The organism is Streptomyces sp. NPDC098101, assembly GCF_044760185.1.
In the GTDB taxonomy this organism is placed as follows: Bacteria; Actinomycetota; Actinomycetes; order Streptomycetales; family Streptomycetaceae; genus Streptomyces.
Genome location: NZ_JBIWAS010000002.1, coordinates 950,201 through 1,064,397, shown reverse-complemented (window position 1 = coordinate 1,064,397; position 114,197 = coordinate 950,201). Strand labels below are relative to the sequence as shown.

Sequence of the window (114,197 nt, the reverse complement as noted above, 5' to 3'; positions counted from 1 at the left end):
AGCAGGCCGCGAAGTGGGTGCCGAAGCTGCGCTCGATGGGCGCGGACGTGGTGGTCGTCTCGGCGCACTCCGGTTCCAGCGGCACGTCCTCGTACGGCGACCAGCTGCCGTACGTCGAGAACGCGGCCGGGCTGGTGGCCGAGCAGGTGCCGGGGATCGACGCGATCCTCGTGGGGCACGCGCACACCGAGATCCCCGAGTACCGGGTCGCGAACAAGGAGACCGGCAAGGAGGTCGTGCTGTCCGAGCCGCTGAAGTGGGGCCAGCGGCTCACCCTGTTCGACTTCGACCTGGTGCGGGAGCGGGGCCGCTGGACCGTGGAGAGGGTCGGTGCGCAGGTCCTGAACTCCAACACGGTGGAGGAGGACCGGAAGATCGTGCGGCTGCTCTCGGACGAGCACCGGAAGGTCGTCGCGTACGTCAACCAGGTCATCGGCACCTCGACGGCGGCGATGACGACGGCGGACGCGCCGTGGCGGGACGAGCCGATCATCGACCTGATCAACGCGGTGCAGGCGGAGACGGTGGAGGCGGCGCTGGCGGGCGGCGCGTACGCGGGTCTGCCGGTGCTCTCGCAGGCCTCCTGCTTCTCCCGTACGGCCCGGATCCCGGCCGGTCAGGTCACCATCAAGGACGCGGCGGGGCTGTACCCGTTCGAGAACACGCTCGAGGCGCGGCTGCTCACGGGCGCGCAGTTGAGGGACTACCTGGAGTTCTCGGCGCGGTACTACGTGCGGACCCCGGCGGGCGCGCCAGTGGACACGGCGAAGCTGACGAACGCGGACGGCACGCCGGACTACAACTACGACGCGGTGTCGGGTCTGACGTACGAGGTCGACATCGCGAAGGAGGCCGGGTCGCGGATCGTGAACCTGGCCTTCGAGGGGAAGCCGGTCGATCCGGCGGCGAAGTTCGTCCTGGCGGTGAACAACTACCGGGCGAGCGGTGGCGGCGCGTTCCCGCACGTGGCGAACGCGCCGCAGTTGTGGGCGAATTCGGACGAGATCCGCAACACGATCATCCAGTGGGTGCGGGCGAAGGGGACGGTCGACCCGGGGCAGTTCGCGTCGGTGGACTGGAGGCTGACCCGGGACGGCGTGCCGGTGTTCTGATCGGTGCGTCAGTGCTGGACGAGGGGCGTCAGCTTCCGGCCCTGGGCCGGGATGCCGGGCGCCTCTCGTGCTTCCAGGCCGAAGCTGGTGAAGGCGGTGCGGCGCGGGAGGGGGTAGGGCTCCTTGCCGGTGATCGCGTTGAGGATGGTGGCGCTGCGCCAGGCGGCGAGGCCGAGGTCGGGGGCGCCGACGCCGTGGGTGTGGCGTTCGGCGTTCTGGACGTGGACGGCGCCGGTGACGGAGGGGTCGAGGACGAGGCGGTAGTGCTCGTCGATCCGGGGGCGTCCGGCGGAGTCGTGGCGGACGTAGGGGTCGAGGCCGGTGAGCAGGCGGTCGAGGGGGCGTTCGCGGTAGCCGGTGGCGAGGACGACGGCGTCGGTGGTGAGGCGGGTGCGGGCGGACTGCTGGACGTGTTCCAGGTGGAGTTCGACGCGGGTGGTGGCGACGCGTCCGGCGGTGCGGACGCGGACGCCGGGGGTGAGGACGGCGTCGGGCCAGCCGCCGTGGAGGGTGCGGCGGTAGAGCTCGTCGTGGATGGCGGTGATGGTGGCGTCGTCGATGCCCTTGTGGAGCTGCCACTGGCGGGGGACGAGGCCGTCGCGGACCTGTTCGGGCAGGGCGTGGAAGTAGCGGGTGTAGTCGGGGGTGAAGTGTTCCAGGCCGAGCTTGGAGTACTCCATGGGGGCGAAGGCCTCGGTGCGGGTGAGCCAGTGGATGCCCTCGGCTCCGGCGGGGCGGGCGCGCAGCAGGTCGAGGAAGATCTCGGCGCCGGACTGGCCGGAGCCGATGACGGTGACGTGTCCGGCGGCGAGGAGGGTCTCGCGGTGGGTGAGGTAGTCGGCGGAGTGGACGACGGGGACGCCGGGGGCGTCGGCGAGGGGCCGGAGGGGTTCGGGGACGTACGGCTCGGTGCCGACGCCGAGGACGACGTTGCGGGTGTAGGAGCGGCCGAGGGCTTCGGCTTCGCCGTCGGGGTCGATCTGGGTGTAGTCGACTTCGAAGAGGCGGCGTTCGGGGTTCCAGCGGACGGAGTCGACCTGGTGGCCGAAGTGGAGGCCGGGGAGGCGTTCGCTGGCCCAGCGGCAGTAGGCGTCGTACTCGGCGCGCTGGATGTGGAACTTCTCGGCGAAGTAGAAGGGGAAGAGGCGTTCGCGGCTCTTCAGGTAGCTGAGGAAGGACCAGGGGCTGGCGGGGTCGGCGAGGGTGACGAGGTCGGCGAGGAAGGGGACTTGGAGGGTGGCGCCGTCGATGAGGAGTCCGGGGTGCCAGTGGAAGGCGGGGCGCTGTTCGTAGAAGGCGGTGGAGAGGCCGCCGGGGACGCCGTGGGCGAGGGCGGCGAGGGAGAGGTTGAAGGGGCCGATGCCGATGCCGACGAGGTCGTGGGGTCGGTCGGTGTCCTGTTCGGGGGTGCTGGCGGTCATCGGTGCGCGCTGCCTTCCACGAGGGTGATGAGCTGGTCCAGGTCGCCGGGGGTGGCGTGGGGGTTGAGGAGGGTGGCCTTGAGCCAGAGGCGGCCGTCGGCGCGGGCCCGGCCGAGGACCGCCCGGCCTCCGGTGAGGAGGGTGCGGCGGATCGTGGCGACGGTGGTGTCGTCGGCGCCGTGGGGGCGGAAGAGGACGGTGGTGAGGACGGGCCGGGCGCGCAGGTCGAGGCCGGGGGTCTTCTCGATGCGGTCGGCGAGGTCCTGGGCGAGGTCCATGCAGGTGTCGACGAGGGCGCCGAGTCCGGTGCGGCCGAGGGCGCGGAGGGTGACGGCGGCCTTGAGGACGTCGGGGCGGCGGGTGGTGCGCGGGGAGCGGCCGAGGAGGTCGGGGAGGCCGGCGTCGGTGTCGTCGTCGGCGTTGAGGTAGTCGGCGGTGTGGGCGAGGGCGGCGAGGTCGGTGGTGTCGCGGACGGCGAGGAGTCCGGCGGCGGCGGGCTGCCAGCCGAGTTTGTGCAGGTCGACGGTGACGGTGCGGGCGCGGTCGAGGCCGTCGAGGAGCCGGCGGTGGGTGCGGCTGAAGAGGAGGGGGCCGCCGTAGGCGGCGTCGACGTGGAGGTCGGCGCCGTGGGCGGCGCAGACGTCGGCGAGGACGGGCAGGGGGTCGACGAGGCCTTCGTCGGTGGTGCCGGCGGTGGCGGCGACGAGGAGCGGGCCGGGGGTGGCGGTCAGGGCTGCGTGCAGGGCTCGGGGTTCGAGGGTGCCGTGCGGGGTGGGGACGACGACGGGGGCGGGGAGGCCGAGGAGCCAGGCGGCGCGCCGGAAGGAGTGGTGGGCGTTGGCGCCGACGACGGTGCGGACGGGGTCTTTCCCGGTGTGGCGTTCTCTGGCGAGGAGGAGGGCGAGTTGGTTGGACTCGGTGCCGCCGGTGGTGACGAGGGCGTCGGGGTGGGGGGCGTGGGGGTGGATCTCGGCGGCGAGGGCGGTGGTGACGAGGGTTTCGAGGGCGGAGGCGGCGGGGGCCTGGTCCCAGGAGTCCATGGAGGGGTTGAGCGCGGAGGCGGCCAGGTCGGCGGCGGCGGCGAGGGCGAGGGGCGGGGTGTGGAGGTGGGCGGCGCAGAGCGGGTCGGCGGGGTCGGCGGCGCCGGCGGCGAGGGTGTGGACGAGGGTGCGGAGGGCTTCGTCGGGGCCGGTGCCGGTCTCGGGGAGTACGGCTCCGAGTGCCGCCGTGCGGCGTGCCACGGCCTCGGGTCCTCCGGCGGGGAGGGGGCCGCCGCGTTCCTCGGCGCCGGTGCGCAGGGCGTCGAGGACGGCGCCCAGGAGGGGCCGCAGGGCGTCGGCGCCGGGGGCGCCTCCGGCGAGGGGTGGGGGTGCGGCACGCATGGACGACAGGGTGCCGGGGGGTGCGGGGGTTTGTCCGGAGAGTGCGGGGGCGTGACCCGAACGGGGGACACGGGGTGGTGTTTCGGGGGCGGTCGGTGCGGGGACCGGGGGTCCCCGCACCGCGTCCGGCTCAGCCTTCCCTGACCTTCAGGGCCCGGCGGAGGTCGTCGAGCTGGTCGACGAGCTTGCGGTGGAGGGCGGGGATCATGGGGGTGTCGGCCAGGTGGTGTTCGCCGAGGGCGAGGGAGTCGGCGTCGACCGCGTGGGCGGGGAAGGCGTGGCGTCCGGCGGCTTCGGCCATGGCGGGGCCGCGCCGGTCGGCGAGGGCGACGGCCGCCTCGTAGAAGCGGGGGACGTATTCCCGTACGAGGTCGGCCTGTTCGGGCTGCCAGAAGCCCTGGGCGGTGGCGGTGAAGAGGTAGTTGGAGAGGTCGTCGGAGTCGAAGAGGGCGGACCAGGCGGCCGCCTTGGCCTCGGGGGTCGGGAGGGCGGCGCGGCAGCGGGCGGCGCCTTCCCGGCCGGTGGCGCTGGGGTCGCGTTCCAGTTCGGCGGCGATGGCGGGCTCGTCGGTGGCGCCGAGGACGGCGAGGCGGGCGAGGATGCGCCAGCGGAGTTCGGGGTCGAGTTCGGGGCCGCCGTGGACGGTGCCCTCGTCGAGCCAGGAGGCGATCTTGTCGGGGGTGGTGGCGCTGTCGACGAAGGCGCGGACGGCGGTGAGGCGCAGTCCGGGGGCTTCGCCGTCCTCGGTGCGGCGGAGCAGGGCGCGGGCGATCCCGCTGATCGTGGCGAGGGCGGCGGGGCGTTCGTCGGCGGAGACGTAGTGGTCGGCGATCTGGTGGCGGGCGAAGGCCAGGACGCCCTGGACGAGGGCGAGTTCGGTCTCTTCGGTGAGGTGGGCTCCGGCGACGGCGAGGTATTCGACGGGGGCGAGGTCGCCGTCGCGGACCATGTCGCGCAGGGCGTTCCAGACGACGGCGCGGGTGAGCGGGTCGGGGATGCGGGAGAGGCCGTTGAGGGCGGATTCGGCGGAGGTCTCGTCGAAGCGGAGCTTGGTGTAGGTGAGGTCGCCGTCGTTGAGGACGACGAGGGCGGGGCGGGGGCCGGTGAGTTCGGCGGGGGCGTCCTGGGGGACGTCGAGTGCGCGGTGTTCGCGCAGGACGAGGTCGCCGGAGGGGTCGCGGTCGTAGAGGCCGGCGGAGATGCGGTGGGGGCGGGCGCCGTCGCGGTCGACGGTGAGCTTCCAGTGGAGGCCTTCGCCGTCGAGGCGGGGGGCGAGGGTGTCGACGCCGGTGGTGCGGAGCCACTGTTCGGCCCAGCCGTGGACGTCGCGGTCGGTGGCGGCGGCGAGGTTGTCGATGAAGTCGGCGAGGGTGGCGTTGCCGAACCTGTGCCGCTTGAAGTGGATGTTGATGCCGGCGAGGAAGTCCTCCTCGCCGAGCCAGGCGACGAGCTGGCGGAGGGCGGAGGCGCCCTTGGCGTAGGAGATGCCGTCGAAGTTGAGGAGGGCGGAGGCGGTGTCGGGGACGGCCTCGGGGTCGGGGGCGACGGGGTGGGTGGAGGGCCGCTGGTCGGCTTCGTATCCCCAGGCCTTGCGGGTGACGCCGAAGTCGACCCAGGTGTCGGGGAAGAGGTCGGAGCAGGCCTCGTTGACGGTCTGGTAGCCCATGTACTCGGCGAACGACTCGTTCAGCCAGATGTCGTCCCACCAGCGGAGGGTGACGAGGTCGCCGAACCACATGTGGGCCATCTCGTGGGCGATGACCATGGCGCGGGTCTGGCGCTCGGTGACGGTGACGGCGGAGCGGAAGACGAACTCGTCGCGGAAGGTGACGAGGCCGGGGTTCTCCATGGCGCCGGCGTTGAACTCGGGGACGAAGGCCTGGTCGTAGGAGTCGAAGGGGTAGGGCTCGTCGAACTTCTCGTGGTAGCGGTCGTAGCAGGCCCTGGTGACGGCGAGGATCTCGTCGGCGTCGGCGTCGAGGTGGGCGGCGAGGGAGCGGCGGCAGTGGATGCCGAAGGGCAGGCCGGCGTGTTCGGTGCGGATCGAGTGCCAGGGGCCGGCGGCGACGCAGACGAAGTAGGTGGAGAGCAGCGGGGTGGGGGCGGCCTTCCAGGTGCCGTCGGGCTGCCGTTCGGTGATGCCGTTGGCGAGGACGGTCCAGCCGTCGGGGGCGGTGACGGCGACCTCGAAGACGGCCTTGAGGTCGGGCTGGTCGAAGGCGGCGAAGACGCGCTGGACGTCCTCCATGAAGAGCTGGGTGTAGACGTAGGACTCGCCGTCGCTGGGGTCCGTGAAGCGGTGCATCCCCTCGCCGGTGCGGGAGTAGCGCATGGTGGTGGTGACGCGCAGCTCGTGCTCGCCCTCGGTGAGGCTCAGGGGGAGCCGGTTGCCGTCGAGGGCGGCGGGGTCGAGGGGCTCTCCGTCGAGGGTGGCGGAGTGCAGGGTGACGGGCTTGAGCTCGACGAAGGTGTCCCCGGCGGCGCGGGCGGTGAATCGGACGGTGCTGGTGGACTCGAAGGTCTCTGCGCCGGTGGTGAGGTCGATGTCCACCAGGTAGCGGTGGACGTCGAGGAGCTGGGCACGGGTCTGCGCTTCGTCGCGCGTCAGTACGGACATGGGCCCTATGCTGCCCGATGCCCGGGGCCGTCGGCAGGGGTGCGGGGAGAACCTTGCCGGGGCGTGACCTGCTGGGGCTCTCCTCCGGCGCGTTCCGTCAGCGCGTTCTGTCAGCCCGTTCTGTCAGCGCGTTCCGTCCGCGATCGTCTCGTGGTGGCGGATGACCTCGGCGATGATGAAGTTCAGGAGCTTCTCCGCGAAGGCCGGGTCCAGTTTCGCGCTCTCGGCGAGTTCCCGCAGGCGGGCGATCTGGCGGGCCTCGCGGGCGGGGTCGGCGGGCGGGAGCTGGTGCTCGGCCTTGAGGACGCCGACCTGCTGGGTGCACTTGAAGCGCTCGGCGAGCATGTGGACGACCGCGGCGTCGATGTTGTCGATGCTGTCGCGCAGCCGGGTCAGCTCGGCGCGGACGGCCGCGTCGGCGGCCTGGGTTTCTTCGGTGGCCGGGTTCGGGGTGGAATCGCTCATGACCTGCGAGCTTAGACGGAGCGCGGGGGGATCGTCGGCGGGTGTTCGGGATCCGGGACGCGGTTGCTCCAGCCGCCGGGCACGGACCGCCCCTGCTGTTCGCGGAAGCGGATCGGGGCGGTGCCGACCCGGCGGGTGAAGAGCCGGGAGAAGTAGGCGGGGTCGTCGTAGCCGACGCGCCGGGCGACGGCGGAGACCGGCAGCTCGGTGGCGGCGAGGAGTTCCTTGGCGCGGCCGAGGCGGACGGTGAGCAGGTAGTCCTTGGGGCTGCACCCGGCGGCGCGGCGGACGGCGGTGCGCAGTTCGGCGGGGGTCATGCCGTGGCGGGCGGCGTGTTCGGCGACGGAGAGCGGCTGGAAGGCGTCGCGGGCGAGGGCGGCGAGGACGGGGTCGCCGTCGGCGTTGGTGTCGGCGCGGGCCCGGCGCAGGGCGACGAGCAGTTCGTGGACGGCGGCGCCGGTCTCGACCTCCAGGAGGGGGTTGCCGGGCCGGGCGGCGCGGGCGATCCGGGCGATGGCGGCGCGGGCGGGGGCGGCGTCGGAGAGGGGGACGACGGGCCGGTCCGGTTCGATGTAGCCGAGTTCGGTGTACGTGGCGGCGGCGGGTCCGGAGAAGTCGACGAAGGCCTCGTCCCAGCCGGTGCCGGGGTCGGCGCCGTAGTGGTGGGGGGTGCCGGGGGTGAGCCAGATCAGGGCGGGGGCGGTGACGGCGGTGCGCCGCCCGTCGGCGCCCCGGTACCAGCCGGCTCCGGCGGAGACGACGACGGCCACGTGGTGGTCGAGGGTGCGGGGCCCGACGGTGGGCAGGGTGCCGTGCTGGAGTCCGACGCCGAGGCAGACGAGGCCGAGGCGGTGGTGGACGGGGCTGGGCGTGAAGTAGCGCATCCAGGTGTGGTACATGCCGGTGGTGCCCCTTCCCCGGGGCCTCGTGCGGGCGGGCCCGGGGCCTGTCCGACCCCGATCCGCCGGACGGGCCCTAACGTCCAAACTGCGACGATCTTTGTCCATGGACGGGTTCCCCGCCAGGGGGTGAGGTGGTGCCCATGAGCACGTTCGCTGTGGGTGACGAGGACTTCCTGCTCGACGGGCGGCCGGTGCGGCTGCTGTCGGGGGCACTGCACTACTTCCGGGTGCACGAGGGCCACTGGGAGCACCGGCTGGGGATGCTGCGGGCGATGGGCCTGGACTGCGTCGAGACGTATGTCCCGTGGAACCTGTACGAGCCGGAGCCCGGCCGGTACGGGGACGTGGCGGCGCTCGGCCGGTTCCTGGACGCGGTGGGGCGGGCGGGGATGCGGGCGATCGTGCGCCCGGGGCCGTACATCTGCGCCGAGTGGGAGAACGGCGGGCTTCCGCACTGGCTGACCGGGCCGCTCGGGCGGCGGGTGCGGACCCGGGACCCGGAGTTCCTGGCGCCGGTGGAGGCCTGGTTCCGGCGGCTGCTGCCGCAGGTGGTGGAGCGGCAGGTGGACCGGGGCGGTCCGGTGGTCCTGGTGCAGGTGGAGAACGAGTACGGGAGCTACGGCAGCGACGGGGTGTACCTGGAGTGGCTGGCGGGGCTGCTGCGGGAGTGCGGGGTGGTCGTGCCGCTGTTCACCTCGGACGGCCCGGAGGACCACATGCTGACGGGCGGGTCGGTGCCGGGGGTGCTGGCGACGGCGAACTTCGGCTCGGGGGCGCGGGAGGGGTTCGCGACGCTGCGGCGGCACCGGGCGTCGGGGCCGCTGATGTGCATGGAGTTCTGGTGCGGCTGGTTCGACCACTGGGGCACGGAGCACGCGGTGCGGGACGCGGCGGACGCGGCGGCGGCGCTGCGGGAGGTCCTGGAGTGCGGAGCCTCGGTCAACGTGTACATGGCGCACGGCGGGACGAACTTCGGGGGCTGGGCGGGGGCGAACCGGGACGGGGAGCTGCACGACGGTCCGCTGCGGCCGACGGTGACCTCGTACGACTACGACGCGCCGGTGGACGAGGCGGGGCGGCCGACGGAGAAGTTCTGGCGCTTCCGCGAGGTCCTCGCGGAGTACGCGGAGGGGCCGCTGCCGGAGGTGCCGGAGCCCCCGGCCCGGCTCGCGGCGCCGGTGCGGGCCGGTTTCGGGGGGTGGGCGGCGCTGGACGCGGTCCTGGAGGTGCTCGGCGACGAGGAGGTGGTGGCGGGGGTGCCGCCGACCTTCGAGGAGCTGGGGGTGGACCGGGGCCTGGTCCGCTACCGGCTGGCGGTGCCGGGGCCCCGGCAGCCGTACCCGCTGGGGGTGACGGGGCTGCGGGACCGGGCGGTGGCGTACGTGGACGGGGTCCTCGCGGGGGTCCTGGACACGGGGGCCGGGGAGGACGTGGTCCTCGCTGAGCCGGTGGCGGGTCCGGCGGTGGTGGACCTGTGGGTGGAGTCCCTGGGCCGGGTCAACTACGGGCCGCGCCTGGCGGAGCCGAAGGGGATCACCGGGGGCGTACGGCACGAGCGGCAGTACCTGCACGGGGTACGGGCGCGGGCGCTGCGGCTGGACGCGTTCGGGGCGGCGGCGGTCGGGAAGGTGCCGTTCGAGGAGGTCGGCGCCGGGGAAGCCGGTTCCGGGGAGGCCGGCGCTGGGGAGGCCGGTTCCGGGCCGGGGCTCCTGCGCGGGACGCTCGACGTGGCGGGCGCGGGGGACGCGGTGCTGCGGCTGCCGGGGGCGACCCGGGGCTTCGTGTGGGTGAACGGCTTCTGCCTGGGCCGCTACTGGTCGGCGGGCCCGCAGGAGGCGCTGTTCGTGCCGGGTCCCGTGCTGCGGGAGGGGGCGAACGAGGTGTGGGTGCTTGAGCTGGAGGGGGACGCGGGGACCGGGGTCGAGCTCGACGTCCTGTGACCGCACACCGAATAAGACGAGCGAGCGGGGCGCGTGCACACCGGGCCGGCCCACACCGGCCCGGTGTACGGGTGGGGTGCTCCGGGGCCGAGGCCGCCCCGGAGCGCCCGTTCACGGGGTGCCGCTACAGCGTGGCGGCGGCGGACTTGATGGCGGCGGCGAAGGTCGAGACCTCCGTGTAGACGCCGGGGTAGTTGGGCCGGGCGCAGCCCTGGCCCCAGCTCACGATGCCGACCTGGACCCAGGCGCCGGCGTTGTCCTTGCGGAACATCGGGCCGCCGGAGTCGCCCTGGCAGGTGTCGGTGCCGCCCTGGGCGTAACCGGCGCAGATCTCCTCGGCGGGGACGAGCTCGTTGCCGTAGGAGGCCTTGCAGGAGGCGTCGGAGACGAACGGGACGTTCGCCTTGAGCAGGTAGCGCTGCTGGCCGCCGCCCTCGCGGGCGGCGCCCCAGCCGGCCACCGTGAAGGTGCCGGTGTTGTAGGCGGTGGTCTCGGCGAGCTTCAGGTTGGGCAGGGAGGTGATGGGGCTGGCGAGCTTGATGAGGGCCCAGTCCTTGCCCTTGCCGTTGTAGCCGGGGGCCTGGAGGACCTTGGTCGACTTGACCTTGATGGCGCTGCCGCTCTGGAGGTCCACGACTCCGGCGGTGGCGGTGATGCTGGTGTTGTTGCCGGAGCCGCTCACACAGTGGGCGGCGGTGAGGACGACCTGCGGGCTGATCAGCGAGCCGCCACAGCCCATGGAGAGCCTGACCATCCAGGGGAACTCGCCCTGGGCGGCGCGGGTGCCGCCGACGACGGGGGCGGGGGCGGCGGAGGCGGTGGTGGTGGGCTGGAGGCTGACGGCCGCGAGGACGACGGCGCCGGCGGCGGCCAGCTTCTGGAGCGCGCGGACCATTCTGTTCTTCTTCACGTATCTGCCTTCTCTCGTGGGGGGTCGACCTCGACGGCTCATGACATGCGCCCGTCAAGGCGTGGTCCGCATTATGAACAGCGCTCAACCGCCGTCACAAGGAAGCCTTTTCGGCCAGCCGCGATGTGAGGGACCGTACAGTGGGCGGGAGGGGGGATCCGGTATGCCGCACCGCCAAGAGCCCGACCGTGTCGTCCACGGCTTTCCGCACCGGGCCGCGGTCGGGGCCTCGCTCACCGCGCTCTACCGCCGCCTCTCCCCCGACGGCGTGCGCCGCTGGCCGACCAGCGTGACCGCCGCCGACGTGGCCCTCGGCGACCACGAGGACCTGCACCTGGGCACCCAGCGGGTGGCCGGCGCCCTGGTCCGGCACCTGCGGCTGCCCGAGGCCCGGATGGTGGTGAGCTTCCGGCGGATGGAGCACGCCGGCACCGTCGAACTCGCGCCCGGACCGGAGTACTTCGTGGAGGTGAACGAGCGCTTCCGGACCCGCCGCCGGGACATCGGCGCGGTCCTCGCCCACGAGATCACCCACGTGCTGCTGCACCGGCTCGACCTGCGCTTCCCCCGCACCGCCGAGAACGAGATCCTCACCGACGTGGTCACCGCCTACCTGGGCGCCGGCTGGCTGCTGCTCGACGCGTACCGCGAGGACGGCGTCGAGCACCAGAAGCTCGGCTATCTGACCCCGGAGGAGTTCGGCTACGTCCTCGCCAAGCGGGCCGAGGCGTTCGGCGAGGACCCGTCGCCGTGGTTCACCAGCCAGGTGGCGTACGAGGCGTGGGTGCGGGGCCGGGCGGAGGCCGCCCGGGAGCGGACGGCGCCGCCGCTCGCCGCGGCGGGCCGGATCGAGCGCGGCCGGTACGCCTGGGAGCGGCGCCGGGGCCGGGCCGGCGGGGACGCCCCGTACGCCTTCGACGGCGGGGCGCCCGCCGCCCGCGTCTCCTTCCCCTGCCCGGTCTGCCGCCAGCGCCTGCGGATCCCGGCCGGGCGGACCCTGCGGGTCCGGTGCGGGGTGTGCGCCGCGGTCCTGGAGTGCGCGGCCTGAAACCGCGCCCCCGGCCCCGGGGCCCCTCCGGCAATCGATTTGCGCCATGTGCCGACGGCGGGTCAGGGTCGGTGCATGAGCACGCTGTTCGACGCGATCCGGGCCGGGGACGAGAACGGGGCCGTACGGGCCCTGAGGGACGGGGCCGACCCCGAGGAGCGGCAGGACGGGGAGAGCGCCCTGTACCTGGCGTCCGTCGGCGGCGAGGACGGGATCGTACGGGTGCTGCTCGCCGCCGGGGCGGACCCCGGCCGGGGCAGCGGCGAGGAGGACGGCGACCTGCCGCTGTGCGGGGCGGCCTGCTGCGGGCACACCGGGACGGTACGGGCGCTGCTCGCGGCGGGCGCGCGGGCCGACCAGGAGGAGGCGTACGGCTTCACGGCCCTCGCCTGGGCCCTGCGGCTCGGATACGCCGACATCGCGCGGCTCCTCCTGGAGCACGGCGCCGACCCCGACCGGCCCGGCCCCGACGGCGTCGGCCCGCTCCTCGCCGCCGCCCGGCGCGGCTCCACCGGCTGCGTGCGGGCGCTCCTCGACCACGGGGCGGGCGGCGGGGAGGCCGCGCTGCGGGAGGCGCGGCGGTGGATCGGCGCCGACATCGCGGCCGAGCTGCGGCGCGGGCTCGTCGCCGGGAACGAGGGCGGGGAGACGTACGAGGCGGTGGTCCGCCGGGTCCGGGAGGACGGCGGGATCACGGTCGTCGTGGAGCTGCTGCGGGAGAACGGCGCCCCCGGGCGCGGCGACGACCGCCAGACCGGGCACGCGGCGATCGCCACGCTCCTGGAGGCCTCGCTCGGTCTGCGCACCCCGGCCGAGGAGCTGGCGGCGCGGGCGCTGCGCTGCGGCGACCCCGGGCTCGACGACTGGACGACGGCGGTGGCCGAACTGGCGGGCCGGGCCGACGAGGAGACGTTCGTGGCGGCGGCCGGCTGGTGCGCCTACCGGGACCCGCTGCGGCGGGCGCTCGGCGCGCGGGTCCTGGGGGCCCTGCCGGGCTTCGCCCCGAGCGCCCTGCCGGTCCTGCGGCGGCTCGCGGCGGAACCGTCGAACGCCGGGGGCCCGGCGCGCGAGCCCGTCCTGTCGGTGGTGACGGCGCTCGGGGCGTGCGCGGACCCGGCGGCCGTGCCCGAACTGCTCGCGGCCGCCGGGCATCCCGACGCGGTGGTGCGGCGGGCCGTCGCCGGGGCCCTGGCCGGAATCGTTCCGGCCGGGCACGTCGAGGCCCTCGGGGTGCTGCTCGCGCTGAGCAGGGACGGCGACGCCCGGGTGCGGGACTGGGCCACGCTCGCGCTCGCCGAACTGCCCGACGACACCCCGCTCGTACGGGAGGGGCTGGCCGAGCGGCTCGCCGACCCCGATCCGGAGACGGCGGCGGAGGCGGCGCGCGGGCTCGCGATCCGCCAGGATCCGCGCGCCGTCGACGCGCTCGCGGCGGTCCTCGCGGACGGGGAGGCGGACGGCGCGGCGCGCGAGACGGCGCTCGCCGCCCTCGAACACGTCCGGGACCCCCGGGTCAGGACCCGGCTGGAGTGGACGACCCCGCGCCGCACCTGAGGGACGCCCGTCAGCAGTCGTGGTCGATCCGGTCGAACGAGGCGTAGTGGTCGGCGGTGTAGTAGTCCTCCCGCGTCGCGTTCCCGGTGACGATCCGGCGGGCCCCGCGGTTCGGGGAGCCCGGGGTCTTCACCGTGTACTCGTGGTAGTACCCGGAGGCGCGGGCGGGCAGGATGCCCTCCCTGTTCTGGAAGACGGACCCGTCCTGGCTGTACGGGAAGGGGCCGCCCGCGTCGATCAGGCTCAGGGTGGTGTGGGCCTGGGAGGGCAGGGCGGAGGAGCAGATCTCCCCGACGGCCGCGACGACGGCGCGGGCGGAGACGGCGGCGGACGCGGGGGCGGGCGTGGGGGCCGGCGCGGCGGTGGCCGGGGCGCCGAGGAGGAGGGAGGAGAGGAGGGCGGTGGCGACACCGCCGGCGAGGGTGAATCGAGGGGGGATGCGCATGAGGGCGATGATGATGCGCGTAGACCCCGCCCGGGAACCCCGACGGCCTTCAATTCCCCGGACGTTAACCACTCGCCCGCGAACGTACGGGACCTGTGAAGACGGGACCTACGGAGACGAGACGGGCGCGGGCGGTGCCGTCGTCACGACACCGCCCGCGCCCGGATCCGTACGCCCGTACCGGCGTTACGTGTTCTCGGAGGGCCGCTGGCGGGGACCGCGGGGGCGGCCCGTGCCCGCCGTGCGGCGCCCGCCGCGGGCGGTTCCGGCGGCGGGGGCGGCGGCGCGGCCGGTGCCCGCGCCCCGGCCCGTGCCGGAGCCCCGGCCCCCGGCCGTACCCGTGCCGGTGGCGCGGGCCGAGCCGGTGGCGGCGGCGGTTCCGGTGCTCCCGGAGCCGGCCGGGCGACGGCGGCGGCGACCGCCACCACTGCCGCTGCCCCCGCTGCCGCCGGATCCGGCGGGCTTGCGGGGCGGGGTCGGCTGCGGGGTCTCGATGACGACCGGGACGCCCGAGGGCTCCCGGGCGCCGGTGAGCTCGGCGAGCTCCTCGTCGCTGGACTTGATCCGGGCCGTGCGGGGGTTGATGCCCGCGTTCGACATCAGGCGGCCCATGTCGCGCTTCTGGTCGGGCAGGACCAGGGTGAAGACGCTGCCGGACTCGCCGGCGCGGGCGGTGCGGCCGCCCCGGTGGAGGTAGTCCTTGTGGTCCATCGGCGGGTCGACGTTGACGACCATGTCGAGGTCGTCGACGTGGATGCCGCGGGCCGCCACGTTCGTCGCGACGAGGGTGGTGACCTGGCCGTTCTTGAACTGGTCCAGGGTCCGGTTGCGCTGCGGCTGCGAGCGCCCGCCGTGCAGGCCGGAGGCCCGTACGCCGTTGGCGAGGAGCCGCTTGACCAGCCGGTCCACGGACCGCTTGGTGTCGAGGAAGAGGATCGTGCGCCCGTCGCGGGCCGCGATCCGCAGCGTGACGGCCTTCTTGTCGGTCTCGTCGGCCACGTACAGGACGTGGTGCTCCATGGTGGTGACCGCGCCGGCCGAGGGGTCGACGGAGTGCACGACCGGGTCGTCGAGGAACATCTTGACCAGGCGGTCGATGTTCCGGTCGAGGGTGGCCGAGAACAGCAGCCGCTGGCCGCCCGGCTCGACCTGCTTCAGGAGCTTGGTGACCTGTGGCAGGAAGCCCATGTCGGCCATCTGGTCGGCCTCGTCGAGGACCGTGACGGCGACCTGGTCGAGGCGGCAGTCGCCCCGGTCGATGAGGTCGTGGAGGCGGCCGGGGGTGGCGATGAGCACCTCGGCGCCGCGCCGCAGCGCGGAGGACTGCCGGCTGATCGACATGCCGCCGACGACGGTGGTGATCCGCAGCCGCAGGGCCCCGGCGTACGGGGTGAGGGCGTCGGTCACCTGCTGGGCGAGCTCGCGCGTGGGCACCAGGACGAGCGCGAGCGGCGCGCCCGGCTCGGCGCGGCGGCCCGCGGTGCGGGCGAGCAGGGCGAGGCCGAAGGCGAGGGTCTTGCCGGAGCCGGTGCGCCCGCGGCCGAGCACGTCGCGTCCGGCGAGCGAGTTCGGCAGGGTGGCGGCCTGGATCGGGAACGGCTCCGTGACGCCCTGCTCACCGAGGGTCCGCAGCAGGCCCTCGGGCATGTCGAGGTCGGCGAAGGAGTCCACGGCGGGGAGCGCGGGCGTCACCGACACCGGCGGCGTGAACTCGCTCGGCGGCGGGGGCGCGGCGGGACGGCGGCCGCCGCGGGGGGCCTTCGGCTGGGACGTGGACTTCGCCTGCGCGGTGCGGGGGCCGCGCTTGTGGGGGCGCTCGGAGCGGGTCATTCGTGCCTTTCTGGCCGGTGCGCCGCCGAGCCCTTCTGGCCGGGTGCGCGGCGCAGCGGGGGCCCGTACCTGCGCGGTACGGGCCCCGGCTGCTCTGTCCGGAGCGCGTGGTACGGCTCCGGGCTGTCTGTGCTGCCGGGACACCCCGTGCGGGTCCCGGCCGTGTCCTGCTTCTGCTCTTGCTTCTGTTCCTGCTTCTGCCGCCGGGGCGCGCGCTGCGGCTCCGGTCGTCTCTACCGGAACAATAGTGCGCCCCGGGACCTTCCCGCCCCGCCCGCCCGATGCCCGGACGGATCGGCCCAGCCCAGCCGCCCGCGACGTGGCTCACCTCACAGGCCGGGGGCGTCCCGGCGGGGCGGCGCGTCGTCGGTGCCGCGCCGGACGGTCCGGGCGGGTCGGCCCGGGACCCAGCTGCGGAGGACGATCTCCTCGCCGTCCACCCACGTCCGCACGACCTCGGCCGGCTCCACCCGGAAGAGGTGGAAGGGCAGGGGCACCCCGACCCCGGCGGAGTACCGCTCCAGGGTCCCGGGGTCGGTGACCTCGACCGCCCTCCCGGAGATCCGGACGTCCCCGCCGCCCATGCCGGTGCCGGGCCCGGGGTTGGCGAACAGCGCGAACCGGGGGTCGCGGCGCAGGTCGAGCGCCTTGCGGGAGTGCGGCATCATGCCGAGCCGCAGTTCGCCGTCGCGGAAGTCCGCCTCGATGCCGCTGAGGCGCGGCGAGCCGTCCTTCCGGAGGGTGGCGAGGACGTGGTGGGTGTACTGGCCGAAGCGCTCCCGCACGGTCGCGGCGAGGTCGGGTTCGGCGGCCTCGAAGGCCGGCCAGGTGGTTCCGCTGTCTTCCATGGTTCCAGGGAACACGCGAAACCCGACATCTCCTGTCCGGTTTTCTTTGCCCCCTCGTACCGGGGTCAGGCGGTGGTCGCCTCGCGCTCCGCCCGGCTGCGCTCGACGCAGAATTCGTTCCCCTCGGGGTCCCCCAGGGTCGCCCAGCCGGTGCCGTCCGGGTTCCGGCGGTCGTCGAGCAGGGTCGCGCCGAGGCCGATCAGCCGCTCGACCTCCTCGTCGCGGGTGCGGTCCTGCGGCTGGAGGTCGAGGTGGACCCGGTTCTTCACGGCCTTCGGCTCGGGCACCTGGATGAAGAGGAGGGAGGCCCCGGACGACTCGACGAGCGCCTCCGGGTCCCCCGGCTCGTCGTCGTCGGAGAGCTTGGAGTCGAGGACCCGGGCCCAGAAGGAGGCGAGGGCGTAGGCGTCGGCGCAGTCGATGGTCACGTGGCGTACGAGAGAGCTCATGGCGCCATGATCCCCGCCGGGCCGGGAGGACGGCCACCGGTTTCCGGCCCCCTCACTCCCGGACGATCCCCCGGGCCCGGGCGGCGGCGAGCCACACCGGGAACTCGGAGACGAGCCGGTCGTACAGCTCGCCGTCCGGGAGCCGGTCGGGGTCCTTCCCGGCGTGGAAGAACCCGGCGTTGTCGACGGGCCGTCTCCCCGGGACGTCCAGCTCGTCCAGCCTCCGCAGGAAGTCGAACTGCCGGCTGTCGGGATCGCCGAACCCGATGAACTGCCAGAAGAGCGGCAGCCGGGCGGCCTTGCACACGTACCGCTCGGCGGCGAGCTTGTTGATCGGCCCGCCGTCGGTCTGGAAGACCACGAGCGCGGGGTCGGTCGCCCCACTGTCCAGGTAGTGGTCGACGACCGCGTCCATGGCCAGGTGGTAGCTGGTCTTCCCCATGTGCCCGAGCCCGGCGACGATCCGGTCGATCCGCCCCTCGTGGTCGTCGAGCCGGATCTCGGTCTCCGCGTCGACGTCGGTGGAGAAGAACACCACCGGCACCCGCCCGTCGTCGTCGAGGTGCGCGGAGAGCCCGAGCACCCGGTCGGCGAGCGCCTGCACGGCACCGCTCCTGTAGTACGGCTTCATCGAGCCCGAGTAGTCGACGACGAGGTACACGGCGGCCCGCTGCCCGTCGATCCCGTGCCGCCGCAGCGACTCCCCCGCCGACTTGTAGAGACTCACGAGCGCGGGCGCGGCCTCCTCGACCTTCCGCAGGCTCAGTGCCATGGCTGCTCCCCCTCGTACGTCGCCGTGTCCGGCGTGCGGTCGAGCGTACGGCAGCGTCCGGACGCGCCGCGGCGCCCACCCAGTCGTCCGGTCGGGGACAGGTCGGGGGGCGCCGCGCTCAGTTCCGTACGTCGTTGTACGGGACGTTCAGGGGGTGATCCGGTGGGATCAGACCGTCAGGGCACGGTCCGTCGGGCGGATCGGGGCCGGCAGGGAGCTGGCGCCGGTCAGGTGGCGGTCCACGCCGCGGGCGGCGGAGCGGCCCTCGGCGATGGCCCAGACAATGAGCGACTGGCCGCGGCCGGCGTCGCCGGCGACGAAGACGCCGTCGACGTTGGTGGCGAAGTCCGCGTCACGGGCGATGTTACCCCGCTCGTCGAGCTCCAGGCCGAACTGGGCGACCAGGCCGTTCTGGACGTCCGTGCCGGTGAAGCCCATGGCGAGGGTGACGAGCTGGGCGGGGATCCTGCGCTCCGTGCCCGGCTTCTGGGTCAGCTTGCCCTCGACGAACTCGACCTCGACGAGGTGGAGGAACTGGACGTTGCCGTCCTCGTCGCCCTCGAAGTGGGTGGTGGAGACGGAGTAGACCCGCTCGCCGCCCTCCTCGTGCGCCGAGGTGACCTTGTACAGCATGGGGAAGGTCGGCCAGGGCTGGCCCGGGTTCCGCTCCTCGCCGGGGCGGGGCATGATCTCCAGCTGCGTGACCGAGGCCGCGCCCTGGCGGTGGGCGGTGCCGACGCAGTCGGCGCCGGTGTCGCCGCCGCCGATGACGACGACGTGCTTGCCCTCGGCGGTGATCGGCGGGGCCACGAAGTCGCCCTCGACGACCTTGTTGGCGAGCGGCAGGTACTCCATCGCCTGGTGGATGCCGTTCAGCTCGCGGCCGGGGACGGGCAGGTCGCGGGCGGTGGTGGCGCCGGCGGCGATGACGACCGCGTCGAACCGCTTGCGCAGGTCGGTGGCGGTGATGTCGCGGCCGACCTCGACGCCGGTGCGGAACTTGGTGCCCTCCGCGCGCATCTGCTCGATGCGGCGGTTGATGTGCCGCTTCTCCATCTTGAACTCGGGGATGCCGTAGCGCAGCAGGCCGCCGATGCGGTCGGCGCGCTCGTAGACGACCACGGTGTGGCCGGCCCGGGTCAGCTGCTGGGCGGCGGCGAGCCCGGCCGGGCCCGAGCCGATGACGGCGGCGGTCTTGCCGGAGAGGCGCTCGGGCACCTGCGGCTTGACGTCGCCCCCGTCCCAGGCCTTGTCGATGATGGAGACTTCGACGTTCTTGATGGTGACGGCCGGCTGGTTGATGCCGAGCACGCACGCCGACTCGCACGGGGCGGGGCAGAGGCGGCCGGTGAACTCCGGGAAGTTGTTGGTGGCGTGCAGGCGCTCCTGCGCCGCCGACCAGTCCTCGCGGTAGGCGTAGTCGTTCCACTCGGGGATCAGGTTCCCGAGGGGGCAGCCGTTGTGACAGAACGGGATGCCGCAGTCCATGCAGCGGCCGGCCTGCTTGCTGATGATCGGCAGCAGGGAGCCGGGGACGTAGACCTCGTTCCAGTCGCGGACGCGCTCGGCCGCGGGACGGGTCCGGGCGACCTCGCGGCCGGTGGTGAGAAAGCCCTTCGGATCAGCCATGGGTCGCCGCCTCCATCATCTTCTCGGTGGTCTCGGCCTCGGAGAGACCGGCGAGCTCAGCGGCGTCCTTGGCGGCGAGCACTGCCTTGTACGTGGTGGGGATGATCTTGCTGAACCGGGCCGCGGCGGCGTCCCAGTCGGCGAGGAGCTTCTCGGCGACCGTGGAGCCGGTCTCCTCGTGGTGGCGGCGCACGACGTCGTGCAGCCAGGCCGCGTCGGCGTCCGACGGGGTCTCGACCGCTCCCAGGTTCCCGGAGTTGACGTTGTCCCGGTCGAGGTCGATCACATAGGCGACGCCGCCCGACATGCCGGCCGCGAAGTTGCGTCCGGTCTCGCCGAGGACGACGGCCGTGCCGCCGGTCATGTACTCGCAGCCGTGGTCGCCCACGCCCTCGGAGACGACGAGGGCGCCGGAGTTGCGGACGCAGAAGCGCTCGCCGGTGCGGCCGCGGAGGAACAGCTCGCCGCCGGTCGCGCCGTACGCGATGGTGTTGCCCGCGATGGTGGAGTACTCGGCCAGGTGGTCGGCGCCCCGGTCGGGGCGGACGATCACGCGGCCGCCGGAGAGGCCCTTGCCGACGTAGTCGTTGGCGTCGCCCTCCAGGCGGAGGGTCACGCCCTTCGGCAGGAAGGCGCCGAAGGACTGGCCGGCGGAGCCGGTGAAGGTGATGTCGATGGTGTCGGCCGGGAGGCCGGCGCCGCCGAACTTCTTGGTGACCTGGTGGCCGAGCATGGTGCCGACCGTGCGGTTGATGTTGCGGATGGCGACCTGGGCGCGGACCGGCTGGGCCTCCTCGGCGGAGGGGGCGTTCAGGGCCTCGGCGGCGAGCTGGATCAGCTGGTTGTCGAGGGCCTTCTCCAGGCCGTGGTCCTGCTCGACCAGGGCGTGGCGGACCGCGCCCTCCGGGAGGTCCGGCACGTGGAAGAGGGGCTCCAGGTCGAGGCCCTGGGCCTTCCAGTGGGTGACGGCGCGGCTGGTGTCGAGCAGCTCGGCGTGGCCGACGGCCTCTTCGAGGGTGCGGAAGCCCAGCTCGGCGAGGAGCTCGCGGACCTCCTCGGCGATGAACTCGAAGAAGTTGACGACGTACTCGGCCTTGCCGGAGAAGCGGTCGCGCAGGACCGGGTTCTGGGTGGCGATGCCGACCGGGCAGGTGTCGAGGTGGCAGACGCGCATCATGACGCAGCCGGAGACGACGAGCGGCGCGGTGGCGAAGCCGAACTCCTCGGCGCCGAGCAGCGCGGCGATGACGACGTCGCGGCCGGTCTTGAGCTGGCCGTCGGTCTGGACGACGATCCGGTCGCGCAGGCCGTTGAGCAGCAGGGTCTGCTGGGTCTCGGCGAGGCCGAGCTCCCAGGGGCCGCCCGCGTGCTTGAGGCTCGTCAGGGGGGACGCGCCCGTGCCGCCGTCGTGGCCGGAGATGAGGACGACGTCCGCGTGGGCCTTGGAGACGCCGGCGGCGACCGTGCCGACGCCGACCTCGGAGACCAGCTTCACGTGGATGCGGGCGACCGGGTTGGCGTTCTTGAGGTCGTGGATCAGCTGGGCCAGGTCCTCGATGGAGTAGATGTCGTGGTGCGGCGGCGGGGAGATCAGGCCGACGCCGGGCGTCGAGTGACGCGTCTTGGCGACCCACGGGTAGACCTTGTGGCCGGGCAGCTGGCCGCCCTCGCCGGGCTTGGCGCCCTGGGCCATCTTGATCTGGATGTCGTCGGCGTTGACCAGGTACTCGCTGGTGACGCCGAAGCGGCCGGAGGCGACCTGCTTGATGGAGGAGCGGCGCGCCGGGTCGTACAGGCGGTCCGGGTCCTCGCCGCCCTCGCCGGTGTTGGACTTGCCGCCCAGCTGGTTCATGGCGATGGCGAGGGTCTCGTGCGCCTCCTTGGAGATGGAGCCGTACGACATGGCGCCGGTGGAGAAGCGCTTGACGATCTCGGAGGCGGGCTCGACCTCGTCGAGGGGGATCGGGGTGCGGCCCTCGGAGGCGAAGCCGAAGAGGCCGCGGAGGGTCATCAGCCGCTCGGACTGCTCGTTCACCCGGTCGGTGTACTTCTTGAAGATGTCGTACCGCTTGTTGCGCGTGGCGTGCTGGAGGCGGAAGACGGTCTCCGGGTCGAACAGGTGCGGCTCGCCCTCGCGGCGCCACTGGTACTCGCCGCCGATCTCCAGGGCGCGGTGCGCCGAGGGGACGCCGGAGGCGGGGTACGCCTTGGCGTGGCGGGCGGCGACCTCCTTGGCGACGACGTCGAGGCCGGCGCCGCCGATCTTGGTGGCGGTGCCGTTGAAGTACGTGGCGACGAAGGTCTCGTCGAGGCCGACGGCCTCGAAGACCTGGGCGCCGCGGTAGGAGGCGACGGTGGAGATGCCCATCTTGGACATGACCTTGAGGACGCCCTTGCCGAGGGCGTAGATCAGGTTCCGGATGGCCTGCTCGGGCTCCAGGCCCTCGATGAAGGTGCCGGCGCGGACCAGGTCCTCGACGGACTCCATGGCGAGGTACGGGTTGACGGCGGCGGCGCCGTAGCCGATGAGCAGGGCGACGTGGTGGACCTCGCGGACGTCGCCGGCCTCGATGAGCAGGCCCACCTTGGTGCGCTGCTTGGTGCGGATGAGGTGGTGGTGGACGGCGGCGGTGAGCAGCAGCGAGGGGATCGGGGCGTGCTCGGCGTCGGAGTGCCGGTCGGAGAGGACGATGAGGCGGGCGCCGCCGTCGATGGCGGTGTCGGCCTCGGCGCAGATCTCCTCGATGCGGGCGGCGAGGGCGTCGCCGCCGCCGGAGACCCGGTAGAGGCCGGAGAGGGTCGCGGCCTTCATGCCGGGCATGTCGCCGTCGGCGTTGATGTGGACGAGCTTGGCCAGCTCGTCGTTGTCGATCACCGGGAAGGGCAGGGTGACGCTGCGACACGACACGGAGGTCGGGTCGAGCAGGTTGCCCTGGGGGCCGAGGGAGGAGCGCAGCGAGGTGACGAGCTCCTCGCGGATGGCGTCCAGCGGCGGGTTGGTGACCTGCGCGAAGAGCTGGGTGAAGTAGTCGAAGAGGAGCCGCGGGCGGGCGGACAGGGCCGCGATCGGGGAGTCCGTGCCCATGGAGCCGAGGGGCTCGCCGGCGGTGCGGGCCATCGGGGCGAGGATGACGCGGAGCTCTTCCTCGGTGTAGCCGAAGGTCTGCTGGCGGCGGGTGACCGAGGCGTGGGTGTGGACGACGTGCTCGCGCTCGGGGAGGTCGGAGAGCTCGATCTCGCCGGTCTCCAGCCACTCCGCGTAGGGCTTCTCGGCGGCGAGGGCGGCCTTGATCTCGTCGTCCTCGACGATGCGGTGCTCGGCGGTGTCGACGAGGAACATCTTGCCGGGCTGGAGGCGGCCCTTGCGGACGACCTTGGCGGGGTCGATGTCGAGGACGCCGACCTCGGAGGAGAGGACGACGAGGCCCTCGTCGGTGACCCAGTAGCGGCCGGGGCGCAGACCGTTGCGGTCGAGGACCGCGCCGACCTGGACGCCGTCGGTGAAGGTGACGCAGGCCGGGCCGTCCCAGGGCTCCATCATCGTGGAGTGGTACTGGTAGAAGGCGCGGCGGGCCGGGTCCATGGTCTCGTGGTTCTCCCACGCCTCCGGGACCATCATGAGGACCGCGTGGGGCAGGGAGCGGCCGCCGAGGTGGAGCAGCTCCAGGACCTCGTCGAAGGAGGCCGAGTCGGAGGCGTCCGGGGTGCAGATCGGGAAGATCCGGTCCAGGGAGCCGTCGCCGAAGACGTCGGAGTCGAGCTGGGCCTCGCGGGCGGTCATCCAGTTCCGGTTGCCCTTGACGGTGTTGATCTCACCGTTGTGGGCGACGAAGCGGTACGGGTGGGCCAGCGGCCAGCTCGGGAAGGTGTTGGTGGAGAACCGGGAGTGGACCAGGGCCACGGCGGTGGCGCAGCGGCGGTCCGACAGGTCCGGGAAGAAGGGCTCCAACTGGCCGGTGGTCAGCATTCCCTTGTAGACGAGGGTGCGGGCGGAGAGCGACGGGAAGTAGGTCGCGGCCTCGCGCTCGGCGCGCTTGCGCAGGACGAAGGCCTTGCGGTCGAGCGCGATGCCGGTGTTCTGTCCGTCGGCCACGAAGAGCTGGCGGAAGACCGGCATGGTGGAGCGGGCGGAGGCGCCGAGCAGCTCGGGGGCGACGGGGACCTCGCGCCAGCCGAGGACGTTCAGGCCCTCCTCGGCGGCGATGCCCTCGATCTTCGCGACGGCGGCGTCGATGCCGTCCTCGGGGAGGAAGGCGATGCCGACGGCGTACGCGCCGGCCTCGGGGAGCTCGAATCCGGCGACCTCGCGGAGGAAGGCGTCCGGGACCTGGAGCAGGATGCCCGCGCCGTCACCGGAGTCGGCCTCGGCGCCGGTGGCGCCGCGGTGCTCGAGGTTGCGCAGTACGGTCAGCGCCTGCTCCACCAGCGCGTGGCTGGCTACACCGGTGAGGGTGGCCACGAACCCGACACCGCAGGCGTCGTGTTCGTTACGGGGGTCGTACATTCCCTGCGGAGCAGGGCGACCGTCCATGGGCGACCAGGCGTCGGAACGCATCGGCTCTCCCGTCGTCGTCGTGGCATATGCAGCTGCCGAGGGACGACGTTGGCCCTCCGCGAAATTTCGTGCAGGTTACATGATGGCTGGCTTCTCGCGAAGCGGATAGCGCGTTCCAACATGCGGACGCCGCGGACACGCGGCGCTGGTACTGGTTCACCTGGGGGTGCGGCGACAGGCACTGTCCCGCGGGGACGGTTCGAGGGGGTCCGCACGATCTCCGGATCTCCGGCGAGCCGTCGCTGGGTGGGCTTCGTTGCCCACTGGCGCTCATGCCTCTTTCCCGTTGGTCACGGGTTCGAAACCGCCGGGTAACCGGCTATGTATGTGGCGCTCCGCATAGTGTCTCATCGCCATGGCGGATCGGGCCAGGGAGATACGTCACAGGCGATATGCGGTGTACGTCCGCAAAAGAGGGGTGCTCCGGGCACCCAGGGGGCTACAGGGCCGCGCCGAAGACCATGCCGAGCCCGTACGTGACGGCCGCGGCGGCGCCTCCCAGGGCGAGCTGGCGCAGCCCGCTGAAGAGCCAGCCGCGCGCGGTCACCCGGGCCACCAGGGCGCCGCAGGCGAAGAGCCCGAGCAGGGCGAGCAGCACGGCCGGCCAGAGGGCGGTCGCCCCGAGCAGGTACGGCAGGACCGGGAGCAGCGCGCCGAGCGCGAACGAGCCGAACGACGAGACGGCGGCGACCGCGGGCGAGGGCAGGTCGTCGGGGTCGATGCCGAGCTCCTCGCGGGCGTGGATCTCCAGGGCCCGGTCGGGGTCCTTCGACAGCTGCATCGCGACCTCGCGGGCGAGGGCGGGCTCGACGCCCCGGGAGACGTAGAGCGCGGCGAGCTCCTCCATCTCGTCGACCGGGTGCTTGCGCAACTGGCGGCGCTCGACGTCCAGTTCGGCCTGGACGAGCTCGCGCTGCGAGGCGACGGAGGTGTACTCGCCGGCCGCCATGGAGAAGGCGCCGGCGGCGAGGCCCGCGAGACCGGTGACGGCGACGGTGCCGGAGGAGACGGCGCCGCCCGCGACGCCGGTCATCAGGGCGAGGTTGGAGACGAGCCCGTCCATCGCGCCGAAGACCGCCGGACGCAGCCAGCCGCCGTTCACGTCGCGGTGCGTGTGGTTGTCGCGGTGGGCCTCGTGCAGTGGCGCCCGGGCCTCGATGACGGACATGGTGCTCCCCTCTCCGGGGCGGACCGGAACGGGTCCGCCTCCCCCTCAACTACCCTCGAAAATACGCTCGATGTAAGGGGCGTGCCAGCAAGGCAGGCCGTACTTACTGAGGCTCGCCTCACCGGCGGTCCGGATCCTGGCGGGGTGTCAGGCGGGTGACAGAGACGTTTCCCCGGCGAGTTCGCGGGCGGTGGTGGCACAGATCCAGGCAACGGGGCGCCGCCGGTGCGCCTCCCCGGGGAAGGAGCCGCCGCACATGGTCACCACCACCACACGCGACACGCGGGAACGGGCGAGGGGGGCGCTCCTCGGCCTCGCCGTCGGCGACGCGCTCGGCGCGCCCGCCGAGAACATGCGGCCCTCCGAGATCCGCCGCCGCTGGGGCCGGATCGAGGGCTTCGTGACGGAGAACCCGGCGGGCACGGACGACACCGAGTACGCCGTCTTCTCGGGGCTGCTGCTCGCCCGGCACGGCTCGGCCCTCACCGTCCGCCACGTCGAACGGGCCTGGCACCGCTGGATCGCCGACCTCGACGAAGGACCCTTCCGGGGCGCGGGCTTCTCGGAGCGGGGCACCCTGGAGAACCTCCGGCGGGGGCTCGCGGCGCCGATCTCCGCGCAGCACCGGCACGCCTGGAGCGACGGCCTCGCGATGCGCGCGGCGCCGTTCGGGGTGTTCGCCGCCGGGCGCCCGGCGGAGGCGGCGCGGCTCGTCGCGATCGACGGCAGCGTCAGCCACGAGGGCGAGGGCATCTACGGCGGCCAGGCGGTCGCGGCGGGGGTCGCGGCGGCGATGGCGGGGGCGAGCGTGACCTCGGTGGTCGCGGCGGCCCTCTCCGTCGTCCCGATGGACTCGTGGACGGCCCGCTCGCTGCGCCGCGCGGTCGTGGCGGCCCGGCGGGTCCAGCCGGACCCGCTCGTCCGCGAACGCCAGGTCCGCTCGGCGGTCGTCATCGGCGGCTACCCGTGGACGGACCTGGCTCCGGAGGCGGTGGGCCTGGCGTTCGGCGCCTTCGTGGCGGCCCGCGGGGACTTCCGTACGGCCGTCCTGACCGCGGTCAACATGGGCCGCGACGCCGACACCACGGCGGCGGTCGCGGGCGCCCTGACCGGCGCGATGTCGGGCGCCCGGGCGATCCCGGCGGAGTGGGCCACGGCCATCGCCCCGGTCACCGGCAGCTGCCTCCCCTCCATGCGCGGCTACCACGTCCTGGACATCGCGGACCTCCTGACCCCGGAGGAGGCGGCATGAACCCGAACACGAACCCGCTGGACCCGCCGGGGGTAGGAGCGACGGTGGCGGGAGCCGGCACGGGCGCGACCCCGAGCACACCGGTAGTCAGTACGGCCCCGAGCACACCGGGAGCCGCCTCCGCCGCGGGACCACCCGCCCCCTTCGCGGGTACGGCTCCGACCCCCGGCGGCGGGGGCGGTGCCACCCCGACCGCATCCACCGCCATGGGCACGGGCCCGGGGGTCGGCCTCGTCACCACCCTGGACAGCACGGCACCGGGCACGGACACCGCCGCCACCCCTGCGGGCAGTCGTCCCGCCGGGCGTGGGGGTGCCCCCTCCGGGGGAGGGTGGGCACAGGCCCCGGTGCGGGGCACCGGCCTCCTCTACGAGGCCCACGAGGACCCGGCGGCACCCCCGGTGCGGGACCCGCACGAGCGGACCTCGACGCCGGCCGCCCAGGTCCCCCCGAGGCGTGACGCCGTCGAGGGGCTCCTGCTCGGGCTCGCCGCGGGCGACGCCGCCGGGTGGCCCGCCGCGCGGCACCGGGCCGCCCGGATGCCCGAGTGGACCCGCCGCCTCACCCGGGAGCTCGACACCTTCGCGGAGCAGAACGCGACGACCACCCTCCCCGTCCCCATCGCCCTCAACCAGCCCCCCGAGCCCCTCCGGCTCGGCCCCTCCGACGACGCCGAGTGGGCGGCCTTCACCGCCGAGGCGATCCTCGCCTCCACCGCCCCCGCCCTCGCGGGACTGCCCCCGGAACGCCGCCTCCGCGCCGCCGTCGACCTCGCCTGGAACGCCCTCGCGGGCCAGGTCGCGGCCGCCGCCGACCGCGCCCCCGAAGTCGAGTCCGCCGTCCTCCCCCTCCGCGCCCGGATCTCCGTCCGCGCCGGTCTCGGCAACCTCGCCACCGGTCTGCGCCCGCCCGCGACCGGGCACGACAACCCGCACTACTTCGACGACGCCGCCTGCGTACGGGCCGCCGTCCTGGCCCTCGTCCACCCGGGCGACCCGCGCGCCGCCGCCGAACTCGCCGAGTTCGACGCCCGGTACACCCAGGACGGCGACGGCGTCCACGGCGCCCGCGCGACGGCGGCGGCGGTCGCCGCGGCCCTCGGCGGGGCGACGGTCGACGCGTGCGTCGAGGCGGCGCTCGCCGAACTCCCGCCCGCCACCGAGATCGGCCGCAACGCCCGGCACGCCGTGGAGCTCGCCCGGTCCGCCGACTCGGCCTTCGCGCTGGTCCCGCTCCTGGAGCACCAGATCGTGGACCACGTCTACAGCTACGGCGTCGCCGCCGCCGAGACCGTCCCGGTCGCCCTGGCCCTCGCCCTCGCCGCCCGGGGCGAGATGACGGCCGCGGTACCGGCCGCCGCCTGCCTCTCCCGGGTCGCGGACTCGGCCCCGGCGCTCGCGGGCGCGCTCACCGGGGCGCTCGGCGGCGGCCGTTCGGTCCCGGCGAGCTGGCGCGCGGCCTGCCGGACGCTCGCGGGCTGCGCGCTGCCCCGGCTCGCGGGGACGGACCTGGTGGAACTCGCCGGACTGCTCGGAGCCACGGAACCGGCCACCCCAGGTGGACAATTCCGACATGGAACCCACACTGGACGTGCCCACCCCGGCTGTACGCACACCGAAAGCGCCGACCGCACCGGGCGCACCGGGCCTTCCCACCCTGGATGACCGGATCACCGGCAGCCTCCTCGGGGCCGCCGTCGGCGACGCGCTCGGCGGCCCCGTCGAGGGCTACACCCCCGAGCAGATCCTGGAGCGCCACGGCGGCCGCGTCACCGGGATCGTCGGCCCCTGGAACGGCGACGCCTGGCGCACCGCCCGCCCCATCGCCCCGTACCACAAGGGCGACGGGCACGTCACCGACGACACCCTGATGACCCACACCCTGATCCGGGTGTACGAGAAGGTCCGCGGCCACCTCGACGCGTACGCGGTCGCGGACCACCTCGTCCCCGAGCTCATGAACTCCCCCGTCTGGATCCCGGAGCTGGAGGCCGAGGCGCTGCCGCTCCAGCGGATCTTCCTCGCCGAGAAGTGGATCGTGACCCGGCTCCACTACGGCCACGTGGACCCGCGCGAGGCCGGCAGCGGCAACGTCGTCAACTGCGGCGCCGCGATGTACATGGCGCCGGTCGGGCTCGTCAACGCCGCCAACCCGCAGGCCGCCTACGCCGAGGCCCTCGACCTGGCGGGCGCGCACCAGTCCTCGTACGGCCGGGAGGCGGCGGGCGTGTTCGCGGCGGCGGTGGCGGCGGCCTGCGTGCCGGGCGCGACCCCGGCCTCGGTCGTGGACGCGGCCCTGTCGCTCGCGAAGGACGGCACGGAGGCGGCGATCGAGGCGGTGGCCGAAGCGGCCTCCGGCCACACGGACTTCGAGACCGCCCTCACTCCGCTGCGCAGGGCGGTCGCCCCCTTCGACACGGTCGGCCCGGACTACCGCGCGCCGTCCCTCGGCGCCCGGCGCCCCTCCCGGCTCCACGCGATCGAGGAGCTGCCGATCGCCCTGGGGATGCTGCTCGTCGGCGCGGGCGACTTCCGGCGCACGGTCCTGGGCGCGGTCAACTACGGCCGGGACTGCGACTCGATCGCCACGATGGCGGGCGCGATCGTGGGCGCGCTGCACGGCGAGGCGGCCGTGCCCGCCGACTGGGCGAAGCGGGTGGCGGAGGCGAGCCGCCTCGACCTGCACGCCCCGGCACGGGCCCTGGCCGGGGTCGCCCGCGAGGTCTTCGCGCGGGACGCGGAGGCGCGCCGGGCGCACGAGTCGGCGTTCGCGGCGCTGACGGGCACGGACCGGTGAACCTCCGGGTGACCTGGGTCCAGCCGGAGGACCTGGTGGGCCACGAGCTCCGGCAGGCGGCGGAGGACGGCCGCGACGCCCGCGCCCCGGCGGCCCGCTGGGCGGCGGCGGGCGGCCCGCCCGCCCCGGAGACGGCCGGCGCCTCCGCCACCCCCCGCCCGGACCTCCGCCCCCTGGCGGAAGAACTCCTGGACGCCCTGGCCGCGCTCCCCTCCCCCCTCGCGGAACACGAACCGACCGCCCTCCCGGACATCCGCGCCCTGACCACCGCCCCCACCGGAACTCCCCACCCCGCCCCCGGAAACGAAGCCGGACGCCCCCCGACGCCGACGCCGGACCCCCCGTCCGGGGACCGCGCGGCCCCGCACCCGGCGCCGGACCCCTCCCCGCCCGAAGCGCCAGGCACCCGGGGTCCCGAGAACACGCCCTTCCGGAACGCCCCGCCCGAAGCCCCGGACCCCCGGGAGCCCGGAAGCCCCAGGAGCCAGGAAACCCACGCGGCAACGGCCCCCGGGCCCAGCGGGCTTCCCAGGCCCGGCGAACTCCGTGGGACCGGCGGACTCCCCCGGCCCGGCGAACCACCCGGGGCCGACAGGCTCCCCGAGCCCGACGGGCTCCCCGGCCCCACCGCCACCCCCGCGCCGCCGGGCGCGAGCCCGGGGAACCGGGCCGTGGACGACCCCGCCCTCCTCCCCCGTCTGCACGCCGCCTGGCTCGGGCGGGCCGTCGGATGTCTGCTCGGCAAGCCCGTCGAGAAGCTGCCCCTGCCCGCGATCCGCGCCCTCGCCCGCGCCACGGGCAACTGGCCGCTCACCACCTGGTTCACCGCCCGGGGCGTACCCCCCGAACTGCTCGCCGCCCACCCCTGGAACCGGCGTTCCGCCGCCACCTCCCTCGCCGAGAACATCGACGGGATGCCCGAGGACGACGACCTCAACTACCCCCTCCTGGGCCTCCTCCTGCTCCAGCGGCACGGCCGCGACTTCACCACCGCCGACGTCGCCCGCCTCTGGCTCGACGAACTCCCCGCCGGCCGCACCTTCACGGCCGAGCGCGTCGCCTACCGCAACCTCCTCGACGGCGTCGAACCCCCGCTGACCGCCGTCCGCCGCAACCCCTTCCGCGAGTGGATCGGCGCCCAGATCCGCGCCGACGTGCACGGCTGGACCCGTCCGGGCGACCCGGTCGCCGCCGCCGCGCAGGCGCACCGGGACGCGGTGCTCACCCACACCGGCAACGGCGTGTACGGCGCCATGTTCGTCGCCGCCACGGTCGCCGCCGCCGCGTCCGGCACCGCCGACGTCCACCGGGCGCTCGCCGCCGGGCTCTCCGTGGTCCCGCCGCGCTCCCGCCTGGCGCGGGCGGTCCGCCGGGGCATCGCGCACGCCCGCGCCCACGCCGACTTCGACGCCGTCGTGGACCTGCTCCACGCCGAGCTCGGCGGGTACCACTGGGTCCATGCCGTCCCCAACGCCGCCCTGCTCGCCGCCGCCCTCACCCACGCCGACGGCGACTTCTCCCGCTCCGTCTGCGCGGCGGTCTCGGGCGGCTGGGACACCGACTCCAACGGCGCCACCGCCGGCTCGGTCGCCGGGCTGCTCGCCGGCCGTCCCGACCGGCTGCCCGAGCGCTGGACCTCCCCCCTCAAGAACCGCCTGTCGACCTCGGTCCCGTCCTTCGACGGCATCGGTTTCGACACCCTGGCCGAACTGACACACCTGGAGGCAGTACGCCCATGACCAGCATCGTCGTGCTCGGCAGCACGAACATGGACCTCGTCGCCTACGTGCCCAGGGCCCCGGCCCTCGGCGAGACCGTCACCGGCCGCTCCTTCCGTACGATCCCCGGCGGCAAGGGCGCCAACCAGGCCGTCGCCGCCGCCCGAGCCGGGGCCGAGGTGGCGATGATCGGCGCGATCGGCACGGACGGCTTCGGGGCGCAGCTCCGGGCCACCCTGGAGCACTGCGCGGTGGACACCGACCTGCTGCGCACCGTCGAGGGCCCCTCGGGCACCGCCCACATCGTCGTGGACGACGAGGGCGGCAACGCGATCGTCGTGGTCCCCGGCGCCAACGGCACCGTCACCTCCCTCAGCCACGGCGACGAGGCCCTCATCGGCACCGCCGACTCCCTGCTCCTCCAGCTCGAACTGCCCCTCTCCGTCGTCGTGGAGGGCGCCACGGCCGCCCGCCGGCTCGGCGTCCGCACGGTCCTCACCCCCTCCCCCGCGCGGCCGCTCCCGCCCGAACTCCTCGCCGTCACCGACCTGCTGGTGCCGAACGAGCACGAGGCCGCCGCGCTCACCGGCCTCACCGACCCGCGCGCCGCGGCCGAGGCCCTGCTGCGGGACGTGCCCGAGGTGGTGATCACCCTGGGCGCGGCCGGCAGCCTCCACGCGGCGCGCGGCGCCGAACCGGTCGCCGTGCCCGCCCGCCGGGTCCGGGCCGTGGACACCACCGGCGCCGGCGACACCTTCGTCGGCGCCCTCGCGGTCGCCCTCGGCGAGGGCCGCCCCGCCCCGGAGGCGCTCGCCTGGGCGCAGACCGCCGCCGCGCTCTCCGTCCTGCGGGAGGGCGCGTCGACCTCGATGCCGTACCGCGTCGACATCGAAGGGGCCTTCCGCTCCCCCGACACCCTGGAGGCCGATCCCGTATGACGACTCTCCCCACACAGGACACCGCGCCGGAAGCCGCCCCCGTCCCGCCCCTCCACGGGCTGCGCGTCCTGGACCTCGCGACCCTCTTCGCCGGGCCGCTCGCCGCGATGATGCTGGGCGACTTCGGCGCCGACGTCGTCAAGGTCGAGCACCCCCGCAAGCCCGACCCGTCCCGGGGCCACGGCCCCGCCAAGGACGGCGTCGGCCTGTGGTGGAAGGTCCTCGGCCGCAACAAGCGGACGATCACCCTCGACCTGTCCACGCCCGGCGGCCGCGACACCCTCCTCGCGCTCGCCGCCGACGCCGACGTGATCGTGGAGAACTTCCGCCCCGGCACCCTGGAGCGCTGGGGCCTGGGCTGGGAGGAGCTCTCCACCGCCAACCCGCGTCTGGTCCTCGCCCGCGTCACCGGCTTCGGCCAGTTCGGCCCGTACTCCCACCGCCCCGGCTTCGGGACCCTCGCCGAGGCGATGAGCGGCTTCGCCGCCATCACCGGCGAGCCCGGCGGCCCGCCGACCCTGCCCCCCTTCGGCCTGGCCGACTCGATCGCCGCCCTGGCCACCGCGTACGCCGTGATGACCGCGCTCACCGCCAGGACGACGACCGGCCGCGGCCAGGTCGTCGACATGGCGATCATCGAACCGATGCTCTCCGTCATCGGACCCCACCCCCTCTGGTACGACCAGCTCGGCTACGTCCAGCCCCGCACCGGCAACCGCTCCCGCAACAACGCCCCGCGCAACACCTACCGGACCGCCGACGGCTCCTGGGTCGCCGTCTCCACCTCCGCGCAGTCGATCGCGGAGCGGGTCCTGGGCCTGGTCGGCCGCCCGGAGCTGATCGACGAGCCCTGGTTCGCCGACGGCGCGGGCCGGGCCGCGCACGCGGACGTCCTGGACGAGGCGGTCGGCTCCTGGATCGCCCGGCACACCCGCGACGAGGCCATGGCGGCCTTCGAGAAGGCGGAGGCCGCCATCGCCCCCGTCTACGACGTCCGGGACGTCCTCGACGACCCGCAGTACCAGGCGCTCGGCACCGTCACCGAGGTGGAGGACCCCGAGCTGGGGCCGATCCGGATGCAGAACGTCCTCTTCCGGCTCTCCGAGACCCCCGGCGGCATCCGCTGGCCCGGCCGCCCGCACGGCGCCGACACCGCCGCCGTCCTCGCCGAGCTCGGCCTCACCCCCGCCGAGATCGGCGCCCTCCGCGAGCAGGGGGCGGTATGAGCGGCACCCGCGGCGTCCGGAACCTCGGCCGGGTCAGCGGCCCCCGCGAGCGGACCGGCGCGCCCGTCGCGAGCGGCACCGCCGGGCCGCACACCCCCCTCACCTGGCTGTACGCGCCCGGCGACCGGCCGGAGGTGGTGCGCAAGGCGCTGGCGTCCGGCGCCGACGTCGTGATCGTCGACCTGGAGGACGCGGTCGCCCCGCACCGCAAGGCATACGCCCTGGACGCCACCGCCGATCTCCTCGCGGACGTCCACCCCGTCCCGGTCCACGTCCGCGTCCACACCCCGCTCGACATCCCCGTCCTGACCCCCCTCCCCGGCCTCTGCGGTCTCCGTCTCCCCAAGGTGACACACGCCACCGACATCCACCGGATCGCCGGCCTGGCCCCGGGGCTGCCCCTCTATCCGCTCCTGGAGAGCGCCCTCGCCGTGGAGAACGCGTACGCCGTCGCCTCCGCCCACCCCGCCGTGCGCGGCATCGCACTCGGCGAGGCCGACCTCCGCTCCGACCTGGGGGTACGGGAGGACGCCGGGCTCGACTGGTCGCGCGGCCGGCTGGTGGTCGCGGCCCGCGCGGCCGCCCTGCCGCCCCCGGCCCAGTCGGTCCATCCGCACGTCCGCGACCTGGAGGGGCTGGCCGCCGACTGCGCCCGGGGCCGGGCGATGGGCTTCCTCGGCCGGGCGGCGATCCACCCCCGCCAGCTCCCGGTCATCGAGCGCGCCTACCTGCCCACCCCGGAGGAGGTCGACGCGGCCCGGGAGATCGTCGCCGCGACCGGGCAGGGCGCGCTGGCCCTCCCGGACGGCCGGTTCGTGGACGCGGCGGTGGTGGAGGGCGCCCACCGGGTCCTCGCCCTCGCCGCGCGGGCCGGGTGACCCGTACCCCCGCACGCGGAAGGGCCGCCGGAACCTTTCGGCTCCGGCGGCCCTTCCGGTCGCTGCGGGCGGCGCTCAGCTCTTGCCGGCTCCGTGCCCCGCCTCCTTGCCGTTCGTGCCGTCCTTGCCGAGGTCGACGGCGTCCGGGTCGGAGCCGGTGCCGGATCCGGTGTCGGCGGAGGCGTCCGGCTTCCCGGCCTCCTCCGAGTCCCCGGCCTCCTCCGAGGCCTCCGCCTTCTTCTCGGCCTTCGGCTCCACGATCTCCTCGCGGCCCGGGCGGAGCCGGGAGGAGACGACGATGTAGACCACCGCGAGCACGAAGACGACGATGGCCGTCCACACGTTCAGGCGCAGGCCGAGCACGTGGTGCGCCTCGTCGACGCGCATGTACTCGATCCAGCCGCGGCCCGCGCAGTACGCGGCGACGTAGAGCGCGAAGGCGCGCCCGTGGCCGAGCTTGAAGCGGCGGTCGGCCCAGACGACGAGGAGGGCGACGCCGACGCACCAGAGCGACTCGTACAGGAAGGTCGGGTGGTAGGTCCCGGCGTCGCGGTTCACGCCCTCGGTGATCTTCAGGGCCCAGGGCAGGTCGGTCGGCCGGCCGTACAGCTCCTGGTTGAACCAGTTGCCCCAGCGGCCGATGGCCTGGGCGAGGGCGATGCCGGGCGCGATGGCGTCGGCGTACGCGGGGAGCGGGATGCCCCGGCGGCGGCAGCCGATCCAGGCGCCCACCGCGCCGAGCGCGATGGCGCCCCAGATGCCGAGGCCGCCCTCCCAGATCTTGAAGGCGTCGACCCAGTTCTCACCCTCGCTGAAGTACAGCTGGTAGTCGGTGATCACGTGGTACAGGCGTCCGCCGACGAGGCCGAAGGGCACCGCCCAGACGGCGATGTCGGCCACGGTGCCGGCGGTGCCGCCCCGGGCGATCCAGCGCTTGTTGCCGTACCAGACGGCGACGAAGACACCGATGATGATGCAGAAGGCATAGCCGCGCAGCGGGATCGGTCCGAGGTGGATCACGCCGGTCGACGGGCTGGGAATGTAGGCAAGGTCCATGGCAGGTCCGACGCTACCCTGCCGGGCGGGCGCGGTGGCGGCCCGCCCGGCAACGTCTGGGTAACTAACCCCGGCGGGCGGACCCGCCGGGGGCGGTTCAGCCGGCCGACGGGGAGGCCGTGCCGGGCTTCTTGCCCTCGTTGGCCTCGGCGACCCACTTCTTCAGGTTCTCCGGGGAGAGCTGCTCGTTCCCCTTGGTCGGGAAGATCGATTCTCCGTTGAGCAGGACGGTCGGGGTACCGCGGAAGCCGCCCTTCTGGAAGGCCTCGTTGGACTTCACGACCCAGCTGTCGTGCGTGCCGTCCTCCACGCAGCTGCGGAACGCGGGCGTGTCGAGGCCGGGGACCTTCGCCGCCAGCTCGATCAGCTTCTCGTTCTTGCCGAAGGCGTCGTCCGTCTCCTGCGGCTGGTTGATGTAGAGCGTGTCGTGGTACGCGGTGAACTTGCCCGCGTCCTGGGCGCACGCGGCGGCGTTCGCGGCGCGCAGCGAGCCGCTGCCGCCCATGTTCCCGTCGATGAGGGTGGCGAGGTGGTACTCGGTCCTGAGCTGCCCGGAGGCCTCCAGCTCGTGGATGGAGTCCCGCATCACGTTCTCGAACTGGGCGCACGCCGGGCAGCGGAAGTCCTCCCAGATCTGGAGGGTGGCGGGGGCGTCCGGCCGGCCGGTGGGGACGGCGGGCTTGTCGCCCTCGACGGACCCCGTCGGCGCGACCACGGGCCCGGCCTTGTCGGATCCGCCGCCCTTGTCGGCGTTCGCGGCGATCACGCCGACGACCGCGGCCAGGGCGAGGACGCCGACCACCGCCGACGACACGATCAGGACGCGTCGCTGCCTGTCACGGGCCTTGTCGCGCTCGCGCTGCTGCTGAAGGCGCTCCCGCGCGTTCCGGTTGCCGTCACCACGGCTGTTCTGACTCACGCCCCGGTCAACGAACCGGGGAGGCACGTACGCGCCTCCCCGGTCCCAGATCCACCCGTACGGGTTACGAATCCCGGCGGACGCCCTCGGCGAGTTCGGCCGCCAGTTCCCTTACGGCGGCGAGTCCGGCGGCCTCGTCGCCGTCGGCGTCGAGGATCCGCTTCACGAAGGCGGAGCCGACGATGACGCCGTCGGAGAAGGCGGCCACCTCCTTGGCCTGGGCGGCGTCGGAGACGCCGAGTCCGACGCAGACCGGGAGCGTGCGGCCGGGCTCGACGGTGGCGCGGGTGCGGCGGACCAGGTCGGCCGCCTGCTCGCCGACCGACTCCCGGGTGCCGGTGACGCCCATGAGGGAGGCGGCGTAGACGAAGCCGGACCCGGCGGCCGTAATGGTGGCGAGGCGCGCGTCCCTGCTGCTGGGCGCGACGACGAAGACGGTCGCGAGACCGTGCTTGTCGGCGTGCTCGCGCCAGAGCGCGGACTCCTGGACCGGCAGGTCGGGCAGGATGCAGCCCGCGCCGCCGGCGGCGGCGAGCTCCTCGGTGAAGCGCTCGACGCCGTAGCGGTCGATCGGGTTCCAGTACGTCATGACGAGGACCGGCTTGCCGGTGGCCTCGTGGGCCTCGCGGACCGTGCGCATGACGTCGGCGATCCGGACGCCGCCGCGCAGGGCGATGTCGTCGGCGGTCTGGATGACCGGGCCGTCGAGGACGGGGTCGCTGTGCGGGAGGCCGACCTCGACGACGTCGGCGCCACCGTCGAAGACGGCCTTGACGGCCGCGATGCCGCCGTCGACGGTCGGGAAGCCGGCCGGGAGGTAGGCGATGAGCGCGGCCCGGTCCTCGGCCTTCGCGGCGGCGAGGGTGTCGCTCAACAGCTGGATGTTGCCGCTCACTTGGCGTCCCCCTCGATCTCGGCGGTGTCGTCGGCGCCGGCGTCGGCGGCGACCTCGGCGTCGGTTTCGTACAGGCCGAAGTAGCGGGCGGCGGTGTCCATGTCCTTGTCGCCGCGCCCGGAGAGGTTGACGACGATCAGGCCCTCGGGGCCCAGCTCCTTGCCGACCTCGATCGCCCCGGCGAGGGCGTGCGCCGACTCGATGGCCGGGATGATGCCCTCGGTGCGGGAGAGCAGGCGCAGGGCCTGCATGGCGGCGTCGTCGGTGACGGCCCGGTACTCGCCGCGGCCGCTGTCCTTGAGGTAGGCGTGCTCGGGGCCGATGCCGGGGTAGTCGAGGCCGGCCGAGATCGAGTACGGCTCGGTGATCTGGCCCTCGTCGTCCTGGAGGACGTAGCTGCGCGAGCCGTGCAGGATGCCGGGCTCGCCGGCGGTGAGGGTGGCCGCGTGCTCGCCGGTCTCGACGCCGTGGCCGGCCGGCTCGCAGCCGATCAGGCGCACGCCGGCGTCGGGGACGAAGGCGTGGAAGAGGCCGATGGCGTTGGAGCCGCCGCCGACGCAGGCGACGGCCGCGTCGGGGAGGCGTCCGGCGCGCTCCAGGATCTGGCGGCGGGCCTCGACGCCGATGACGCGGTGGAAGTCGCGGACCATGGCGGGGAAGGGGTGCGGGCCGGCGACGGTGCCGAAGAGGTAGTGCGTGCGGTCGACGTTGGCGACCCAGTCGCGGAAGGCTTCGTTGATGGCGTCCTTGAGGGTCCGGCTGCCGGACTTCACGGCGACGACCTCGGCGCCGAGCATCCGCATCCGGGCCACGTTCAGCGCCTGGCGCTGCGTGTCGATCTCGCCCATGTAGATGGTGCAGTCGAGGCCGAAGAGGGCGCAGGCGGTGGCGGTGGCGACGCCGTGCTGTCCGGCGCCGGTCTCCGCGATGACCCGGGTCTTGCCCATGCGCTTGGTCAGGAGGGCCTGGCCGAGCACGTTGTTGATCTTGTGCGAGCCGGTGTGGTTGAGGTCCTCGCGCTTGAGGAAGATCCGGGCGCCGCCGGCGTGCCCGGCGAACCGGGGGACCTCGGTGAGGGCGCTCGGGCGGCCCGTGTAGTTGACCATGAGGTCGTTGAGCTCGCGGGCGAACTCGGGGTCGCCCTTCGCCTTGTCGTACTCGACGGCGACCTCGTCCACGGCGGCGACGAGGGCCTCCGGGATGAACTTGCCGCCGTAGGCGCCGAAGTAGCCCTCGACGGTGGGGACCCGACCCTCCGGGTCCGGAATGAAGAACTCGCTCGACATGCGGTTGCTCCTCGCGGGGCGGTGCCCCGGGATTACGTGTGGGTGATGGTCACGGTATGCGCGCGGTCCACTCGCGTACGCCAACGCGGTCGCCGGTGCGGGGCGCCGTTACGGGCTACCGCCCGCGAGGACGGCGCCCGGGCGAGCGCCCTGACGTTGCCCTCGCCGGTGCGGTTGCCCTCGCCGGTGCGGTTGCCCTCGCCGGTGCCGGGACGGTGCCCGGGCGATGCCCGCAGCCTGGCCGTGGGCCTCCGCCCCCTCCGTTGTGGGCAGTCGTTCCGCTGGGGCGGAACGGGTGGGCACAACGGAACGGCGCCCCTTGCCGGGCCCAGGCTCCTGCGCCTTGAGCCGCACCCTGTGCACGCCGCGCCGGTGGTGCGGGTGGGTACAGGTGCGGAGGCGCCCGCAGAGGGCGCCGTCCCGTGTGCCCACCCGTCCCGCCCTGCGGGACGATTGCCCACACGGGGGGGCGGAGCTGCCCCGCACGGACAGGTGCCCCGTTGAGGCAGGGCCCGCACGGGCTGAGTGGTCGGAGAGGCGGAGGTGCTAGGCGTTGGTGGCGCGCGCGGGGCGCGGGCGCCATCGCATTCCGTTGACCTGGCCGGGCTCGTCGCCGATCACGTACCGCACCCGGCGGCCGAGGACCCGCCGGGCGGGTGCGCGGCAGCCGCGCGGGCGGCAGCCCCGGGCCAGGGGGGCGTGCGCGGGAACGGGCGCGGCGGCGGTGCGGAGCCGTCCGCGGCGCCCGGGTGCCGACGGCACGGCGACGCTCCCCCGGGCGGTGCCCGGAGGGGTCGGCGCGTCGTGGCGGGGGGTCATGGTCCGGTCAGCTCCGGCCGTGGCGGAGGGCCGGGTGGGCACCGGCGGCGACCAGGTCGGCGACGGCGGCCTTCGGGTCGCGGCCGGTCACCAGGGACTCGCCCACGAGGACCGCGTCGGCGCCCGCGTTGGCGTACGCGATGAGGTCGTGCGGGCCGCGGACGCCGGACTCGGCGACCTTCACGATGTGGCCCGGGATCTCGGGGGCGACGCGCTCGAAGGTGGAGCGGTCGACCTTGAGGGTCTTGAGGTTGCGGGCGTTGACGCCGATGATCCGGGCGCCGGCGTCGACGGCGCGCTCGACCTCGTCCTCGTCGTGCACCTCGACCAGCGGGGTGAGCCCGATGGACTCGGCCCGCTCGATGAGGGAGACGAGGGCCTCCTGCTCCAGGGCGGCGACGATGAGGAGCGCGAGATCCGCTCCGTACGCCCGCGCCTCCCAGAGCTGGTACGCGGTGACGATGAAGTCCTTGCGCAGGACCGGGATGTCGACCTTGGCGCGGACGGCCTCCAGGTCCGCGAGGGAGCCGCCGAAGCGGCGCTCCTCGGTGAGGACGGAGATGACGGCCGCGCCGCCCGCCTCGTAGTCGGCGGCGAGTCCGGCCGGGTCGGCGATCGCGGCGAGCGCGCCCTTGGACGGGCTGGAGCGCTTGACCTCGCAGATCACCTTGACGCCGTCGCCGCGCAGTGCGGCGACGCCGTCCTTGGCCTGCGGCGCCTTGGCGGCGCGCTCCTTGAGCTCGTCGAGGGTGACCCGCGCCTGCCGCTCTGCGAGGTCGGCGCGCACGCCTTCGATGATCTCGTCGAGCACACTCACGCGAGGGGCCCCCTTCCGGGACGGTGTTGATGAACCAGGTTCAGCCACATCGATCCTATCCGCAGGACGGCCCCGGTCTCGCATCGACCGGAGCCGCGTCCCATCTGCTGGGACGTCCGGCCGGGGTTCCGGCGGGCCTTCACGGGACCAGCGCGGAGCCGAGGGGAAGGTTTCTGACCAGGGTGAAGAGGGCGAGGACGGCGCCGATCCCCCACCACCAGACCGGGGGGACCGCGAGGCGCGTCGGCACGCCCCGGTAGGCGCGAACCAGCCACAGGACGGCGACGACGGCGAACACTCCGTAGCCGACGACGGCGAGGGCGTTGGCCCCGAGGGCGGTCGGGAGGTCGCCGTGGGCGAAGGCGTGGGCGCTGCGGAGACCGCCGCAGCCGGGGCAGTACAGGCCGGTGAGGCGGAACAGCGGGCAGACGGGGTAGTGCCCGGGTTCGTTGGGGTCGACGGCCCCGACGTACGCGAACGCCGCGACGACTCCGGCGAGCGCCCCCACGGGCGCGAGCAGACGCCGCGCGCGCGACCGGGGAGGGGCGGACGGTGCCGGGGCCGCGACCGAAGCCCCCCAGGTCGGTTCCGGGGCCCCCCGGGCCGGGTCCGGGGCGGACGGGCCCCCGGGCGAAGGGGCCGGGACATTCGTGTCCCCGGGTTCCGCCGACCGGGTGCGGTGGGCGGGGGCGGTCGTGGGTTCGGGCGTCGGGTGTGGGTCCACGCGGTGATTCTCGCCCCTCACGCGCGAGGGCGCAGCCCGGCGTCGCCGGACCGCGCCCTCGGAGGCGTGGGGTCGCGTCAGGAGCGGGCCCGCGCGGTGGTGGTCGCGGCCTCGCGCGCGGCGACGACGTCGGCCGACTGCTTCGGCATCCCGAGGCCCGCGACCTTCATCGCTCCGCCGACGACGCCGCCGAGGACGACGACGGCCATGCCCGCCCAGAAACCGGGCACGTTGGCGGCCACCATGAAGACCCCGGCGATGCAGAAGCCGATGAAGGAGATGATGACACCGGTCCAGGCGGCCGGGGTGTGTCCGTGGGCGCTGCCCGCCATGAGTTGCTCCTCGTTGCTGTTGCTCGGTGGTGAGGTCACGCGTGCGCGGACGCTCGGCGCTCATTGTCCCGCATGCGGGCGCGCGAGGATGAATCGGGGGTACCGGGACGATCACGCGTCGCGGTCGGCCCCGGCCCGTCAGCCCCGGGTGGGGTCCTCGCCGCGGTCCAGGGCCTTCCAGAGGTCCTCGGGCCGGTCGGGGTCGGCCGTGGGGGCCTTGCGGGCGGCGCGCGGGGCGCCGGAGCGCTCGTAGCGGCCTCCCATGGCCGGCCAGTTCTTGCCGAAGCGCAGGGCGAAGAGGCCGGCGAGCAGGATGAGGGCGGCGCCGGCGGCGGTCACGTACGGCCAGGCCGTGTGGGTGAGGCCGGCGACGGCGGCGGCCGTGTCGCCGCTGATCCGGGCGGCCTCGGCGTCCAGGGCGGCCCGGTCCGACGCGCCGAGGACGGCGGCGAGCGCGGCGCCCGCGCCGCTCAGCGCGAGGAGCGCGGCGACGAGGGTGCGGCCGGTGCGGCGGACGGCGAAGACGGCGAAGAGCGCGGCGAGGCCGACGATCGCGAGGGCGGTCGGCACGCCGGTGACGGTGCCGCCGTCGGCCTCGACGGGGACGCTGCCGCCGCCGACGGACGCGGTGCCCTCCGCCCAGATCTGCCCGGCGGAGAGCAGGACGACGGTGGCGCCGAGGGCGCCGAGGAGGAGGGCCGCGGCCAGGCTGCGACGGCCACCGGAGGGGGCGGCCGCTCGGGCGGCCCGGGGCTGGGGTACGGGTACGGCACTCACGTACCCCACTATCCCCTACGGGCTCAGGTGGCGTTCATCCGGTTGGCGGTGTGGACGGCGCGGAGCACGGCCGCGGCCTTGTTGCGGCACTCGTCGTCCTCGGCGACCGGGTCGGAGTCGGCGACGACACCCGCTCCGGCCTGCACGTACGCGGTGCCGTCGCGGAGCAGGGCGGTGCGGATGGCGATGGCGGTGTCCGCGTCGCCGGCGAAATCGAGATAACCGACACATCCGCCGTACAGGCCGCGACGGGAGGGTTCGAGCTCCTCGATGATCTGCATGGCGCGCGGCTTGGGGGCGCCGGAGAGCGTCCCGGCGGGGAAGCAGGCGGTGAGGACGTCGAAGGCGGTGCGGTCCTCGGCGACCCGGCCGGTGACGGTGGAGACGATGTGCATGACGTGGGAGTAGCGCTCGATCGACATGAAGTCGACGACCTCCACGGAGCCGGGGGCGCAGACCCGGCCGAGGTCGTTGCGGCCGAGGTCGACGAGCATGAGGTGCTCGGCGCGCTCCTTGGGGTCGGCGAGCAGCTCCTCGGCGAGGTCGTGGTCCTCCTGCGGGGTGGCGCCGCGGTGCCGGGTGCCGGCGATGGGGTGCAGGAGCGCCCGTCCGTCCTCGACCTTGACGAGGGCCTCGGGGCTGGATCCGACGACGTCGAAGCCGTTCTCGAAGCGGAAGAGGTACATGTACGGGGACGGGTTGGTGGCCCGCAGGACCCGGTAGACGTCGAGCGCGGAGGCGGTGCAGGGGGTCTCGAAGCGCTGCGAGGGCACGACCTGGAAGGCCTCGCCGGCCCGGATGCGCTCCTTCACGTCCTCGACGGCGTCCTGGTAGGCCGGGCCGCCCCAGAGGGCCGAGTACTCCGGCAGTTCGGAGGCGGGCAGGGCGGTGGGGGCGGTGGCGACCGGGCGGGCCAGGTCGGCCTCCATCGCGTCGAGGCGGGCGACGGCGTGCGCGTACGCCTCGTCGACGCCGGTCTCCAGGTCGTTGTGGTTGATCGCGTTGGCGATCAGGAGGACCGAGCCGTCCCAGTGGTCGAGGACGGCGAGGTCGCTGGTGAGGAGCATGGTGAGCTCGGGGAGCTCCAGGTCGTCGCGGCCGTGCTCGCCGATCTTCTCCAGGCGGCGGACGATGTCGTAGCCGAGGTAGCCGACCATGCCGCCGGTGAAGGGGGGCATTCCGGACGCCAGGTCGCGGGGGGTGTGGAGGGTCTCGACGGTGGCGCGCAGGGCCCGGAGCGGGTCGCCGTCGGTGGGGACGCCGACGGGCGGGGTGCCGAGCCAGTGGGCCTCGCCGTCCTTCACCGTCAGGGTGGCGTCGCTGCGGACCCCGATGAAGGAGTAGCGGGACCAGCTGCGTCCGTTCTCCGCGGATTCGAGGAGGAAGGTGCCGGGGCGTTCGGCGGCGAGCTTGCGGTAGAGCCCGACCGGGGTGTCGCCGTCCGCGAGCAGCCTGCGGCTGACGGGGATGACGCGGCGGTCGGCCGCCAGCTTGCGGAAGGTGTCGAGATCCATGGCACCGGACCTTACTGGGATACGGGGAGCACGTCGGCGTCGAAGCAGGTGCGGGCGCCGGTGTGGCAGGCGGCTCCGACCTGGTCGACCTTGACGAGGAGGGTGTCGGCGTCGCAGTCGAGGGCGACGGACCTGACGTGCTGGACGTGCCCGGAGGTGTCGCCCTTGACCCAGTACTCGTTGCGGCTGCGGGACCAGTAGGTGCAGCGGCCGGTGGTGAGGGTGCGGTGCAGGGCCTCGTCGTCCATCCAGCCGAGCATCAGCACCTCGCCGGTGTCGTACTGCTGGGCGATGGCGGGGACGAGTCCGTCCGGGCTGCGCTTGAGGCGGGCGGCGATCGCCGGGTCGAGATTGCTGCTCATGGCGCCATTGTGCCGCGCCCGGGGGCGGTGTCCGGCGGGCGTCCACTGGGCGGACCGCCGGGGCCCGCCGTACGCTGGCGGACATGTCGACCCATGCCAAACGTGAACGTCTCCTGCTGGCCGACCTGTTGGAAGCGGCCGGTCCCGACGCGCCGACGCTCTGCGAGGGCTGGCGGACCCGGGACCTCGCGGCCCACGTGGTGGTGCGGGAGCGGCGGCCGGACGCGGCGGCCGGTTCGCTCGTGCCGTTGCTGAAGGACCGGCAGGACCGGGTGCAGGCGGAGTTCGCCGACAAGCCGTACGACGAGCTGATCCGGCTGATCCGTACGGGCCCGCCGAAGTTCTCGCCGTTCACGATCAAGCAGGTGGACGAGGGGGCGAACGTCGTCGAGTTCTACGTGCACGCGGAGGACGTGCGGCGGGCCCAGCCCCACTGGTCGGCCCGCGAGCTGGACCCGGTCTTCGCGGACGCCCTGTGGTCCCGCCTGGAGCGCACGGCCCGGCTGCTCGGCCGCAAGGCCCCGGTGGGCCTGGTGCTGCGCCGCCCGGACGGGCAGACGGTGGTCGCCCACAAGGGCACCCCGGTGGTGACGGCCTCCGGGGAGCCGGGCGAGCTGACGATGTACCTGTACGGGCGGCAGGACGCGGCGAAGGTGGCGCTCGACGGCGAGCCGCAGGCGATCGAGCGGCTGCGGGAGACGAAGCGGCTGGGGATCTGAACCGGGCCGGCCGGGCGGGCCGTCACCCCTTCGGCAGTTCGGCGCGGCGCAGGGCCGGGGTCAGGAGGCCGTAGAGGCCCGCCAGGGCGCAGACGGCGGCGCTGGCCGCGAAGACCGGGCCGGTGCCCCACAGGCCGATCGCGGCGCCCGTGACCGGGAAGGTCAGCGGGGCGAGGCCCAGGCTGCACAGGCCCGCGACGGCGGAGACGCGGCCGAGGTACGCGGGGTCGCACGCGGTCTGGAGGAGGGCGCCGGCCAGTGCTCCGGAGAGCCCGGCGAGCAGGCCGACGGAGAACGCGAGGAGCACGGCGGCGGGCAGCAGCGGGGCGTGGGCGAGCGCGCCGACCGAGACGGCGCCGAGGGTCATGGTCCCGCCGAGGACGGCTCCGGCGCGCGGGACCCGGCCCTTGACGCCGAGCAGCAGCGAGGAGGCCGCCGCGCCCGTGCCGAAGCCGGCGAGGATCCAGCCGATGCCGGAGGCGCCCCAGCCGCGCTGGTCGGCGAGGAGCGCGAGGCCGACGTTGAGGGGGCCGACGAAGCCGAGGTCGCTGAGGGCGATGACGATCATGAGGGGTCCGAGGACCCGGTGGCCGCGCAGGTAGCGCAGTCCGTCGGTGAGGTCGCCGAGGACGGTGTTCCTCCGGGCCGGCGCTCCGGTCGCGGCGGGCAGCGGGTTCAGCCGGAGGCCGAGCAGCAGGGGCAGGGAGAGCGCGAAGAGCAGTCCGGCGGCGGCGAACGCGGCGCCGGGTCCGCCGAGGGCGACCGCGAGGCCGCCGAGCGGGGCGCCGAGGACGGCTCCGGCGCGCTGGCCGAGGCCGCGCATCCCCTGGACGCGGGCGAGCTGGTCGCGCGCGGCGATCCGGGGCGGCAGGGCGCCGACGGCGGGCAGGAAGAGGGCGTCGAGGACGCCGAAGACGAGGGCGACGGCGGCGAGCACCCAGAGGGTGGGCGCGGTGGCCAGGACGAGCGCGGCCAGGGCGAGGACGACGAGGCAGCGGACGGCGTCGGAGGCGATGACGACCCGGCGGGGGCCGAAGCGGTCGGCGATCACTCCCCCGCCGAGCATGAGCAGGGCCCGGGGCACGGCGGAGACGGCCAGGACGAGTCCGGCCTGCGCCGGGGTGCCGCCGCTGACGGCGGCCCAGGAGAGGGCGAGGTGGTAGACGCCGTCGCCGAGGGTGGAGGCGGTGTAGGCGCCGAGCCAGCGCAGGACCCGGGGGTCGCGGTGGGCGGGCCGCGGCGGGGCGGCGGCGAGGACGGCGGCGCTCATGCGCGGTAGGGGAAGCCGTTGAGGTGGACGGCGACGTTCTCGCGGCCCTCGGTGTCACCGGCCTCTTCGGCGGCGCGGGCCCGGCGGTCGTACTTCTCGACGACGGCGTCCAGTTCGGCGGTGAGCGCGGCGAGTTCGGGGGCGGTGAGGCGGGGCAGCCACTCGGAGCTGGTGGAGGCGGCGCGCCACTCGGCGGACCAGGTGTGCCGCTCGTCGAGGAAGCGGGCCTGCATCTCGCCGCGCTGCGCCTCGACCGTACGGCTGAAGGCGGCGTTGGCGGCGACGAGTTCGGGGGCGTCGCGCATGTCCTCGTCGTGGATGCTGAAGCCGTAGGAGCTGGGCTGCCACCAGCGTTCGCGGCCGTCCGTGGAGCGGGCCTCCGCCTCTTCGACGAGGCCGTGGTCGGCGAGCTTGCGCAGGTGGTAGCTGACGAGGGAGACGGCTTCGTCGACCTGCTCGGCGAGCTGGGAGGCGGTGGCGGCGCGGGCCGTGAAGAGGGCGCGGTAGAGGCGCATCCGCAGCGGGTGGGAGACGGCCTTGAGGGTGCCGAGGTCGGTGATCCGGCGGTTCTCCGGTGAGGTCATGCCCACGACCCTAGATGCGAAAGAAAAGTTGCACAACTAAAATTGCGAAATAAATATTGCACGTCCGGGCGTGAAGAAGGGCCCCCGAGGGGGCCCTTCCGGGAAGCGGAACCGGGTCTCAGCGGACCGGGTGGCCCGCTTCCCGCAGCGTCTCCTTGACCTGGGAGATCCGCAGGTCACCGAAGTGGAAGACGGAGGCCGCGAGCACCGCGTCCGCGCCCGCCGCGACGGCCGGCGGGAAGTCGGAGAGCTTCCCCGCGCCGCCGGAGGCGATCACCGGCACGGTCACGTGCGCGCGCACGGCCGCGATCATCTCGGTGTCGTAGCCGTCCTTCGTGCCGTCCGCGTCCATCGAGTTGAGCAGGATCTCGCCCGCGCCGAGCTCGGCCGCGCGGTGCGCCCACTCGACGGCGTCGATGCCGGTGCCCTTGCGGCCGCCGTGCGTGGTGACCTCGAAGGAGCCGGTCGCGGTGCGGCGCGCGTCCACGGACAGGACGAGCACCTGGCGGCCGAAGCGCTCCGCGATCTCCCGGATCAGCTCGGGGCGCTCGATGGCCGCGGTGTTCACGCCGACCTTGTCGGCGCCGGCCCGCAGCAGCTTGTCGACGTCCTCCGCCGACCGGACGCCGCCGCCGACCGTGAGCGGGATGAAGACCTGCTCGGCGGTGCGGCGCACCACGTCGTAGGTGGTCTCCCGGTTGCCGGAGGAGGCGGTGATGTCGAGGAAGGTCAGCTCGTCGGCGCCCTCGGCGTCGTACAGCTTCGCCATCTCGACGGGGTCGCCCGCGTCCCGCAGGTTCTGGAAGTTGACGCCCTTGACGACCCGGCCGTTGTCCACGTCCAGGCAGGGGATCACGCGTACGGAGAGGCTCACGCGCCCTCCCCCTGGTAGGCCTCGACCTCGACCTCGACGACCAGGCGGGGGTCGACGAAACCGGAGACGATGATCATCGAGGCGGCCGGGCGGACGGCGTCGAACAGCTCCTTGTGGGCGCGGCCGACCTCCTCCACGTCCCGGGCGTGCGTGAGGTACATCCGGGTCCGGACGACGTGCTCGGCGCCCAGGCCCAGCTGCCCCAGCGCGGCGAAGGCCACGTGGAAGGAGTTGACCGCCTGGTCGTACGGGCCGCCGTCGGCGATCTGGCCGTCGACCACCGACGTGCAGCCGGAGACCAGGACCGTGCCGTTCGGCAGCTCGACCGCGCGGGAGTAGCCGAACTGCTCCTCCCAGGGGGCGCCGGTGACGACCTTCTTGACGCCGTCGGTCATGCGGAAGCCACCGCCTCCAGGGCCTCCTCCAGGGTGAACGCCTCGGCGTACAGCGCCTTGCCGACGATCGCGCCCTCGACGCCCAGCGGGACCAGGCCGGACAGGGCCCGCAGGTCGTCCAGGGAGGAGACGCCGCCGGAGGCGACGACGGGCTTGTCGGTGGCCGCGCAGACGTTCTTCAGGAGCTCCAGGTTGGGGCCCTGGAGGGTGCCGTCCTTGGCGATGTCGGTGACGACGTAGCGGGCGCAGCCCTCGGAGTCGAGGCGGGCCAGCGTCTCGTACAGGTCGCCGCCGTCGCGGGTCCAGCCCCGGCCGCGCAGGGTCGTGCCGCGCACGTCCAGGCCGACGGCGATCTTGTCGCCGTGCTCGGCGATGACCTTGGCGACCCACTCGGGGGTCTCCAGGGCGGCGGTGCCGAGGTTGACGCGGGTGCAGCCGGTGGCGAGGGCGGCGGCGAGCGAGGCGTCGTCGCGGATGCCGCCGGAGAGCTCGACCTTGATGTCCATGGCCTTGGCGACCTGGGCGATCAGTTCGCGGTTGTCGCCGGTGCCGAAGGCCGCGTCGAGGTCGACCAGGTGCAGCCACTCGGCGCCGGAGCGCTGCCAGGCGAGGGCCGCTTCGAGCGGGGAGCCGTAGGAGGTCTCGGTGCCGGACTCGCCGTGCACGAGGCGGACGGCCTGGCCGTCGCGGACGTCGACGGCGGGGAGGAGTTCGAGCACGTTCGTGGACGACACGGTCACAGGGTTCCGATCCAGTTGGTGAGGAGCTGGGCTCCGGCGTCGCCGGACTTCTCGGGGTGGAACTGGGTCGCCCACAGGGCGCCGTTCTCGACGGCCGCGACGAAGGGCTCGCCGTGGGTGGCCCAGCTGACCTTGGGAGCGCGGATGTTGGGGTTGCCGACCTCCAGGGTCCACTCGCGCACCCCGTAGGAGTGCACGAAGTAGTACCGGGCGTCGGCGTCGAGCCCGGCGAACAGCTCGCTGTCCGCGGGCGCGTCGACGGTGTTCCAGCCCATGTGGGGGACGACGGGGGCGTCGAGCGGCTCGACCGTGCCGGGCCACTCGTCGAGGCCCTCGGTCTCCACGCCGTGCTCGATGCCCTGGGCGAAGAGGATCTGCATCCCGACGCAGATGCCCATGACGGGCCGGCCGCCGGAGAGGCGGCGGCCGACGATCCAGTCGCCGCGGGCCTCCTTGAGCCCCCGCATACAGGCGGAGAAGGCGCCGACGCCGGGGACGAGGAGCCCGTCGGCGTTCATGGCGCGTTCGTAGTCGCGGGTGATCTCGACGTCGGCGCCGACCCGGGCGAGGGCGCGCTCGGCGGAGCGCACGTTGCCGAAGCCGTAGTCGAAGACGACGACCTTCTTGGGGCTTCCCGATGCGCTCATGACCACACGTCCAGACGGAGCACGCCGGCGGCGAGGCACATCGCGGCGCCGAGGGAGAGCAGCACGATGACGCCCTTGGGCATCTGCTGTTTGGCGAAGGAGTAGATGCCGCCGAGCAGGAACAGCCCGACGACGATCAGGATGGTGGAGAGGCCGTTCACGACTAGAGCGCGCCCTTCGTGGAGGGGAGGATGCCGGCGGCGCGGGGGTCGCGCTCGGAGGCGTAGCGCAGGGCGCGGGCGAGGGCCTTGAACTGGCACTCCACGATGTGGTGGGCGTTGCGCCCGTACGGGACGTGGATGTGCAGGGCGATCTGGGCCTGGGCGACGAAGGACTCGAAGATGTGCCGGGTCATCGTCGTGTCGTACGAGCCGATCATCGGCGCCATGTTCTCGGGCTCGGTGTGCACGAGGTACGGGCGGCCGGAGAGGTCGACGGTGACCTGGGCGAGCGACTCGTCCAGCGGGACGGTGCAGTTGCCGAAGCGGTAGATGCCGACCTTGTCGCCGAGGGCCTGCTTGAAGGCGGCGCCGAGGGCGAGGGCGGTGTCCTCGATGGTGTGGTGCGAGTCGATGTGCAGGTCGCCGTCGGTCTTGACGGTCAGGTCGAAGAGCCCGTGGCGGCCGAGCTGGTCGAGCATGTGGTCGTAGAAGCCGACCCCGGTCGACACGTCGACCTTCCCGGTGCCGTCGAGGTCGATCTCGACGACGACGGAGGTCTCCTTGGTGGTGCGCTCAACGCGGCCTACGCGGCTCATCGTTCCTGCTCCTTCATCAATTCACGGACCGCGTCGAGGAACGCGTCGTTCTCTTCGGGGGTGCCGGCGGTGACGCGCAGCCATCCCGGTACGCCGTTGTCCCGGACCAGGACGCCCCGGTCGAGGATCGCCCGCCAGGCGGCGTGGGTGTCGGGGAACTTCCCGAACTGCACGAAGTTGGCGTCGGACTCGGTGACCTCGTAGCCGATCGCCCGCAGTTCGGCGACGAGCCGGTCGCGCTCGGCCTTGAGCTGCTCGACGTACCCGAGGAGGGTGTCGGTGTGCTCCAGGGCGGCGAGCGCGGTGGCCTGGGTGACGGCGGAGAGGTGGTACGGCAGCCGGACCAGCTGCACGGCGTCGACCACGGCGGGGTGGGCGGCGAGGTAGCCGAGGCGGAGTCCGGCGGCGCCGAAGGCCTTGGACATGGTCCGCGAGACCACCAGGTTCGGGCGGCCCTCGATGAGGGGCAGCAGCGAGTCGCGGTGGCTGAACTCGACGTACGCCTCGTCCACGACGACCATCGACGGCTTGGCCGCCTGGGCCGCCTCGTACAGGGCGAGGACGGTGTCGGCCTCGACGGCGGTGCCGGTGGGGTTGTTGGGCGAGGTGACGAAGACGACGTCCGGGCGGTGCTCGGCGATCGCCTTCCGGGCGGCCGCCACGTCGATCGTGAAGTCCTCGTTCCGGGGCCCGGAGATCCAGCCGGTGCCGGTGCCCCGGGCGATCAGGGCGTGCATCGAGTACGAGGGCTCGAAGCCGATCGCGGTGCGGCCGGGGCCGCCGAAGGTCTGGAGGAGCTGCTGGAGGACCTCGTTGGAGCCGTTGGCCGCCCAGACGTTCTCGGCGGCGACCGGGTGTCCGCCGGTGCGGGTGAGGTAGCGGGCGAGCTCGGTGCGCAGCTCGACCGCGTCCCGGTCGGGGTAGCGGTTGAGGCCGCGGGCGGCCTCGGCGACCCGCTCCGCGATCCGGGCCACGAGCGGCTCGGGCAGCGGGTAGGGGTTCTCGTTGGTGTTGAGCTGGACGGGGACGTCGAGCTGGGGCGCGCCGTAGGGGGACTTGCCGCGCAGCTCGTCCCGGACGGGCAGGTCGTCGATTCCGGTCACCGCTGCGGCACCTTCCACTCGAAGCGGGCCTTGATCGCGGCGCCGTGGGCCGGCAGGTCCTCGGCCTCCGCGAGGGTGACCACGTGGTGGGCGACGTCCGCGAGGGCGTCGCGGGTGTAGTCCACGACGTGCACCCCGCGCAGGAAGGACTGCACGGAGAGGCCCGAGGAGTGGCAGGCGCAGCCGCCGGTGGGCAGGACGTGGTTGGAGCCGGCGCAGTAGTCGCCGAGCGAGACGGGGGACCAGGGGCCGACGAAGATCGCTCCGGCGTTGCGGACGCGGTCCGCGACGGCGGCGGCGTCGGCGGTCTGGACCTCCAGGTGCTCGGCGCCGTAGGCGTCGACGACCTTGAGGCCGTCGGCGAGGTCGCGGACGAGGACGATCGCGGACTGGCGGCCGGCCAGCGCCGGGACGATCCGGTCGTCGACGTGCTTGGAGGCGGCGACCTGGGTCTTCAGCTCGGCCTCGGTGGCCCCGGCCAGCTCCTCGGAGTCGGTGACGAGGACGGAGGCGGCCATCGGGTCGTGCTCGGCCTGGCTGATGAGGTCGGCGGCGACGTGGACGGGGTCGGCGGTGGAGTCCGCGAGGATCGCGATCTCGGTGGGTCCGGCCTCGGCGTCGATGCCGATGCGGCCCTTGAGGAGGCGCTTGGCGGCGGCCACGTAGATGTTGCCGGGGCCGGTGACCAGGTTGACGGGGGCGCAGCCGGGCTCGGCCCCGCGCGCTTCGGTGCCGTACGCGAACATGGCGACGGCCTGGGCGCCGCCGGCGGCGTAGACCTCGTCCACGCCGAGCAGGGCGCAGGCGGCCAGGATCGTCGGGTGCGGGAGGCCCCCGAAGTCCTTCTGCGGGGGCGAGGCGACGGCGACGCCCTCGACGCCGGCCTCCTGGGCCGGGACGACGTTCATCACGACGGAGGACGGGTAGACCGAGCGGCCGCCCGGCACGTACAGGCCGACGCGCTCGACGGGGATCCACTTCTCGGTGACGGTGCCGCCGGGGACGACCCGGGTGGTGTGGGTGGTGCGGCGCTGCTCGCGGTGGACGAGCCGGGCGCGCCGGACGGACTCCTCCAGGGCGGCGCGGACGGCCGGGTCGAGCTCGTCGAGGGCGCGGGCGAGCTCCTCGGCGGGGACGCGCAGGTTTGGGACCCGGACGCCGTCGAACTTCTCCCCGTAGTCGATCACCGCGGCCGCGCCATGATGCCGTACGTCCTCGCAGATCGGCCGCACCTTCTCCAGGGCGGCTTCCACGTCGAACTCGGCACGGGGCAGCAGGTCACGCAGGGCGGAACCCTCGGGGAGGGTCTCGCCGCGCAGATCGATTCGAGAGATCACGGGTCAATTCTCTCAGACGCCCCACGGCGCCGGACGCCCGTATCACTGGCTGATACACACCACAGTGGCGTCTTGTCGCCACTCCTGACCGTTAGCGTTCAGCCCGTCACACAGCGGGAAGAACGGCTGTACGAATCCACGAATCCCGGGAAGCGGAATCGTGGATGCGGATCGTGGAAAGCGAGGGGGCGGCAGTGACCGAGCCGCACGAGGACGGGATGCCGGACGGTCTCACGGATCCGGAGCGGGCCCTGTGGCACGCGTTCCGGGTGGGCAGGACGTGCGATCTGACGGAGGGGATCGCGGAGCGGGACGATCCGTTCGGGGCGTGGGAGTGGGGCGAGGAGCGGAGCGTCCGCGCCGAGGTGGTGGCGCTGCTGCTGCTCTCCGGGCCGGAGGCCAGGACCGGGCGGGTGGCCGCGCTGAAGCTGCGCGGGGCCAGGATCACGGGCGTCCTGGACCTGGCGGGCGGGACGATAGGGCCGTACGTGGAGCTGCAGGCCTGCCGGTTCGACGGCGAGGTGGCGGTGCCCGAGGCCCGGTTCGGCACCCTGCGGATGGTCGAGTGCGCGCTGCCGCGCCTGGAGGCGGCCCGGCTGCACACGGAGGGGGACCTGCACCTGCCGCGCTGCCGGGTGCGCTGGGGCATCCGTCTGACGGACGCCCAGATCGGCACGGACCTGCTGATCAACCAGATCCAGGTGTGGCCGGACCGGCGGGGGCGGGCGATCGCGGCGGACGGGATGGTGGTGGCGCAGGACCTCCAGGCCGAGCTGATCGAGACGTACGGCGAGGTGAGCCTGCGCGGGGCCCAGGTCGGGGTCTCGCTGAGCCTGCGGGGCAGCGTGCTGCGCGGGGCGCAGGGCCGCCGCGCGCTCAACGCGCCGCAGCTGACGGTCGAGCGCTCGCTCTATCTGAACGCGGCCTGGGTGTACGAGGGGACGGGCACCGCGGGACCGGTGCTCGGCTCGACGGCCACCCCGCCGTACGGGCTCACGCCCGCCCGGGGCACCCGGCGCAAGCCGGTCGAGTTCCACGGCGGGGTGCGGCTCGACGACGGGCGGTTCGGGGACGCGGTGGACCTGAAGCACGCCCGGTTCGTGCTCGACGGGGCGCGCCGGGAGGAGGTGTCGCTGCGCCGGATCGTCACCCCGGAGCTGCGGTTCAACGGCGAGCGCCCGGAGGAGGGCCGGGTGGTGCTCAACGGCGCCAAGATCGTCACGCTCATCGACCTGTGGAGCAGCTGGCCGGGGCCCGGCGGCCTGGCGATGGGCGGCTTCGTCTACGAGAACCTCGTGCCGTACGAGCGCTTCCCGCTGGCCCTGCGCCTGGAGTGGGTGGCGGCGGCGACCCCGGAGTACGCCCCCGAGCCGTACGAGCGCCTCGCGACGGTGCTGCGCAACAGCGGGGAGGACGCGGACGCCCGCGAGGTGCTGCTCGCCAAGCAGCGGCGCCGGCGGGAGACGCTGCCGCTGGCCGGGAAGCTCTGGGGGTACCTCCAGGACTGGACGGTGGCGTACGGCTACCGGCCGGGCCGGGCGGCGCTCTGGATGGCGGTGCTGTGGGCGGCGGGCACGGTGGCCTTCTCCCACTACCGGCCGGTGCCGCTGAAGGAGGACGAGGCGCCCGAGTGGAACGGCCCGCTGTACGCCCTCGACCTGCTGCTGCCGGTGATCAACCTCGGCCAGGACGGCTACTGGCGGCTCGAAGGCATGTGGCAGTGGGCGGCGGCGGTGCTGATCCTGCTGGGCTGGATCCTCGCGACGACGGTGGCGGCGGGTGCGACCCGGCTGCTGAGCAGGGGGTGAGGGGGCGCCCCCGGAGGGGTGGGCGCGGAGGGGTCTCCGCGTCGGGTCCGGGCGTGTGCGCCCGGCGTGTGGAAGCTGTCACGGAGGGGTGAGAAACCTGTCACGACCTGCTGGGACGGCTGCGGCGGCGGGCGGCGCCGGGGGACAATACGTCACGCCATGTCCTTGTTCCGCGCCCTGGTCGGCGCCGCCCGCTCGGCCCGGCACGCCCCGCGGCTCGCCGCCGGACTCGTGCCGGACGACGACGTGCTGCTCGACGCCCCCGACGAGCGGCTCGCCCCCGCCCTCGTCGCCGCCGCCCTCGCCGACCCCGAGCCCGCGGCGAAGCTGCTCGCCACCACCCGGGACGCCGCCGAGTGGGAGGACCGCGACCGGTACGTCACCCGGCTCGCCACCTTCGCGTACCGCAGGGACGAGTGGCTGTCCCGGTGGCTCTCCGCCGCGCCCCACGACCCGGACGCCCTCCTCGTCACGACGCATCTCGCCGTGCGCCGGGCCTGGGAGTCCCCGGCGCGGGCCGAGCGGCTGCGCGAGCTGGCCCCGCTGGTCCGGGAGGTCGCCGAGGCCTCGCCGCACGATCCGGTGCCGTGGCGGCTCGCCCTGGACCACGCGCGCGGGGCGCAGGCCGGGCCCGCCGTCTTCGAGTCGCTGTGGGAGCAGGCCGTGCGCCGGTCCCCGCACCACTACGGCTGCCACGTCGCGGCGCTGAAGTACCTCTCCGCCCAGGGGCACGGCTCGCGCCGCGCCGCCTTCGACTTCGCCGAGCGGGCGGCCGACGACGCCGCCCCGGACTCGCTCGTGCGGGCGCTGCCGGTGCGCGCCGCCCACGACGCGCTGCGGGTGCCGCCGGGGCAGGACGGGTCCGAGCCGCCGGCCGTGCTCGACCGGGCGGCGGACCGGGCCCTGGCCCTGTCGGCGGTGTTCCCGGTGGGCGACCCCTGGCCGGCCGGGGTCCGCAACCTGCTCGCGCACGTGCTGATGGAGCGGGGCCGCTGGGCGGAGGCGCGGGAGGAGTTCGGCCGGATCGGCCCCCACGCGACCTCCTTCCCCTGGGGGTCCGACCGGGACGCCGTACCGGGGGATCCGCTGCGCCGTTTCCTGGCCGCGCGAGACCGGACGCGGTTCGAACTGGCCCGCCGGACGCCCCTGTGGGCGTCCGGTCGCGGACGGGCCGGACGGGCCGGGCCCGGCGGCCATTAGGCTTGGCGGCTGTGACCACCGCCCGCCTGCCCCTCTTCCCCCTCAACACGGTGCTGTTCCCGGGTCTCGTGCTGCCGCTGAACGTCTTCGAGGAGCGTTATCGCGCCATGATGCGCGAGCTGCTCACCATCGACGACACGGAACCGCGCCGCTTCGTCGTCGTCGCGATCCGCGACGGCCGCGAGGTCGCGCCGACCGCGCCCGGGATGCCGGACCCGACGGCGCTGCCCGAGAAGGGTCCGGCGGCCGGTTTCGGCCCCGACCCGATCCAGTCCTTCCACCGGGTCGGCTGCGTCGCCGACGCGGCGAGCATCCGGGAGCGCGCCGACGGCAGCTTCGAGGTGATGAGCACCGGCACGACCCGGGTGAAGCTCCTCTCGGTCGACGCGAGCGGCCCGTTCCTGACGGCCGAGGTCGAGGACCTCCCGGAGGAGGCGGGCGAGGAGGCGGGCACGCTCGCCGAGGGGGTGCTGCGGGCCTTCCGGAGCTACCAGAAGCGGCTGGCGGGGGCCAAGGAGCGCTCGCTGACCACGAGCGAGCTGCCGGACGACCCGTCGGTGGTGTCGTACCTGGTCGCGGCGGCGGCGGTGCTCGACACGCCGTCGAAGCAGCGGCTGCTCCAGGCCCCGGACACGGCGACGCGGCTGCGCGAGGAGCTGACCCTGCTGCGCACGGAGACGGCGGTCATCCGGCACCTGCCGTCGCTGCCGGCGGTGGACCTGACACAGGCCCCGACGTACCCGAACTGAGCCGGCCGGACCCCGGCCGGGGCGGAAGCGGCGCGGAAGAAGCAGCGAGGAAGAGCGCGTGGCGAAGAAGCAGAGGAAGAACGCCGGGGGCACTCCGGCGACGGTGGCCCTGACGGCGGCCGGCACGCCGTTCACCGTGCACGCCTACGAGCACGACCCGGCCTCCCCCTCGTACGGCGAGGAGGCGGCGGAGGCCCTGGGCGTCTCCCCCGACCGGGTGTTCAAGACGCTGGTGGCGGACGTCGACGGCGAGCTGACGGTCGCGGTGGTCCCGGTGGCGGGCCGGCTGGACCTGAAGGCGCTGGCCTCGGCGGTCGGCGGCAAGCGCGCGACGATGGCCGACCCGGCGGCGGCGGAGCGCACCACGGGCTACGTGCGGGGCGGCATCTCCCCGCTGGGGCAGCGCAAGCGGCTCCGTACGGTCCTCGACTCCTCGGCCTCGGAGCACGCGACGATCTGCGTGTCGGCGGGGCGGCGCGGCCTGGAGGTGGAGCTCTCCCCCGCCGATCTCGCCGCCCTCACCTCGGCGGTGGTGGCCCCGGTCGGCCGCGCCTGACCGGGGGCCGGTGCCTCAGAGCGCCTGCGGCCGCTCCCAGGGGTCCGGGTCGCGCGGGCCGAAGGCGGCCGTCAGGGCCAGGTGCGCGATCATCGCCGCGAGCGGCCAGGCGAGGAGCGCGGCGATCCCCAGGTTCAGTTCGAGCGGGGCCTCGAAGGTGACGTTGGGACCGACCGCCTTCGCGTGGGCGACCACGTCCGAGGTCGGGCCGAAGTGCGTGCCGACGCCCCAGGCGAGCAGCGAGCCCAGGATGCCGCCGGCGGCCAGACCGAGCACCAGCGGGACCCCGCCCCGGCGGCGCAGCAGGAAGACGACGAGGCCGGCGACCGCGCCGAAGGCCAGGGCGAGGAGGACGAACGTGCCGTCCGCGCCGATCGCGGACTCCCCCTCGGAGTTCCGCAGGTAGACGCCCTTGCCGTCCGAGACGAGCAGGACGCGGGGGGCCAGGTTCAGCCACAGCACTCCGAGCAGCGCTCCCGCGACCGCCGAGACGGCGGTCACCAGAACGCCCTGGATGACCTCGGCCGCCGTGATCGGGTCGCCGGCCGGGCCGGGCGTCGGCGGGGGCGGCGGGGGCCAGTCGGGGTCGTGCGGCTGCGGCTGGTGAGGCGGAGTCAGAGGTGCGGTCACCCCGCCATCGTGCCAGGTGTGCCCGTGCCCCGCCTCAGCGGACGGCGGCCTTTCGGTACGCCCACGTGGCGACGGCGAGCGAGACCGCGCCGACCGCGCCGCAGACGGCGAGGTCGCGGACGACGGCCGCCCAGTCGGGGTGCGGGTCGAAGGTGCGGGCCAGGGCCTCCACCCCGTACGTCGACGGCAGCAGGTCCCGCGCCCAGCCGATGGGGCCGGGCATCCGCTCCGCCGGGAGCACGCCGAGGAGCAGCGCCGCCGACATGCCGAGCTGGCCCAGGAGGGTGGCCAGCTCCGGCCGGGGGGCGAGCAGCCCGAGGGCCGCGCCGAGGCCCGCGAGGGCGGCGCCGGAGAGCGGGACGACGGCGACGAGGATCCACAGGTGGGTCAGCGGGAGGCCGAAGAGGAGGGAGCCCGCGACGGCGGTGACGGCGGTCCCGGGGACGGTGAAGGAGGCGTACGCCCCGGCCGCGCCGAGCACGACGGCGGCGGGCGGCACCGGCAGGGTGGCGTAGTGGTCGAGGCCGCCGCTGGCCCGCAGCTGCCCGAAGTACTGGGCGAGCAGGTTGAGCGCGACGAAGGCGACGACGAGGACGGTGGAGCCGGCCACGACGGCGCGCGCCTCGGAGCCGCCGTCGACGACCCCGCGCATCAGGACCATGATCCCGACGGACTGGAAGGTGGCGACGAAGAGCAGCGGGATGCGGGCGACGCGGGCCCGGGAGAGCTGGGCGCGGTAGACGGCGGCCAGGGACGGCAGCAGCCGGGCGCGCGGGGCGAGGGGCGCGGCGGCCTCGTCCTCGCGCGGCCGGACGCGCGGCGCGCGGGTCGGCAGGGCCTCGGCGGGCACGGTGCTCACTGCGGACAGCTCCTGACGGTCACGTGCGGAACGCGGTGCCCTCCGGGGGTGGGGGGGGACGCGTACGGGAGGCGGGGCGCGCGGGGGGCCGCGCACGGGAGGCGGCTGCCGCCGGGGGCGGGGCGGGTCATCCCTTCACCAGCCCCTCCGCGCCCTTCGGCGCCCCGCCGAGGGCGAGGTAGACGTCCTCCAGGCTGGGCGTGGCGAGGGTGAAGTCGTCGAGGGCGGCGAAGGCGGCGCCGCCGGTGACGGTGGCGACGGCCGCGCGGGCCGCGTCGGGGGCGAGCCGCAGGGTCCAGCGCCGTCCGGTCTCCTGGGCGAGGCCGCGCAGGGCGGCGACCTCGGGCAGGTGGAGGGGGGCGGTCTCGCGCCACACCAGTTCGACGCGGACCTCGCCCGCGACGCGCTCCTTGAGCCCGGCCGGGGTGTCACAGGCGATGACCCGGCCGTGTTCGAGGACGGCGACCCGGTCGAGGACGGTCTCGGCCTCGATGACGTTGTGGGTGACGAGCAGCACGGTGGTGCCGTGCTCGGCGCGCCGCCGGTCGACGGCGGCCCAGACGGCGCGGCGGGCGACCGGGTCCATGCCGGTGGTGGGCTCGTCGAGGACGAGGACGGGCCGCCGGCCGACGAGGGCGGCGGCGACGCAGGCGAGGCGCCGCTGTCCGCCGGAGAGCTTCTTGAGGGGCCGGGAGGCGAGCGCGGTGAGGCCGAGCTCCTCCAGGACGGCGTCGCGCTCGGCGCGCGCGTCGCGGGCGGCGAGGCCGCGCAGCCGGCCGGTGGTCTCGGCGGCGAGGGCGACGGTCAGCTCGTCGAGGGCGGTGGACTCCTGCCCGAGGTGGGCCAGGAGGCGGGACGCCCGCTCGGGGTGGCGCACCAGGTCGTGGCCGAGGAGCTCGACGGAGCCGGAGTCGGGCCGCATGAGCCCCGTCACCTGCCGGACGAGGGTGGACTTGCCCGCCCCGTTGGGCCCGAGCAGCCCGAAGATCTCGCCGCCGCGCACGTCGAGGCTGATCCCGTCGGTGGCCCGCACCTCGGGGGTCGCCGGCGCACCGCGCCCGCCGCGCGTGGCGGGGTACGTCTTGACCAGATCCCGCACCGCGCACACCGTACTCACGGAGGAAGAGCCTACGGGGTCGCCGGGCCCGCTCCGGGCGCGGGGGCGTGTTCGGCGGCGGCGCGGACGTCGATCTCCCGCCAGAAACCGGCCCGGATCGCGTACCGGTCGTGCTCGTCGATCTGGTCGTCCTTGTGGGCGAGGAGGCCGAAGCGGGCCGCGTAGCGGAGGAGTTCGCCGTCGATGCGGTGCGGGATGCGGGGGTAGAGGGTGGAGAGCTTCTGGACGTGGCTCTGCTCCGGGAGGCGTTCCATCCAGCGGCGGGCGAACACCTGCCCGACCTCGAAGGGGTCGCCGCCGACGGTGGTGATGTCCTCCTCGCGGTCGGCCCAGCGCTGCTCGGCGCTGGTGAGCGCGGCGAGGGTGGGCAGGGAGGCGGTCTCGGCCGGTTCGCCGAGGGGGGCGGGGCGCTCGACCCAGCCCCGGTCGGAGGACCAGCGGAGCGCGCTGGCGCTCTGCGGCGCGGCGGAGGCGTGGACGCCGTGGGTGCCGTGGGCGGCGGGGCCGCGCAGTCCCGCGAGGTCCTTGGGGGTGGGGACCCCCCTGCTCTGGGCCGGGGCGCGCCCGTTCTCCCCGGCGCGGTCGTGGCCGTGGGCGTGGTCGTGTCCGTCGTCGGCGGGGGCGGAGCCGTTCGCCTCGGCCGGGGCCGCGCTCCCGTTCCGTACGGCCGCGGCCTCCGCCGCCCGTTCGGCGGAGGCGGCGAGGGCGGCCTCGGGCAGCGGCGCGGAGAGGATCGCGGCGATCTCGGGGCGCGGGGCCGGCGGGGGCGCGCAGAGCCCGGTGAGGTCCTTGGCGCGGACGGCGCGGGTGATCCAGGCCCGGTCGAGGACCCGCCGCTCGTCGGCCTCGGCGACGAGGTCCTCGGACTGGTTGTAGTCGCCGTCGGCGGCCTGGACGGCCCAGAGGTGGACGGCGACGCCGTGCTCCTTGGCGGACATGAGGCCGGGCAGCAGGTCGCCGTCGCCGGTGACGAGGACGATGTCGGAGCAGGCCCTGTTCCGGGCGAGCTCGGTCAGCTCGGTGTGCATGGCCGCGTCGACGCCCTTCTGCGCCCAGCGCCCGTCGCTCCTGGTCAGGGCGCCGAGCCGGACGGTGACCCGGGGCATCACGCGCAGTCTGCGGTGCTCGGGCTGGGGCACCCGGTCGGGCGCGCCGTCGAACCAGTAGATCCGCAGGAGGGGCAGCGCGGTCTCGGCCTCGGCCCGCTGCCGCAGCTGCTGGATCAGCGCGGCGTGGTCGACCGTGATCCGGGACCGGGCCGGTTCCCCGGCGAGGAGACTGGCGGCGGCGCCCAGCAGGTAGCCGGCGTCCACCAGGACGACGCAGCGGTCCACGTGTTCCACCCTCTTTCGGCCCTGGGGGTCGGACTCGGGATCGGAAGTTGCTCCGGGTTTCCTTCGAGTCTGCCCGACCGCCGGTGGCTTGACGGTCGGAACTGGATCATCGGCGTGGCGAATGTCCTGCTCGGCGGGGCACTGACGCTCCGTAATGATCCAAAATGCGGCGGTTCACACCGTATGTGAGTCTGACAGCGGCCCTGGCCCCTAATTCCCTTGAGGAGGCATCACCATGGCCAAGAACCGGAACCAGAACCGTAGCCAGAAGCAGCAGTCCCCGGCCGAGCGCGGCGCCCAGCAGGCGCAGCAGTCGGCGATGGAGTCCGAGGCCGCGCAGCGCGCGTCCCAGGTCCTCCCGAGCGACGTCGCCCGCAAGGGCCGCCAGAAGCGCTTCGGCCACAACTGACGGCTTTCGCGTACGGCAAAGGGGCGCGCCCGTGACGACGGGCGCGCCCCTTGCGCGTGCGGACGGGACGGGGTCAGCCGGCCAGGCAGGACGGGCCGAGCAGCACCTTCAGGTCGCCGAAGAGCGCCGGGTCGGCCGTCACCCGGTGCCGGTCGAGCCGCAGCACGGTGGTCTTGCGCGGGCCCTGGAGCCGGATCCGCACCTCGGTGTTGCCCTTGTGGTGCTTGAGGATCTCGCCGAGCCTGCTGACCATCGGCGGGGTCACCTTGACCGTGGGGATGGTGAGGATCACCGGCGCGTTGGTCCCGGCGTTCGACAGGTCGGGGACCTGGAGTTCCATGGCGACGAGCCGGGGCACGTCCTCGCGCTTGTCGAGCCGGCCCTTGACGAAGACGACCGTGTCCTCGACGAGCTGGGTGGAGACCAGCTGGTAGGTGGCCGGGAAGAACATGCACTCGATGGAGCCGGCCAGGTCCTCGACGGTGGCGATGGCCCAGGCGTTGCCCTGCTTGGTCATCTTGCGCTGGAGGCCGGAGATGATGCCGCCGATGGTGACGACCGCGCCGTCGCCGTGCTCGCCGCCGGTGAGCTGGGAGATCGCCGCGTCCGTCTTGTCGGACAGGACGTGCTCGATGCCGAAGAGCGGGTGGTCGGAGACGTAGAGGCCGAGCATCTCGCGCTCCTGGGCGAGCAGGTAGGACTTCTCCCACTCGACGTCGGAGAACTCGACGTCCAGGCCGAAGCCGGGCTCGTCGCTGGTCTCCTCGCCCATGCCGCCGAAGAGGTCGAACTGCCCCTCGGCCTCCTTGCGCTTGACCGCGACCACGTTGTCGATCATGGGTTCGTGGTGGGCGACCAGGCCCTTGCGGGTGTGGCCCATCTCGTCGAAGGCGCCGGCCTTGATCAGCGACTCGACGGTCCGCTTGTTGCAGACGACGGCCTCGACCTTGTCGAGGAAGTCGGGGAAGGAGGAGTACTTCCCCTTGGACTTGCGGGTCTTGATGATCGACTCGACGACGTTGGTGCCGACGTTGCGGACGGCGGTGAGGCCGAAGAGGATCACGTCGTCGCCCTGGGCGGCGAAGTTCGACTGGGACTCGTTGACGTTGGGCGGCAGCACCTTGATGCCCATGCGCCGGCACTCGTTCAGGTAGACGGCGGACTTGTCCTTGTCGTCCTTGACCGAGGTGAGGAGCCCCGCCATGTACTCGGCCGGGTGGTTGGCCTTGAGGTAGGCGGTCCAGTAGGAGACCAGGCCGTACGCGGCGGAGTGCGCCTTGTTGAAGGCGTAGCCGGCGAAGGGGACCAGGACGTCCCAGAGGGACTGGATGGCCTCGTCGCTGTAGCCGTTCTTCCGGGCGCCGGCCTGGAAGATGGTGAAGTTCTTCGCCAGCTCCTCGGGCTTCTTCTTGCCCATCACGCGGCGGAGGATGTCGGCCTCGCCGAGCGAGTACCCGGCGATGATCTGGGCGGCCTTCTGGACCTGCTCCTGGTAGACGATGAGGCCGTAGGTGACCGCGAGCACCTCTTCGAGCGGCTTCTCCAGCTCGGGGTGGATCGGGGTGATCTCCTGCTGCTTGTTCTTGCGCAGGGCGTAGTTCGTGTGCGAGTTCATGCCCATCGGGCCCGGCCGGTACAGGGCGGACACGGCGGAGATGTCTTCGAAGTTGTCGGGCTTCATCAGCCGGAGCAGCGAGCGCATGGGGCCGCCGTCGAACTGGAAGACGCCGAGGGTGTCGCCGCGCTGGAGCAGTTCGAAGGTCTTCGGGTCGTCGAGCGGCAGGGCGAGCAGGTCGAGGTCGATGCCCTTGTTCGCCTTCACCATCTTGACGGCGTCGTCCATGATGGTGAGGTTGCGCAGGCCCAGGAAGTCCATCTTCAGGAGGCCGAGCGACTCGCACTGCGGGTAGTCCCACTGCGTGATGGTGACGCCGTCGGTGTGCCGCACCCAGATCGGGGCGTGGTCGACGATCGGCTCGCTGGACATGATCACGCCGGCGGCGTGCACGCCCATCTGCCGGACCAGGCCCTCGACGCCCCGGGCGGTGTCGATGACCTTCTTCACGTCGGGCTCGTTCTCGTACATCGCCCGGATCTCGCCCGCCTCGCTGTAGCGCGGGTGGGAGGGGTTGGTGATGCCGTCGAGGTCGATGCCCTTGCCGAGGACGTCGGCGGGCATGGCCTTGGTGAGCCGGTCGCCCATGGCGTACGGGTAGCCGAGGACGCGCGCGGAGTCCTTGATGGCGTTCTTGGCCTTGATCTTGCCGTAGGTGCCGATCATGGCGACCTTGTCGGAGCCGTACTTCTCCGTGACGTACCGGATCACCTCGACGCGCCGGCGCTCGTCGAAGTCGATGTCGACGTCGGGCATGGAGATGCGCTCGGGGTTGAGGAAGCGCTCGAAGATCAGTCCGTGCGGGATGGGGTCGAGGTCGGTGATGCCCATGGCGTACGCGACGATCGAGCCGGCCGCGGAGCCACGGCCGGGGCCCACGGCGATGCCCTGCTTCTTCGCCCACATGATGAAGTCGGCGACGACGAGGAAGTAGCCGGGGAAGCCCATCGAGATGATGGTGTCCATCTCGTACTCGACCTGCTTCATGCGGTCCTCGGGGATGCCGCCGGGGAAGCGGCGGTGCATCCCGCGCATGGTCTCCTCGCGGAACCAGGTGACCTCGGTGTAGCCCTCGGGGATGTCGAACTTCGGCATGAGGTTCTTGGCCTCGAACATGCCGGTGGTGTCGACCTGCTCGGCGACCAGGAGGGTGTTGCGGCAGCCCTCCTGCCAGGCGTCCGAGGAGTCGACGGCGTACATCTCGTCCGTGGACTTCAGGTAGTAGCCGGTGCCGTCGAACTTGAAGCGGTCCGGGTCGGAGAGGTTCTTGCCGGTCTGGATGCAGAGCAGGGCGTCGTGGGCGGTCGCCTCGTGCGCGTAGGTGTAGTGCGAGTCGTTGGTGACGAGCGGCGGGATGCCGAGCTTCTTGCCGATCTCCAGGAGTCCGTCGCGGACCCGGTGCTCGATCTCGATGCCGTGGTCCATCAGCTCCAGGAAGTACCGGTCCTTGCCGAAGATGTCCTGGTACTCGGAGGCGGACTTCAGGGCCTCGTCGAACTGGCCGAGGCGCAGCCGGGTCTGGAGCTCGCCGGAGGGGCAGCCGGTGGAGGCGATCAGGCCCTCGGACCACTGGGAGATGGTCTCCTTGTCCATCCGGGGCCACTTCTGGAGCCAGCCCTCGGCGTAGGCGTCGGAGGAGAGCCGGAAGAGGTTGTGGAGTCCGGTGGCGTTCGCCGCCCAGATCGTCTTGTGGGTGTAACCGCCGGAGCCGGAGACGTCGTCCCGCTTCTGGTGCGGCTGGCCCCACTGGATCTTCCGCTTGTTCCGCCGGGACTCGGGGGCGACGTACGCCTCGATGCCGATGATCGGCGTGACCCCGGCCTTCTTGGCCGTGTGGAAGAAGTCGTACGCCCCGTGCAGGTTGCCGTGGTCGGACATGGCGATGTGCGTCATGCCCATCTCGTTGCACGCGTCGAACATGTCCTTCAGCCGCGCGGCACCGTCCAGCAGCGAGTACTGGGTGTGGACGTGGAGGTGCGTGAAGGGCGGCTTGGTCACGGCGGGAGGCCTCCGGGAACGACGACGGGCAGGCTGCGGGCAGGCTGCGGGGGACGGTGTCGGAGTCTAGTCGGGCGGGAGGGTCGGGCGGGGCACTCGGGGGCTAGGGTCGCGCGTTGGAGGACGGGGAACGCCTGTCCCTTTTGTCGTGAACACTCTGCGCGCACGTCCCGTACCAGGAGGCATCCCGATGTCGGTCCCCCAGCCCACCGCCGCCGAGCGCGGTGAGCACGTCCTCGCCGTCTTCGACACCGCCTTCGGCGAGCTGCTCGCCGCCGACCCGGCGGCCTTCCGGGTCAAGTTCCGGAAGATGGCCGGATCCGCCTTCGCCTTCTACCGGGGCACCGCCTGCCTGTTCTACTCCGACCTGGAGCGGGAGGCGGACGGCGGGCCGTACCTGGACGGGCGCACCGGCCGGGTCTGGATACACGGCGACCTGCACGCCGAGAACTTCGGCACGTACATGGACGCCAACGGGCGCCTGGTCTTCAACGTCAACGACTTCGACGAGGCCTACGTGGGCCCCTTCACCTGGGACCTGAAGCGGCTCGCGGCCTCGCTCGCCCTGATCGGCTACGCCAAGGCGCTCAGCGACGGGCAGATCACCGAGCTGGTGCGGATCTGCGCCGCCGCCTACCGGGAGCGGATCCACGCCCTGGCGACCGGCGCCGAGGACGACGAGGCGCCCGGCTTCACCCTGGGGACCGCCGCCGGGCCGCTGCTCGGCGCCCTGCGCCGGGCCCGGTCGCTGACCCGCTTCGGGCTGCTCGACTCGATGACCGAGATCCGGGACTTCGAGCGCCGCTTCTCGGCGGGCGGCGGCGCGATCGCGCTGGACGCGGACACCCGCCGCGAGGTCCTGGCGGCCTTCGAGGGCTATCTGGGGACCCTGCCGGAGTCCAGCCTGGCCCGCCCCGACTCGTACCGGGTGAAGGACGTGGTCGGGCGGCGCGGGATCGGCATCGGCTCGGCCGGCCTCCCCTCGTACAACATCCTCCTGGAGGGCAACAGCGACGCCCTGGAGAACGACGTCGTGATCTACCTCAAGCAGGCGCAGACCCCGGCGGTCTCCCGGCACGTGACGGACCCGGCGGTGCGGGACTACTTCCGGCACGAGGGGCACCGGACCGTGATCTCGCAGCGGGCGCTCCAGGCGCACGCGGACCCCTGGCTGGGGTGGACGGAGCTGGGCGGCGCCGGGCAGCTGGTGGCGGAGGTCTCGCCGTACGCGGTGGACCTGGACTGGTCGGACATCGACGACCCGGCCGAGATCGCGGCGACCGTGGCGGACCTGGGCCGGGCGACGGCGACCATGCACGCGGCGGCGGACGACTCCAGCGGCCACTCGCTCGTGCCGTTCTCGACGGAGCGGGCCATCGACGCGGCGATCGGCGACGACGGGGAGGGCTTCGCGGAGCTGCTCGTGGACTTCGCGCACGCCTACGGGGCCCGCGCCCGGGCGGACCACCAGATCTTCGTGGACCTCTTCCGCAACGGCCGGATCCCGGGGCTCCGGGGCCCCGGGGAGGCGTCCACAGCTTCCCTTTAGGGACCCCTTACGCGCCCCCGTGGGACACTCCTGGGCGATGGACATGGCAGGGACGCAGCTGAGGGCGCTGCGGGCGGCGTTCTTCACGGCACTGGTCGTGGCGCTGTCCGTGGCGTCCCACGTGCTGCTCTCGGGCGTGCCGCTGCCGGCCGGGACGGTCGCCCCGGTCGCCGCCGGGGTCTTCGCCGTGGCGTACGCGCTGGCCGGCCGCGAGCGCGGCCTCGGCCCGATCGCCGGGCTCCTGGTCCCGCTGGAGCTGGCGGCCGACACGCTCTTCACCAGCGGCCAGGCGGTCTGTTACGGCCCCGCCGGCGGCCCGGTCGCCGGGTCGCTGCGCGCGGTGGGCGTGGAGGTCTTCTGCGGCGGCGCCGTGGGGGCTCCGCTGCCCGGCGTGGCGACCCCGGAGGGCGGGCACGCGGCCGCGCTCCTCTCCTCCCCCGACCCGGCGCTGCCGTGGCTGCTGCTCCTGGCCCACGTGGGCGTCGGGTTCTCGGCGGCGTGCTGGCTGCGCGGCGGGGAGCGGGCGCTCGCCCGGCTGGTCCGCGCGGTGGAGGCCTTCGCGTTCCGGCCGCTGCTGCTCGTGGCGGCCTTCTTCCGTACGGGTGGTCCGGTGCCCCGGCGCACCGGGCGTCCCGGGGACCTGCCCCGGTCCTCGCGCACCCGGCTCCTCGTGCACTCCGTGGGGCGGCGGGGGCCGCCGCGTCCGGGTCTCGCTCTCGTCTGAGCGAGCCCTCGCGGCCCCTTCCCCCCTTTTCACGGATTCCCACGGAGAGAACGATCATGAGTGCACGCAACAGCAAGGCCAACAAGGCGGCGGCCCGCGAGCGGCTGCGCGAGGAGCGCGAGCGGCAGGCGAAGAAGGACCGGGCGCGCCGGCAGCTCGTCGTGGCCGGCTCGGCCGTCGCCGTCCTGGCCGTCGCCGGCGGCGTCGGCTACGCGGTGGTGCAGGCCAACAAGCCCTCCCACTGGGAGGCGGCGGCCGAGGCGACGACCGTCACGGCCCCGAAGAACACCTCGGGCGCGAACGGCACGACGGTCGTCGTCGGCAAGGCGTCCGCGAAGAAGACCCTGGAGCTGTACGAGGACTCGCGCTGTCCGGTCTGCGCGACCTTCGAGCAGGCCGTGGGCCCCACGGTCGAGAAGGACGTCGAGGCCGGCAAGTACAAGATCCGGTACGTCGGCGCCACCTTCATCGACGACGCCGTCCCGGGCGAGGGTTCGAAGAACGCGCTCTCGGCGCTCGGCGCGGCCCTGGACGTGAGCCCGGAGGCCTTCCTCACGTACAAGTCCGCGCTCTACTCCGCGAAGTTCCACCCGGAGGAGAACGACGACAAGTTCGCCAAGGACTCCTACCTCCTGGAGGTCGCGGAGTCGGTCCCGGCGCTCAAGGGCAACGCCGCGTTCAAGAAGAACGTCGAGGAGGGCACCTTCGACGCCTGGGCGATGAAGATGAACAAGGCCTTCGACGACAGCGGGGTGAAGGGCACCCCGACGCTGAAGATGGACGGCAAGCCCGTGACGGTCCAGGGCACCGACAACCCGCCGATGACTCCGGAGGAGTTCACGACGGCGATCACGACGGCCCTCAAGGGCTGACGCCCCCCGCCGCTCCGAGGGCGCCTTCCCCTCCCCGACGACGCCCTCCCGGCCCCGGACCCGAGACGGTCCGGGGCCGGGGTGCGTCCGGGCCGCCGGACCGGACCCGGAGCGCCCCGGGTGCCCCCGGGCGTCCCGGGGGCGACCAGTCGGCGAACTTCCGGATTTCGTCTGCCCTCCGGCCATACCCGTCAGTAATCTGACTGTCCGTGACCAGTCGTTTCATATCCTCCGCCGCCCCCACCCGCCGCACCGTCGTGAAGGCCGCCGCCGTCACCGCCGTCGCCGCGCCCGCCCTCCTGGGCACCGCCTCCCCCGCCCTCGCGGGGACCGGGGCGCCCGCCTTCCTGCACGGCCTCGCCTCCGGCGACCCGCTGCCCGACGGCGTCCTGCTCTGGACGCGCGTCACCCCCGTCCCCGAGGCCGTGCCCGGCTCCGGCCTCGGCCCCGACGTCCGGGTCGGCTGGGAGGTCGCGGAGGACCGCGCCTTCACGAGGGTCGTCGCCTCCGGCACGACCACGGCGGGCGCCGCCACCGACCACACCGTGAAGGCGGACGTCCGGGGCCTGCTCCCGGCCACCGCCTACTGGTTCCGCTTCACCGCGGACGGCACGGTCTCGCCGGCCGCCCGCACCCGCACCGCCCCGGCGGCCGACGCGGCCGCGCCCGGCGTCCGCTTCGGCGTGGTCTCCTGCGCGAACTGGGAGTCCGGGTACTTCTCCGCCTACCGCCACCTGGCCGCCCGCGCCGACCTGGACGCGGTGCTCCACCTCGGGGACTACCTCTACGAGTACGCGAGCGGGGCCTACCCCGACGCGAAGTACACGGTCCGGGCCCACGAGCCGCGCCACGAGACCGTCTCGCTCGCCGACTACCGCGCCCGGCACGGGAAGTACAAGACGGACCCCGACCTGCGGGCGCTGCACGCGGCCCACCCGGTGATCGCCATCTGGGACGACCACGAGTTCGCCAACGACGCCTGGACGGGCGGGGCCGAGAACCACACCCCGGGCGCCGAGGGCGCGTGGGCGGCCCGGGTGGCGGCCGCCAAGCAGGCGTACTTCGAGTGGATGCCGGTCCGGGCCTCCACCGAGGGCACGGTCTTCCGGCGCCTGCGCTTCGGCAGGCTGGCCGATCTGCACCTGCTCGACCTGCGTTCGTTCCGCTCGGCGCAGGCGAGGACGGGCAGCGGGGCGGTGGACGACCCGGAGCGGAGCATCACCGGCCGCGCCCAACTGGACTGGCTCAAGGCGGGGCTCGCCGGTTCGGACGCGGCCTGGCAGTTGGTCGGGACCTCGGTGATGATCTCGCCGGTCGCCTTCGGGGCCCTGCCCGCCCATCTCCTGGAGCCGCTCGCGGAGCTGACGGGCCTGCCGAAGGAGGGGCTCGCGGTCAACGTGGACCAGTGGGACGGCTACACGGACGACCGGCGGGAACTGCTGGCGCACCTGACGGCGCGGGGCGTCCGGAACACGGTCTTCCTGACCGGCGACATCCACATGGCCTGGGCCAACGACGTGCCGGTGAAGGCCGCGACGTATCCGCTCTCGGCCTCGGCGGCGACCGAGTTCGTGGTCACCTCGGTGACCTCGGACAACCTGGACGACCTGCTGCGCGTGGCGCCGGGGACGCTCTCGGTGGTGGCGGCGACCGCCGTGAAGGCCGCCAACCGGCACGTGAAGTGGGTGGACATGGACCACCACGGCTACGGCGTGCTGGACGTGACCGCCGCCCGCTCGCAGATGGACTACTACACGGTCTCCGACAAGGCGGACCCGGACGCGACGGCGTCCTGGGCGCGCTCGTACCGGACGCCGAGCGGAACGCAGCGTGTCGAGCGGGTGTACCAGCCGGTCCTCTGAGACCTCCGCGAGGGTCTCTTTTCAGCCATGATCCCTTCTGTTAACGGGAGATCACACGGCTACGGCGGGTGGCGAGTTCCAGCGATCGAATCCGGACACACCACCCGCCTCCGTCCCCTCCACCATTACGTCGACGTCTCAAACTCCGGAAGGCGCAGAAGATTTTCTTCCCGTTGCGCCGAATTGCCCGACGGATGATTGGGCCTGATCACTCCTCAACGACGGCTGACATGGACGCGTAATCTCCCCGGCGTGGCGGAGGAAGTTCCTCCACCCACCCCCCACGAGGAGTCACCGTGCGTGCTCTTGCCCGTATATCCCCGCGTATGTCACGTCGTGCCATCGGTACCGCCGTCATGGCCGGAACCCTGGCCCTGGCACCGCTCTCGGCCCCCGTCGCCACCGGCGCGTCCCCCGCCGACCGCGTCTCCGCCGCCCCCTCCGCCGAGGAGTGCGAGGACGGTGCCGTCTCCGCCGCCCGCAAGGCGCGCGGCGCCGACCACCACGCCGCCGAGCCCAACGAGGTCTCGGCCGCCCAGGCCAAGGCGATGGATGCCGACCTGAAGAAGAGACTGGCGTCGCTCTCCCCCGCCGCGACCGCCGGCGCCGGCCGCGCCGCCGCCTCGGGCCGGGCCGCCGCGGCGGTCACCGTCCCCGTCTACTTCCACGTCATCCACTCCGGGACGACGGGCAAGCTCTCCGCCTCCGCGATCAACAGCCAGATCGCCGTCCTCAACGCGGCCTACGGCGGCCAGGGCACCGGCAACGTGAACACCAACTTCCAGTTCACGCTGGCCGGCACCGACTACACCAACAACTCCAGCTGGTACAACCTGGCCTCCGGCTCCAGCGCCGAGAAGCAGATGAAGCAGACCCTCCGCAAGGGCGGCGCGGGCGCGCTGAACTTCTACACCGCCAAGCTGAGCGGCGGCCTCCTCGGCTGGGCGACCTTCCCGACCTCGTACGCCTCCAACCCGAAGATGGACGGCGTCGTCGTCCTGGACGCCTCGCTCCCGGGCGGCTCGGCGGCCAACTACAACCAGGGCGACACCGGAACGCACGAGGTCGGCCACTGGATGGGGCTGTACCACACCTTCCAGGGCGGCTGCGGCGGCAGCGGCGACTCCGTGGCCGACACCCCGGCCGAGTCGAGCCCCGCGTACGAGTGCCCGACGGGCCGCGACACCTGCACCGCGGCGGGCGCCGACCCGATCCACAACTTCATGGACTACACGTACGACTCCTGCATGTACCAGTTCACCGCGGGCCAGGTGGCCCGGATGAGCCAGCACTGGACCGCGTACCGCGGCTGACCGGCTCCGGGAACACACCGGGGGCGCGACGGGAAGAGCCTCCCGCCGCGCCCCCGGCGCACGTCCGGACGGAGTTACGCGGCGTCCGCCAGCTCCTCCAGGAACGCGAGCGCCACCGCCCAGGTCCGCTCGGCCGCCTCCGCGTCCCAGTCCGGCAGCTCCGGGTCCGTGTACAGGTGCCCGGCGCCCCGGTAGCGGTGGATCTCCACGTCCGCCCCGGCCCGGCCCATCTGGAGGTACCAGGCGGACAGCCAGTCGTCCGTCTCGAAGGGATCGGGCTCGGCCACGTGCAGCTGCACGGGCAGCTCGTCCGCCGACGCGTTCGGCGCGAGGTCCGAGGTGCCGTGCAGCAGCAGGAGGCCGCGCGCCTTCTCGTCGCCGAGGGCCAGGGTCTGCGCGACCGACGCGCCCAGCGAGAAGCCGGCGTAGACGAGACCGCGCTCCGAGTACGGGGCGGCGGCCAGGATCGCGCGCTTCAGCAACTCGTCCTTGCCGATCTCGTCCCGCTTCGCCATGCCCTCCTCCACCGAGTCGGTGGTCCAGCCGTCGAAGAGGTCCGGCGTCCACACCCGGTGCCCGGCGGCCCGCAGCCGGTCGGCCGCGGCCTCCACGGCCGGGCGCGCGCCGTACACCGAGTGGAAAAGCATGATGTCCATGCCCGCCATCCTGCCACCCGCGGCGGCCCGCCCCCGCTCAGCGCATACTGCGCACGTCGAGCTGGCGGAGCACCCGGTCCACCACCTCGGGGTCGGCGCCCGGCTCGCTGCGCGCCGCCAGGACCTCGTGCCGGGCGGCCGACATCAGCTCCTTCTGGATGCGCTGCACCGCCTTGAAGCGGTCCACCCGCTCCGCGAAGGCGGCCCGCCGCTCGTCGTCCACCATGTCGGGGCTGATCCGCGCCCCGATGTCGAAGGCGCCGCGCTGGAGCCGCTCCTGCACCTCCTCCGGCAGGTCCTCGACCTCCTCGATCTCCTTGAGCCGCCGCTTGGCCGCCTTCGCGGCCCGGACCGCGAGCTCGCGCTCCAGGGCCCGCTCGGCCTCGGCGTCCGCCTTCACCCCGAGCCGCCGGACCAGGGCGGGCAGGGTGAGCCCCTGGAGGACCAGCGTGGTGAGGATCACGCAGAAGGCGATGAAGACGATCTCCGCGCGGCCGGGGAAGGGCTCGCCGTCGTCGGTGGTGAGCGGGACGGCGAGCGCCAGCGCCACCGAGGCCACCCCGCGCATCCCCGCCCACCACATGACGACGGTCTCCCGCCAGCTCACCGGGATCTCCTCGTCCACGTCCCGGAGCGTGTGCATCCTCTGCGCCAGCCAGGTGGCGGGCAGCAGCCACAGCAGCCGCACGACGACGACCGTCCCGGCCACGGCGGCGCCCCAGCCGAGCATCTCCAGGACGTGCCCGTCCGCGTACCCGAAGACGTGGACGACCTCCAGGCCGATGAGGCCGAAGGCGATGCCGGTCACGAGGGTGTCGACGATCTCCCAGAAGGTCTGCCCGGCGAGCCGGCCCATGACGTCGTCGGCGTCGGCCGCGTGCTCGGCCAGGAAGAGCGCGGTGATCAGGACGGAGAGGACGCCGGAGCCGTGCAGCTCCTCGGCGAGCACGTAGCTCACGAAGGGGACGAGGAGGGTGAGTCCGGTCTGCAGGGTGGGGTCGCCCAGGAACCCGATGAGCTTGTTGGAGAGCCAGCCGAGTCCCAGGCCGACGACCACGGCGACGACGGCGGAGAGCACCAGGGCACCGGCCGCCTCGGGCACGGAGAAGGTGCCGCTGACGGCGGCCGCGATCGCCACGTGGTAGAGCACGATCGCGGTGACGTCGTTGAAGAGGCCCTCGCCCTCCAGGATCGACACGAGCCTGCGGGGCAGTCCGAGCGAGCCCGCGACGGCGGTCGCGGCGACCGGGTCCGGCGGGGCGACCAGGGCGCCGAGCGCGATGGCGGCGGCCAGCGGGATGCCGGGCACCAGCGCGTTGGCGACGGCGCCGACGGCCGCCGTGGTGACGAAGACCAGGGCCACCGCGAGCAGGAAGATGGGCCGCTTGTTGGCCGCGAACTGGCGCCAGGAGGTCCGCTGCACGGCCGCGTAGAGGAGCGGCGGCAGCACCAGCGGGAGGATGTACTCCGGCGGGATCTCGACGTTCGGCACGAACGGCAGGAAGGCCAGCACGATCCCGACGAGGGTCATCAGGACGGGCGCGGGCAGCCCCAGCCGCTCGCCGAGCGGGACGGTGAGCAGGGCGCCGAGGAGCAGCAGGAACAGCAGGGCCAATTGATCCACGGGCTCAGCCTGCCACGTGGGCCTCTTTTCACACGTGTTGTCCCCGGGGCGCCGCGTCGGACGCCCCGGACCGGCCCTACAGCGCCTTCCGCATGGCCCGGTGCGGGATGCCCGCGTCCGGGAACTCGGGGCCGTACGCCTCGTAGCCCAGCCGCTCGTAGAAGCCGAGGGCGTGGGTCTGCGCGTGCAGGTCGACGGCGGTCAGACCGCGCTCGCGCGCCGCGTCCTCGATGCCCCGGACCAGGGCCGCGCCGACCCCGAGGCCGCGCGCCGCCTTGGCGACCGCGAGCCGGCCGAGGGAGCCCACCGAGGCGTCGGCGCCGGTCTTGCCCAGTGCGTCGGCGCCGTGCAGCAGGCGCCCGGTGCCCAGCGGAAGGCCGTCCTCGCGGACCGCGAGCACGTGCACGGCGGTCGCGTCGTACGCGTCGTACTCCAGCTCCCGGGGCACGCCCTGCTCCTCGACGAAGACCTCGCGGCGGACCGCGAAGCAGGCCTCCCGGTCCTCGTCGCCCCGGGCCTCGCGGACGTCGTACACGGTGCTCACCGGCTCTCCGCCTCGATCCGGTCCAGGGCCTTGCGCAGGTCCTCGGGGTAGGTGCTGGCGAACTCGACCCACGAGCCGTCGCCGGGGTGCTCGAAGCCGAGGCGCACGGCGTGCAGCCACTGCCGGGTCAGGCCGAGGCGCTTGGCGATCGTCGGGTCGGCGCCGTAGGTGAGGTCGCCGACGCAGGGGTGGCGGTGGGCGGACATGTGCACCCGGATCTGGTGGGTGCGGCCCGTCTCCAGCTTGATGTCGAGCAGCGAGGCCGAGCGGTACGCCTCGATGAGGTCGTAGTGCGTGACGGAGGGCTTGCCGTCGGCGGTGACCGCCCACTTGTAGTCGTGCTGGGGGTGGCGGCCGATGGGGGCGTCGATGGTGCCGCTCATCGGGTCGGGGTGCCCCTGGACCAGCGCGTGGTAGCGCTTGTCGACCGTGCGCTCCTTGAACTGGCGCTTGAGCGAGGTGTACGCGTACTCCGACTTGGCGACCACCATCAGGCCGGAGGTGCCGACGTCGAGGCGGTGCACGATGCCCTGGCGCTCGGCGGCGCCGGAGGTGGAGATGCGGTAGCCGGCGGCGGCGAGGCCGCCGATCACGGTGGTGCCGGTCCAGCCGGGGCTGGGGTGGGCGGCGACGCCGATCGGCTTCATGATCACGACGATGTCGTCGTCGTCGTGGACGATCTCCATGCCCTCGACGGGCTCCGCGACGATCTGCACGGGCGCGGCCGCGCCCGGCATCTCGACCTCCAGCCACGCACCGCCGCTGACCCGCTCGGACTTGCCGACGACGGAGCCGTCGACCTGGACCTTCCCGGCGGCGGCCAGCTCGGCCGCCTTCGTACGGGAGAACCCGAACATGCGGGCGATGGCGGCGTCGACGCGCTCGCCCTCCAGGCCATCGGGAACGGGCAGGGTGCGGATCTCGGGACTCGTACTCACCCGTCGAGTATGCCTTGTCAGTCCTTGTGGACGGTCCCGTCGGGGTCCAGGCCCCGGAACGACAGGATCACGATGAGGATGCCGCCGCAGACGATCGCCGAGTCGGCGAGGTTGAAGACGGCGAAGTGCGCGGGGGCGATGAAGTCGACGACCGCGCCCTCGAAGACGCCCGGCGAGCGGAAGATCCGGTCCGTGAGGTTGCCGAGGGCGCCGCCGAGCAGCAGGCCGAGGGCGATGGCCCAGGGCAGGCTGTAGAGCTTCCGGGCGAGCCGGACGATCACGACGATGACGGCGGCGGCGATGCAGGTGAAGATGATCGTGAAGGCCTCGCCCATGCCGAAGGCGGCGCCCGGGTTCCGGATGGCGTCGAAGCGGAGCAGGTCCCCGATCACCCGGATCGGCTCGCGGCCCTCCAGCTTCTCGACCACGAGGATCTTGCTGCCGAGGTCGAGCAGGTAGGCCAGGAGGGCCACCACGAACAGGGCGACGATCCTGCGCCTGCCCCGGGGACGCTCCACGGGGGCGTCCGTGCCGTCGGAGGCCGCCGACTCGTCGGCCCCTGCTGAATCCGGCGTACCGATGATGCGCTCCGCCTCTGCCACGTGAGTGAGTCCCTCGACCTCGATGCCTGACCGTGCACCGAGGGTACGGCACAGACGTACGACCCCGTCGCCCGAGACCGCGCCCGCGGCACCCGGGGCCCGGGGGTCGCGCCCCGGGCCCCGCACCGGCCCCGTTTCCCTCAGCCGCGCCGTTCCTGGCGCTGCTTGTCCTCGACGCAGAGGGTGGCTCTCGGGAAGGCCTGCATACGGGCCTTGCCGATCGGCTTGCCGCAGACCTCGCACAGGCCGTACGTGCCGGCGTCGAGCCGTTCCAGGGCGTGCTCGGACTGCTCCAGCATCTCCCGGGCGTTGGCCGCGAGGGCCAGCTCGTGCTCGCGGGTGATGTTCTTGGTGCCGGTGTCGGCCTGGTCGTCCCCGGCGCCGTCGCCCGAGTCCCGCATGAGGCCGGTGAGCTCCTCCTGCGAGTGGGCGAGCTCGCTGCGCAGCCGCAGCACCTCCGCCTGGAGCCCGTCGCGGGCCTCGGCGACCTCCTCCGGCGTCCAGGGGTCCTCGCCCGGACGGACCGCGAGCTCGCCGGTACGGGCCGGGGGCACCGCCGCCCCGTCCTCGACGGTCGTCACGCCACCCGCGGTCTTCTTCGCTGCCACCGTCCTGGCTCCTGTCTGCTTCCGCGCGGACGCCCTGCCGGCGGCCGCCCTCTTCGCCCCGGCCTTCCCGGCGGGCGCGCCCGGAGCGGCGGTGTCCTCGGCGGAGGCCGCCTCGGCGGGGGCCGCCGCTCCCGTCTTCTCCACGACGGCCTTCTTGGCCGCCGCGGCCTTCTTCGCGACCGTCTTCTTCGCGGCCGCCACCTTCTTCGCGACCGTCTTCTTGGCGGCCGCCTTCTCGGCGCCCGCCCCGCCGGCCCCCTTCTTCGCGGGGGCCTCCGGTTCCTCCGCGACCGTGGGGTGCCCGGCGACCGCCGTCCGTTTCCCGGCCGTGGTCTTCTTCGCGGCGGTCTTCTTCGCCACCATGTCGCGGCCCCTTCACATTTTGTGATCTTGCTCGCGAATCGTGCTGGGACGATAAATCGGCCCGAGGCCCGCGGCAACGGGGCACGCCGCCGTTCCCACCCGCCCCCGCTCCCCGCCGGGGCGGCCTGCATCCGTTGTGCCCCGCTCCCCGCCCGGTTATCCGCCCCGCCCCTCCCCCACATGGCCCCACCCCGGGTCCGGTGCCCGCCGTGTGGCCATTCGGGTCACGGAAAACCGGTCCGCCCCCGTTCCCGGGGCCCCGTACACTGGGCTCAGCGAAAGGCTTGGATGGGGACGAGTAGCGTCGTACGCAGCCATGAGCGACCCGGGGACGGTGAGAGCCCGGGGGCGAGCCCGATGTGAAGCATCACCCCGGAGCCGCCGGAAGAAAGCCGCACCCCGGGGTGCGGCGACTAGACCCGGCGTCGCGACCCCAATGAGGGGGCTCGGGTCGGTCACGTCCGGAGCCAAGGAGGGTGGTACCGCGGGAGCAGCGCTCTCGTCCCTCCGACGGAAGCAGAACCGTCCGTCCGGAGGAGAGTCCGCCGCATGACAGCGCCGCAGTACCGCCAGGTGCCCGCCCAGGTCGACCTGCCCGCCCTCGAGCACGCCGTGCTCGACTTCTGGCAGGAGAACAAGGTCTTCGCGAAGACCCTGGAGCAGTCCGAGGGCCGCCCCGAGTGGGTGTTCTACGAGGGCCCGCCCACCGCCAACGGAATGCCGGGCGCCCACCACATCGAGGCCCGCGTCTTCAAGGACGTCTTCCCCCGCTTCCGGACCATGCGCGGCTACCACGTGGCCCGCAAGGCCGGCTGGGACTGCCACGGCCTGCCGGTCGAGCTCGCCGTCGAGAAGGAGCTCGGCTTCTCCGGCAAGAAGGACATCGAGGCGTACGGCATCGCCGAGTTCAACGACAAGTGCCGCGAGTCGGTGACCCGCCACACCGACGCCTTCGCCGAGCTGACGACCCGGATGGGCTACTGGGTCGACCTCGACGACGCGTACCGGACCATGGACCCCTCGTACATCGAGTCGGTCTGGTGGTCCCTGAAGCAGATCTTCGACAAGGACCTGCTGGTCCAGGACCACCGGGTCGCCCCCTGGTGTCCCCGCTGCGGCACCGGCCTCTCGGACCACGAGCTGGCGCAGGGGTACGAGACGGTCGTCGACCCCTCGGTCTACGTCCGCTTCCCGCTGACCTCCGGCCCGCTGGCCGGCCGGGCGGCGCTCCTGGTCTGGACGACGACCCCGTGGACCCTGGTGTCCAACACGGCGGTCGCCGCCCACCCCGAAGTCACCTACGTGGTCGCCACCGACGGCGACGAGCAGGTCGTCGTCGCCGAGCCGCTGGTCGAGAAGGCGCTCGGCGAGGGCTGGGTCACCACCGGCGAGACCTTCACCGGCCAGGACATGGAGCGCTGGACGTACGAGCGCCCGTTCGAGCTGATCGAGTTCCCGGAGCCGGCGCACTACGTCGTCAACGCCGAGTACGTGACGACCGAGGACGGCACGGGTCTGGTCCACCAGTCCCCCGCCTTCGGCGAGGACGACCTCCGGGTCTGCAAGGCGTACGGCCTGCCGGTCGTGAACCCGGTCCGCCCCGACGGCACCTTCGAAGAGGACGTGCCGCTGGTCGGCGGCGTCTTCTTCAAGAAGGCCGACGAGAAGCTGACCGCCGACCTGGACGCGCGCGGCCTGCTCTTCAAGCACATCGCGTACGAGCACAGCTACCCGCACTGCTGGCGCTGCCACACGGCGCTGCTCTACTACGCGCAGCCGTCCTGGTACATCCGCACGACCGCGGTCAAGGACCGGATGCTCGCGGAGAACGAGCGGACCAACTGGTTCCCGGAGTCGGTCAAGCACGGCCGCTTCGGCGACTGGCTGACCAACAACGTCGACTGGGCGCTCTCCCGCAACCGCTACTGGGGCACCCCGCTGCCGATCTGGCGCTGCGAGGACGGGCACCTCACCTGCGTGGGCTCGCGCGCGGAGCTGACCGAGCTGACCGGCACCGACCAGTCGGGCCTGGACCCGCACCGCCCGTACATCGACGCGGTCACGTTCGGCTGCCCCGAGGACGGCTGCTCCCTGGAGTCCGTCCGCGTCCCGGAGGTCATCGACGCCTGGTACGACTCGGGCTCGATGCCGTTCGCGCAGTACGGCTACCCGTACGAGAACAAGGAGCTGTTCGAGAGCCGCTACCCGGCGCAGTTCATCTCCGAGGCGATCGACCAGACCCGCGGCTGGTTCTACACGCTGATGGCCGTCGGCACCCTGGTGTTCGACAAGTCGTCGTACGAGAACGTGGTCTGCCTGGGCCACATCCTCGCCGAGGACGGCCGCAAGATGTCCAAGCACCTGGGGAACATCCTCCAGCCGATCCCGCTGATGGACCAGCACGGCGCCGACGCGGTCCGCTGGTTCATGGCGGCCGGCGGCTCGCCGTGGGCGGCCCGCCGGGTGGGCCACGGCACGATCCAGGAGGTCGTCCGCAAGACCCTCCTGACGTACTGGAACACGGTCGCCTTCCAGGCGCTGTACGCCCGTACGTCCGGCTGGGCGCCGAGCGCGGCGGACCCGGCCCCGGCCGACCGCACGGTCCTCGACAAGTGGCTGCTGTCCGAGCTGAACACGCTGGTGGCCGAGGCGACCGAGGCGATGGAGTCGTACGACACCCAGCGCACCGGCAAGCTCCTGTCGGCGTTCGTCGACGACCTGTCCAACTGGTACGTGCGCCGCTCCCGCCGCCGCTTCTGGCAGGGCGACAAGGCGGCCCTGCGGACCCTGCACGAGGTCGTGGAGACGGTCACGCGCCTGATGGCGCCACTGACCCCGTTCATCACCGAGCGGGTCTGGCAGGACCTGGTGGTCCCGGTGACCCCGGACGCCCCGGAGTCGGTCCACCTGGCCACCTGGCCGGAGGCGGACGCCACGCTGATCGACGGCACCCTCTCCGAGCAGATGCTGCTCGTCCGGCGCCTGGTGGAGCTGGGCCGGGCGACGCGCGCCGAGTCGGGCGTGAAGACCCGCCAGCCGCTCTCCCGCGCCCTGGTGGCGGCCAACGGCTTCGCGGCCCTCTCCCCGGAGCTGCGGGCCCAGATCACGGAGGAGCTGAACGTCTCCTCGCTGGCGTCCCTCTCGGAGGTCGGCGGCTCGCTCGTCGACACGACGGCGAAGGCCAACTTCCGGGCCCTGGGCAAGCGCTTCGGCAAGGGCGTCCAGGACGTGGCGAAGGCGGTGGCGGCGGCGGACGCGGCGGCCCTCTCCCTGGCCCTGCGCTCCGGCGAGGCGCCCCTGGAGGTGAACGGCGAGACGATCACCGTCACCCCCGAGGAGATCATCATCACGGAGACCCCCCGCGAGGGCTGGTCGGTCGCCTCGGACGCGGGTGCGACCGTCGCCCTGGACCTGGAGATCACCCCCGAGCTCCGGCAGGCGGGCCTGGCCCGTGACGCGATCCGGCTGATCCAGGAGGCCCGCAAGAACAGCGGCCTGGACGTCGCCGACCGCATCGCCCTGCGCTGGACCTCCGGCTCCCCGGAGACCACCGACGCCCTGACCGCCCACGCGGCCCTCATCGCGGACGAGGTCCTCGCCACGGACCACGCCAACGGCGAGGCCGACGACACCTACGGCACCCCGTTCACGGACGACTCCCTGAACCTGACGTTCCGCCTCCGCAAGGCGTAACCACCCGGCGAAAGGCCCGGCCCCCGGTTTCCGGGGAGCCGGGCCTTTCGCTTTCCCTCCGCACGCCCCCCGCCCACGGCAAAGGGCCGGCCCCCGGTTTCCCGGGGGCCGGCCCTTGTAGCCTGCCGACGGCTACGCGCTCGTCGCGCGGTCGCGCGCCGTCAGTTGTCGTCCTCGTCGATCAGGAAGCCCCGCATCGGCGCCGGAGCCTGCTGCATCGGCTGCGGTGCCTGCGGACGGACCGGAGCCATCGGCTGGGTCATCGCCGGGGACATCTGCTGCTGACCGCCGCCGTAGGACGGGGCACCGCCCATGGACGGGCCGCCACCCATCGTGCCGCCGCCGTAGGACGGCGCACCGGCACCGGCCGAGGCCATCGACGGGGCCGGCGGCAGCGAGGCCGCGGCCGGGGTGCGCGGCGGAGCCAGCGAGTCGTCGGCCTGGGTCTCCAGCTGGCGCAGCTGCGACTCCAGGTACGACTTCAGACGCGTGCGGTACTCGCGCTCGAAGCCCCGCAGGTCCTCGACCTTGCGCTCGAGGGTGGCGCGGGCGGACTCCAGGGAGCCCATCGCGACGCGGTGCTTCTCCTGCGCGTCCCGCTCCAGGGCGTCGGCCTTGGCGCGGGCGTCCCGCTCCAGGCCCTCGGCGCGCGAGCGCGCCTCGCCGACGATCTTGTTGGCCTCGGAACGGGCCTCCGCGATCGCCTGGTCCGCGGTCTGCTGGGCCAGCGAGAGGACGCGCGCGGCGCTGTCGCCGCCGGGACCCTGCGCGGGCTGCTGCTGCATCTGCTGCGGGTGACCCATCGGGCCGCCCTGCATCGGGCCGGGACCCATCGGTCCACCCTGCATGGGACCGCCCTGCATCGGGCCGGGGCCCATGGGCCCGCCCTGCATCGGTCCGCCCTGCATGGGGCCGGCGGGAAGCTGAGGGGCACCGGAAGGCAGCTGCGGCGGGCCCATCTGCGGCGGCTGCTGCTGGACCGGCGGTCCGGATATGGCGGCGGGTACCGGAGCCCCGGGACCGACGGGACGATCCTGCTGCTCCGGGGGCTTGCGCATACCCTGCTGCTGGTTCTGCGCGGCGGCGCGCGTCGCGGCGGCCAGCTTGGCGCGCAGGTCCTCGTTCTCGCGAAGCAGGCGGGTCAGCTCGGCTTCGACCTCGTCGAGGAAGGCATCGACCTCGTCCTCGTCATAGCCTTCTCGAAGGCGGACGGTCGTGAACTGCTTGTTCCGCACGTCCTCGGGAGTCAGCGGCATCTCTTCTTCACCTCTACGTAGTCGTCGGCAGTCGGCAAGACCGTATCGTCCACATGCACCTCACTCACCTCGCGAAACTGCTCACGATGGAGATCAGGATGTACACGATGATCATCAGAACGAAGAAGGACAGGTCGAGTGCCACGCCCCCGAGACGCAGCGGCGGGATGAGCCGCCGCAGAAGCTTGAGCGGTGGATCGGTGACAGTGTAGGTGGCCTCAAGGACGACCACCATCGCCTTACCGGGTTGCCATGAACGGGCGAACTGGAAGACGTAGTCCATGACAAGCCGGACGATCAGGAGGACGAGGAAGCACATCAGCACGATGTAGACCACCTGTAGTGCGACGCCCATCCCGCGTTTCCCTCTCCCCTGGCTTGCGTGCTCTCGCTCGTCCGGCCGCCCTCGCGACCGGTCCGTCCGGTTCCTGTGTTCTCAGCTCTGGTTGAAGAATCCGCCCTCTGCGATCCGGGCCTTGTCCTCCGCCGTGACATCGACGTTAGCAGGCGACAACAGGAACACCTTCTGCGTCACGCGCTCAATGCTGCCATGGAGCCCGAAGACGAGTCCGGCGGCGAAGTCGACAAGTCGCTTCGCGTCCGTGTCGTCCATCTCCGTGAGGTTCATGATCACCGGGGTGCCCTCACGGAAGTGTTCCCCGATGGTACGGGCCTCGTTGTAGGTCCGGGGGTGCAGCGTGGTGATGCGGTAGGGCTCCCGCTCGGACACGACCTTGGGCATGATCACCGGTGCGTTCTTCTCCAGGCTCGGGCGTTCGGGTGTGATGGATGCCACGGGGGCAATTCGGGCCGGACGTCCGCTTTCGGCGAGTACCGGGACGGAATGGGCGACGGGCTCCCGGGGGGCCGGGGGCTTCACCACCCGCACCGGCTCCTCGTGCTCCACCTGGCGCGGGGGGGCGTGACGCCGGTCGCGCTCGGGCTCCGGCTCCAGCTCGGGTTCGAAGTCGTCGTCGGGGTCGAAGCCCCGGCCGTCGTACCCATCGTCCTCCACGAGGCCGAGGTAGACCGCCATCTTGCGCATCGCGCCGGCCATTCTCCGATTCCTCCGCTCTGTGGTGGATCGGCCTTGTCACCAAGTGCCGGCGATCCACGGGTCGTCCCGCCGTTCTGCGGAATGACCATATTTTCTGCTGTGGTCCGACTTGCTTCGCGACGTTACCCGAGCTTCGGGCGGACTCCGAGTACCGCCGTACCGACGCGTACGTGTGTCGCCCCGGCGGCGACGGCCTCTTCGAGGTCTCCGCTCATCCCTGCCGACACCATGTTCGCAGCCGGACGGGTCGCGCGCAGGGCAGTCGACAAATCCATCAGCCGGTCGAAGGCCGCCCGGGGTTCGCCCGCGTACGGCCCGGCGAGCGGGGCGACCGTCATCAGGCCGCCGAGCCGCAGGCCGGGGGCGGCGTCCACGGCCGCCGCCAACTCCTCGATCCCGTCCGGCGCGACGCCGCCGCGGTCGCCCCGCTCGCCGGACTCCGCGTCGAGCGCGACCTGGATCAGGCAGCCGAGTTCGCGCCCCTCCCTCACCGCGGCGGCGGAAAGGGCGGAGACGAGCTTCGAACGGTCGACGGACTGCACCACATCGGCATAACCCGTCACCGACTTGACCTTGTTCGTCTGCAACTGGCCCACGAAGTGCCAGGTGAGGTCGAGATCGGCACAGGCGGCCGCCTTGGGCGCGGCGTCCTGGTCCCGGTTCTCGGCGACGTGCCGAACGCCCAGGCCGTGGAGGATTCGCACGTCGCTCGCGGGGTAGGTCTTGGTGACCACGATCAGGGTCACCTCCTCGCGCGCGCGTCCTGCGGCGGCGCAGGCGGTGGCGATGCGCGCCTCCACCCGGGCCAGGTTCTCGGCGAGTTCCGCCGTGCGGTCCGTCATCAGCTCTTTCCTGCCGGGGATCCGGAGCCCGCGCCCCGGGCGGACTCGGCGTCCAGCCAGACATATCCCGCGAGTCGCCCCGTGGTGCGGTCGCGGCGGTACGAGTAGTGGTCGCGGGACTCCAGGGTGCAGATCCCGGCGTCCACCACGTCCCGGACCCCGAGCCGTTCGAGCTGCGCGCGCACTCCGGCGGCGACGTCGACGGCGGGGGTCCCCCAGGAGGTCTCCGCGGCGGCGGCCGGTTCGACGGCCGCGACCTCGTCGCGCATCGCCTCCGGCACCTCGTAGCACCGTCCGCAGACGGACGGTCCGGTGCGGGCGACGATCCGGGCGGGGTCGGCGCCGAGGCCGGTCATGGCCTCCACGGCGGCCGGGACGACCCCGGCGACCATGCCGGGCCGTCCGGCGTGGGCGGCGGCCACGACCCCGGCGACGGGGTCGGCGAGCAGGACCGGGACGCAGTCGGCGGTGAGGACGGCGAGGGCGAGCCCGCGCCGGGTGGTGACGAGCGCGTCGACGGACGGGATCTCCGCGTCCCCCCAGGGGCCTTCGACCTCGGCCACGTCCGCGCCGTGCACCTGGTTCATCCAGACCGTCCGCGCCGGGTCGAGCCCGAGGGCCCCGGCGGCGAGCGCCCGGTTGGCGAGCACGGCCCCGGGGTCGTCGCCCACCGCGCCGCCGAGGTTGAGCTCCTCGTACGGAACGGCGCTCACTCCGCCCCACCGGTCGGTGAAGGCGAAGTGCGCGCCGTTCGCGTCGAAGCGCCGTCCTATCACTTCAGGAAGTCCGGGACGTCCAGCTCCTCGGCCTGGCTGTCCGCGTACGGACGGGCCGGGGGGACCACCGGCGGGGCCGGGGTCAGCGGGGTCTCGTTGACGGCCGGGGCGACGGGCTCGGCCGGCGCGGGGGCCGGGTCCTCGCGCGGGGTCACCGTGCCGAGGCCGCCCAGCGGGCGGGAGGTCTCGGCGGCGCGGGGCGCCGGGGCGGGCTCCTCGCGCTTGGCGGAGACCGAGCCGATGATGTTGTCCCGGCGGGCCGGCGGCTGGCCGCCGTCGAAGCCGGCCGCGATGACGGTGACCCGGACCTCGTCGCCGAGGGCGTCGTCGATGACGGCGCCGAAGATGATGTTGGCCTCGGGGTGGGCCGCCTCGCTGACCAGCTGCGCGGCCTCGTTGATCTCGAAGAGGCCGAGGTCGCTGCCGCCGGAGATGGAGAGCAGCACGCCGCGGGCGCCGTCGATGGAGGCCTCCAGGAGCGGCGAGGAGATCGCCATCTCCGCGGCGGCCACCGCGCGGTCGTCACCGCGGGCGGAGCCGATGCCCATGAGCGCCGAACCGGCCTCGGACATGACCGACTTGACGTCGGCGAAGTCGAGGTTGATCAGGCCCGGGGTGGTGATGAGGTCGGTGATGCCCTGGACACCGCTCAGGAGGACCTGGTCGGCCGACTTGAAGGCGTCGAGCACGGACACCTGGCGGTCCGAGATCGAGAGCAGCCGGTCGTTGGGGATGACGATGAGGGTGTCGACCTCTTCGCGGAGCTCGGCGATGCCGTCCTCCGCCTGGTTGGCGCGACGGCGTCCCTCGAAGGTGAACGGCCGGGTGACCACACCGATCGTGAGGGCGCCGAGCGAGCGCGCGATGTTGGCGACGACGGGGGCGCCGCCGGTGCCGGTGCCGCCGCCTTCGCCGGCGGTGACGAAGACCATGTCGGCCCCCTTGAGGACCTCCTCGATCTCCTCGCGGTGGTCCTCTGCCGCCTTGCGACCGACGGCCGGGTTCGCCCCGGCCCCGAGGCCGCGGGTGAGTTCACGGCCGACGTCGAGCTTGACGTCGGCGTCGCTCATCAACAGCGCTTGCGCGTCGGTGTTGATCGCGATGAACTCGACGCCCTTGAGACCGACCTCGATCATTCGGTTGATGGCATTGACACCACCGCCGCCGACACCGATGACCTTGATGACTGCGAGGTAGTTCTGCGGTGCTGCCACGTCGAAGGCCTCTCGCCTCGAGTTACGTGTCGCCACCGCGCGGTTGGCCGCGCTGCGACGACGGATGCCGATTGGGACGGTCCGAAACGCCGACCCAAACCCTAACGTTGAAGTTTAGGGTTACCAGTGTCTCTGTTCGCTGGACTCTTCCGAACAGGACACTAAGTCGACAAGCGGCGCACGTTCAACGAACACGCCGAACCTCCCGTTTTTCTTTTCACCCTATGTGATCACCCGTAGCGGTGGCCAACCAGGGTGCTGGCCAGCGACGATGCCCGTCAACTCCCCGACGAGGCGGGGGCCGTGGGAGCACTTACGTCGAAGTGCCCCGCTTTGGGAGTGGCCTTCATCAGGGCGGTGAGGACCCGGGCCTTGGCCGGGCCGTGCTCGCCGCTCCCCCAGAAGACCGTGCGGCCGCCGGTCAGCTCCAGGGTGACGGAGTCGTACGAGGCGACGCGGACGACACGGGTGTTCCGGGCGATTTCCGCCGGGAGTTCACCCCGGACGCGCACCGCCTCCCGGAGCAGCCGGTCCGCGCCGAAGCGGCGGAGGCTCGGGGAGGAGGCGGCGTCGAGGACCAGCAGGGGGACGCCCCGGGGGGCGGTGGCGACGGTGGCGAACCGGGCGCCGGTCATGTCCACTTCGGTGAACTTTCCGCCCTTTTCGATGAGCAGGACCGGCTTCCGTTCCGTCACCTTCAGATCGATTCCGTGCGGCCAGGACCGCTCGACCTGGATCGACTCGATCCGGGGCAGGAGCAGCCGGGCCCGGGCCGCGATCGCGTCGGTGTCGACGGAGGCGAGCGGGGCGCCGGCCGGGACGGCGGCGGCCTTCTCGACCTCGGCCGGGGTCAGGACCCGGGTGCCGGAAGTCTTCACACGTTCCACACGGAACCAGTCGGAGCCGTAGAGCGCCCAGACCGTGCCGGCGGCGGCCGCGGCGAGGCCGAGCGCGGAGAACAGCACCCGGGGCGCGGGCGCCCGGAACCTTCGATTCCGGGCGCCCGGCCGGGACGGACCGTCCGGCGACCCCTTCGACCCGCGTGCGCCGCTCTTCTCGGCGGTCGTCGGTGCGGTTGCCACCCGGCGCCTCCTGCCTTCCGTCCGGAGCGCCGCGCTACGCCTGGCGGCGGGCGGCGATCGCCTCGTACACCATGCCGACGAGCAGGTCGTCGGCGTCCCTGCGGCCGAACTCGGCGGCGGCGCGGGACATCTCGTACAACCGGTGCGGATCGGCCAGTACGGGCAGGACGTTGCCCTGCACCCACTGCGGCGTCAGCTCCGCGTCGTCGACGAGGAGCCCGCCGCCGGCCTTGACCACCGGCTGGGCGTTGAGCCGCTGTTCGCCGTTGCCGATGGGCAGCGGGACGTACGCGGCGGGCAGTCCGACGGCGGAGAGCTCGGCGACGGTCATCGCGCCCGCGCGGCAGAGCATCATGTCGGCCGCGGCGTACGCGAGATCCATCCGGTCCACGTACGGTACCGGTACGTAGGGCGGCATACCGGGCATGTTGTCGACGCGCGGCATTTCGTTCTTCGGGCCGACCGCGTGCAGGATCTGGATGCCGGAGCGCTGGAGCACCGGGGCGATCTGCTGGATCACCTCGTTGAGCCGCCGGGCGCCCTGCGAGCCGCCCGAGACGAGCAGCGTCGGCAGGTTCGGGTCGAGCCCGAACGCGGCGCGCGCCTCGGGGCGCACCCGGGCCCGGTCGAGGGTCGCGATGGTGTGCCGCAGCGGGATGCCGATGTAGCGGGCGTTGCGGAGCTTGCTGTCCGGGGTGGCGACGGCGACCCCGGCCGCGTACCGCGAGCCGATCTTGTTGGCCAGGCCGGGCCGGGCGTTGGCCTCGTGGACCACGATGGGCACGCCGAGCCGCTTGGCGGCCAGGTAGCCGGGCAGCGCCACGTAGCCGCCGAAGCCGACCACGCAGTCCGCCTTGGTGCGCTCCAGGACCTGCTCGGCCGCCTTGATCGTGCCGCGCAGCCGTCCGGGGACGGTGATCAGCTCGGGGGTGGGCTTGCGGGGCAGCGGTACGGCGGGGATGAGCGCCAGTTCGTAGCCCCGCTCGGGCACGAGCCGGGTCTCCAGACCCTTCTCCGTGCCGAGCGCCGTGATCCCCGTGCTGGGGTCCTGCCTGCGCAGGGCGTCCGCGAGGGCGAGCGCGGGCTCGATGTGGCCGGCGGTCCCCCCACCGGCGAGTACGACATGCACCGAAATTCACCGCTCTCCGGACGGGCGCTTCTTGACGCGCCGTCGCATCGACTTCCATCTCTTCCCGACCCGCTTGCCCCAGCCGGGGCGCCGCATGGCCAGGGCCGCTTTCGCGGCGGGTTCCTGTCGCGCGAAGGCGATGAGGAGCCCGACGGCGAACATGGTCGGCAGCAGGGCCGACCCTCCGTAGGAGAACAGCGGGAGCGGGACACCGGCGATCGGCAGCAGGCCGAGCACCGCACCGATGTTGATCACGGCCTGGGCCGTGATCCAGGTGGTCACACCTCCCGCGGCGAACCTCACGAAGGGGTCCTCCGTGCCTCCGGCCACGCGGATACCCGCATAGCCTAGAGCCGCGAACAGGGCGAGTACCGACAGCGTCCCCGCGAGGCCCAGTTCCTCACCGGTGACCGCGAAGATGAAGTCCGTGTGGGCTTCGGGGAGTTGGCCCCATTTCTCCACGCTCGCACCGAGTCCGGATCCGAACCATCCGCCCGACGCCAGAGCATAGATTCCGTGCGCGGCCTGGAGGCAGGGGGCCCCCTCGCCACCCGGGTCGGAGGCGCCGATGCACTGGAAGCGGTCCATCCGGTGCGGGCTCGTCTTGATGAGCAGCGCCCCGAGGGCGCCCGCCACGGCGAGCACGCCGACGAAGAGCCGGGTGGGCGCCCCGGCCGTCCACAGCAGGCCGAAGAGGATCGTCGTGAGGATGATCGCGGTGCCCATGTCCCCGCCGAGCATGATGAGCCCGAGCAGCATGAAGGCCACCGGGACCAGCGGCACCAGCATGTGCTTCCACTGGGAGAGCAGCTTCACGTCCTGCTTGCGGGCGAGCAGGTCGGCCCCCCACAGGATCAGCGCCAGCTTGCCGAACTCGCTGGGCTGGAGCATGAACGGGCCGCCCAGCGAGATCCAGTTCTGGTTGCCGCCGATGTTGTGCCCTATGCCGGGAATCTGCACGAGGACCATCAGGAAGACCGCGCCGACCAGGATCGGGTAGGCGAGCGCCCGGTGCAGCTTCACCGGCATCCGGGAGGCGGCCAGGAGCAGTCCGGTGCCGAGGAGCGCGGCGAAGAACTGCTTCCGGAAGAAGTACGAGGGCACCAGCTCGTAGCGGAGCGCGGTGATCATCGAGGCGGAGTAGACCATCACGAGCCCGAGGGCGGTGATGAGCATCCCCGCGCCGATGATCACGTAGTACGCCGTGAGAGGGCGGTCCCAGGCCTTCCTGGCCCGCTCGTGGAGTCCCCGGACCCCGCCGCCGCGCGGCCGCCGCGGGGTCGCGGGAGCCCGCCCCCCGCCGCGTGCGGCGGAGGGCCGGCGCGTCCCCGCGATCTTGCTCGGCATGGTCGCCGTCCCCTCCGGTCGTGTCCGGTGCGGCCGGACCCTCCCACTGGTCGGGTCAGGCGTCCCCGGTGGCGGCGAGGGCGCGGACCGCGTCCGCGAAGGCATCGCCGCGCTCGTTGTAGTTGGTGAACATGTCCATGGAGGCGCAGGCGGGGGCGAGCAGGACCGTGTCCCCCGGGCGGGCGAGCCGGGCCGCCTCGCGGACCGCCTCGGACATCGCCCCAGTGTCGGTCCGGTCGAGGTCGACCACCGGGACCTCCGGGGCGTGTCGCGTCAGGGCTTCGCGGATCAGGGCCCGGTCGGCGCCGATCAGGACGGCCCCGCGCAGCCGCTTCGCGGACTTCAGGACGAGCTCGTCGAAGGTCGCGCCCTTGGCGAGGCCGCCGGCGATCCAGACGATCGGGTCGTAGGCCGCCAACGAGGCTTCCGCCGCGTGGGTGTTGGTGGCCTTGGAGTCGTCGACGTACGTGACTCCCCCGACCTCCTCGACCGGCTCGATGCGGTGCGGGTCGGGCCGGAAGGCCTTCAGGCCGTCCCGTACGGCCTTGGCGTCGACGCCGAAGGCGCGGGCCAGGGCGGCGGCCGCCAGGGCGTTGGCGATGTTGTGCGGGGCCGGGGGCCTCACGTCGGAGACCTCGGCGAGCTCCTGGGCGTTCTCCCGCCGGTTCTCGACGAAGGCCCGGTCGACGAGGAGGCCCTCGACGACGCCCAGTTCGGAGGGGCCGGGGGTGCCGAGGGTGAAGCCGATGGCCCGGCAGCCCTCCTCGACGTCGGCCTCGCGGACCAGGCCCTCGGTCGCCTTGTCGGCGACGTTGTACACGCAGGCGACCCGGTTGCCCTCGTAGATCCGGCCCTTGTCGGCGGCGTACGCCTCCATGGAGCCGTGCCAGTCGAGGTGGTCGGGCGCCAGGTTGAGGACGGCGGCCGAGTGGACGCGGACCGAGGGCGCCCAGTGGAGCTGGTAGCTGGAGAGCTCGACGGCGAGCACGTCGTACTCCCGCTCGCCGAGGACGGCGTCGAGGAGCGAGACGCCGATGTTGCCGACGGCGGCGGTCCGCAGGCCGGCCGCCTCCAGGATCGAGGCGAGCATCCGCACGGTCGTGGTCTTGCCGTTGGTGCCGGTGACCGCGAGCCAGGGGGCGGCTCCGGGGCCCCGGAGCCGCCAGGCCAGCTCGACGTCGCCCCAGACCTCCACGCCCGCCTCGGCGGCGGCCGCGAAGAGGGGCTTGTCGGGGCGCCAGCCGGGGGCGGTGACGATCAGCTCGGTGCCGGTCGGCAGGGTGTCCCCGTCGCCGAGGCGGACGGTGATCCCCTCGGCCTCCAGTTCGGCCGCCTGGGCCCGGGAGCGCTCGTCGTCGCCGTCGTTGACGACGGTCACGAGGGCGCCCAGGCCGTGCAGGACACGGGCGGCCGGGATGCCGGAGACGCCGAGTCCCGCGACGGTGACCTTCTTGCCGTTCCAGTCGAGCCGTTCCGTCACTTGTCCGCTGCCCATCCCGCGTAGAAGAGGCCCAGGCCCACGATCACGCACATGCCCTGGATGATCCAGAACCGGACGACGACCAGGACCTCGGACCACCCCTTGAGTTCGAAGTGGTGCTGGAGGGGGGCCATCCGGAAGACGCGCTTGCCGGTCATCTTGAACGAGCCGACCTGGATGACCACGGACATCGTGATCAGCACGAACAGGCCGCCGAGCAGCGCGAGGAGGAGCTCCGTGCGGGAGCAGATGGCGAGGCCGGCGAGGGCGCCGCCGAGGGCGAGCGAGCCGGTGTCGCCCATGAAGATCTTGGCGGGCGAGGTGTTCCACCACAGGAAGCCGAAGCAGGCTCCCATCAGGGCGGAGGCCACGACCGCGAGGTCCAGCGGGTCGCGGACCTCGAAGCAGGCGTTGGGGTTGGTGAGGGTCAGCGCGTTGGCACAGGACTCCTGGAACTGCCAGAGCCCGATGAAGGTGTACGCGCCGAAGACCATCACGGAGGCGCCGGTGGCCAGGCCGTCCAGACCGTCCGTCAGGTTCACGCCGTTGGACATGGCCAGGATCATGAAGAGCGCCCAGACCACGAAGAGCACCGGGCCGATGGTCCAGCCGAAGTCCGTGATGAAGGAGAGCTTCTCGGAGGCCGGGGTGAGTCCGCGCGAGTCGGAGAACTGGAGCGCGAGCACCGCGAAGGCGATGCCCACGATCAGCTGTCCGGCCATCTTCGCCTTCGCCCGCAGACCGAGCGACCGCTGCTTGACGATCTTGATGTAGTCGTCGAGGAAGCCGACCAGGCCCATGCCCGCCATCAGGAAGAGGACGAGCAGGCCGGAGTACGAGACGGGTTCGCCCGTGATGACTTTGGCCAGCGCGTACGCGATGAGCGTGGCCAGGATGAAGGAGATGCCGCCCATGGTGGGCGTGCCCTTCTTCCCGGCGTGGCCGCGCGGGCCGTCGTCCCGGATGAACTGCCCGTACCCCTTGCGCGCGAGCAGCTTGATGAGCAGCGGGGTGCCGATCAGGGTCAGGAAGAGCCCGATGGCCCCCGCGAAGAGGATCTGCCTCATCGGCCGGTGACCTCGCCCTCGGTGTCGAGGAGAGCCAGGGCGACCTGTTCGAGACCGACCGACCTGGAAGCCTTCACAAGGACGACGTCCCCCGGGCGCAGCTCACTGCGCAACAGGTCGACCGCCGCCTGCGCGTCGGACACGTGCACCGACTCCTCACCCCACGAACCCTCGTTATATGCGCCCAGCCGCAGCCAGGACGCTTCCCTGTCCCCGACCGCCACGAGCTTGCTGACGTTGAGCCGGACGGCGAGCCGTCCGACCGCGTCGTGCTCGACGAGCGATGCGTCCCCGAGCTCGGCCATCTTGCCGAGCACCGCCCACGTACGAGCCCCTCGGGCCCGTGCGGCCCCGCCCATGGCCGCGAGCGCGCGCAGGGCGGCTCGCATGGACTCGGGATTCGCGTTGTAGGCGTCGTTGACGATCGTCACGCCGTCCGGACGCTCGGTGACCTCCATGCGCCAGCGCGACAGGGAGCCGGCCTCGGAGAGCGCGGTGGCGATCTCTTCGACAGGCATACCCAGCTCGTGCGCGACGGCGGCCGCGGCGAGCGCGTTCGACACGTGGTGCTCACCGTACAGGCGCAAGGTCACGTCGCTGCACCCGGTGGGTGTGTGAAGGCGGAAAGAGGGCCTCCCGGTCTCGGTGAGGTGGACGTTCTCGGCACGTACGGCCGCTTCGTCCGCTTCTCCGAACAGGGTCACGCGGGCCTTGGTGCGGTCGGCCATCGCGCGCACGAGGGGGTCGTCGGCGTTGAGGACCGCCACTCCCCCCTCGGCCTCGGTGGGAAGCGACTCGACCATCTCGCCCTTCGCCAGGGCGATCTGCTCCCGGCCGCCGAACTCGCCGATGTGGGCGGAGCCCACGTTGAGGACGAGGCCGATGCGGGGCGGGGTGAGGGTGGTGAGGTAGCGGATGTGGCCGATGCCGCGCGCGCCCATCTCCAGGACCAGGTGCCGGGTCTCGTCGGTCGCGCGGAGCGCCGTGAGGGGCAGGCCGATCTCGTTGTTGAGCGAGCCGGGCGTCCACACGGTGGGGGCGTGCCGCTCCAGGACCTGGGCGATCAGGTCCTTGGTGGAGGTCTTGCCCGCCGATCCGGTGAGGGCGACGACGTCGGTGCCGAGGCGTTCGACGACGGCGCGGGCGAGGGCCCCGAGGGCGGTCTGGACGTCGTCCACGACGATCGCGGGCACGCCGACGGGGCGGGCGGCGAGGACGGCCGTCGCACCCGCCTCGACGGCGCGCGCCGCGTAGTCGTGGCCGTCGACGCGCTCACCGGCGAAGGCGGCGAAGAGGCTGCCGTCCCGCACCTCGCGGGAGTCGATGACGACGGGCCCGGTGATCCGGGCGGCCGGATCCGGTATGTCGTGCGCCTGCCCGCCGACGATTTCGGCGATCTCGGCGAGGGAGAGGGCGATCACTGCTTCATCCCTGACTGTTCTGGTGGCTGGCTTCGGCACTGCCGCCCGACGGGGCGGTCCCGGCCTGCTGTTCGAGGAGCGCGGCGCGCAGGACCTCGCGGTCGTCGAAGGGGCGGACGGCCCCGGCGATCTCCTGGCCCTGTTCGTGTCCCTTGCCCGCGACCAGGACGGTGTCGCCGGGCCGGGCGCGGGTGACGGCCGCGGTGATGGCGGCGGCGCGGTCGGCGAGGACGAGCACCTCGCCGCGCTCGGCGGCGGGGACGTCGGCGGCGCCCGCGAGCATGGCGGTGAGGATGGCGAGGGGGTCCTCGGAGCGGGGGTTGTCCGAGGTCAGGACGGCGGTGTCGGCGAGCCGGGCGGCGGCGGCGCCCATCGGGCCGCGCTTGGTGACGTCCCGGTCGCCGCCGCAGCCGATGACCACGTGCAGCCGGCCCTCGGTGACCTCGCGCAGGGAGCGCAGGACCGATTCGACGGCGTCCGTCTTGTGCGCGTAGTCGACGACCGCGAGGTACGGCTGGCCGGCGTCGACGCGCTCCAGCCGGCCGGGGACGCCGGGGACGGCGGCGACGCCCTCGGCGGCGGCCTTCGGGTCGAGGCCGGCGGCGGCGAGGGTGACGATCGCGGCGAGGGTGTTGGCGACGTTGAACGGGCCGGGCAGCGGGGCGGTGGCGGCGATCCGCTCGCCCCCGGGGCCGACGACGGTGAACGTCGAGTCGTGGGAGCCCAGGACGAGGTCCTCGGCGCGCCAGTCGGCGTCGGCGCGGCCCTCGGCGGAGAAGGTGACGACCGGGACCCCGGCCTCCTTCGCGAGCCTGCGGCCGTACGCGTCGTCGAGGTTGACCACGCCCAGGCGGCTGCGCTCCGGGGTGAAGAGCCCGGCCTTGGCCCGGAAGTAGTCCTCCATGTCGGAGTGGAACTCCATGTGCTCCGGGCTGAGGTTGTTGAAGACGGCGACGTCGAAGACGCAGCCGTCGACCCGGCCGAGCACGAGGGCGTGGCTGGAGACCTCCATGGCGACGGCCTCGACGCCCCGCTCGCGCATGACGGCGAAGAGGGCCTGGAGGTCGGTGGCCTCGGGGGTGGTGCGCTCGGACTTGATGCGCTCGTCGCCGATCCGCATCTCGACGGTGCCGACGAGTCCGGTGCTCCGTCCGGCGCCCCGCAGGCCGCCCTCGACCAGGTAGGCGGTGGTGGTCTTGCCGGAGGTGCCGGTGATGCCGATCTTCAGCAGGTCGGCGCCGGGCCTTCCGTAGATCTCGGCGGCGAGTTCGCCCATCCGGGCGCGCGGGTCCCCGACGACCAGGACCGGCAGTCCGGTCGCGGCGGCGCGTTCGGCGCCCGCCGGGTCGGTGAGGATCGCGGCGGCGCCGAGTCCGGCGGCCTGGGCGACGAAGTCGGCGCCGTGGAGGCGGGCGCCGGGCAGGGCGGCGTACACGTCCCCGGGGCGCACGGCCCGGGAGTCGTGGGTGATGCCCGAGATCTCGGCGTCGCCCGGGGTGTCGGTCCCCAGGTGCGCGGCCAGGTCGCCCAGGGGTGTCGGGCGGACCCGCTCCGGCCGTGGCGGGGTGGTTCGGTACTGATCAGCGTGTGGCACGGCGGTGAGCGTACCGGGCCCACCCTGTGGGGGGCCAAAAGAGCCCGGGGCCTCGCCGGAGTTCGATTTCCGGTTCCCGGAATGGGGGGTGATCGTTGTCACTGGTGCTCCCGGAGTGTCACGGGGTGGGGTCGAAGACGACCGGCAGTCGGGCGGGGTCGCTGCCCGTGGGGGCGATGTGGAGGGTCTTGAGGGCGAACTCCATGACCTTCTTGTAGATGGGTCCGCAGATCTGGCCGCCGAAGTAGCTGCCCTTGGTGGGGTTCTGGATGGCGCAGTAGACGGTGATCCTCGGTTCGTCGGCGGGGGCGAAGCCGGCGAAGGAGGCGGTGTAGCCCTTGTAGCGGCCGAGTTCGGGGTCGACGCGGTTGGCGGTGCCGGTCTTGCCGGCGACGCGGTAGCCGGGGATCGCGGCGCGGGTGCCGGTGCCCTCCTGGTCGTCGACGACGGACTCCAGCATGGTGGCGAGGGTCTTGGCGGTCTTCTCGCTGACGACCCGGGACTCCTCGGGCCGGGGGGCCGGGGCGAAGCGCCCGTCGGGCCCCTTGGTGCCGCGCACGAGGGTGGGGGCGATCCGTACGCCTCCGTTGGCGATGGTCGAGTACACGGAGGCGGCCTGCATGGCGTTGACGGAGAGGCCCTGGCCGAAGGGGATCGTGTACTGCTGCGAGGTGGACCAGTCGCCGGGCTTGGCGAGGATGCCGGGGGTCTCCCCCGGGTAGCCGAGGCCGGTGGGGCTGCCGATGCCGAACTTGCGCAGGTAGGAGTGGAGCACCTGGTTGGACTCGGCCTGGGTGGCGCCGAGCCGGCCGGTGGCGAGGATGGTGCCGATGTTGCTGGACTTGGCGAGGACGCCGTTGAGCGTCAGGTACCAGGTGGGGTGGTCGACGTCGTCCTTGAAGAGCCGGTCGCCGCGGTGGAGCCGGTTGGGGACGGTGACGTGGGTGCCGGGGGCGGCCTTGCCCTCCTCCAGGACGGCGGCCATGGACATGACCTTGCTGGTGGAGCCGGGCTCGTAGGCGTCCTGGAGGGCGGCGTTGCCCATGGCGGCGGCGTTGGCGGCGGAGAGGTCGTTGGGGTCGAAGCCGGGGGCGTTGGCCAGGGCGAGGACCTCGCCGGTGCGGGTGTCCTGCACGATGACGTAGCCGCGGTCGGCCTTGGACTTCTTCACCTGCTCGGTGATGGCCTGCTGGGCGGCCCACTGGATGTCCCGGTCGATGGTCAGCTCGATGTTCGAGCCGGGGACGGCGGGGGTGCCCCGGGAGCCGGCGGTGGGCACCTGCCGGCCGCCGGACTGGGTGAAGCGGATCTTGCCGTCCTTGCCGGCCAGCTCCGGGTCCAGCATGGACTCCAGGCCGCCGGCTCCCCGGCCCTCGGCGTTCACGTAGCCCAGTATCCCGGCGGCGAGTTCGCCGTTCGGGTAGACGCGCTTGGTGCTGGGCTCGCTGAGGATGCCGCCGAGGAGGTTGATGCCGTTGCCCCCGGCGGAGGGCTGGGACTTCTGCCCGTAGACCTTCTTGAGGTCCTTGATCTGGTTCCACACCTGCGGGGTCTGCTTGCGGGCGAGCAGGGTGTAGCGGGACTTGGGGGTGCGGAGCTTCTTCGCGAGCTCGGCGGGCTGCTTGCCGAGGATCGGGGCGAGGAGGGCGGCCGCCTGCTCGGGGGCGTCCGCGACCTTGCTCTCGCCCGGGGTGAAGAGCTTGGGGTCGGCGGTGATGTCGTACGCGTCGACGCTGGCGGCGAGCGCGATCCCGTTGCGGTCGGTGATCTCGCCGCGCTCGGCTGAGAGCGTGTACTCCTGGAAGCGGTACTTGTCGGCCTTCGCGGCGTACGCGCTGGCGTCGACGGCCTGGACCTGGAGGAGCCGGACGACGAAGACCAGCATGACGAGGGTCAGGCCGAGGGAGACCAGGCGCAGCCGGGGGCGCGGGTTGCCGAGCCGGATGGTGCGGGGCCGGCGGGCCGGGGGCCGGGGCGCGGTCCGCCGGGGCGCCGGGCGCGGCGCGGGGCGGGCCGGGCGGGTCCCGCCGGAGGCCGCCTGGGCGGGCCGGGGGCGCGCGGGCCGGGCGGGGCCGGGGACGCGGCGGCGCGGGGGCTCCTTGGGGGGCACTGCTCGGTCACCTGCCGGAGGTCGTGGGAGCGGTCGCGGGCGGGGGAACGGTCGCGGGGGCGGTCGCCGTCGCGGGGGCGGTCCGCGCCGGGGCGGTGCCGGTGGGGTCCGTGGCGATGGGGTCCGTGGCGGTGCCGGCCTGCGCGCCGGGGCCGGTCGTGCCCGGGTCCGCCGCCGCGCCCGGGCCCGGTGGTGTCGTCGGCGGGGCCGTGGAGGCGGGCGGCGGGTCCGCCGGGGCGGAGGCCGTCGGCGTCGGGCTCGGCTTCGGCGGCGCGACCGCGACCGAGGGCTTGCCGAGCACCTTGCCGTCCGGGCCGAGGAAGGCGGGGCTGCCGCCGGGGACCATGCCGAGCTCGCGGGCCCGCCGCTCCAGGGCGTCGGGGGCCGCGTAGTCGTCCACGTCCCGCTGGAGCGCCTGCTCCTCGTCGGTGAGCTCGGTGGTCTCGTTCTTCAGCTCGTTCAGCCGGAAGGAGCCCTGGTTGAGCGCCGAGTTCAGCAGGAGCAGGCTGATCAGGCCGCCGCCGAGGAGCACGACCACGAGCAGGACGAAGGGGGTGCGGGCGGCCGTGCTGGGCCCCGACGGCATGAGCCGTCCGAGCCGCGCGGCCCGCCCTTTGAGGGGCCCCTTCGCCGTGCTCACAGGACGTCTTCCCGGATGCGCTCGACGCCCCGCAGCCGGGCCGGGGCGGCGCGCCGGTTCTCGGCGACCTCCTCCTCGGTGGGCAGTTCGGCGCCCCGGGTGAGCAGCTTCAGGCGGGGCTGGTACTTCTCGGGGACGACCGGCAGGCCGGGCGGGGCGGTGGTGGCCGCGCCGGCCGCGAAGACCTGCTTGACGATCCGGTCCTCCAGGGACTGGTACGAGAGGACGGCGACCCGGCCGCCGACGGCGAGGGCCTTCACGGCCGCCGGGATCGCCCTCTCGACGCTGTCGAGTTCGTGGTTGACCTCGATGCGCAGGGCCTGGAAGGTGCGCTTGGCCGGGTTGCCGCCGGTGCGCTTGGCGGCCTGGGGCAGGGCGTCGCGGATGAGCTCGACGAGCCGGGCGCTGGTGGTGAACGGCTCCTTGTCGCGCTCGCGCACGATCGCGGAGACGATCCGCTTGGCCTGCTTCTCCTCGCCGTACGCGCGCAGGATCCGGACCAGTTCGCCGGGCGGGTAGGTGTTGAGGACCTCGGCCGCGCCGATGCCGGTCGACTGGTCCATGCGCATGTCGAGCGGGGCGTCCTGGGCGTAGGCGAAGCCGCGGTCGGCCTCGTCCAGCTGCATGGAGGAGACGCCCAGGTCGAAGAGGACGCCGTCCACCGCCGGGATGCCGAGCCGGTCGAGGACCTCGGGCAGTTCGTCGTACACCGCGTGGACGAGGGTGGCCCGGTCGCCGTAGGGGGCGAGCCGTTCGCCGGAGAGCCGCAGGGCCTCCTTGTCCCGGTCGAGGGCGACGAGCCGCACCTCGGGGAACCTCTTGAGCAGGGCCTCGCTGTGGCCGCCGAGCCCCAGGGTGCAGTCGACGACGACCGCGCCGGGGCGCTCCAGGGCGGGGGCCAACATGTCCAGGCACCGCTGGAGCATCACCGGGACGTGTCGGTCGTTGCTCAATGCGCCCTCTCAATTCGGGCACGGGGGAACGTACCGCCGGGTCCCCGCCCGCTCGCTGGGGAGAAGCGGTCGTCCGGCGCCGGAAGGGCGCGTCGGCCGACCGGCGAGCGGGAGGAGGCCGAGCCGTAGGTACCGCCGCGCACACGGGGGAGAAACCGCGGAAATCGCTCGTTGTCTCCGTGAACTTCGCGTCACTTTAGTCCACCGGACCCGCCGGTCAATCAACCCGCTGGCGCGTCGCACGGCCCCGGCGGTCCCGTCGGACATTCCGGACGGCTCACTCGTTCGGGGTGCGGCTCTCCCTCCTGTGGGTCAGCTCACAGAGAGGCCCGTTGACGCTCCCCGCCCTTCCCGGGGCGGTGAGCGCGGAGCCGCGCCGCCGACCGGGTTTAACGGTCGAAACTCCGGCATTTCCTCCGTACTTGCCGGCAGCCGAGTGACACGACCCGGCCGGGCCAACAAGAATGCCCGGGTGGACACCCCCCGACCCATCCCACCGGGGGCAGGTGTCCGTGTGTTTCGGAAGGCCGAGGAGGGCCGGGTGACGACCTATGACGATCGAGCGAGCCTCACTGATCTGACCGCCACTGTGGAGCGCGTCCGCAGATCGGTGGAGAGTGTGATCGAGGGCAAGCCCGAGGTCGTACGGCTTTCGCTGACCGTACTGCTCGCCGAGGGGCACCTCCTCATCGAGGACGTGCCCGGCGTCGGCAAGACCATGCTGGCCAAGACCCTGGCCCGGTCCATCGACTGCTCGGTGCGCCGCATCCAGTTCACCCCCGACCTGCTGCCCTCGGACGTCACGGGCGTGTCGATCTTCGACCAGCAGCGCCGGGAGTTCGAGTTCAAGCCGGGCGCGATCTTCGCCCAGATCGTGATCGGCGACGAGATCAACCGCGCCTCGCCGAAGACGCAGTCCGCGCTCCTGGAGTCCATGGAGGAGCGGCAGGTCACCATCGACGGACAGACGTACGAACTGCCCAACCCGTTCATGGTCGTGGCCACCCAGAACCCGGTCGAGATGGAGGGCACCTATCCGCTGCCCGAGGCCCAGCGCGACCGCTTCATGGCCCGGGTCTCCATCGGCTACCCGAGCGCCGAGGCCGAGTTCCAGATGCTCGACGTGCACGGCTCGGTCTCCCCGCTGGACGACCTCCAGCCGGTGGCCCACGCCCACGACGTGCTCAAGCTGATCGAGGCGGTGCGCGCGGTGCACGTCGCCGACGCCGTGCGCCGGTACGCGGTCGACCTCGTCGCCGCCACCCGCACCCACCCCGACCTGCGGCTCGGCGCCTCCCCCCGGGCCACGCTCCACCTGCTGCGGGCCGCCCGGGCCTCCGCCGCGCTCAGCGGCCGCGAGTACGTGCTGCCCGACGACCTCCAGGCCCTCGCCGCGCCCGTCCTCGCCCACCGGCTGCTGCCGACGGCACAGGCCCAGCTGAACCGGCGGACCGCCGAGCAGGTCGTCCAGGACATCCTGCAGCGCACCCCCGTACCGGCCTCGGCCCCGCCCGCCGGGCCGCTCTACGGCCAGCAGCAGCCCGGCGCCCGGCGGCTGTGATGACGAGCCCCGCCGTGCCGGACGGGCGGCCGGACGACGACGGGCGGGGCGGGCTGCGGGCCGCCCTGAGCGGCCTCACCACCCGCGGCCGGTCCTTCCTCGCCGCCGGGGTGGCCGCCGCCGTCTGCGCGTACGTCCTCGGCCAGGCCGACCTGCTGCGGGTCGGGCTGCTGCTCGCCGTCCTGCCGCTGGTCTGCGTCCTCGTGCTGCACCGGACCCGCTACCGGGTCGCGACCTCGCGCCTGCTCGTCCCCCAGCGGGTGGAGACGGGCACCGAGGCCCGGGTCCAGCTGCGGATGGAGAACGTCTCCAAGCTGCCCACCGGCCTGCTCATGCTCCAGGACCACGTGCCGTACATGCTGGGGTCCCGGCCCCGGTTCGTCCTCGACCGGGTCGAGGCGGGCGGGCGGCGCGAGGTGTCCTACCGGGTCCGCTCGGACCTGCGCGGCCGCTTCCCGCTCGGGCCGCTCCAGCTGCGGCTGAGCGACCCCTTCGGGATGTGCGAGCTGACGCGTTCCTTCAGCGCGTACGACACCCTGACCGTGGTGCCCAGGACCGAGGCGCTGCCGCCGGCCGGGCTCTTCGGCGAGGCCGCCGGGTACGGCGAGGGGCAGCAGCGGGCGCTCGCCCTCTCCGGCGACGACGACGTCATCCCCCGCGCCTACCGGCACGGCGACGACCTGCGCCGGGTGCACTGGCGCTCCACCGCCCGCTACGGCGAGCTGATGGTCCGGCGCGAGGAGCAGCCGCAGCGGGCCCGCTGCACCGTCCTCCTCGACACCCGCGGGGTCGCCTACCGGGGCACGGGCCCCGACTCCGCCTTCGAGTGGGCGGTCTCCGGGACCGCGTCCGCGCTCGTCCACATGCTGGAGCGCGGCTACACGGTCCGGCTGCTGACCGACACCGGCAGCGCGGTTCCCGGCGAGGGCGCCGAGGGCTTCGGCGGCTCGGTGCAGGACCCGGCCGACTCGGCCGGTCTGATGATGGACACCCTCGCGGTCGTCGACCACTCCGAGGGGGCCGGTCTCTCGCGCGCCTCGGACGTGCTGCGGGCCGGCGGCGACGGGCTGCTCGTCGCCTTCCTCGGCGACCTCGACGAGGAGCAGGCCGCGCTCGTCGCCCGGATGCGGGGGCGGACCGGCGCGGCCGTCGCCTTCGTCCTGGACTCCGGCTCCTGGCTGACCGGCGGTTCGGTGTCCGGGGCGGTCGAGAAGCGGCTGCGGCAGCTGCGCGAGGCGGGCTGGACGGCGCTCGCCGTGCCGCCCGGGGCGCGGCTCGCCGACCTGTGGCAGCAGGCGGCCGGCGTCCGCGCGGCGACCGCCGCCGACACCACCTACGGAGGATGGGCATGAGCGGGCGCGCACGGCTGACGCTGGCCTCCTGGGCCGCCACCCTGATGGCGGCCGGGGCCCTGCTCCCGCTGGTCAAGCCGGCCACCTGGATCTTCACGGCGGCCTTCGTGCTGGCCCTGGTGAGCGGGGCGGGCGCGCTGGCCCGGCGGGTGCCGTCGGTCCGGCCGCTGCCCCTCCTCGCCCAGACCGCGGTCGCGCTGCTCGCGCTGACCGCGATCTTCGCCCGCGAGCAGGCGGTCCTCTGGATCTTCCCCGGGCCCAGGGCCGTGACGTACGCCGCCGAGCTGTTCCGGGCGGGCGCCGAGGACGTCGGCCGGTACGCGGTTCCCGCGCCGGACACCGAGGGCATCCGGCTCATGCTGGTCGGCGGCGTGGTCGTGATCGGGCTCCTGGTGGACGTCCTCGCGGTCACCTTCCGCAAGGCGGCCCCGGCCGGTCTGCCGCTGCTGGCCCTGTACTCGGTGGCGGCCGGCCTCTCCGGCGGCGGCGCGGGCTGGCTGTGGTTCCTCCTGGCGGGCGCCGGCTATCTGCTGCTGCTCCTGGCCGAGGGCCGGGACCGGCTCTCGCAGTGGGGGCGGGTCTTCGGCGCCGCGCAGCGCACGGGCCGGCCCGGGACCACCGTCGGCAGCGGCGGCCAGGCCTTCGCGCCGGTCCGCACCGGGCGCCGGATCGGGGCCGTGGCCCTGGGGGTCGCGCTGGTGGTGCCGTTCGCGCTGCCCGGTCTGGGCGGCGGCCTCCTCCTCGGCGGCGGCGACGGCGAGGGCTCCGGGGGCACCGGCAAGGGCGGCACGATCTCCACCGTGAACCCGCTGGTCTCCCTCCAGGACGACCTGCGCCAGCAGGAGGACCGGGAGGTCCTGCGCTACCGGACCAACGCCGTCGACAACAGCGGCATGTACCTGCGGCTCGTCGCGCTCGACCAGTTCGACGGCCTGTCCTGGAAGTCCTCGGTCCGCCCGATCGTGGACGTGCCGGAGCGCCTGCCGTGGCCGGACGGGCTCGCGCAGGGCGTCCGGGTCACCGAGGTGACCGGGAACTTCGTCGCCTCCGAGAACTACGAGCAGAAGTGGCTGCCCATGCCGTACCCGGCCGCCCGGGTCGACGTGGAGGGGCGCTGGCGGTACGAGCCGGCCGGCCGGATGCTGGTCGGCGACGACAAGCAGACCACCCGGGGCGCCCGCTACCAGGTCGCCAGCCTGGACGTGCAGCCGACGGCGGAGCAGCTGGCCGCCGCCGGACCGGCCCCGGAGGAGCTGCGCCGCGAGTACACCAAGGTGCCCGCGTCGCTGCCGGCCGACGTGCGGACGACGGCCCGGGAGGTGACCGGGGGCGCGCGCAACGACTACGAGCGGGCCGTGAAGCTCCAGGACTGGTTCGCCCGGGACGGCGGCTTCCGCTACGACGTGGACGTGCGGTCCGGCACCGGGGTGCAGGCGGTCTCCCGCTTCCTGAAGGACAAGCAGGGCTTCTGCGTCCACTTCTCCTTCTCGATGGCGGCGATGGCCCGCTCGCTGGGGATCCCGGCCCGGGTGGCCGTGGGCTTCATGCCGGGCACGCCGCAGAGCGACGGATCGGTGTCGGTCGGCATCCGGGACGCGCACGCGTGGCCGGAGCTGTACTTCGAGGGGGCGGGCTGGACGCGGTTCGAGCCGACCCCGGCGCGGGGCTCCACCCCCTCGTACGCCCGGGAGGCCACGCCCTCGGGTTCGGCCACCGGACCCGCGCAGCCGCAGCCGAGCGTCTCGGCGCAGCCGTCCGCCGCGCCGAGCGCCTCGGAGAGCTGCACGCCGCAGATGCGCCGGCTCGGCGACTGCGGTCCTGAGCCGGCGGCGGCCGGGGCGTCCTCGGACGGTTCGGGCCCGGACCCGCTGGCGACGACCCTGATCTCCCTGGGCGTGGTGCTGGTCCTGGTCCTGCCGCTGCTTCCGCTGTTCTGGCGGACCCGGGCCCGCGCCCGGCGACTCGGTCCCGCCGGGTCGGAGGACGGGGACGGGGAGGGGACGGTTCCGCCGTCCGGACCCGTGCCCGTGGACGGGCGGTCCGGGCGGGTCGCGACGCGGGGCGCCGGGGGGACGGCGGCGCGGACGCTCGCGGTCTGGCGGGAGATCAACGACACGGCCTGGGACTACGGGGTCGAGCCGGACGAGTCGCAGACGCCGCGCGGGACGGCGGCGCGGATCGTACGCCTGGGCGAGCTGAGCGGCGAGCCCGCCGACGCGGTGCACCGGGTGGCGCGGGCGGTGGAGGAGGTGCTGTACGCGCCCCGGCCGCAGCCGGTTCCGGGGCTGGCCGAGGAGGCCGGGCGGGTCCGGGCGGGCTTCCACGCGGGCGCGGACCGGGTCACCCGCCTCCGTGCGCTCCTCGCGCCCCGGTCGGCGGTCCGGGTCCGCTGGGCGGTCTCGGCCCGCTGGGCTTCGACGGCGGCCCGCTGGTCGGACCGGCGTCACGCCCTGACGGCCCGCTTCCGCCGGGCGCCGCACGGGGCGGGCTGAGAGAGCGGAAAGAAAAAAAGGGGGGCGAGGTCCTTTCGGACCTCGCCCCTCTTCGTGTTGCTCACGGTCCCGCGACACGGACGAGCCCCGCGGGGCCGCTGTGCTCGGGAGCGCGGCTCTGCGGGGCTCGGTTACGTCGGAGGGGGCGGGGCTTCCGCTCAGGGGGCCGTCAGTGGCCGCCGCCCTGTTCGTCGCGGCGGCGCTGCCACCGCTCTTCGATCCGGTTCATCATGGGGCGTCGCTGCCGGGTCTGACGGCCGCCAGCCGTCGTTCCACCCGCAGGCTGCTGCTCACCCGGCTTCGGCGCCTTGCGCCATCCGGTGACCGCCAGGACCGCGCAGCCCAGCATGACGAGGAATCCCACCACGCTGATCCAGATCTGCTGTGCGACCATTCCGGCCATGAGGAGCGCGATACCCACCAGGAAGCCGGCGACTGCCTGGTAAACCCGTCGCCGGGTGTACGTACGCAGTCCGCTTCCCTCGAGCGCTGTCGCGAACTTGGGATCTTCGGCGTACAGCGCTCGCTCCATCTGCTCGAGCATTCGCTGCTCGTGCTCCGAGAGCGGCACGGAGTCCTCCTAGTCGTCGGTCGCGGGGGCGACCGGTTTGCGGCCCTTTCAGGATAGGCAGGGAATCGCCCCCGTGAAACCCGCCCACAATGCCGAATAGCCAATCCGGGCCGCCATGCGGATCGGTTGCTGAGGCGTTGATTCCCCGGGCCCCCGTCCGTCATGCCGGATGGTGTCCCCCGATCATACGGGGCCGGGGCCCGGACCGGGCGTGCTGTGGCGTACTCCATGGAGCGCCGTGGCCCGCACCGCCGAACGGGTGACCTCCCGGATCAGGCCCGCTTCTCGCCGAGGACGTGCAGCTGGGTGGCGACGGCGTGGAAGGAGGGCAGCTCCGCGGCGGCCGCCTCGAGACGGAGGAGGGCCTCGGCCGCGCCCGGCTCGGTGTCGACGAGGACGCCGGGGACGAGGTCGGCGAAGACCCGGACGCCGTGCACGGCGCCGACCTCCAGGCCGGCCCCGTCGGCCAGCTCGGCGAGCTGCTCGGCGGTGAAGCGCCGGGGCACGGGGTCGCCCGCGCCCCAGCGGCCCGCCGGGTCGGTGAGCGCGTGCCGGGCCTCGGTGAAGTGCCCGGCGAGGGCGCGGGCCAGGACGGCGCCGCCGACCCCGGCGGCGAGCAGGCTGAGGCTGCCGCCGGGGCGGAGCGCGGCGACCGCGTTGCGCACGCCCTCGGCGGGGTCGTCGACGTACTCCAGGACGCCGTGGCAGAGCACGGCGTCGTAGCCCTCGCGCCCGACCACGTCGAAGAGGCCCCGGACGTCGCCCTGGACGCCGGTGACGAGGTCGGCGACGCCGGCCTCGGCGGCCCGGCGCTCCAGCGCGAAGAGCGCGTTGGGACTGGGGTCGACGACGGTGACCCGGTGGCCGAGGCGGGCCACCGGGACCGCGAAGTTGCCGGAGCCGCCGCCCGTGTCGAGGACGTCGAGACCGTCCTTCCCGGTGGCCTCGACCCGGCGGTCCAGGGCGTCCTTGAGGACGTCCCAGACGACGGCGGTGCGCAGGGAGGCGCGCGACGGGCGTGAGGTCGCCTCTCGTCCGAAGGCGGGGGAAGGGTCCGGCACGGCTGTTGACTCCTCGGTGACGGGTACGGACCTCCCCACCCTATGGCCTCGCTCCCGCCTTTCGGATCATCCTCCCGCGTCGTCGCTCCCGGGGCTGCGGGGCAGCACCGGCTGGAGGGCGAGGAGCCGCTCGACCAGGCGGGAGAAGTACTCGGCGTCCCTGAGGAGGTCGTCGGCCTCCCTCGGGGTGGCCGCGCTGATGATGCCCGCCTCGGCGCGGGCCCGGCGCGGCGCCCCGGCGGCGAAGTGGGCGCTCCACTCGGTCAGCTCGGGCGCCAGCTCGGCGAGCAGCTCCCAGGCGGTGCGTATCCGCTCCTTGCGCCGGGGTACGGGGTCGGGGGTGCCCCGGGCGGCGAGCACCGCGGCGGCGGCGCGCAGGGCGGCGAGGTGGGCGGTGGCGTAGCGCTCGTGGGGGCGGTCGAGGGCGGCGGCCTCGGTGAGCCCGGCACGGGCCTTGGCGAGGAGGTCGAGGGCGGCGGGCGGGGCGGCGGTGCGGCGGGAGACGGGGTGGATGTCGGACGCGGGTCCGGAGTGCGCGGGGACCGGGTGGCGCCGGGGTGCGGCTGCTGCGGATGGACGTGCCATGACGAAGCCTCCTGTCGTCGCGTGACGGCGCTGTGGCCGTATGTGTCCATCGTGCCCACTCCCACTGACAATCACGCTGACCTGCGGTTTTGCGAAGGGCCCGGCACGGGGGTAACTTTTGGACTGACTGGTCAGTTCAAAAATGGGGAGTGGGGGGTGAGTCCGTGGGCGCGGAAGCAGAGGAACAGCCGCACGGCGCCGCCGTCGTCGCGGACGGCTTCGGACTGAAGGGGCCGCGGGGCTGGGCCTTCCGGAAGGTGTCCTTCCGGGCGGAGCCGGGCACGCTGGTGGCGATCGAGGGGCCGTCGGGCTCGGGGCGCACCTGTCTGCTCCTCGCGCTCACCGGCCGGATGAAGGCCAAGGAGGGGCGCGCCGAGGTCGGCGGCCTGCCGCTGCCCCGGAAGATGGCCGCGGTGCGCCGGATCAGCGCGCTGGGCCAGGTCCCGGGCGTCAACGAGCTCGACCCCGCCTTCACGGTCGCCGAGCACCTGCACGAGCGGGCGCTGCTCCAGCACCGCTTCGACGGTTCCGTACGGGCGCTGCTGCGGCGCCCCGGCACGCGGGCGGCGGAGGCGCGGGCCCGGATCGCGGAGGCCGTGGCGGCCGCGGGGCTCGACCTGGACGCCCTGCCGAAGGGCGGGCGGACCTCCGTACGGGACCTGGAGCGGCTGGAGGCGCTGCGGCTCTCGATCGCCCTCGCCCTGATCGGGCGGCCCCGGCTGCTGGCCGTGGACGACACGGACCTGAAGCTCTCGGACGCGGCCCGGACCGAGGTCTGGACGCTCCTGCGCTCCCTGACCGCCTCCGGGACGACCGTCCTCGCCGTCTGCAGCGAGGCCCCGGAGGGCGCCCTGCGGATCACCACGCTCGCGCCGGAGGAGCCTGCGGAGGAGCCGGACCCCCGGGAGACCCCGGAGGCGCCCGCGCCCCTCGCGGAGAAGGCCGTCGCGGAGAAGGTCCTCGCGGAAGAGCCCGCCGGGGAGAAGGCCCCCGGCAAGGCCACCGCCGAGAAGACCCCCGCGCAGGCCCCCACGGAGAAGACCGCCTCGAAGGTCACCACCGAGAAGGCCGTCACCGCGAAGGCCACCACCGGGCAGGCCACCTCCGAGAAGACCGCCACCGAGAAGACCGCCGGCGCGGGCGACCCCGCGTCCACGACCGAGGAGGGGGCGGCCGATGCGCTCGCCGAAACTGGCCGCTCTTGAGCTGAGGCGCTTCGGCAGGGGCAAGCTGCCGCGCGCCGCGCTCGTCGCCGTCCTACTGCTGCCGCTGCTGTACGGCGCCCTGTACCTGTACTCGTTCTGGGACCCGTACAGCAGGCTCGACAAGATCCCCGTCGCCCTCGTCAACGAGGACCGGGGCGCCACCGCCGACGGCAAGCGGATCAACGCCGGCGACGACATCACGAAGGGGCTCCTGGAGAGCGAGACCTTCGCCTGGCACCGGGTGAGCGACGAGGAGGCGCGCCGGGGCGTCGAGGACGGCACGTACTACCTGTCCCTGACCATGCCCGGCGACTTCAGCACCCGCATCGCCTCCAGCTCCGGCGACTCCCCCGAGACCGGCGCCCTGCGGGTGCGGACGAACGACGCGAACAACTACATCGTCGGGCAGATCTCCCGGACGGTCTTCTCCGAGGTCCGCACCGCCGCCTCCACCAAGTCCTCGCGCACCTTCCTCGACAAGATCTTCATCTCCTTCTCCGACATCCACGACGCCACCGAGAAGGCCGCCAAGGGCGCGGCCGACCTCAAGCAGGGCGTGGACAAGGCCAAGAAGGGCTCCAAGAGCCTGGCGGACGGCCTCGGGGACGCCAAGACCGGCAGCGGCGACCTGGCGGCGGGCCTGAAGAAGCTCGACAAGGGCGCCAAGGACCTGGAGAACGGTTCCCGCAAGGTCGCGACCGGCACGCAGACGCTCGCCGACAAAGTGAACGGCACCGCCGACAAGGTCCGCCCCTACCTGGCGAACAACGGCAAGTCGATCCGCGACACCGCCCGGCTCGTCTCCGACTCGGCCACCGCCGTCCAGCACAACCTCGACGTCCTGGTGAAGCGCGGCCCCCAGCTCCGCACCGCCGCGCACAAGGCCGACGCCGACATGGCCGCGCTGCACCGCGAGGCCTGCGTGGAGGCCCCGGAGCCCGACGACCGGGTGTGCAAGGTCCTGAAGCGGGCCGCGGTCACCGCCGGCGACGTGGCCGTCATCACGGACGACGTGCACGAGCTGACCAAGGACGGCAACGGCGACCTGAAGACCCTGAACGCGCGCCTGGTCACGCTGAAGAAGCAGGCCGACGAGCTGGCCGCCCGCGCGCCGCACCTCGACGAGGACGTCGAGGACGCCATCCGGAAGATCAACGAGCTGAACACGGGCGCCAAGAAGGTCGCGGCGGGCGCGGCGAAGCTGCACACCGGCATCGGCGAGGCGAAGACCGGCTCGGTGAACCTCGACGCGGGCGTCGGCAAGCTCAAGAAGGGTGCCGGCGACCTGGACGGCGGCCTGTTCAAGCTGGCCGACGGCTCCGGCGAGCTGGCCGGCGGGCTGCGCGACGGGGTCGCGCAGATCCCGGACTACGACCAGCAGGCCCGCGACAAGCGCACGGAGGTCATGGCCGACCCGGTGCGGCTCGCCTCCCAATCGATGCACAAGGCGCCGAACTACGGCACCGGTTTCGCCCCGTACTTCATCCCGCTCTCCCTCTGGGTCGGCGCGATGGTCGCGTACATGATCATCCAGCCGCTGAACCGGCGCGCGCTCGCCGCGGGCGGCTCCGCCTGGCGGATCGCGCTCGCGGGCTGGCTGCCGGTGGCGGCGATCGGCCTCCTCCAGGTCGGGGCCCTGATGTCGGTGCTGCACTGGGGCCTCGGCCTCCAGATGGCGCGGGCCGCCGGCACGATCGGCTTCCTCGCCCTGGTCACCTGCTGCTTCACCGCGATCATCCAGTGGTTCAACGCCCGCTTCGGCGCGGCGGGCCGGATCCTGGTGCTCGCGGCCCTGATGCTCCAGCTGACCTCGGCGGGCGGCACGTACCCCGTCCAGACCAGCCCGGCCTTCTTCAACGCGATCCACCCCTTCCTGCCGATGACGTACGTGGTGGAGTCGCTGCGGCGGCTGATCACGGGCGGCGGGCTCGAACCCGTCTGGCAGTCCTGCGCGGTCCTGGCGGCCTTCACCCTGGGCGCCCTGGCCCTGACCGCCGTGTCGGCCCGCAGGCGGCAGGTCTGGACGCTGGACCGGCTCCATCCCGAACTGACCCTGTGAGACAGGGCCGGTACCACCCGTGACACCTGTGAGAATCGACCCCATGGACAGCAGCAGCACCAGACGCCGGGCCACGCGCGCGAAGCTCTACGAGGCGGCCGTCACGCTCATCGCGGAGCAGGGCTTCTCCGCGACGACGGTGGACGAGATCGCCGAGCGGGCCGGCGTGGCCAAGGGCACGGTCTACTACAACTTCAAGAGCAAGACCGAGCTCTTCGAGGAGCTGCTGCGCCACGGGGTGTCGCTGCTCACCGCCTCCCTGCGCACGGCGGCCGAGGAGACCGCCGGGCGCGGCGGGAGCCGGGTCGACGCGCTGGACGCGATGATCCGGGCGGGCCTCGTCTTCATCGACCGCTACCCGGCCTTCACCCAGCTGTACGTGGCCGAGCTCTGGCGCACCAACCGGGCCTGGAACTCCACGCTCCTGGTGGTCCGCCAGGAGGCGGTCGCGGTGGTCGAGGGGGTGCTGCGCGAGGGGGTCGAGGCCGGGGAGCTGAACGAGGAGATCGACGTCCCGCTGACGGCGGCGGCGCTCGTCGGCATGGTCCTCGTGGCGGCGCTCGACTGGCAGGCCTTCCAGAGCGAGCGCTCCCTCGACGACGTGCACGCGGCCCTCTCCCGGCTGCTGCACGGCCGGGTGGGCGGCCGCCACTGACCGGCTTCTCCACGCGCGCGTGGAGACGGAAAAGCGCCCGTACACGCAGAAGCGCCCGTACATACGGAAGCGCCCGTACACGCGGAAGCGCCGTACGCGGAGAACCGCCGGGCACGGAAGAAGCCGGTGCGGTGAGGCTCGATCCCCCCGAGCCTCGCCGCACCGGCTTCCCGTCGTACCCCCGTACCGGAAGGCGCACCCCCGTGCCCCCGTGCCCTCCGTCACCGGCAGGTGCGCGGCCCCGTTCCGCCGCCCCGTGCCGGCGGTTCCGGAGCCGCGCCCCTTCCGTGGTCTCCACTCTCTCCTCCGGGGGCCGCCGGGCCCATCCGCGCGCCTACTCATCTCGCCCCCTAGGTACGGGTACTCAGACCTGGTTACGATCACGGGCGTGTCCGTACTCCCCCTGGTGTTCACCAGCGGCTGGGCGAGCGGGATCAACGCGTACGCGGTGGTCCTGCTGTTCGGCCTCTTCGGCGCGACCGGTCTGACCGACGAGGTGCCCGAGTCCCTGCAGCGCACCGACGTGCTCGTGGTCGCGGGCGTGCTGTTCCTGTGCGAGGCGGTGGCGGACAAGATCCCGTACGTCGACTCGGTGTGGGACTCCGCGCACACCGTGATCCGGCCGGTCGCGGGGGCCGTCGTCGGCGCCCTGCTCGCCGGGCAGGACGGGTCGCTGCCGGAGCTGGCGGCGGCCGCGGTCGGCGGTTCGACGGCCCTCATGAGCCACCTCGTCAAGGCGGGGACGAGGATGGCGGTCAACACCTCGCCGGAGCCGTTCTCGAACATCGGGGTGAGCCTGGCGGAGGACCTCGGCGTGGCGGCGGTCGTCACCTTCGCGATCTTCCATCCGGTGGCGGCGGCGGTCGTCGCGGGCGTCCTGCTGCTGCTCGGCCTGGTCATAGTGGTCTTCCTCGCCCGGCGGATCCGCCGCTTCCTGCGCCGCAGGTCCCAGCGCCGGGAGGAGAGGCGGCTCGCCGCCGGGGCCCGCACCCCGCCCCCGCCCGACGACGGGCCGCGCCGCCCCTGACCTCTCCTCCGGGGCCGTCGGAGGGGCCGGATAGGCTCGCCGGCATGGCACGGATTGTGGTGATCGGCGCGGGACTCGGCGCCATGGCGGCGGCGGCCCGGCTGGCCGTGGCGGGCCACCGGGTGACGGTGTACGAGCGGGGGGCGACACACGGCGGCGCGGTGGGCCGGTACGCGCGCGACGGCTTCGCCTTCGACACGGGCCCGGGGCTGCTGCACCTGCCCGCCGTGTACCGGGACCTGTTCGTGAAGACGGGCAAGGAGCCCCTGGAGCGGTGCGTCACGCTGACGCAGGTCGATCCGGCGGGCCGTCACGTCTTCGCCGACGGCACGCGCGTGGACCTGCCGAACGCCTCCCGGGCCGGCACGGTCGCCGCCCTGGACGCGGCGCTCGGCGCGGGCGCGGGCGAGCGCTGGGGCGCCTTCCTGACGCGGGCCCGCGAGGCCTGGGACCGCACCCGCCGGCCGCTCCTGGAGGAGCCGCAGCCGGCCGACCCGGCGCCGCTCGCCCGCGAGCCGTACCCGGCCCCGAAGGCCGGCCTGCTGCGCCGCCCCACGAGGACGCTGGCCCAGGTGGGGACGCGGGAGCTGCGCGATCCCCGGCTCGCCGCCCTCCTGGACGCGTACGCGTGGTCGTACGGCTTCGACCCGGCCGGCGCCCCGGCCGCGGCCGCCGTCCTGCCGTACATGGAGCAGACCTTCGGCAGCTGGTACGTGGCGGGGGGCCTGCGGGCGCTCGCCGACGCGGTGTACGAGCGGTGCCGGGAGCGGCGGGTGGAGTTCGTCTTCGGCGCGCCGGTGGAGGACGTCCTGGAGAAGGACGGCCGGGCGGCCGGCGTGCGGCTCGCCGGGGGCGAGGAGGTCGCCGCCGACCACGTGGTCTCCGGGGCACCGGTCCCCGCGCTCCACCGCGAGCACGTCGTCGCGTGGGAGCGGGGCGACGAGGACGTGCCGCGCCACCAGGTCCTCGGCACGAGCCGGGTGACGGTCTGTCTGGCCCTGCGCGGCGCCCGGGAGGCGGACGCGGTCCACCGCACGGTCGTGCACGCGGACGGCGGGCGGCCTGCGGTGACCGTGCTGCGGCCGGACGACCCGGCGCTGCGCCCGGACGCGGACCACGAGGCGGTGACGGTCACGGCGACGGTCCGCACGGACCGGGAGCGGGACGGGGAGGCGTTCGCCGACCTGATGGTCGAGGCCGCCGGGCGGGCGGTGCCGGACCTCCGGGAGCGGCTGCTGTGGCGGCACGTCCGCACCCCGGAGGACGTGCGGCGGGACACCGGCGCCGCCGAGGTGCCCGGACCCGCGCTCGCCGGGGCGGGCGGGCGGCTGCTCCCGGCCGGGAACCGCTCGCCGCTGCCGGGCCTGTACTTCGCGGGCGGCTGGTCGCACCCGGGCGGCGGGCTCGCCCACGCGGGCATGTCGGGCGCGCTGGTGGCGGGGCTGATCGTGGAGGGCGCGGACTTCCGCGGCTCGCAGTGAGTTCCCGGGGCCCGGGGCGGGTTGCCGGGCCCGGGCGGGCCCGCGGGCCTCAGTACCGGTACTGCTCCTTGTCGTCCTGGTGCGGCTCGTAGCCGTACGGGCCCGGGGCCTGCTGCTGCGGCTCCGGCTCGGTGTCGCGCTGCTGCGGGACCCAGACCCCGCCGGGCGGGGTGTCGTAGGTGTACGAGGGGGCGTAGGGGTCGCCGTAGTACGTGCCGTACTGCTGGTTGTCCGTGCCCGGGCCGATGTACGGGTCGGAGTAGGCGGCGTACTGCTGCTGCCCGGCGGTCCCGTAGTCGTACCCCTGCTGGGGGGCGGGCTGCTCGTACCCCTGCTCGTATCCCGCCTGTTCGTATCCCGCCGCGTAGGGGGCGTAGGCCGCCGGGTCGTATCCCTGGCCGGCGGCGGGAGCGGCGTCGCGGCCGGTGTCGTAGACCCCGTACTGGCCGGTGTCGTCGGGCATCGGCAGGGGCTCGTAGACCTCCGTGCCCCCGGCGACCGTCTCCGGGCGCTCCCCGGGCCCGTGGTGGGCGGCGTCCGGCTCGTCGTACGAGAGGTCCGTGACCTCCAGGGTGGGTCCGGCCTGGGCCGGCGCGCCGGACCTGCGGCGGCGGCTCGCGCCGGGGTTGCCGCCGATCGCCCAGCCGGTGGAGAAGCCGCGGCGGAACGAGAGCGTCACGTACGTCTGGCCGACGGCGAAGGCGAGCGCGCCGGCGACGATCACCGGGACCGAGGGCAGCAGGACGCCCAGGACCACGAAGAGGAAGCCGCAGAAGGCGAGCACGCGCCAGCGCAGCCGCGCCTTGTACTGGAGGAGCACCTCCCCCAGCAGCCACAGCGCGACCACGCCGAACGCGATGTAGAGGACCGTCCACCCCATGCCCCGCCGCCCCTCTCCACGGTCACCGCCGCGGGTCGGGGCGGGTACGACCGGTCACGACTGCTGGTGCAGTCCGAGATTCTCGTAGATCTCGAGCGTCGCGGTGGAGCTGTTGAGCGTGATGAAGTGCAGCCCGGGGACGCCCTCGGACAGCAGACGCGCGCAGAACTCCGTCGCGAACTCGATACCGATGGAGCGTACAGCGGCGGGATCGTCCTTGACGGCGAGGATGCGGTCTTTCACGCGCGCCGGGAAGGCGGCGTTGCTCAACTGGGGCAGCCGGTCGAGGGTCTTCACGTTCACGACGGGCATGACCTCGGGGATGATCGGGGTCTCGCAGCCCGCCTTGACCGCGCTGTCGCGGAGTCGCAGGTAGTTCTCCGGGTCGAAGAACATCTGGGTGATGGCGTAGTCGGCGCCGGCGCGGCACTTGTCCACGAAGTGCCGGATGTCCGTGTCCCAGTCGGTGGAGCGGGGGTGCATCTCGGGGAAGGCGGCGACGCCGACGCAGAAGTCGCCCGACTCCTTGATCAGCCGGACCAGGTCGGCGGCGTACCGGACCCCCTCGGGGTGCTCGATCCACTCGCCCAGCGGGTCGCCCGGAGGGTCGCCCCGGAGGGCGAGCATGTTGCGGATCCCGGCGTCGGCGTACTGGCCGAGGATGTTGCGCAGCTCGGCGACGGACTGGCCGACGGCCGTGAGGTGCGCGACGGGGGTGAGGGTGCTGTCGGAGGCGATCTTCTGGGTGGCCTTGACGGTGCCGCCCCGGGTGGTGCCGCCGGCGCCGTAGGTCACGGAGACGAAGCTGGGGCCGACCGCCTCGACCCGGCGCATGGCCTTCCAGAGGCTCTGCTCACCCTTCTCGGTCCGGGGCGCGTAGAACTCGAAGGAGTACGACGTGCCGCCGGAGGCGAGGATGTCGCGGACCGTGCGGGCGCGGTCCGAGCGGACGGAAGCGGTACCAAGGGCCATACCGGCAGGTTAGACGGGGTGCGGCGGGCCACGTCCGCCCTGTCCGACTGCTGGACACTTTTTCGGACACATTCCGGACGGCAGGCCCGTGGTCCGTCCGGGTGGTGGACGCGGGCCCGGCGGGCCTCAGTGCCCGGCGCGCTCCCGGACGCGCCCGGCGAGGGCGGCGGTCGCGGCGGCCGGGTCGTCGGCCTCGGTGATCGCCCGGACGACGACGATCCGGCGCGCGCCCGCGTCGAGGACCTCGTCGAGGTTGGTCCCGTCGATGCCGCCGATGGCGAACCAGGGGCGGTCCTGGGCCAGGCCGGCCGCGTACCGCACGAGGTCGAGCCCCGGCGCGTACCGTCCGGGCTTGGTGGGGGTGGGCCAGCAGGGGCCGGTGCAGAAGTAGTCGACGCCGGGTTCGGCGGCGGCCGCGGCCACCTCGGTCTCGGCGTGGCAGGAGCGGCCGACCAGGATCCCGTCGCCGAGGATCGCGCGGGCGGCGGGGACGGGCAGGTCGCCCTGGCCGAGGTGGAGGACGTCGGAGCCGATGGCGTGGGCGACGTCGGCCCGGTCGTTCACGGCGAGGAGCTTGCCGTGGCGGCGCGCCGCCTCGGCGAAGACCGCGAGGTGCTCCAGCTCCTCGGCGGCCTCCATGCCCTTGTCGCGGAGCTGCACGACGTCCACGCCGGAGGAGAGCACGGCGTCGAGGAAGGCGGGCAGGTCGCCCTGGCGCTTCCGGGCGTCGGTGCACAGGTAGAGCCGGGCGTCGGCGAGGCGCTCGCGAGGCGTGGGCATGGGTGGGTTCCCCCCGTCGGTGCCGCGGGCGCCGCGACGGCCGGCCCCCTGGGGGACCGGCCGCCACGACACCCGCGGGTGGTGTCTTCGGTACGTGTCGGACGACGCGCACCGGGCTGTGCGGGGCGTCCGGCCGTGCGGGT

General features: G+C 73.6%; 99 protein-coding genes (1 of these 99 cut by a window edge). 31 read left to right on the top strand and 68 right to left on the bottom strand.

What is annotated here, in order from left to right; genetic code table 11:
* A protein-coding gene (locus ACIQVI_RS11825; RefSeq protein WP_351973574.1) for a 5'-nucleotidase C-terminal domain-containing protein crosses the window boundary here: on the top strand, positions 1–1,112 show its 3' portion. Its footprint begins 703 nt before the window's first position; the window shows 1,112 of its 1,815 coding nt (coding positions 704–1,815); its start codon lies off the left edge, out of view; its stop codon occupies positions 1,110–1,112.
* A gap of 8 nt (positions 1,113–1,120) precedes the next feature.
* Here the strand turns inward: ACIQVI_RS11825 and ACIQVI_RS11820 are convergent, their stop codons facing one another.
* The 5 genes from ACIQVI_RS11820 to ACIQVI_RS11800 form a co-directional block, all read right to left on the bottom strand.
* Positions 1,121–2,533, bottom strand: a complete 1,413-nt coding sequence (locus tag ACIQVI_RS11820) for a lysine N(6)-hydroxylase/L-ornithine N(5)-oxygenase family protein (protein ID WP_403594125.1) — start codon at positions 2,531–2,533, stop codon at positions 1,121–1,123.
* Entirely contained in the window at positions 2,530–3,915 is a 1,386-nt protein-coding gene (locus ACIQVI_RS11815) for a pyridoxal phosphate-dependent decarboxylase family protein (RefSeq protein ID WP_403594122.1), read from the bottom strand. The genes ACIQVI_RS11820 and ACIQVI_RS11815 overlap by 4 nt, the downstream gene beginning before the upstream one ends.
* A 130-nt stretch (positions 3,916–4,045) precedes the next feature.
* Positions 4,046–6,532, bottom strand: a complete 2,487-nt coding sequence (pepN, locus tag ACIQVI_RS11810) for an aminopeptidase N (protein WP_403594118.1) — start codon at positions 6,530–6,532, stop codon at positions 4,046–4,048.
* Positions 6,533–6,655: 123 nt separating this feature from the next.
* The gene (locus tag ACIQVI_RS11805) at positions 6,656–6,997 is read right to left on the bottom strand and encodes a chorismate mutase (RefSeq protein ID WP_403594115.1); all 342 of its coding nucleotides are present in this window, start codon (positions 6,995–6,997) and stop codon (positions 6,656–6,658) included.
* An 11-nt stretch (positions 6,998–7,008) separates the two neighbouring features.
* Positions 7,009–7,896: an AraC family transcriptional regulator gene (locus tag ACIQVI_RS11800; RefSeq protein ID WP_351973280.1), complete on the bottom strand. Its 888-nt coding sequence runs from the start codon at positions 7,894–7,896 to the stop codon at positions 7,009–7,011.
* A gap of 143 nt (positions 7,897–8,039) precedes the next feature.
* Here ACIQVI_RS11800 and ACIQVI_RS11795 point away from each other — a divergent pair, with 143 nt between their 5' ends.
* On the top strand, positions 8,040–9,839 hold the full coding sequence (locus ACIQVI_RS11795; RefSeq protein WP_403594112.1) for a beta-galactosidase family protein: 1,800 nt from the start codon (positions 8,040–8,042) through the stop codon (positions 9,837–9,839).
* 124 nt (positions 9,840–9,963) lie between these two features.
* On the opposite strand, the gene ACIQVI_RS11790 is transcribed toward ACIQVI_RS11795, so the two are convergent.
* The gene (locus ACIQVI_RS11790; RefSeq protein ID WP_121830268.1) at positions 9,964–10,734 is read right to left on the bottom strand and encodes a trypsin-like serine protease; all 771 of its coding nucleotides are present in this window, start codon (positions 10,732–10,734) and stop codon (positions 9,964–9,966) included.
* Between the two features lie 178 nt (positions 10,735–10,912).
* On the opposite strand from ACIQVI_RS11790, the gene ACIQVI_RS11785 reads away from it, so the two are divergent.
* Both ACIQVI_RS11785 and ACIQVI_RS11780 read left to right on the top strand, forming a co-directional pair.
* The gene (locus ACIQVI_RS11785; RefSeq protein WP_403594110.1) at positions 10,913–11,797 is read left to right on the top strand and encodes a hypothetical protein; all 885 of its coding nucleotides are present in this window, start codon (positions 10,913–10,915) and stop codon (positions 11,795–11,797) included.
* 75 nt (positions 11,798–11,872) lie between these two features.
* Positions 11,873–13,351 carry an ankyrin repeat domain-containing protein gene (locus ACIQVI_RS11780; protein ID WP_351973277.1) on the top strand — a complete coding sequence of 493 codons (1,479 nt, stop codon included), beginning with the start codon at positions 11,873–11,875 and terminating at the stop codon, positions 13,349–13,351.
* Between the two features lie 10 nt (positions 13,352–13,361).
* Here the strand turns inward: ACIQVI_RS11780 and ACIQVI_RS11775 are convergent, their stop codons facing one another.
* The 8 genes from ACIQVI_RS11775 to ACIQVI_RS11740 all read right to left on the bottom strand — a co-directional run bounded on the left by ACIQVI_RS11775 (position 13,362) and on the right by ACIQVI_RS11740 (position 25,047).
* A complete protein-coding gene (locus ACIQVI_RS11775) occupies positions 13,362–13,796 on the bottom strand; it encodes a ribonuclease domain-containing protein (RefSeq protein ID WP_403594106.1) in 435 nt (144 codons plus the stop codon).
* Between the two features lie 186 nt (positions 13,797–13,982).
* Complete coding sequence (locus ACIQVI_RS11770) at positions 13,983–15,626, bottom strand: DEAD/DEAH box helicase (protein WP_403594104.1); 1,644 nt, start codon at positions 15,624–15,626, stop codon at positions 13,983–13,985.
* A 329-nt stretch (positions 15,627–15,955) separates the two neighbouring features.
* Positions 15,956–16,474: a pyridoxamine 5'-phosphate oxidase family protein gene (locus ACIQVI_RS11765; RefSeq protein ID WP_403594101.1), complete on the bottom strand. Its 519-nt coding sequence runs from the start codon at positions 16,472–16,474 to the stop codon at positions 15,956–15,958.
* Positions 16,475–16,539: 65 nt separating this feature from the next.
* Positions 16,540–16,923 carry a VOC family protein gene (locus ACIQVI_RS11760; protein ID WP_403594098.1) on the bottom strand — a complete coding sequence of 128 codons (384 nt, stop codon included), beginning with the start codon at positions 16,921–16,923 and terminating at the stop codon, positions 16,540–16,542.
* Between the two features lie 52 nt (positions 16,924–16,975).
* Entirely contained in the window at positions 16,976–17,695 is a 720-nt protein-coding gene (locus ACIQVI_RS11755) for a VWA domain-containing protein (RefSeq protein WP_403594095.1), read from the bottom strand.
* Between the two features lie 168 nt (positions 17,696–17,863).
* Positions 17,864–19,324 (bottom strand): glutamate synthase subunit beta, encoded by a 1,461-nt coding sequence (locus ACIQVI_RS11750; protein WP_121831843.1) that lies wholly within the window; start codon positions 19,322–19,324, stop codon positions 17,864–17,866.
* Positions 19,317–23,879: a glutamate synthase large subunit gene (gltB, locus tag ACIQVI_RS11745; RefSeq protein WP_403594091.1), complete on the bottom strand. Its 4,563-nt coding sequence runs from the start codon at positions 23,877–23,879 to the stop codon at positions 19,317–19,319. The genes ACIQVI_RS11750 and gltB overlap by 8 nt, the downstream gene beginning before the upstream one ends.
* 439 nt (positions 23,880–24,318) lie before the next feature.
* Positions 24,319–25,047, bottom strand: coding sequence for a VIT1/CCC1 transporter family protein (locus ACIQVI_RS11740; protein ID WP_403594088.1), 729 nt, complete (start codon positions 25,045–25,047; stop codon positions 24,319–24,321).
* 256 nt (positions 25,048–25,303) lie between these two features.
* Here ACIQVI_RS11740 and ACIQVI_RS11735 point away from each other — a divergent pair, with 256 nt between their 5' ends.
* The 7 genes from ACIQVI_RS11735 to ACIQVI_RS11705 all read left to right on the top strand — a co-directional run bounded on the left by ACIQVI_RS11735 (position 25,304) and on the right by ACIQVI_RS11705 (position 33,855).
* Positions 25,304–26,299 carry an ADP-ribosylglycohydrolase family protein gene (locus ACIQVI_RS11735; RefSeq protein ID WP_351972135.1) on the top strand — a complete coding sequence of 332 codons (996 nt, stop codon included), beginning with the start codon at positions 25,304–25,306 and terminating at the stop codon, positions 26,297–26,299.
* A 206-nt stretch (positions 26,300–26,505) separates the two neighbouring features.
* Positions 26,506–27,963: an ADP-ribosylglycohydrolase family protein gene (locus ACIQVI_RS11730; protein ID WP_403594543.1), complete on the top strand. Its 1,458-nt coding sequence runs from the start codon at positions 26,506–26,508 to the stop codon at positions 27,961–27,963.
* Positions 27,872–29,095 (top strand): ADP-ribosylglycohydrolase family protein, encoded by a 1,224-nt coding sequence (locus tag ACIQVI_RS11725; protein WP_403594084.1) that lies wholly within the window; start codon positions 27,872–27,874, stop codon positions 29,093–29,095. The genes ACIQVI_RS11730 and ACIQVI_RS11725 overlap by 92 nt, the downstream gene beginning before the upstream one ends.
* Positions 29,096–29,283: 188 nt before the next feature.
* Positions 29,284–30,834, top strand: coding sequence for an ADP-ribosylglycohydrolase family protein (locus ACIQVI_RS11720; protein WP_403594540.1), 1,551 nt, complete (start codon positions 29,284–29,286; stop codon positions 30,832–30,834).
* A complete protein-coding gene (rbsK, locus tag ACIQVI_RS11715) occupies positions 30,831–31,751 on the top strand; it encodes a ribokinase (RefSeq protein WP_403594081.1) in 921 nt (306 codons plus the stop codon). Before ACIQVI_RS11720 ends, rbsK begins: the two co-directional genes overlap by 4 nt.
* Positions 31,748–32,977, top strand: a complete 1,230-nt coding sequence (locus ACIQVI_RS11710; protein ID WP_403594078.1) for a CaiB/BaiF CoA transferase family protein — start codon at positions 31,748–31,750, stop codon at positions 32,975–32,977. The genes rbsK and ACIQVI_RS11710 overlap by 4 nt, the downstream gene beginning before the upstream one ends.
* On the top strand, positions 32,974–33,855 hold the full coding sequence (locus tag ACIQVI_RS11705) for an aldolase/citrate lyase family protein (RefSeq protein ID WP_351974248.1): 882 nt from the start codon (positions 32,974–32,976) through the stop codon (positions 33,853–33,855). Before ACIQVI_RS11710 ends, ACIQVI_RS11705 begins: the two co-directional genes overlap by 4 nt.
* A 75-nt stretch (positions 33,856–33,930) precedes the next feature.
* Here ACIQVI_RS11705 and lgt read toward each other — a convergent pair whose 3' ends face one another.
* The 11 genes from lgt to hisI all read right to left on the bottom strand — a co-directional run bounded on the left by lgt (position 33,931) and on the right by hisI (position 43,356).
* Positions 33,931–34,911: a prolipoprotein diacylglyceryl transferase gene (gene lgt, locus ACIQVI_RS11700; protein WP_403594075.1), complete on the bottom strand. Its 981-nt coding sequence runs from the start codon at positions 34,909–34,911 to the stop codon at positions 33,931–33,933.
* Between the two features lie 97 nt (positions 34,912–35,008).
* On the bottom strand, positions 35,009–35,830 hold the full coding sequence (locus tag ACIQVI_RS11695) for a DsbA family protein (RefSeq protein ID WP_403594072.1): 822 nt from the start codon (positions 35,828–35,830) through the stop codon (positions 35,009–35,011).
* Between the two features lie 64 nt (positions 35,831–35,894).
* Entirely contained in the window at positions 35,895–36,725 is an 831-nt protein-coding gene (trpA, locus tag ACIQVI_RS11690) for a tryptophan synthase subunit alpha (protein WP_403594069.1), read from the bottom strand.
* Positions 36,722–38,011: a tryptophan synthase subunit beta gene (gene trpB / locus ACIQVI_RS11685; RefSeq protein WP_403594066.1), complete on the bottom strand. Its 1,290-nt coding sequence runs from the start codon at positions 38,009–38,011 to the stop codon at positions 36,722–36,724. The genes trpA and trpB overlap by 4 nt, the downstream gene beginning before the upstream one ends.
* 546 nt (positions 38,012–38,557) lie before the next feature.
* Positions 38,558–38,830, bottom strand: coding sequence for a tryptophan biosynthesis modulator TrpM (gene trpM, locus ACIQVI_RS11680; RefSeq protein ID WP_351970515.1), 273 nt, complete (start codon positions 38,828–38,830; stop codon positions 38,558–38,560).
* 7 nt (positions 38,831–38,837) lie between these two features.
* Positions 38,838–39,647, bottom strand: coding sequence for an indole-3-glycerol phosphate synthase TrpC (trpC, locus tag ACIQVI_RS11675; protein ID WP_351970489.1), 810 nt, complete (start codon positions 39,645–39,647; stop codon positions 38,838–38,840).
* Between the two features lie 139 nt (positions 39,648–39,786).
* Positions 39,787–40,371 carry a DUF2752 domain-containing protein gene (locus tag ACIQVI_RS11670; protein ID WP_403594062.1) on the bottom strand — a complete coding sequence of 195 codons (585 nt, stop codon included), beginning with the start codon at positions 40,369–40,371 and terminating at the stop codon, positions 39,787–39,789.
* 77 nt (positions 40,372–40,448) lie between these two features.
* On the bottom strand, positions 40,449–40,703 hold the full coding sequence (locus ACIQVI_RS11665) for an HGxxPAAW family protein (RefSeq protein WP_062756547.1): 255 nt from the start codon (positions 40,701–40,703) through the stop codon (positions 40,449–40,451).
* Between the two features lie 138 nt (positions 40,704–40,841).
* Positions 40,842–41,489: a TIGR02234 family membrane protein gene (locus ACIQVI_RS11660; protein WP_351970491.1), complete on the bottom strand. Its 648-nt coding sequence runs from the start codon at positions 41,487–41,489 to the stop codon at positions 40,842–40,844.
* 14 nt (positions 41,490–41,503) lie between these two features.
* Positions 41,504–42,994, bottom strand: a complete 1,491-nt coding sequence (locus ACIQVI_RS11655; RefSeq protein ID WP_351970492.1) for an anthranilate synthase component I — start codon at positions 42,992–42,994, stop codon at positions 41,504–41,506.
* A gap of 11 nt (positions 42,995–43,005) precedes the next feature.
* Positions 43,006–43,356, bottom strand: coding sequence for a phosphoribosyl-AMP cyclohydrolase (hisI, locus tag ACIQVI_RS11650; RefSeq protein ID WP_053646379.1), 351 nt, complete (start codon positions 43,354–43,356; stop codon positions 43,006–43,008).
* A gap of 83 nt (positions 43,357–43,439) precedes the next feature.
* Here hisI and ACIQVI_RS11645 point away from each other — a divergent pair, with 83 nt between their 5' ends.
* Positions 43,440–44,075: a TIGR03085 family metal-binding protein gene (locus tag ACIQVI_RS11645; protein WP_351970493.1), complete on the top strand. Its 636-nt coding sequence runs from the start codon at positions 43,440–43,442 to the stop codon at positions 44,073–44,075.
* A 22-nt stretch (positions 44,076–44,097) separates the two neighbouring features.
* Here the strand turns inward: ACIQVI_RS11645 and ACIQVI_RS11640 are convergent, their stop codons facing one another.
* The 10 genes from ACIQVI_RS11640 to hisD form a co-directional block, all read right to left on the bottom strand.
* Entirely contained in the window at positions 44,098–45,345 is a 1,248-nt protein-coding gene (locus ACIQVI_RS11640) for an MFS transporter (RefSeq protein WP_403594057.1), read from the bottom strand.
* Positions 45,342–45,929, bottom strand: a complete 588-nt coding sequence (locus ACIQVI_RS11635) for a helix-turn-helix domain-containing protein (protein ID WP_351970495.1) — start codon at positions 45,927–45,929, stop codon at positions 45,342–45,344. The genes ACIQVI_RS11640 and ACIQVI_RS11635 overlap by 4 nt, the downstream gene beginning before the upstream one ends.
* Before the next feature lie 118 nt (positions 45,930–46,047).
* Complete coding sequence (hisF, locus tag ACIQVI_RS11630) at positions 46,048–46,803, bottom strand: imidazole glycerol phosphate synthase subunit HisF (protein ID WP_389666225.1); 756 nt, start codon at positions 46,801–46,803, stop codon at positions 46,048–46,050.
* Positions 46,800–47,198: a RidA family protein gene (locus ACIQVI_RS11625; protein WP_403594053.1), complete on the bottom strand. Its 399-nt coding sequence runs from the start codon at positions 47,196–47,198 to the stop codon at positions 46,800–46,802. The genes hisF and ACIQVI_RS11625 overlap by 4 nt, the downstream gene beginning before the upstream one ends.
* Positions 47,195–47,932, bottom strand: coding sequence for a bifunctional 1-(5-phosphoribosyl)-5-((5-phosphoribosylamino)methylideneamino)imidazole-4-carboxamide isomerase/phosphoribosylanthranilate isomerase PriA (priA, locus tag ACIQVI_RS11620; protein ID WP_351970498.1), 738 nt, complete (start codon positions 47,930–47,932; stop codon positions 47,195–47,197). Before priA ends, ACIQVI_RS11625 begins: the two co-directional genes overlap by 4 nt.
* Before the next feature lie 2 nt (positions 47,933–47,934).
* The gene (gene hisH / locus ACIQVI_RS11615) at positions 47,935–48,585 is read right to left on the bottom strand and encodes an imidazole glycerol phosphate synthase subunit HisH (RefSeq protein ID WP_351970499.1); all 651 of its coding nucleotides are present in this window, start codon (positions 48,583–48,585) and stop codon (positions 47,935–47,937) included.
* Positions 48,582–48,746, bottom strand: a complete 165-nt coding sequence (locus ACIQVI_RS11610; protein ID WP_163013881.1) for a hypothetical protein — start codon at positions 48,744–48,746, stop codon at positions 48,582–48,584. Before ACIQVI_RS11610 ends, hisH begins: the two co-directional genes overlap by 4 nt.
* Before the next feature lie 2 nt (positions 48,747–48,748).
* On the bottom strand, positions 48,749–49,342 hold the full coding sequence (hisB, locus tag ACIQVI_RS11605) for an imidazoleglycerol-phosphate dehydratase HisB (RefSeq protein WP_030205445.1): 594 nt from the start codon (positions 49,340–49,342) through the stop codon (positions 48,749–48,751).
* On the bottom strand, positions 49,339–50,445 hold the full coding sequence (locus ACIQVI_RS11600) for a histidinol-phosphate transaminase (protein WP_351970501.1): 1,107 nt from the start codon (positions 50,443–50,445) through the stop codon (positions 49,339–49,341). Before ACIQVI_RS11600 ends, hisB begins: the two co-directional genes overlap by 4 nt.
* Positions 50,442–51,782: a histidinol dehydrogenase gene (gene hisD, locus ACIQVI_RS11595; protein ID WP_403594047.1), complete on the bottom strand. Its 1,341-nt coding sequence runs from the start codon at positions 51,780–51,782 to the stop codon at positions 50,442–50,444. Before hisD ends, ACIQVI_RS11600 begins: the two co-directional genes overlap by 4 nt.
* A gap of 194 nt (positions 51,783–51,976) precedes the next feature.
* Here hisD and ACIQVI_RS11590 point away from each other — a divergent pair, with 194 nt between their 5' ends.
* The 4 genes from ACIQVI_RS11590 to ybaK all read left to right on the top strand — a co-directional run bounded on the left by ACIQVI_RS11590 (position 51,977) and on the right by ybaK (position 56,095).
* On the top strand, positions 51,977–53,590 hold the full coding sequence (locus tag ACIQVI_RS11590) for an oxidoreductase (RefSeq protein ID WP_351970503.1): 1,614 nt from the start codon (positions 51,977–51,979) through the stop codon (positions 53,588–53,590).
* A 159-nt stretch (positions 53,591–53,749) separates the two neighbouring features.
* Positions 53,750–54,790, top strand: coding sequence for a hypothetical protein (locus ACIQVI_RS11585; RefSeq protein ID WP_351970504.1), 1,041 nt, complete (start codon positions 53,750–53,752; stop codon positions 54,788–54,790).
* A gap of 11 nt (positions 54,791–54,801) precedes the next feature.
* On the top strand, positions 54,802–55,539 hold the full coding sequence (locus tag ACIQVI_RS11580) for an LON peptidase substrate-binding domain-containing protein (protein ID WP_351970505.1): 738 nt from the start codon (positions 54,802–54,804) through the stop codon (positions 55,537–55,539).
* 58 nt (positions 55,540–55,597) lie between these two features.
* Entirely contained in the window at positions 55,598–56,095 is a 498-nt protein-coding gene (gene ybaK, locus ACIQVI_RS11575) for a Cys-tRNA(Pro) deacylase (RefSeq protein ID WP_403594042.1), read from the top strand.
* A gap of 15 nt (positions 56,096–56,110) precedes the next feature.
* Here ybaK and ACIQVI_RS11570 read toward each other — a convergent pair whose 3' ends face one another.
* The 4 genes from ACIQVI_RS11570 to ACIQVI_RS11555 form a co-directional block, all read right to left on the bottom strand.
* Complete coding sequence (locus ACIQVI_RS11570; RefSeq protein WP_351970507.1) at positions 56,111–56,725, bottom strand: DUF2567 domain-containing protein; 615 nt, start codon at positions 56,723–56,725, stop codon at positions 56,111–56,113.
* Positions 56,726–56,759: 34 nt separating this feature from the next.
* Positions 56,760–57,584, bottom strand: a complete 825-nt coding sequence (locus tag ACIQVI_RS11565) for an ABC transporter permease (RefSeq protein WP_403594039.1) — start codon at positions 57,582–57,584, stop codon at positions 56,760–56,762.
* A 127-nt stretch (positions 57,585–57,711) separates the two neighbouring features.
* A complete protein-coding gene (locus ACIQVI_RS11560; RefSeq protein WP_351970514.1) occupies positions 57,712–58,692 on the bottom strand; it encodes an ABC transporter ATP-binding protein in 981 nt (326 codons plus the stop codon).
* A 20-nt stretch (positions 58,693–58,712) separates the two neighbouring features.
* Positions 58,713–60,044: an NYN domain-containing protein gene (locus tag ACIQVI_RS11555; protein ID WP_403594036.1), complete on the bottom strand. Its 1,332-nt coding sequence runs from the start codon at positions 60,042–60,044 to the stop codon at positions 58,713–58,715.
* Positions 60,045–60,270: 226 nt separating this feature from the next.
* Here ACIQVI_RS11555 and ACIQVI_RS11550 point away from each other — a divergent pair, with 226 nt between their 5' ends.
* Positions 60,271–60,444, top strand: coding sequence for a hypothetical protein (locus ACIQVI_RS11550; RefSeq protein WP_403594033.1), 174 nt, complete (start codon positions 60,271–60,273; stop codon positions 60,442–60,444).
* A gap of 73 nt (positions 60,445–60,517) precedes the next feature.
* On the opposite strand, the gene dnaE is transcribed toward ACIQVI_RS11550, so the two are convergent.
* Complete coding sequence (gene dnaE / locus ACIQVI_RS11545; RefSeq protein WP_351970509.1) at positions 60,518–64,057, bottom strand: DNA polymerase III subunit alpha; 3,540 nt, start codon at positions 64,055–64,057, stop codon at positions 60,518–60,520.
* A gap of 190 nt (positions 64,058–64,247) precedes the next feature.
* Between dnaE and ACIQVI_RS11540 the strand changes: the two genes are divergently transcribed.
* The 5 genes from ACIQVI_RS11540 to ACIQVI_RS11520 all read left to right on the top strand — a co-directional run bounded on the left by ACIQVI_RS11540 (position 64,248) and on the right by ACIQVI_RS11520 (position 70,377).
* Positions 64,248–65,606 (top strand): DUF2252 domain-containing protein, encoded by a 1,359-nt coding sequence (locus ACIQVI_RS11540; protein ID WP_351970510.1) that lies wholly within the window; start codon positions 64,248–64,250, stop codon positions 65,604–65,606.
* Positions 65,607–65,643: 37 nt separating this feature from the next.
* Positions 65,644–66,330 (top strand): hypothetical protein, encoded by a 687-nt coding sequence (locus ACIQVI_RS11535; RefSeq protein ID WP_403594030.1) that lies wholly within the window; start codon positions 65,644–65,646, stop codon positions 66,328–66,330.
* Between the two features lie 56 nt (positions 66,331–66,386).
* Positions 66,387–67,202, top strand: a complete 816-nt coding sequence (locus ACIQVI_RS11530) for a DsbA family protein (protein WP_351970512.1) — start codon at positions 66,387–66,389, stop codon at positions 67,200–67,202.
* Positions 67,203–67,411: 209 nt separating this feature from the next.
* On the top strand, positions 67,412–69,064 hold the full coding sequence (locus ACIQVI_RS11525; protein ID WP_403594027.1) for an alkaline phosphatase D family protein: 1,653 nt from the start codon (positions 67,412–67,414) through the stop codon (positions 69,062–69,064).
* A gap of 326 nt (positions 69,065–69,390) precedes the next feature.
* Positions 69,391–70,377 (top strand): zinc metalloprotease, encoded by a 987-nt coding sequence (locus tag ACIQVI_RS11520; RefSeq protein ID WP_403594024.1) that lies wholly within the window; start codon positions 69,391–69,393, stop codon positions 70,375–70,377.
* 74 nt (positions 70,378–70,451) lie between these two features.
* On the opposite strand, the gene ACIQVI_RS11515 is transcribed toward ACIQVI_RS11520, so the two are convergent.
* The 6 genes from ACIQVI_RS11515 to ACIQVI_RS11490 all read right to left on the bottom strand — a co-directional run bounded on the left by ACIQVI_RS11515 (position 70,452) and on the right by ACIQVI_RS11490 (position 75,712).
* On the bottom strand, positions 70,452–71,033 hold the full coding sequence (locus ACIQVI_RS11515; protein ID WP_121833679.1) for a dienelactone hydrolase family protein: 582 nt from the start codon (positions 71,031–71,033) through the stop codon (positions 70,452–70,454).
* A 37-nt stretch (positions 71,034–71,070) separates the two neighbouring features.
* Positions 71,071–72,657, bottom strand: a complete 1,587-nt coding sequence (locus ACIQVI_RS11510) for a Na+/H+ antiporter (RefSeq protein ID WP_403594021.1) — start codon at positions 72,655–72,657, stop codon at positions 71,071–71,073.
* Positions 72,658–72,733: 76 nt separating this feature from the next.
* Positions 72,734–73,201, bottom strand: a complete 468-nt coding sequence (locus ACIQVI_RS11505) for a GNAT family N-acetyltransferase (RefSeq protein WP_351972838.1) — start codon at positions 73,199–73,201, stop codon at positions 72,734–72,736.
* The gene (locus ACIQVI_RS11500; RefSeq protein WP_121833682.1) at positions 73,198–74,139 is read right to left on the bottom strand and encodes an RluA family pseudouridine synthase; all 942 of its coding nucleotides are present in this window, start codon (positions 74,137–74,139) and stop codon (positions 73,198–73,200) included. The genes ACIQVI_RS11505 and ACIQVI_RS11500 overlap by 4 nt, the downstream gene beginning before the upstream one ends.
* A gap of 17 nt (positions 74,140–74,156) precedes the next feature.
* Positions 74,157–74,741 (bottom strand): signal peptidase II, encoded by a 585-nt coding sequence (gene lspA / locus ACIQVI_RS11495; protein ID WP_121833684.1) that lies wholly within the window; start codon positions 74,739–74,741, stop codon positions 74,157–74,159.
* A gap of 140 nt (positions 74,742–74,881) precedes the next feature.
* Positions 74,882–75,712: a TraR/DksA family transcriptional regulator gene (locus ACIQVI_RS11490; RefSeq protein ID WP_403594016.1), complete on the bottom strand. Its 831-nt coding sequence runs from the start codon at positions 75,710–75,712 to the stop codon at positions 74,882–74,884.
* Positions 75,713–76,261: 549 nt separating this feature from the next.
* Between ACIQVI_RS11490 and ileS the strand changes: the two genes are divergently transcribed.
* Positions 76,262–79,405: an isoleucine--tRNA ligase gene (ileS, locus tag ACIQVI_RS11485; protein ID WP_403594013.1), complete on the top strand. Its 3,144-nt coding sequence runs from the start codon at positions 76,262–76,264 to the stop codon at positions 79,403–79,405.
* Positions 79,406–79,566: 161 nt separating this feature from the next.
* Here the strand turns inward: ileS and ACIQVI_RS11480 are convergent, their stop codons facing one another.
* The 16 genes from ACIQVI_RS11480 to rsmH form a co-directional block, all read right to left on the bottom strand.
* Positions 79,567–80,661, bottom strand: a complete 1,095-nt coding sequence (locus ACIQVI_RS11480; protein WP_403594010.1) for a DivIVA domain-containing protein — start codon at positions 80,659–80,661, stop codon at positions 79,567–79,569.
* 64 nt (positions 80,662–80,725) lie between these two features.
* Complete coding sequence (locus tag ACIQVI_RS11475) at positions 80,726–81,016, bottom strand: YggT family protein (RefSeq protein ID WP_017238790.1); 291 nt, start codon at positions 81,014–81,016, stop codon at positions 80,726–80,728.
* 81 nt (positions 81,017–81,097) lie between these two features.
* Positions 81,098–81,718, bottom strand: coding sequence for a cell division protein SepF (locus tag ACIQVI_RS11470; protein ID WP_121832120.1), 621 nt, complete (start codon positions 81,716–81,718; stop codon positions 81,098–81,100).
* A 122-nt stretch (positions 81,719–81,840) separates the two neighbouring features.
* Positions 81,841–82,560 carry a YggS family pyridoxal phosphate-dependent enzyme gene (locus ACIQVI_RS11465; RefSeq protein ID WP_403594007.1) on the bottom strand — a complete coding sequence of 240 codons (720 nt, stop codon included), beginning with the start codon at positions 82,558–82,560 and terminating at the stop codon, positions 81,841–81,843.
* Entirely contained in the window at positions 82,560–83,336 is a 777-nt protein-coding gene (gene pgeF / locus ACIQVI_RS11460; protein WP_403594004.1) for a peptidoglycan editing factor PgeF, read from the bottom strand. The genes ACIQVI_RS11465 and pgeF overlap by 1 nt, the downstream gene beginning before the upstream one ends.
* On the bottom strand, positions 83,333–84,550 hold the full coding sequence (ftsZ, locus tag ACIQVI_RS11455; RefSeq protein ID WP_351973850.1) for a cell division protein FtsZ: 1,218 nt from the start codon (positions 84,548–84,550) through the stop codon (positions 83,333–83,335). Before ftsZ ends, pgeF begins: the two co-directional genes overlap by 4 nt.
* 278 nt (positions 84,551–84,828) lie before the next feature.
* Entirely contained in the window at positions 84,829–85,632 is an 804-nt protein-coding gene (locus ACIQVI_RS11450; protein WP_403594001.1) for a cell division protein FtsQ/DivIB, read from the bottom strand.
* A 34-nt stretch (positions 85,633–85,666) separates the two neighbouring features.
* Entirely contained in the window at positions 85,667–86,761 is a 1,095-nt protein-coding gene (gene murG, locus ACIQVI_RS11445; RefSeq protein ID WP_403593999.1) for an undecaprenyldiphospho-muramoylpentapeptide beta-N-acetylglucosaminyltransferase, read from the bottom strand.
* A 6-nt stretch (positions 86,762–86,767) separates the two neighbouring features.
* Positions 86,768–88,108 (bottom strand): putative lipid II flippase FtsW, encoded by a 1,341-nt coding sequence (ftsW, locus tag ACIQVI_RS11440; protein WP_351974161.1) that lies wholly within the window; start codon positions 88,106–88,108, stop codon positions 86,768–86,770.
* A 55-nt stretch (positions 88,109–88,163) separates the two neighbouring features.
* Entirely contained in the window at positions 88,164–89,603 is a 1,440-nt protein-coding gene (murD, locus tag ACIQVI_RS11435) for a UDP-N-acetylmuramoyl-L-alanine--D-glutamate ligase (protein ID WP_403593995.1), read from the bottom strand.
* The gene (gene mraY / locus ACIQVI_RS11430) at positions 89,585–90,655 is read right to left on the bottom strand and encodes a phospho-N-acetylmuramoyl-pentapeptide-transferase (protein WP_121832102.1); all 1,071 of its coding nucleotides are present in this window, start codon (positions 90,653–90,655) and stop codon (positions 89,585–89,587) included. The genes murD and mraY overlap by 19 nt, the downstream gene beginning before the upstream one ends.
* A complete protein-coding gene (gene murF, locus ACIQVI_RS11425) occupies positions 90,652–92,076 on the bottom strand; it encodes a UDP-N-acetylmuramoyl-tripeptide--D-alanyl-D-alanine ligase (RefSeq protein ID WP_351972576.1) in 1,425 nt (474 codons plus the stop codon). The genes mraY and murF overlap by 4 nt, the downstream gene beginning before the upstream one ends.
* Positions 92,077–92,080: 4 nt before the next feature.
* The gene (locus ACIQVI_RS11420; RefSeq protein ID WP_403593991.1) at positions 92,081–93,772 is read right to left on the bottom strand and encodes a UDP-N-acetylmuramoyl-L-alanyl-D-glutamate--2,6-diaminopimelate ligase; all 1,692 of its coding nucleotides are present in this window, start codon (positions 93,770–93,772) and stop codon (positions 92,081–92,083) included.
* A 16-nt stretch (positions 93,773–93,788) separates the two neighbouring features.
* A complete protein-coding gene (locus tag ACIQVI_RS11415; protein ID WP_351972574.1) occupies positions 93,789–95,780 on the bottom strand; it encodes a penicillin-binding protein 2 in 1,992 nt (663 codons plus the stop codon).
* Between the two features lie 7 nt (positions 95,781–95,787).
* Positions 95,788–96,420 carry a septum formation initiator family protein gene (locus tag ACIQVI_RS11410; protein WP_403593988.1) on the bottom strand — a complete coding sequence of 211 codons (633 nt, stop codon included), beginning with the start codon at positions 96,418–96,420 and terminating at the stop codon, positions 95,788–95,790.
* The gene (rsmH, locus tag ACIQVI_RS11405; protein ID WP_351972572.1) at positions 96,417–97,373 is read right to left on the bottom strand and encodes a 16S rRNA (cytosine(1402)-N(4))-methyltransferase RsmH; all 957 of its coding nucleotides are present in this window, start codon (positions 97,371–97,373) and stop codon (positions 96,417–96,419) included. Before rsmH ends, ACIQVI_RS11410 begins: the two co-directional genes overlap by 4 nt.
* Before the next feature lie 541 nt (positions 97,374–97,914).
* Here rsmH and ACIQVI_RS11400 point away from each other — a divergent pair.
* From ACIQVI_RS11400 to ACIQVI_RS11390, 3 genes are read left to right on the top strand one after another with little or no spacing between them, the layout of a single operon-like run.
* Positions 97,915–98,934, top strand: a complete 1,020-nt coding sequence (locus ACIQVI_RS11400; protein WP_403593984.1) for an AAA family ATPase — start codon at positions 97,915–97,917, stop codon at positions 98,932–98,934.
* Positions 98,934–100,286, top strand: coding sequence for a DUF58 domain-containing protein (locus tag ACIQVI_RS11395; protein ID WP_351972570.1), 1,353 nt, complete (start codon positions 98,934–98,936; stop codon positions 100,284–100,286). Before ACIQVI_RS11400 ends, ACIQVI_RS11395 begins: the two co-directional genes overlap by 1 nt.
* A complete protein-coding gene (locus ACIQVI_RS11390) occupies positions 100,283–102,778 on the top strand; it encodes a DUF3488 and DUF4129 domain-containing transglutaminase family protein (RefSeq protein ID WP_403593980.1) in 2,496 nt (831 codons plus the stop codon). Before ACIQVI_RS11395 ends, ACIQVI_RS11390 begins: the two co-directional genes overlap by 4 nt.
* A gap of 169 nt (positions 102,779–102,947) precedes the next feature.
* Here the strand turns inward: ACIQVI_RS11390 and ACIQVI_RS11385 are convergent, their stop codons facing one another.
* The 3 genes from ACIQVI_RS11385 to ACIQVI_RS11375 form a co-directional block, all read right to left on the bottom strand.
* The gene (locus ACIQVI_RS11385) at positions 102,948–103,349 is read right to left on the bottom strand and encodes a DUF3040 domain-containing protein (protein ID WP_121832512.1); all 402 of its coding nucleotides are present in this window, start codon (positions 103,347–103,349) and stop codon (positions 102,948–102,950) included.
* Positions 103,350–103,621: 272 nt separating this feature from the next.
* Positions 103,622–104,410, bottom strand: coding sequence for a class I SAM-dependent methyltransferase (locus tag ACIQVI_RS11380; protein WP_403593977.1), 789 nt, complete (start codon positions 104,408–104,410; stop codon positions 103,622–103,624).
* 66 nt (positions 104,411–104,476) lie between these two features.
* Positions 104,477–104,995, bottom strand: a complete 519-nt coding sequence (locus ACIQVI_RS11375) for an SAV_6107 family HEPN domain-containing protein (RefSeq protein ID WP_351973867.1) — start codon at positions 104,993–104,995, stop codon at positions 104,477–104,479.
* A 164-nt stretch (positions 104,996–105,159) separates the two neighbouring features.
* Here ACIQVI_RS11375 and ACIQVI_RS11370 point away from each other — a divergent pair, with 164 nt between their 5' ends.
* The 5 genes from ACIQVI_RS11370 to ACIQVI_RS11350 all read left to right on the top strand — a co-directional run bounded on the left by ACIQVI_RS11370 (position 105,160) and on the right by ACIQVI_RS11350 (position 111,422).
* Entirely contained in the window at positions 105,160–106,200 is a 1,041-nt protein-coding gene (locus tag ACIQVI_RS11370) for an ATP-binding cassette domain-containing protein (protein ID WP_403593974.1), read from the top strand.
* Positions 106,172–108,259, top strand: coding sequence for a YhgE/Pip family protein (locus ACIQVI_RS11365; protein WP_403593971.1), 2,088 nt, complete (start codon positions 106,172–106,174; stop codon positions 108,257–108,259). The genes ACIQVI_RS11370 and ACIQVI_RS11365 overlap by 29 nt, the downstream gene beginning before the upstream one ends.
* A gap of 43 nt (positions 108,260–108,302) precedes the next feature.
* Positions 108,303–108,914 carry a TetR/AcrR family transcriptional regulator gene (locus tag ACIQVI_RS11360; protein WP_351973870.1) on the top strand — a complete coding sequence of 204 codons (612 nt, stop codon included), beginning with the start codon at positions 108,303–108,305 and terminating at the stop codon, positions 108,912–108,914.
* Between the two features lie 388 nt (positions 108,915–109,302).
* Positions 109,303–109,941 (top strand): DUF4126 domain-containing protein, encoded by a 639-nt coding sequence (locus ACIQVI_RS11355; RefSeq protein WP_403593968.1) that lies wholly within the window; start codon positions 109,303–109,305, stop codon positions 109,939–109,941.
* Between the two features lie 44 nt (positions 109,942–109,985).
* Complete coding sequence (locus tag ACIQVI_RS11350) at positions 109,986–111,422, top strand: phytoene desaturase family protein (RefSeq protein ID WP_403593965.1); 1,437 nt, start codon at positions 109,986–109,988, stop codon at positions 111,420–111,422.
* Positions 111,423–111,471: 49 nt separating this feature from the next.
* Here ACIQVI_RS11350 and ACIQVI_RS11345 read toward each other — a convergent pair whose 3' ends face one another.
* The 3 genes from ACIQVI_RS11345 to thiE all read right to left on the bottom strand — a co-directional run bounded on the left by ACIQVI_RS11345 (position 111,472) and on the right by thiE (position 114,054).
* Positions 111,472–112,302 (bottom strand): hypothetical protein, encoded by an 831-nt coding sequence (locus ACIQVI_RS11345; RefSeq protein WP_403593963.1) that lies wholly within the window; start codon positions 112,300–112,302, stop codon positions 111,472–111,474.
* A 54-nt stretch (positions 112,303–112,356) separates the two neighbouring features.
* Entirely contained in the window at positions 112,357–113,274 is a 918-nt protein-coding gene (gene metF / locus ACIQVI_RS11340) for a methylenetetrahydrofolate reductase [NAD(P)H] (RefSeq protein WP_121832521.1), read from the bottom strand.
* A gap of 126 nt (positions 113,275–113,400) precedes the next feature.
* Positions 113,401–114,054: a thiamine phosphate synthase gene (thiE, locus tag ACIQVI_RS11335; RefSeq protein ID WP_403593959.1), complete on the bottom strand. Its 654-nt coding sequence runs from the start codon at positions 114,052–114,054 to the stop codon at positions 113,401–113,403.
* Positions 114,055–114,197: the final 143 nt, after the last annotated feature.

What these genes read in the sequence shown, in the direction of transcription:
- ACIQVI_RS11625 (WP_403594053.1), bottom strand. Translation starts at nt 47,198, where the DNA reads ATGACCGACGGCGTCAAGAAGGTCGTCACCGGCGCCCCCTGGGAGGAG.
- hisI (WP_053646379.1), bottom strand. Translation starts at nt 43,356, where the DNA reads ATGAGCAGCAATCTCGACCCGGCGATCGCCGCCCGCCTCAAGCGCAGC.
- ACIQVI_RS11540 (WP_351970510.1), top strand. Translation starts at nt 64,248, where the DNA reads ATGTCGGTCCCCCAGCCCACCGCCGCCGAGCGCGGTGAGCACGTCCTC.
- trpM (WP_351970515.1), bottom strand. Translation starts at nt 38,830, where the DNA reads ATGACCCCCCGCCACGACGCGCCGACCCCTCCGGGCACCGCCCGGGGG.
- ACIQVI_RS11740 (WP_403594088.1), bottom strand. Translation starts at nt 25,047, where the DNA reads ATGTCCGTCATCGAGGCCCGGGCGCCACTGCACGAGGCCCACCGCGAC.
- ACIQVI_RS11760 (WP_403594098.1), bottom strand. Translation starts at nt 16,923, where the DNA reads ATGAGCTCTCTCGTACGCCACGTGACCATCGACTGCGCCGACGCCTAC.
- ACIQVI_RS11815 (WP_403594122.1), bottom strand. Translation starts at nt 3,915, where the DNA reads ATGCGTGCCGCACCCCCACCCCTCGCCGGAGGCGCCCCCGGCGCCGAC.
- ACIQVI_RS11365 (WP_403593971.1), top strand. Translation starts at nt 106,172, where the DNA reads ATGCGCTCGCCGAAACTGGCCGCTCTTGAGCTGAGGCGCTTCGGCAGG.
- ftsW (WP_351974161.1), bottom strand. Translation starts at nt 88,108, where the DNA reads ATGCCGAGCAAGATCGCGGGGACGCGCCGGCCCTCCGCCGCACGCGGC.
- ACIQVI_RS11820 (WP_403594125.1), bottom strand. Translation starts at nt 2,533, where the DNA reads ATGACCGCCAGCACCCCCGAACAGGACACCGACCGACCCCACGACCTC.
- ACIQVI_RS11765 (WP_403594101.1), bottom strand. Translation starts at nt 16,474, where the DNA reads ATGGAAGACAGCGGAACCACCTGGCCGGCCTTCGAGGCCGCCGAACCC.
- ACIQVI_RS11470 (WP_121832120.1), bottom strand. Translation starts at nt 81,718, where the DNA reads ATGGCCGGCGCGATGCGCAAGATGGCGGTCTACCTCGGCCTCGTGGAG.
- murD (WP_403593995.1), bottom strand. Translation starts at nt 89,603, where the DNA reads ATGGGCAGCGGACAAGTGACGGAACGGCTCGACTGGAACGGCAAGAAG.
- ACIQVI_RS11705 (WP_351974248.1), top strand. Translation starts at nt 32,974, where the DNA reads ATGAGCGGCACCCGCGGCGTCCGGAACCTCGGCCGGGTCAGCGGCCCC.
- ACIQVI_RS11790 (WP_121830268.1), bottom strand. Translation starts at nt 10,734, where the DNA reads ATGGTCCGCGCGCTCCAGAAGCTGGCCGCCGCCGGCGCCGTCGTCCTC.
- ileS (WP_403594013.1), top strand. Translation starts at nt 76,262, where the DNA reads ATGACAGCGCCGCAGTACCGCCAGGTGCCCGCCCAGGTCGACCTGCCC.
- ACIQVI_RS11770 (WP_403594104.1), bottom strand. Translation starts at nt 15,626, where the DNA reads ATGACCCGCTCCGAGCGCCCCCACAAGCGCGGCCCCCGCACCGCGCAG.
- lgt (WP_403594075.1), bottom strand. Translation starts at nt 34,911, where the DNA reads ATGGACCTTGCCTACATTCCCAGCCCGTCGACCGGCGTGATCCACCTC.
- mraY (WP_121832102.1), bottom strand. Translation starts at nt 90,655, where the DNA reads ATGAGGCAGATCCTCTTCGCGGGGGCCATCGGGCTCTTCCTGACCCTG.
- ACIQVI_RS11725 (WP_403594084.1), top strand. Translation starts at nt 27,872, where the DNA reads ATGGAACCCACACTGGACGTGCCCACCCCGGCTGTACGCACACCGAAA.
- ACIQVI_RS11640 (WP_403594057.1), bottom strand. Translation starts at nt 45,345, where the DNA reads ATGAGCGCCGCCGTCCTCGCCGCCGCCCCGCCGCGGCCCGCCCACCGC.
- thiE (WP_403593959.1), bottom strand. Translation starts at nt 114,054, where the DNA reads ATGCCCACGCCTCGCGAGCGCCTCGCCGACGCCCGGCTCTACCTGTGC.
- ACIQVI_RS11360 (WP_351973870.1), top strand. Translation starts at nt 108,303, where the DNA reads ATGGACAGCAGCAGCACCAGACGCCGGGCCACGCGCGCGAAGCTCTAC.
- ACIQVI_RS11635 (WP_351970495.1), bottom strand. Translation starts at nt 45,929, where the DNA reads ATGACCTCACCGGAGAACCGCCGGATCACCGACCTCGGCACCCTCAAG.
- ACIQVI_RS11755 (WP_403594095.1), bottom strand. Translation starts at nt 17,695, where the DNA reads ATGGCACTGAGCCTGCGGAAGGTCGAGGAGGCCGCGCCCGCGCTCGTG.
- ACIQVI_RS11520 (WP_403594024.1), top strand. Translation starts at nt 69,391, where the DNA reads ATGTCACGTCGTGCCATCGGTACCGCCGTCATGGCCGGAACCCTGGCC.
- ACIQVI_RS11550 (WP_403594033.1), top strand. Translation starts at nt 60,271, where the DNA reads ATGGCCAAGAACCGGAACCAGAACCGTAGCCAGAAGCAGCAGTCCCCG.
- ACIQVI_RS11665 (WP_062756547.1), bottom strand. Translation starts at nt 40,703, where the DNA reads ATGGCGGGCAGCGCCCACGGACACACCCCGGCCGCCTGGACCGGTGTC.
- ACIQVI_RS11530 (WP_351970512.1), top strand. Translation starts at nt 66,387, where the DNA reads ATGAGTGCACGCAACAGCAAGGCCAACAAGGCGGCGGCCCGCGAGCGG.
- ACIQVI_RS11480 (WP_403594010.1), bottom strand. Translation starts at nt 80,661, where the DNA reads ATGCCGCTGACTCCCGAGGACGTGCGGAACAAGCAGTTCACGACCGTC.
- ACIQVI_RS11775 (WP_403594106.1), bottom strand. Translation starts at nt 13,796, where the DNA reads ATGCGCATCCCCCCTCGATTCACCCTCGCCGGCGGTGTCGCCACCGCC.
- ACIQVI_RS11515 (WP_121833679.1), bottom strand. Translation starts at nt 71,033, where the DNA reads ATGGACATCATGCTTTTCCACTCGGTGTACGGCGCGCGCCCGGCCGTG.
- trpB (WP_403594066.1), bottom strand. Translation starts at nt 38,011, where the DNA reads ATGTCGAGCGAGTTCTTCATTCCGGACCCGGAGGGTCGGGTCCCCACC.
- ACIQVI_RS11805 (WP_403594115.1), bottom strand. Translation starts at nt 6,997, where the DNA reads ATGAGCGATTCCACCCCGAACCCGGCCACCGAAGAAACCCAGGCCGCC.
- ACIQVI_RS11710 (WP_403594078.1), top strand. Translation starts at nt 31,748, where the DNA reads ATGACGACTCTCCCCACACAGGACACCGCGCCGGAAGCCGCCCCCGTC.
- hisH (WP_351970499.1), bottom strand. Translation starts at nt 48,585, where the DNA reads ATGAGCGCATCGGGAAGCCCCAAGAAGGTCGTCGTCTTCGACTACGGC.
- ACIQVI_RS11795 (WP_403594112.1), top strand. Translation starts at nt 8,040, where the DNA reads ATGAGCACGTTCGCTGTGGGTGACGAGGACTTCCTGCTCGACGGGCGG.
- ACIQVI_RS11645 (WP_351970493.1), top strand. Translation starts at nt 43,440, where the DNA reads ATGTCGACCCATGCCAAACGTGAACGTCTCCTGCTGGCCGACCTGTTG.
- ACIQVI_RS11655 (WP_351970492.1), bottom strand. Translation starts at nt 42,994, where the DNA reads ATGGATCTCGACACCTTCCGCAAGCTGGCGGCCGACCGCCGCGTCATC.
- ACIQVI_RS11800 (WP_351973280.1), bottom strand. Translation starts at nt 7,896, where the DNA reads ATGTACCACACCTGGATGCGCTACTTCACGCCCAGCCCCGTCCACCAC.
- ACIQVI_RS11585 (WP_351970504.1), top strand. Translation starts at nt 53,750, where the DNA reads ATGTCCTTGTTCCGCGCCCTGGTCGGCGCCGCCCGCTCGGCCCGGCAC.
- ACIQVI_RS11390 (WP_403593980.1), top strand. Translation starts at nt 100,283, where the DNA reads ATGAGCGGGCGCGCACGGCTGACGCTGGCCTCCTGGGCCGCCACCCTG.
- ACIQVI_RS11375 (WP_351973867.1), bottom strand. Translation starts at nt 104,995, where the DNA reads ATGGCACGTCCATCCGCAGCAGCCGCACCCCGGCGCCACCCGGTCCCC.
- ACIQVI_RS11465 (WP_403594007.1), bottom strand. Translation starts at nt 82,560, where the DNA reads ATGACGGACCGCACGGCGGAACTCGCCGAGAACCTGGCCCGGGTGGAG.
- ACIQVI_RS11490 (WP_403594016.1), bottom strand. Translation starts at nt 75,712, where the DNA reads ATGGTGGCGAAGAAGACCGCCGCGAAGAAGACCACGGCCGGGAAACGG.
- pepN (WP_403594118.1), bottom strand. Translation starts at nt 6,532, where the DNA reads ATGTCCGTACTGACGCGCGACGAAGCGCAGACCCGTGCCCAGCTCCTC.
- ACIQVI_RS11780 (WP_351973277.1), top strand. Translation starts at nt 11,873, where the DNA reads ATGAGCACGCTGTTCGACGCGATCCGGGCCGGGGACGAGAACGGGGCC.
- ACIQVI_RS11735 (WP_351972135.1), top strand. Translation starts at nt 25,304, where the DNA reads ATGGTCACCACCACCACACGCGACACGCGGGAACGGGCGAGGGGGGCG.
- rbsK (WP_403594081.1), top strand. Translation starts at nt 30,831, where the DNA reads ATGACCAGCATCGTCGTGCTCGGCAGCACGAACATGGACCTCGTCGCC.
- metF (WP_121832521.1), bottom strand. Translation starts at nt 113,274, where the DNA reads ATGGCCCTTGGTACCGCTTCCGTCCGCTCGGACCGCGCCCGCACGGTC.
- ACIQVI_RS11730 (WP_403594543.1), top strand. Translation starts at nt 26,506, where the DNA reads ATGGGCACGGGCCCGGGGGTCGGCCTCGTCACCACCCTGGACAGCACG.
- ACIQVI_RS11785 (WP_403594110.1), top strand. Translation starts at nt 10,913, where the DNA reads ATGCCGCACCGCCAAGAGCCCGACCGTGTCGTCCACGGCTTTCCGCAC.
- ACIQVI_RS11395 (WP_351972570.1), top strand. Translation starts at nt 98,934, where the DNA reads ATGACGAGCCCCGCCGTGCCGGACGGGCGGCCGGACGACGACGGGCGG.
- ACIQVI_RS11475 (WP_017238790.1), bottom strand. Translation starts at nt 81,016, where the DNA reads ATGGGCGTCGCACTACAGGTGGTCTACATCGTGCTGATGTGCTTCCTC.
- ACIQVI_RS11535 (WP_403594030.1), top strand. Translation starts at nt 65,644, where the DNA reads ATGGACATGGCAGGGACGCAGCTGAGGGCGCTGCGGGCGGCGTTCTTC.
- ACIQVI_RS11750 (WP_121831843.1), bottom strand. Translation starts at nt 19,324, where the DNA reads ATGGCTGATCCGAAGGGCTTTCTCACCACCGGCCGCGAGGTCGCCCGG.
- ACIQVI_RS11345 (WP_403593963.1), bottom strand. Translation starts at nt 112,302, where the DNA reads ATGGGGTGGACGGTCCTCTACATCGCGTTCGGCGTGGTCGCGCTGTGG.
- ACIQVI_RS11350 (WP_403593965.1), top strand. Translation starts at nt 109,986, where the DNA reads ATGGCACGGATTGTGGTGATCGGCGCGGGACTCGGCGCCATGGCGGCG.
- gltB (WP_403594091.1), bottom strand. Translation starts at nt 23,879, where the DNA reads ATGCGTTCCGACGCCTGGTCGCCCATGGACGGTCGCCCTGCTCCGCAG.
- hisB (WP_030205445.1), bottom strand. Translation starts at nt 49,342, where the DNA reads ATGAGCCGCGTAGGCCGCGTTGAGCGCACCACCAAGGAGACCTCCGTC.